We start from the raw sequence: 114,713 nt of genomic DNA on the forward strand, positions 1-114,713 counted from the left end.
CAACGGCTCCAACTTGGGGCCCCGACGGGGAACTGACGCACCAGCAGCAGAAGTCACACAACTACTAACGATCAACTACTGGCGCAGGACACTAGCACAGCGTCTGCAGATGCTCCCAGAAGCCGTCCCTGAGGGAGCGGCGCAGGTCCGCCTGGCCGCGCAGGGAGTACTGAAGCAGGCCCTCGGCCTCGACCAGGAGGTCCTGGTCGACGGAGCCGGGCAGGTAGGGGTGGCCGGGGAGCAGTTCGACCAGGGCGTCACGGCCTCGCGCGGAGAGCCATTTGGCGGCGATCTGGGCGCCGACGAAGCGGACGTCCTCGCGGGTGGGCCGGGTCCCGGAAGTGGCCTCGTAGGCGGCGGCCGTGCGGCGGGAGACGTACGGCTTGAAGAACTCCAGGTCCAGGGTGCGCTGGCTGTCGACCTCCCAGAGCAGCGGCTCGGCCTGGTTGCGGCCCTCGGGCGCCTCGATCCCCCACAGGTGGACGCGGGCGCCGTAGCCCTGGGCCGCCTCCACCGCCGACACCAGGTCCTCGTCGCCGCCGAGCAGGGCCGCGTCGCTGATCGCGCGGTGGCGGGCCAGGGACTCCAGGTCGGTGCGGATGAGGGAATCGACGCCCTTCTGCTGGTTGTTGGCGTTGAGGTTGCCCAGACGGACCTTGACGTCGGGCAGTTCGGCGATGGACTGCTGCTCGGCGGTGTGGATGCGGCGCCGGGCACCGTCGTACCAGTAGACGCGCAGCAGCCGGCTGTCCGCGAAGATGGTGCGGGCCCTGTCGATGAGTGCGTCGATCAGGCCTTCGGCGTCCAGGTCGAAGGCCCTCCGGTCCTCCGTCCCGGCGACCAGCCGGCCCGCGGCCGCATAGAGGTACCCCGCGTCGACGAAGATCGCGTGGGTCGAGGGCGTTTTCGCCACCTCGGCGAGCATGCGCTGCAGCAGCTCGTTCGTGTGGTCGATACGGGCGGTGAGGGCCGCCAGGTCGTCGTTCATCGCTTCCATTGTCCCGGCGGTCACGCTGCGAACACAACCGGTCCCGGTCGGTCCCTCGGACATCGCTTACCGGTTGGTAGTTAGCCGTTCGAAAAATTTCTTTAGCGTAGGGAATGTTTGTAACGTGCAGCCCGTTGACTACTTCGACAGCACGTCACACCAGTAGTTCTCCTCAGGAGGATGACCAGACGAAGGGAGAAGCCATGCGCTTCGAAATCATGCGACTCGACGAGGTCGACGGCACCACCGTGGACAGCACCGTCGTGGACGCCGCCTCCGTCAACCGGATCGTTCAGCAGGCCGCCGCGATAGGGCAGCGGCTGTGGATCCGCCCGGCCGAGACCGCGGCCTCGTAACGAGGATCCGCCACTCAAGCTTTCCGGGGGAGCCGAGCCCGCGTCTCAGCTCCCCCGGATCACCTGAGTGACACCGTTGATGATCTGCTGCACCGCGATCGCGGAGAGCATCATGCCCGCGAGGCGCGTCACGAGGACCACGCCGCCGTCCTTGATGACCCGGATGATCAGCAGCGAGTAGCGCATCACCAGCCACAGCACGACATGGATCGCGAGGATCGCGGACCACACCGAGACCTGCGTGGCCACACTGTCGGCCTTCTGCACGGCCAGGATCACGGACACGATGGCACCGGGCCCCGCCAGCAGCGGCATGCCCAGCGGCACGAGGGCGACGTTCACATCTTTGGTCTGCTTGGGCTCATCGGTCTTGCCGGTGAGCAGGTCGAGCGCGATCAGCAGAAGCAGCAGACCGCCCGCGATCATCAGCGCGGGGACGGAGACGTGCAGATAGTTCAGGATCTGGTGGCCCAGGACACCGAAGACGGCGATGACCCCGCCCGCCACGCAGACGGCCTGGAACGCCATGCGCCGCTGCACCTTGGCGGGGCGCCCGGCGGTCAGCGCGAGGAAGATCGGGGTGATCCCGGGGGGATCCATGATGACGAAGAGGGTCAGGAACAGGGAGCCGAAGACGGCGACGTCGAACATAGAGAGCCTTGCAGAATGGAGCCACCGCCGTGGTCAGCCGTTCCGCGGGGCGGAACGGGTGCGAGCACGGCGGACAGTGCCGGGTGGGAGGAAAACGGGCTGAGTCGGTGACCTGCGGTGTCAGATCCCGCCGGTACCCGGGACGGGGAACGCACCGGTGGCCCGTCGAATGATCTCCCCGTACACCTCGGGGTCCGTCGTGTACTCGCCCAGCGCCACGGTCTTGCGGCTGCCGTGGTAGTCCGAGGACCCCGTGACCAGCAGCCCCAGCTCCTCGGCGAGGCCTCGCAGACGGTCCCGGGACTCGGCGTCGTGGTCCATGTGGTCGACCTCGATGCCGTCCAGTCCGGCCGCGGCCAGCTCGGCGATCGCGGACTCCGGCACCGTACGGCCGCGCTTGGCGGCGGCCGGGTGCGCGAAGACGGCCACGCCGCCCGCGCCCTTGATCAGCCGGATCGCCTCGAAGGGGTCGGTCTCGTGCTTCTCCACGAACGCCCGCCCACCGTCGGCCAGCCACTCCTCGGTGAACGCGTCACTCACCGTGGGCACGACGCCCAGCTCGACGAGCGCGCTGGCGACATGCGGCCGCCCCACGGAACCGCCGGCGGCGATCCGCTCGACCTGCTCCCAGGTGACCGGCACGCCCAGCGCGTTGAGCTTGGCGACCATGCCCCGGGCCCGCGGCACCCGGTCGTCCCGGACCAGCTCGCGCTCGGCGAGCAGGTCGGACTCCTCGGGGTCGAAGAGGTAGGCCAGCATGTGCATGGAGATGCCGTCGATGCGGCAGGACAGCTCGGCGCCGGTGACCAGGGTGAGCCCCCCGGGCAGCGCGGCGATCGCCTCGGCATACCCACGGGTGGTGTCGTGGTCGGTCAGCGCGACGACGTCCAGACCGGCCGCGGCGGCATTGCGCACCAGCTCGGCCGGGGTGTCCGTACCGTCGGAGGCCGTGGAGTGGCAGTGCAGATCGATGCGCACGACGACTCCAGGCGGTGACGGAACGGAAGGGGACACCTAAGGATAGCCGCAGAAACGGCATGCCCTGTCACACCCACAGCCGGGCAGCGCCCCCTACAGCCGGCGCTCAGGGATGCAGCAGTCTCGGCGACAACGCCCCGCACGGCACCAGGTCAAGCTCGGCCCCCGCGTCCCGCAGATCCGTCAGCACCAGCTCGTCGTACATGAGCACGCCGGCCTGCTCGGGCCACATCACCGCCCACAGCCACATCCCGAGCGCCTCGCCGGCGAAGACGGCGCGGTCGTCGGGTGTCCGGTAGACATGCCAGAGGGGGGTCGGGCGGCCGGCCGCCAGGACCTTGGCCTGGGGCGGTTTCTCGACGTTCATGAACGACCCGGGGTCGGGGCCGTCGATGCCCGCGTACCGCGCACCAAGACCGACGCCGAGCTCCTCGGCGACCAGGATCATCTCGCCCATGCCGCCCAGCGGGCCGGGGCCGGAACAGGCGACCGCGGAGGCGCGACCGCCACTGCGGTCGTCCCCCGCATAGGCCACACCGGTGAACAGCCAGCCGACCGGCAGCGGCCAGGGCATCCACACCGGGACCTGCGTGCGGTGCACCACGACGTTGAGCGCCTCGACGCTGGGCGGGATCACGGGCTGCAGCGGATACACCGACCCGTGAACATCGCACTGCCAGGTGTCGGCGAAGAGACCGGGAGCCCTGACCCGGCCACCACACTTCGGGCAACTGGGTTCGCCCCTCATAGGGCTCCACGGTCCTACCCCGACCGGCCCGCGTCAAGGACGATCACCCGTCCGGGGGGAACATGCGATCCCACCCGAGCAGAAGAAACTAGATGCATCTTGCATTAATTAGCTCCGCTAACTTACTGTATGCATACACCAACTATCTGCTCGTCGGGACGGGAGAAGTACATGGACCCCTTCGACGCGGGTGCCGGCGGCATCCTGCGACAGCCCAAGGCGGTCTGGGCCACGGCCGGCGCCTCGGTCGTCGCCTTCATGGGCATCGGCCTCGTCGACCCGATCCTGCCGTCCATCGCGCAGGGCCTGCACGCCACCACCAGCCAGGTGTCCCTGCTGTTCACCTCGTACTTCCTGATCACCGCGGTCGCGATGCTGCTGACCGGCTTCGTCTCCAGCCGCATCGGCAGCCGCAGGACCCTGCTGCTCGGCCTCGCGTTCGTGGTCGTCTTCGCGGGCCTGGCCGGCACCTCGGGCTCGGTCGCGCAGCTCGTCGGGTTCCGGGCCGGCTGGGGACTCGGCAACGCCCTCTTCGTGTCCACCGCACTCGCGGTCATCGTGGGCGCCGCACATCCCATGGGGGTCGCGCGCAGCGCGTCGGACAAGGGTGGTGGTGGGCGACGGGCGGGAGGCAGCGCGGCCGCGATCCTGCTGTACGAATCCGCGCTCGGCCTGGGCATGGCCTGCGGTCCACTGCTCGGCGCGGTCCTCGGCAACGTCAGCTGGCGCTACCCCTTCTTCGGCACGGCCACGCTGATGGCGATCGGCTTCCTGTGCATCACGGCGTTCCTGAAGGAGCAGCCGAAGCCCGCCCGCAGGACCTCGGTCCTGGACCCGATCAGGGCGCTCGGCCACGGCGGCCTCGCCTCGGCGGCGGTCTCGGCGTTCTTCTACAACTACACGTTCTTCACGGTGCTGGCCTTCACGCCGTTCGTGCTGAACATGACCCCCTACCGTTCGGGCGCGGTGTTCTTCGCCTGGGGCGTGCTGCTCGCCGTCTTCTCGGTGATCGTGGCCCCGTGGATGCAGAAGCGGTTCGGCTCACTGAAGGTGCTCATCGGCTCGCTGGTGCTGCTCGCGGTGGACGTGCTCGTGCTCGGCTACGGCACCCACACCGCGGCCGTCGTGTGCACCGTCCTGTCCGGCGCCTTCATCGGCGTGAACAACACCGTCTACACCGAGCTGGCCCTCGGCGTGTCGGACGCTCCGCGCCCGGTGGCGAGCGCGGGCTACAACTTCGTCCGCTGGTTCGCGGCCGCCGCGGCCCCGTACTTCGCGCCGAAGATCGAGGAGTGGAGCGACATCCACATCCCGTTCGTGGTCGCGGCGGTGACCGCCGTGCTGGGTGCGGTGGTGGTCGCCGTACGGCGCACCGCCCTCACGCACGAGGCCGAGGAGCTCGAGCCCCGGCACGCCACCGAGGACGGGGTCACCGTCTTTGCCAACTGACCGTTTCCGGACGGCCCTTGGTGAGCTTGCTCACTCCGCGGCGGCGTCCAGCGGGACGGACCTGCGGGCGGGATCTCTCAGGTCCGTCCCGTTCGCGAGCCAGCGCTCCTGGAGGGCCTGCGCGCCGTGCACCCGTTTCCAGGCGGCCTCGTTCGGGGTCATCGGCAGCAGCGGCAGGAACCGTACGGGATCCATCGGCTCGTCCAGCTCCAGATCCTCGACGAGCCCGCCGGGTTCGCCCACCAGGACCGAGGTGAAGGGAGCGCCGGGCCACAGCGGTTCGCCCACGTCCAGGGAGGCGCCGGGGGCCACGACCACGCCCTCCACCTGCGGGGACGCGGCGAGCACGGCGAGCGGACGGAGCACCTTGCCGGTGTCGGCGAGACCCGCGCGCACCGACAGGACCAGCTCGGCGCGGGGGCCCTTGACGGGGTCCGCGAGCATCGCCGTGGGGTCCGTCATGGGGTGCGCGGACATGCCGAGCGTGGCGTAACGGACCAGGGCTCCCTCCTGATCGGAGTCCTGGAAACGGAGCACCTCGATACGTTCGGTACCGAGGAAGGTGACCGCCGCGCGCGAGTCCGGTTCGCCCAGCGCGGTGGTCAACCGCGCCTCGACCAGAGGAAGAACATCAACCATGCGGTGAGCATAGATCTCGTCAGTAGCGGGCAAAGCGGCGCCTTGACACTATGGGCTGCTGCTACGCTGAGCCGGTGGTTCGGGGCAGCACGCAGAAGCGTCGCTATCGAGTCCCGACGCCGATGAGACTCCCTTACGAGGGACCGGCCGGAGGAGGTGGGGCTGTCATGGATCGAAGTCGACCTGGTAGTACCACTCGTTCTTCCGGCTGCTGATGTAGTTCCTGGCTGGCTGCCGCCTTCACGCTCGCTTCGTCGTCCGGAAGAGCACTTCGTTTCGCTTTGCCTGATCCGTCTGACCTTCATCAGTTCTGTATCAGTAGCGAAGTCGCCACCGCGATGGTGCGGTGCTCCCCGCTTTGTGGACGTGCCAAACATCCGCAGTCAGGACGTCCCCATTCCGGGTAGTTCCACCCGTTGCCGCGCGCATTCGCTGCCCGCCCGCGAAGGAGCCTGCCCATGTCGATGATCCGCGACCTGCGCGCCGTGGTCCGTCCGTCGTCCCGTGTCTCGCTGCGCAAGGAGACGAACGCGAGCGCGCCCTACGACACCACACGCGACCCCGCGACGCCCTCGGCCGTCGTCGACTGCGCGGTCTACCGCGACGGCGCCCGCGTGCAGAGCGCCAAGCCGCTCACGCCGCAGGAGGCGATGCGTCAGGTGCGCCGCGACGGCGGGTTCGTGTGGATCGGCCTGCACGAGCCGACCGAGGCGGAATTCGCCGGTATCGCGGGTGAGTTCGGCCTGCACCCGCTGGCCGTCGAGGACGCGGTCCAGGCCCACCAGCGGCCCAAGCTGGAGCGGTACGACGACTCGCTCTTCACCGTCTTCAAGACCATCCACTACGTCGAGCACGACCGGCTCACCGCCACCAGCGAGGTGGTCGAGACCGGCGAGGTCATGTGCTTCACGGGCCGGGACTTCTTCATCACCGTCCGGCACGGCGGCCAGGGCTCCCTGCGGGCGCTGCGCCACCGCCTGCAGGACGACCCCGAGCTGCTCGCGAAGGGCCCCTCGGCCGTGCTGCACGCCATCGCCGACCATGTCGTGGACGGCTACATCGCGGTCGCCGACGCGGTGCAGGACGATATCGACGAGGTGGAGACCGAGGTCTTCTCGCCGGGCCGCCGGGGCGGGGTCTCGCGCGGTGTGGACTCGGCGCGGATCTACCAACTCAAGCGTGAGGTACTGGAGTTCAAGCGGGCGGTGGCGCCCCTGCTGCGGCCGATGCAGCTGCTGAGCGAGCGGCCGATGCGGCTGGTCGACCCGGACATCCAGAAGTACTTCCGGGATGTCGCCGACCACCTCGCCCGGGTCCAGGAGCAGGTGCTGGGCTTCGACGAACTCCTCAACTCCATCCTCCAGGCCAACCTCGCGCAGGCGTCCGTCGCACAGAACGAGGACATGCGCAAGATCACCGCCTGGGCCGCGATCATCGCCGTACCCACGATGGTGTGCGGAGTGTACGGGATGAACTTCAAGTACATGCCCGAGCTGCACTGGAAGTACGGCTACCCGGTGATCATGGGCGTCACGGTCGTCCTGTGTCTGGGCATCCACCGCACGCTGAAGCGCAACGGCTGGCTGTGAGCGGGCCTGGATAGGCTGGGCCCATGACAAGCGAGCTGCTCGACCTGGCCCTGATCGAGGAGGCCGGCAAGAAGTCCGGCCTCATCTGGGTCAGGGGTGCCGGCGCTCCGGCGGCACGTGCCCTGTGGCACGTGTGGCACGAGGGTGCGGTGTGCCTGGTCGGCGACGGGCCGGGCGAGCAGCCGCTGCCCGGTCTCACCGACGGCGGCACGGCCGAGGTGACCGCGCGCAGCAAGGACAAGGGCGGCCGGCTGGTGACCTGGCCGGCGACCGTGTCCGAGCCGGCCGTCGGCTCACCGGAGTGGGAGGCGACGGTGGCCGAGCTGAAGGGCAAGCGGCTCAACGCCCCGGACGGCGAGGAGATGCCCGGCCGCTGGGCCCGCGAGTGCAGGGTGCTGCGCCTGGTGCCGGCGGGGCCTTCGGTTCCGTTGCCTTCCGACAGCCTGGCAGAACGCCCGCTGCCGACCCCGGCGACGACGCGCAGGCCGATCCCGGCGGGGCTGCCGAAGTTGCTGGCCGGGCGCCGCAAGCGGTGACGCGGGCGGCTGGCCGGAGCCGGCAGCGGCCCGCATCGGTGAGTTCGCGCCGCTACGACGTCGGCAGCTGCCTGCCGTAGTCCACCGTCTCCGACTTCGCGGGCTCGGTGACGGAGAAGTTCTTGCCCCAGTCCGAGAAGCGGAGCGTGCCCGCGCTGCCGCCCCGGACCAGGCTGAGCGGATACGGCTTGCCCTCCAGGGAGACGTCGAGGGTGCCGCCGGAGCCGTTGTCGCCGGTGATGCGGATCGTGCGGGTGCCCGCCTGCTCGTGATGGCCGTCCGTCGCCAGTGAGCCGTGCAGCGTCAGCAGCCCGTCGAGGAGGACGCCCTTGTCCGTGAACCCGCTGAACTTCCTGTACGCGGGATCCGCCTGCGGCACCTTGACGTACTTGCCGTTGAGCTTGCCGGCCGCCGCCGTGTCCCCGCCGTGGCTCCAGAAGTCCGCGTCGGCCTTGAGGTAGAGCTGCTTGCCGACCCGCAGCAGTCCGAACGTCGCGCCCTGAGAGGTGACCGAGCCGGTACCGCCGTCGGTCTTCAGCTGCATGTCCAGCTTGTACGTACGGCCACTGGTGACCACGGTCCCGGACAACCGCACCGCGGGCGCGGCGTCCGCCGCCGCACGGGTCTTCGCCTGGATCTTGTCGGCGGACAGCTTGCCGACCCCGTTGGTCCCCGCGTCCGGATCCTCGCTGCTGCACCCCGTCAGCACCATCGCTCCCGTCACGGCCAGTGCGCATGTCGCGCTCGCCAGCGCGGCCCGACGGGTACGGCCCTGGGGAATCGCGGTCACAGGTGACGCTGCCTTTCTGTCGAGTCCTGAGCGGCGTACGGCAGCGTACCGGGGCCCCGCCCGCCCGGCGGAGCCAGTCCGTCCGGACCGCCCACCAGGGCGTATCCGATCGGTACGGGCTAGCCTGAAGCGCACGCGAGCGGGCAGAAAACAGCAATTCCCACGCAATGCGAGCAAAGGAAGCACAGCCATGGCAGCCGGCGCCCCCCGGATCTTCGTCTCGCACCTCGCCGGGGTCCCCGTCTTCGATCCGACCGGCGACCAGGTGGGTCGCGTACGCGATCTGGTCGTCATGCTGCGCGTCGGGCGACGGCCCCCGCGCGTCCTCGGGCTGGTCGTGGAACTGTCCAACCGGCGCCGTATCTTCCTGCCCATGACCCGGGTGACCGGCATCGAGTCCGGGCAGGTCATCACCACCGGCGTGCTCAACGTCCGCCGTTTCGAACAGCGGCCCACCGAGCGGCTGGTCTTCGGGGAACTGCTGGACCGCCGCGTGAAGTTGGTGGAGACCGGCGAGGAGGTCACCGTCCTCGACCTGGCCGTGCAGCAGCTGCCCGCGCGCCGGGACTGGGAGGTCGACCGCATCTTCGTCCGGCGGGGGAAGAAGGGCGGCGCCTTCCGGCGGGCCAAGGGCGAGACGCTGACCGTCGAGTGGTCGGCCGTCACCGGCTTCTCACTGGAGGAGCACGGACAGGGGGCCGAGAGCCTGCTCGCCACCTTCGAGCAGCTGCGTCCCGCCGACCTCGCCAACGTCCTGCACCACCTCTCCGCCAAGCGGCGTGCCGAGGTCGCCGCCGCCCTGGACGACGACCGCCTCGCCGACGTCCTGGAGGAGCTGCCCGAGGACGACCAGATCGAGATCCTCGGCAAGCTGAAGGGTGAGCGCGCCGCCGACGTGCTGGAGGCCATGGACCCGGACGACGCGGCCGACCTGCTCGCCGAGCTGCCCGAGGAGGACAAGGAGCGGCTGCTGAGCCTGATGGAACCCGCCGACGCGGCCGAGATGCGGCGCCTGATGTCGTACGAGGAGCACACCGCGGGAGGTCTGATGACCACCGAGCCGATCGTGCTGCGCCCGGACGCCACCATCGCCGACGCGCTCGCCCGGGTCCGCAACCCGGACCTCTCCCCCGCCCTCGCCGCCCAGGTCTACGTCTGCCGGCCGCCCGACGAGACCCCGACCGGAAAGTACCTGGGCACCGTCCACTTCCAGCGGCTGCTGCGCGACCCCCCGTACACGCTGGTCAGCTCGCTGGTCGAAGACGACCTGCAGACCCTGGAGCCCGATGCCGCCCTGCCCGTCATCGCCGGGTTCTTCGCCACGTACGACATGGTCGCCGCGCCCGTGGTGGACGAGTCCGGGTCGCTGCTCGGGGCGGTGACGGTGGACGACGTGCTCGACCACATGCTGCCCGAGGACTGGCGGGAGACGGAGTTCCACCTGAACGACGAGAACGGGGCGACGGACGAGGGGGCGAGTTCCCATGGCTCCTGAGCGCGAAGGCATCCGCGAGCGCACGCCGGCGGGTGCCACGGCCGCACCCCGGCCGCGCACGCCCCGCCTGGACCAGCCGCGTGCGCCCCGGCGCCGGATCCTGCCCGAGTGGGACCCGGAGGCCTTCGGCCGGCTGTCGGAGAAGATCGCCCGCTTCCTGGGCACGGGCCGCTTCATCGTCTGGATGACGATCGTCATCATCCTGTGGGTGGTCTGGAACATCGCCGCACCCGGGTGGCTGCGCTTCGACCAGTACCCGTTCATCTTCCTGACGCTGATGCTGTCCCTGCAGGCCTCCTACGCGGCCCCCCTGATCCTGCTCGCACAGAACAGACAGGACGACCGCGACCGGGTCAACCTGGAGCAGGACCGCAAGCAGAACGAACGGTCCATCGCCGACACCGAGTATCTGACCCGGGAGGTCGCCGCGCTGCGCACGGGCCTGGGCGAGGTCGCCACCCGCGACTGGATCCGCTCCGAGCTGCAGGATCTGGCCAAGGAGCTGGACGAACGGCGGCGCTCCGACGGCCACCCCAGCCATGTCGTATTCCCGGCGGAACGGTCAGAACGGTCACCGGGACGTGACGCAGAAGACCGCTGAAGGGCTACCCGAAGGCCCCTCGGCGCGCCGTACCATCGTCCTTATGGCTACGGAAGACGCGGTGCGCGAGGCACTGGCGACGGTGAACGACCCCGAGATCAACCGACCCATCACCGAACTGGGGATGGTCAAATCGGTGGAGATCGGCGCGGACGGTGCGGTCGCGGTGACCGTGTACCTGACCGTCTCCGGCTGCCCGATGCGGGACACGATCACCCAGCGGGTGACCGAGGCGGTCTCCCGGGTCGAGGGCGTCACCCGGGTCGACGTCACCCTGGACGTGATGAGCGACGAGCAGCGCAAGGAGCTGGCGACGGCCCTGCGCGGCGGCCAGACCGAGCGCGAGGTCCCCTTCGCCAAGCCGGGCAACCTCACCCGGGTCTATGCGGTCGCCTCCGGCAAGGGCGGCGTCGGCAAGTCCTCGGTGACCGTGAACCTGGCGGCGGCGATGGCCGCCGACGGCCTGAAGGTCGGTGTCGTGGACGCCGACATCTACGGCCACTCGGTGCCGCGCATGCTGGGCGCGGACGGCCGTCCGACCCAGGTCGAGAACATGATCATGCCGCCGTCCGCGAACGGCGTGAAGGTCATCTCCATCGGCATGTTCACCCCGGGCAACGCCCCCGTCGTCTGGCGCGGCCCGATGCTCCACCGCGCCCTTCAGCAGTTCCTCGCGGATGTGTACTGGGGCGACCTGGACGTCCTGCTCCTGGACCTGCCGCCCGGCACCGGCGACATCGCCATCTCGGTCGCCCAGCTCGTCCCGAACGCCGAGATCCTGGTGGTGACGACGCCTCAGCAGGCCGCCGCCGAGGTGGCGGAGCGGGCCGGCTCCATCGCCGTCCAGACCCACCAGAAGATCGTCGGCGTGGTCGAGAACATGTCCGGCCTGCCCTGCCCGCACTGCGGCGAGATGGTCGACGTCTTCGGCACGGGCGGCGGCCAGCTGGTCGCGGACGGCCTCACCCGCACGACGGGTGCGACGGTCCCGGTCCTCGGTTCCATCCCCATCGACGTCCGCCTGCGCGAGGGCGGCGACGAGGGCAAGCCGGTCGTCCTCACCGACCCGGACTCCCCGGCGGGTTCGGCCCTGCGCGCGATCGCGGGCAAGCTGGGCGGCCGCCAGCGGGGCCTGTCGGGTCTGTCGCTCGGGATCACTCCCAAGAACAAGTTCTGAAATCGCCTGCCTGCGATCTGCGGCTCCGCCATCGGTCAGCTCTCTGACCAGCGGCGGAGCCGTCGGCGTTGGTTGTCGTTGCTTGTCGTTGGTTGTCGTTGGGCGCCCTCCGACGGCCCGGAGACGGCCAGGGCCGGTCATGAGCCAAGGCGCCCGGTGCCCAGCCCATCGACGAGCGCCTGCGCGCCCGGGCGGCCGAAGGCGGGGCAGCCGACCGACAGCTCTCGTCCCATTTCCAGCGAGGCGAGATGAAGCGGTCGATCTTCGAGCCGCCGGGTGGAGTACGCCGTCTTCGAAGTCGACACCTCGGATGGGGCTGATCCGGACATCCAACCCATCGAGGCAGCGGTTGTCGCCCTGATTCGGTGACCGAGCGCCGCTCGAGGGAACCCGGTTCGGAAGATGCCTTCTCAGCCCCCTGAGGAAGGGGCGCCCGCACACCGGCGCCCCTTTTCTCATGCGTACGCGGCAAGTTTTCTCATGCGTACGCGGCAAGATCCTTGATCATCGCGAACCCGAGACCGTACGCGCTCATCCCCCGTCCATAGGCCCCGACATGCACGCCGGCCTCGGTGGAACCGGCCAGCACCCACCCGAACTCGGACTCCCGGTAGTGGAAGGGCATGGGCACCCCGTCCACCGGAAGAGACAGGGTGGACCACTCGGGCCCGTCGAGATCGTCCGCCAGCGCCCACGCGGTCTCGGTCTGCTGCTCCAGCCAGTCGTCCCGCAGGCTGTGGTCCATCTGCCCGGGCCAGGTGAACGACAGCAGCCCTACCCCCGCCAGCCACGCCGCCGAGGACACCGACGTCGCCTCCAGCAGCCCGGTACCGTCGGCACTGCGCCGGGACGGATTCGCGGCCACGGTCACCACGACCGCGAACTTCTCCCTGGGCTCGTCCGCCGCGGACGCGGCAACGTGCTCGTTGCGCACGGAAGGCTCGTCACCGTGCCCGATCGATCCGTGTTCGACCGCACCGTCGGCCGCCATGCCGACCTGCATCAGCCAGCGTGGCCCCGTGAACGCCTCGTCGAGGCCGTACCACGGGAACGGCGCCTGCAGGTAACCGTCGACCGTACGCCGGGCGGAGGGGAGCTGTTGTCCGCCCTCCGCGGCCGGCGCCTGCGCGCCCACCCGACTCGTCGTCTCCATCTGCCCGGACGCCTCCTCGATCTAGTCGGACCGGGGCTGCCCGCCCCCCTTCGGGCGTACTCGTCCGGTCCGCACAACAACTCGGCAGCATATCCACACCGCTGGGATCAGCAGGGAAACCACCGGGCGCGTGGGGCGCGCAGAAGGCGTGTTCGCGGCCTGTGCGGCGAGTGCGCGCTATGAAACGCGTCACGTACGCCGCCGGGTCCGCGTGCGTGTCGGGGCCGGCCAGGGGGTGCCGTGCGGATCACCCCGGATCAGGCCGCGGCGCAGGGTGCGGTGCATCGCAAGGCGGAACATCACCCGTGTACCGGGCGTACCCGGGTGATGCGACGACGCGGCGAGGTGCCGTGCCGGGCGTCGCGGACCCGGGGTGATCCGAACGACACCCCCCAGGTGCCCTAGGTGGCGTCCGCGTCGAAGGGGGGACGGTCGTCCTTGCCGGTGTCCTCGGGCTTCTTGGTCATGTCGATGCGCCCGCCGGACGAGGGGGACGAGGAGGACGGGGACGATGCCGAGGACTCGCCCTCGCGGCCGTGGACGGCGTCCGTGACCTCGGCCATCTCCTTCTTCAGGTCGAAGCCGTTGCGGATCTCCTTGAGCCCCAGATCGTCGTTGTCCAGCTGCTTGCGGATGAACGTCTTGGGGTTCAGATCCTCGAACTCGAAGTCCTTGAACTCGGGACCGAGCTCGCTGCGGATGTCCTCCTTGGCGCTCTCCGAGAACTCGCGGATCTTCCGGACCGTGCGCATCACGTCCTGGATGACCTTCGGGAGCTTGTCCGGACCGAAGACGAGCACGGCGAGCACAATGATGGTGACCAGCTCGAGTGGCCCTATGTCATTGAACACCTGACGCTCCCCTTGCGATGTCCTCGGTCGCTCAACGGTACCCGGCGTACCTGGCGGACCGGTACCGTCCCGAGGTGAGACTTCCGTCAGTTGTGCGCCGAAGCGCCCAGCACGAGTGAGATCTCCCGGTCGCCGCCGTGTTCGACCGTCAGACGCAGCCGGTCGCCCGGCCGGTGGGCACGGATCTTGACGATCAGCTCCTCGCCCGAGTGGACGCGCTGTCCGTCGACCTCGGTGATGAGGTCACCCGCCCTGAGACCGGCGCGGTCGCCGGGGCCGCCCTTGGCGACGGCGGGGCCGCCGTCGCGTGCCCGGCTGTCGATACGGGCGCCGTCGCCGGTGTACCCCATGTCGAGGGTGACGCCGATGACGGGGTGAGTGGCCCGGCCCTTGTTGATCAGTTCCTCGGCGACCCGCTTGGCCTGGTTGACGGGGATGGCGAAGCCCAGGCCGATGGAGCCGGCCTGTCCGCTCCCGGAGTCGGAGCCGCCGGCGTCGGCGGAGCGGATGGCGGAGTTGATGCCGATGACCCGGGCCCGCGAGTCGAGGAGCGGGCCGCCGGAGTTGCCGGGGTTGATCGGGGCGTCGGTCTGCAGCGCGTCGACGTACGACACATCGCTCCCGTCGCCCTTCTCCCCGCCGGCCGTGATGGGCCGTTCCTTGGCGCTGATGATGCCGGAGGTGACCGTGTTGGCCAGGTCGAAGGGGGCGCCGATGGCGACGACGGGGTCGCCGACCCGGACGCCGTCCGAATTGCCGAGGGGCATGGGCGTGAGTCCGTGGACGCCGGTCACCTGGACGACCGCCAGGTCGTATCCGCTGTCACGGCCGACGACCTTCGCCTTGGCGGTGTCGCCGCTGCTGAACGTCACGGTTATCTCGCCGCCGGACGCGGCGGGCTGGACGACGTGGTTGTTGGTGAGGATGTGCCCGAGGGAGTCGAGTACGAAGCCGGTGCCTGTGCCCGCCTCGTCGGCGCCGCGCACATGCAGCGTGACGACGCTGGGCAGCGCCCGGGCCGCGATCCCGGCGACACTGTCCGGCGCCCGTCCGGCGGGCGCCTTTCCGGCCTGCGGCAGATGCACGTCGCCCACGCCCGCACGCTCGACATAGGCGCCGACGAGCCCGCCGATGCCGCTGGAGACGACGGCGACCAGCAGGGTCCAGCCGAGGAGCAGCCGTATGCCCCGCCTGCGGCGCTGCTGCTCGGTGGGCACCGCGGCACCGGTCTGCTGCAGCGGCCCGTGCACCGGGGGCTGCTGCCCGACGGGGGAAGCGGCCCAGGGGTCGTAGCGCTGCCAGGGGCCGGCGGCCTGCTCCGGCGGAACGGCGATGCCCGGCTCCGGCCCGGCCGGCCCGGCCGCGGTCGGAGCCACGGGGGTGGGCGCGGGCTGCTCCATCGGGGCGTGCGCCGACGGATCCGCCGGCGCGGTCGGCGGTGCATCCGCCGAGGGGGGCGGAGCCATGTGGGCCGGCGCGTGCGGAGCCGGCTGCGCGGGCGCGGGCGTCTGCGCCGGTGTGTGGGGAGACGCAGGTGGATGCGGGGCCGCAGGGGCCGGTACGGCCGTCTCCTGGGCCGGGGGCGCCGCCGGGTGCTGCACCGGTGGCGCGGGCGCCCAGGGGCCCGGTCCGCCGTACGGCGGGGTGCTGTAGGGGTCCGGGTCGTGCAGGGGCTCGGGCCGCTCGGCCGGCGGTACGGCAGCGGAGTGCGCCCCGGGCGGCACGGGCTTGGCCAGCTCGAAGTCACCGTCGGCAGGCGCCACGGCCTCGACGGCGGGCCTCGCCGGTGTTTCCCCCGCCGACGTCTGCTCCCCCTGGTCCCGCTGCTCCCCCGGCGGGACGGACGTCGGGTTCCCCTCGTTCATGCTCTCCCCACGGCTGGCCGCGGCCCCCCGCATCGGCGGTGGCCGCGGAACGTCGACTCCGTGCCCGGGTCATCGCCGCGGGCACGGCCTCACAGGATTCAACCAGGTTCAGCGGCCGGGGCGTAGAGGCAGGTCAGGGGGCTTGCTGAGGGGACGAGGGGGAGATGGAGGGCCCGGTGGGGGCGGCGGGAGCGGAGGCGGGGTCGGGGACGGGGGCGGACAGTGGGCCGGGCCCGGTCTGCTGGGGAGTCGCGGACCAGGCGGTCAGGGAGAACGGCGAGATCTCGCTCAGCGGGCGTATCAGCGGGGAGACCGCTGCCGCGCCCGCCATCACCGGTGCGGTGAGGTCGTGCCCGGTGCCCTGGACCTGGCCGGTCCCCGGGGCCGGCACTCCGGGCACCAGCGGCGCGGACATGGAGGTCGGCGCCGCCGACGTCTGGCCGAGCAGGCTGCTGCCCTGGGCGAGCAGCGGTCCCACCGCGCGGCGGCGCTGGGAGTCCGGCGTCGCCGCGCCCGCGCCCGTGCCCGACGAGCGGGACGGGACCACGTTGCCGGTGCCGGAGCCACTCCGGGCGTCCGCGGCCACGTCGCCGGGGATGGCGGTGGTCACGCCGCCGAGGGCGACGGCGGCCAGCGATACCGCGCCGGCGGCGGCGAACGCGAACCGCAGTCCGCGCGAGGCGGAGCGGTCGGCGTCCGGGCGGCCGACGGGATGGATGCGGAATCCGCCCTGCTCGGGAGCGACGGAACGGGCCGGGGCGGGAGCGGGGGCGGCGGGGACGTAGCCGAACTCGAAGCGCTCGCCGCGCCTCATGCCGAAGACGCCGGGCTCGGGGCCTCGCCCGAAGAGTCCGCCCCCGGGTGCCGGCGTGCCGTCGCCGTCGACGTCACCTCCCCCGGGGAGGCCCTGGAGGCGGGCCAGGAAGCTCTCGGAGGGGGGTGGCGGTGCCGCCTCCGCGAACACGTTCTTCAGCCGGCGCTGGGCGTCCGCCTCCGCCTTGCACCGAGCACAGGTGGCCAGGTGCGCGAGGACGCGCTCACGCGACTCATGACCGAGCTCTCCGTCCACCAGGGCGGAGAGCCGGTCTCCCAGGTGCTGCTCGGCGAAGTGCGCCTGAGCAGGTTTCGGTCGAGATCCACTCACGCGGTCGCGCCCCCTCCCCCCAGAGCGGGGACACGGGCCACGAAGGAGCGCCGCTCGGCCTTCCGCGCCTCCGGCGAACGGTGGGCGAGGGCCTTGCGGAGCTGGGAGCGGCCACGGTGGATGCGGGAGCGGACCGTGCCGAGCTTCACGCCGAGGGTCGCGGCGATCTCCTCGTACGACAGTCCTTCGATGTCGCACAGGACGACCGCGGCGCGGAACTCGGGCGCGAGGGTGTCCAGAGCCTGCTGGACGTCCGCGTCGAAGTGGGCGTCGTTGAAGACCTGCTGCGGGCTGGGCTCGCGGCTGGGCAGGCGCTCGGCCGCGTCCTCGCCGAGGGCGTCGAAGCGGATGCGCTGCTTGCGCCGGACCATGTCCAGGAACAGGTTGGTGGTGATGCGGTGCAGCCAGCCCTCGAACGTGCCGGGCGAGTACGTCGACAGGGAGCGGAAGACACGGACGAAGACCTCCTGGGTGAGGTCCTCGGCGTCGTGCTGGTTGCCCGTGAGGCGGTAGGCCAGCCGGTAGACCCGGCCGCTGTGCGTGCTGACGATCTCCTCCCACGTGGGCGGAGTCCAGGCCTGCCCGTCCGCGTCGGTGGAAAAGGTCGCGGTCTGGGCCTCGCCCGCGGCGAAGCCGGCGGCGTGGCGGTGGTCAGCAGCGGTGTCGGTCACGGATTTCGGCCTGCCCGCCGATCCGAGGAAGCGCCGCAGCACTCCACCCCGGTCCCCGGGCGCAGCCGCACCTCCCCTGTCGGCTCTGGTGGTGTCCAGTGGAGCCCCTACCATAGCCACCTCGCCCGTTAGCTCCGGATAAGCGGTTTTACGAGAATTTGATACGCGCTGATACTGCTGCGTCTGCATGTGCTCGGCGTCCTGATCCACCTCATACCCCCCGTCGCGTCCCGGGCCACCGGCTCATCCCTTTAAACGCCTGGTCCCATCTGCGGGTTCCCGGTGCCAACGGATACAGTCACGCCCAGGCAACCACGGGGACAGGAGAGGGTCATTACCGCCAACCGGCAGACGAGCTGGGCGTTCGCCGACGCCTTTGTCGCCGAGGACGAAGCGCTGCGCTGGGCCCGTGACCGGGCCCGGGAGGCAGGGCTGCGCTCGGTGTCGCCCGGCACGGGCGCCGCGCTGCGACTGCTCGCCGCCTCCGTGGACGCGAAGGCGGTCGCGGAGATCGGCACCGGCTGCGGAGTGTCCGGAATCCATCTGCTGCACGGCATGCGCCCCGACGGGGTGCTCACCACGGTCGACCCGGAGCCGGACCACCAGCAGTTCGCCCGGCAGGCCTTCCGTGCCTGCGGCTTCGCCAGCAACCGGGCCCGGTTCATCCCCGGCCGCGCCCTGGACGTGCTGCCCCGGCTCGCGGACGCCGGATACGACCTCGTCTTCTGTGACGGGGACCGGCTGGAGTACGCGGATTACCTCGCTGAATCGTTGCGCCTGCTGCGCCCGGGCGGTCTGGTCGTCTTCGAGGGCATCTTCGCCAACGGCCGTACGGTCGACTCGGGGCCGCAGCCCACGGAGGTGCTACGGCTGCGCGAGCTGCTGCGCACGGTGCGGGAGAACCAGGAACTGGTGACCTCGCTGCTGCCGGTGGGCGACGGCCTGCTGTGCGCCGTCAAGCGCTGACCTCCGGGGCGCCGGTCCGGGAACGCGACTGCCCCGGCACCTCACACGATGCCGGGGCAGCCGGAAGGACAGGATCTCGGGGTGTCAGACGACGACCTTCTTGAGGGCGTCGCCAAGCGCCTCGGCCTCGTCAGGGGTCAGCTCGACGACGAGTCGACCGCCGCCTTCGAGCGGAACGCGCATGACGATGCCCCGCCCCTCCTTGGTCACCTCGAGCGGGCCATCGCCCGTCCGCGGCTTCATGGCCGCCATGCTCGTTCCCCTTCCTGAAACCAGCTCATCGTCTGCCGACGGCCCCGGGAGGGCAGCCACGATCCGTGACGGACACGCGACACCGGCATCGAACACATTGCTTCCAAGCCATTATCCCGCATCTCAGGACCCGATGACCAACATCAGTCGGCATCGCTTGAGCAACGCGCGCGAGCAAAACCACTCAATTCGGGGATGTGGCTGCGATACTTCGCCGCCTCGCGCACGCCCGCCGAGCGGTTTCCGCTCCAGATTTCTTTGACGCAGGTCACACGTCCGGTCCGGCCCTTGGGCGGCGATCTCCGACATGCTGTCCTTCAGACACGACGTACTGAGCGGTACGTCACCAGCGACGACCCCGGAGGGGATGCGCCATGGCCGACACCGTGCTCTACGAGGTGAGCGACGGACTCGCGACGATCACGCTGAACCGCCCCGAGGCGATGAACGCGCTGAACATCGAGACCAAGGTCGCCCTCCGGGAGGCGGCGGAATCGGCGGCCGGGGACACCGCCGTACGGGCGATCCTGCTGACCGCCGCGGGCGACCGGGCCTTCTGCGTGGGCCAGGACCTCAAGGAGCACATCGGGCTGCTGGCATCGGACCGTGAGACGGGGTCCGGGCACACGATGAGCACGGTCAAGGAGCACTACAACCCGATCGTGAAGGCGCTGGCCGGGGCGCCGAAGCCGGTCGTCGCCGCGGTGAACGGGGTCGCGGCCGGGGCCGGCTTCGGCTTCGCGCTCGCCGCGGACTACCGGGTGGCGGCCGACACGGCGGCCTTCAACACCTCCTTCGCGGGGGTCGCGCTGACCGCGGACTCCGGCATCTCCTGGACGCTGCCCCGGGTGGTCGGCCCGGGCCGCGCCGCGGATCTGCTGCTCTTCCCGCGCAGCATCAGCGCGCAGGACGCCCTGGAGCTGGGCATCGTCAATCGGCTGGTGCCCTCGGCCGAGCTGCGCGCCGAGGGCGAGAAGGTGGCGCGGGCCCTGGCCGGCGGCCCGACGGTGGCCTACGCGGCGCTCAAGGAGGCGATGGCCTACGGCCTGACCCACTCCCTCGCCGAGACCCTGGAGAAGGAGGACGAGCTGCAGACCCGGGCCGGCGGGTCCGAGGACCACGCGATCGCCGTGCAGGCCTTCGTGAACAAGGAGAAGCCGAAGTACCTGGGCCGCTGAGGCAGGGCGCCGGGGTGTGCTGTCCGGCGGATCAGGCCGGCTTCAGCCGACAGCGCCTCATCAGCACGGCTGAGCGGAGTCTGGTGCGTCCAGCTGCAAGGCGGCGGAGGGCGTCGATTCGATGGGGGTCCCCCACGCGGGCGCAGCCGAGCGTGGGGGTGTCGGCAACGGACGACAACGCCGCAGGGGCCCCACGCCCTTGAGGCAGTGCGGGAGGGCGCCCCGGACCCCGCGATTCCCTCCGGATCCGCCGGACAGGCCCTAGCTACGGGGCGGGTGGGCTGGTGCGGCTCACACAGGTTTCCAGGTGGTCGTTCACCAGCCCGCACGCCTGCATCAGCGCGTACGCCGTCGTCGGGCCGACGAATCTGAGGCCGCGCTTCTTCAGCGCCTTCGACAGAGCCGTGGACTGCGGGGTGACCGCGGGGACGTCGGCGAGGGTCTTCGGGACCGGGCGCCCGGCCGGGTCGGGGGCGTGGGACCAGATCAGCTCGTCCAGCTCGCCGTCCGCCCAGTCGGCGAGCACGCGCGCGTTGGCGAGCGTGGCGTCGATCTTGGCGCGGTTGCGGATGATGCCCGGGTCGGCCAGCAGACGCTCGCGGTCCTCGTCCGTGAAGGTGGCGATCTTCTCGATCCGGAAGCCGGCGAAGGCCGTACGGAATCCCGGGCGGCGCCGCAGGATCGTGATCCAGGACAGCCCCGACTGGAAGGCCTCCAGGCTGATCCGCTCGAAGAGGGCGTCGTCACCGTGGACCGGGCGGCCCCACTCCTCGTCGTGGTACGACACGTAGTCCTCGGTCGACAGGGCCCACGGGCAGCGAAGCGCGCCGTCGGGCCCGGCGAGGGCGGTTCCGTCACTCACCGCTGCTCCTCCTGGCCGGGCTTGGCCGGCCGGGCGTGCGCGGCGGCGCGGGCGCCGGCCAGCGCGGACTCCAGGTCGGCGATACGGGCGTCCCGCTCGGCGAGTTCGGCGGCGAGGCGGCCGAGGGCGTCGTCGACGTCCGCCATGCGGTAGCCGCGCGGGGCGACCGGGAAGCGCACGCTCTCCACGTCCGCCCGGTGGACCGGGCGGTCCGGGGGCAGCGGGTCCTGCAGCCGCTCCGGGGCCGCCTCCGGCAGCGGGCCGCTCTCGCCGCCGCCCACCACGGCGAGTGTCACCGCGGCCACCACGACGGCGAGGGCGACGACCAGGAACAAGAACATAACCATCGCTGAGGTCCCCACATCGATGTGCCGGAAGCTGAATGTGTCAGGCTCCGATCGTGCCATGCGAGTCTGACAGTTAGGGTCACAGGCGGCCGTACCACGGGACGTACTAGGAGAGGTCACAGGCGATGCTCAGGCTGGGCAAGCGGGAATTCGCACCGCACGAGCCGGTGATCATGGCGATCGTGAACCGGACCCCGGACTCCTTCTACGACCAGGGGGCCACGTTCCGCGACGAGCCGGCCCTCGCGCACGTGGAGCGGGCGGTGGCCGAGGGGGCCGCGATCATCGACATCGGCGGGGTGAAGGCCGGGCCGGGCGAGGACGTCACGGCCGAGGAGGAGGCCCGACGTACGGTCGGGTTCGTCGCGGAGGTGCGGCGCCGCTTCCCGGACGTGATCATCAGCGTGGACACCTGGCGGGCCGAGGTCGGCGAGGCGGTGTGCGAGGCGGGGGCGGATCTGCTGAACGACGCGTGGGGCGGCGTCGACCCCGGGCTCGCGGAGGTCGCCGCGCGCTACGGGGTGGGGCTGGTGTGCACGCACGCGGGAGGGGTTCAGCCGCGCACCCGACCGCATCGTGTGACGTACGACGACGTCGTGGACGACATCCTGAAGGTGACGGTGGGGCTGGCCGAGCGTGCCGTTTCCCTGGGGGTGCCCCGGGAGTCGGTGCTGATCGATCCCGGACACGACTTCGGGAAGAACACGCGGCACAGCCTGGAGGCGACGCGGCGGCTGGACGAGATGGTCGCCACGGGGTGGCCGGTGCTGGTGTCGCTGTCCAACAAGGACTTCGTGGGCGAGACGCTGGACCGCCCGGTGAAGGAGCGGCTGATCGGGACGCTGGCCACGACGGCCGTGTCGGCGTGGCTCGGGGCACAGGTGTACCGAGTCCACGAGGTGGCCGAGACCCGCCAGGTGGTCGAGATGGTGGCGTCGATCGCCGGTCACCGGCCCCCCGCGGTGGCCCGGCGCGGACTGGCCTGACCTCAGGGGTCCGACCTCAGGAGGGTGACCCCAGGGGCCGGAGCCCCCGGGATCCCGAGGTCAGCGGCCGGCCTCCTTGGAGACCAGGGCGACCGCTTCCTCCACCTCGTCCGTCACGTGGAACAGGAGGAGGTCCTTCTCCGCGGCCTTGCCCTGGGCCACCAGGGTGTTCTGCAGCCACGTCACCAGGCCGCCCCAGTACTCGCTGCCGAAGAGGACGATCGGGAAGCGGGTGACCTTCTGGGTCTGGACGAGGGTGAGCGCCTCGAAGAGTTCGTCGAGGGTGCCGAGCCCGCCCGGGAGCACGACGAAACCCTTCGCGTACTTCACGAACATCATCTTGCGGACGAAGAAGTACCGGAAGTTCAGGCCGATGTCGACGTAGGGGTTCAGCCCCTGCTCGAAGGGCAGCTCGATGCCGAGGCCCACCGAGGTGCCGCCCGCCTCGCACGCACCCTTGTTGGCCGCCTCCATCGCGCCGGGGCCGCCGCCCGTGATCACGGCCCAGCCTGCCTCCACCAGGCCCCGGCCGAGCCGCACCCCCGCGTCGTACTCCGGCGAGTCCACCGGCGTACGCGCGGAGCCGAACACGCTGATGGCGGGCGGAAGTTCGGCCAGGGTGCCGAAGCCTTCAATGAACTCCGACTGGATCCGCAGGACCCGCCACGGGTCGGTGTGGACCCAGTCCGAGGGCCCACCCGCGTCCAGCAGCCGCTGGTCGGTCGTACTGGACGTGACCTGACTGCGCCGTCGGAGGACCGGCCCGAGCCGCTGCTCGTCCGGCGGCTGCTTCTTCCCCTCGGGGTTCCCGGTAGCCATGTGCGCTCCCTCCGCTTGCCGGTGGTTCGAGCTCAGCCTAGATCTACGCGGGTTACGGAGGGGGGACGTGAGCATGTCCGGCGTGAGCATGTCCGCTCCGGCCCGGCGGGCGGCGCGACTTCCTACGCGGTGAGCCAGTTCCGCAGACGCTCCTCGCTCGCGAGGATCTTCGCCACCTCGACCCGTTCGTCCCGCTTGTGCGCCAAGTGCGGATTGCCCGGACCGTAGTTGACGGCGGGGACGCCGAGCGCGGAGAAGCGGGAGACGTCCGTCCAGCCGTACTTGGGCTGCGGGGTGCCGCCCACCGCCTCGATGAAGGCGGCCGCGGCCGGGTGGGAGAGGCCGGGCAGTGCGCCGGGGCTGTGGTCGTCGACCACGAACTCCTCGACGCCGCAGTCCGCGAACACCTCGCGGACGTGCGCGATCGCCTCCTCCTCGGTGCGGTCGGGGGCGTAACGGAAGTTGACGCTCACCACGCACTCGTCCGGGATGACGTTGCCCGCGACCCCGCCGGTGATGCCCACCGCGTTCAGGCCCTCGCGGTACTCCAGGCCGTCGATGACCGGGTAGCGGGGCTGGTAGGAGGCGAGCCGGGCCAGGATGGGGGCGGCCGCGTGGACGGCGTTGGAGCCCATCCAGCTGCGTGCCGAGTGGGCCCGCTCGCCCGTGGTCCTCAGCAGCACCCGCAGGGTGCCCTGGCAGCCGCCCTCGACCTGGCCGTCGGAGGGCTCCAGCAGGACCGCGAAGTCGCCCCGCAGCCACTCCGGGTGAGCCTCGGCCACGTGCTTGAGGCCGTTGAGCTCGGCGGAGACCTCCTCGTTGTCGTAGAACACGAAGGTCAGGTCGCGGTTGGGGGCGGGGACCGTGGCCGCGATGCGCAGCTGCACCGCGACGCCCGACTTCATGTCGCAGGTGCCGCAGCCCCAGAGCACGCCGTCCTCGTCCAGCCGGGACGGCACGTTGTCGGCGATCGGCACCGTGTCGATGTGGCCGGCCAGGATGACCCGCTCCGCGCGGCCCAGGTCCGTACGCGCGACCACGTTGTTGCCGTACCGGTCCACCGTCAGGTGCGGCAGGGCGCGCAGGGCGGCCTCGATCGCGTCCGCGAGGGGCTTCTCGGTACCGCTCTCGGAGGGGAAGTCCACGAGTTGCGCGGTGAGCGCGGCGGCGTCCAGCGTGAGGTCGAGCGAGGTGTCGGGCATGGCCCCGACCCTAACGCGGGAGCCCGGCGCACAGCGCAGCACGGACCGGGCGTGAGGCCCGGCGGGGGCTCCAGTACCTTGTACGCGTGCCAGAGCCGTCCCCCATTCGTCCCAAGCGCCGCGGCCGCCTCCTCCGTGTCGGCGCGGCGCTGCTGGTCCTGTGCGGCGTCGCCGCCTATCTCGTGGTGCAGTACATCACCGGCGGCGCGGGGGCGCGCGGCTGCAAGGTGGTCTCCGCCACGGGCGACGGGGCGTCGTACGAGTTCACGCCCGAGCAGGCGGTGAACGCGGCCACGATCGCCGCCGTCGGCACCGGGCGGGGCATGCCCGGGCGGGCGGTGACCATCGCGCTGGCGACCGCCATCCAGGAGTCGGGGCTGAGCAACATCGAGCACGGCGACCGGGACTCCCTGGGCCTGTTCCAGCAGCGGCCCTCGATGGGCTGGGGAACCGAGCGGCAGATCATGGACCCGGCGTACGCGGCGGGCATGTTCTACGCGCACCTGGCGAGGGTGCCTGACTACACGAAGCTGCCGCTGACGGTGGCCGCGCAACGGGTGCAGCGCAGCGGCTACCCGGAGGCGTACGCCAAGCACGAGCCGGACGCCACCCTGCTGGCGGCCGCGCTGACCGGGCAGGCGGCGGCCACGCTGACCTGCGACGGGCGCTCGGAACACAGCACCGGGGCGACCGGGCCCGACGCGGTACGGGCCGCGCTGGTCCGGGACTTCGGGCGGGACGCGCTGCAGGAGACCGGTGCGGAGGTGGGCGGTACCGAGGTTCCGTCGCCGTCGCCGTCCCCGAGTGTGACCGCGACCGCGCACGGCCGGACGGTGACCGTGCCGGTGCCCGAGGGCGGGAGAAAGGATTCCACGGGGCGCGGCGAGCGGCAGCGGGGCTGGCAGCTGGCGCACTGGGCGGTGGCCAACTCCTCCGCGCTGCACATCCAGCGCGTGGCGTACGCGGGGCGGGAGTGGACCGCCGGGAACGGCGGCAGCCAGTGGCGCCCGGCCGGCTCCGAGGGGGCCGGGGGCGCGGAGAGGTCCGTGGGGGCGGTCCGGATCGTGACCGGACAGTAGTACGGGGCCTCACTCGGCCGAGTGGTGCGGCTTCGGTATGCGCGCACTTTCCCGTGGACTCCGGAGAGATTTCCGGATCCCTTGGAAATGCAAGGGCCGTAAGGATTCTGCAGGGTTTTGGGCGGGCGCCCTTTGCCCGTTTTTATCCACAAACGATAATGCGATGCGTTATCCATTCTTTACCTTCGGCCTCCGCAACCTTCGTCGGCTTCGAGCGGTAGTCACGGCGTCCGAGTCGGACACAGACACCTTCTCTACCCGTCGAATGGAGCATCATGTCCCTCCCTCTGACCCGCCGGATCGCCCGTGCCGCGCTGCTTGTCGCAGCGGGAGCGGCCGCCGGGGTCGGTGCGGCCGGCTCTGCCGGCGCGGCCACGAACCTGCCGGCCACCCCGGACCTCGGCGGTCTGACCGCGCTGGACGGGTCGAACGCCGCCAACACCGTCGACGGTGCGGCCCAGCACGCCACCGGCCTCGCGACTGACGCGGGCAGCAAGGCGGTCAAGCAGACGGTCCCGGCCGCGGCCAAGACCGGCGGCGGTGCCGTGAAGAAGACCGCTCCCGCGGCGCAGAAGGCCGTGGGAGATGCGGCCGGGGCCGCGGGGAGTGTCATCGGGGGCACCACGTCCACCGCGACGAAGGGCGGGCTGCCGGGGTCGTCCCTCGCCGGGGGCGGCCTGGCGACGTCGCCCCTGTCGGCCACTCCGCTGGGAGGCTGAGTCCCGCATATGACAACGGGGTCCAGGGAGTTCCCTGGGCCCCGTTGCTGTGTGCGGTGGCGGTGGCGCCGTGGACGGGCTACGCCGTCAGGCGGGCCACCGCCGCTCGGACCCGCTCGTCCGTCGCCGTCAGGGCCACGCGTACGAACTTCTCGCCCGCCACGCCGTAGAAGTCGCCCGGCGCGACCAGGATGCCCCGCTCGGCCAGGTGGGCGACCGTGGTCCAGCAGGACTCGTCCCGGGTGGCCCAGAGGTAGAGGCTCGCCTCGCTGTGTTCGATGCGGAAGCCGTGGCTCACAAGGGCTTCGCGCAGGGCCGTGCGACGGGCCGCGTAGCGCTCGCGCTGCGCGCGGACGTGCTCGTCGTCGCCCAGGGCCGCCACCACGGCCGCCTGCGTCGGCGCCGAGGTCATCATGCCGCCGTGCTTGCGGATCTCCAGCAGGGGGCCCAGGACGGCCGGGTCGCCCGCCACGAAGGCGGCGCGGTAGCCGGCCAGGTTGGAGCGCTTGGAGAGGGAGTGCACGGCGACGAGGCCCTCGTAGGAGCCGCCGTTGACATCGGGGTGCAGGACCGAGACCGGGTCGGCCTCCCAGCCCAGCTCCAGGTAGCACTCGTCGGAGACGACCAGGACGCCGTGTTCGCGGGCCCAGGCGACGATGCCGGTCAGCTCGTCCTTGGAGAGGACCCTGCCCGTGGGGTTCGACGGCGAGTTCAGCCACAGGAGCTTCAGGTTCGCCGGGTCCAGGTCGCGCGGGTCGTCGTAGACCTCGTACCCGGCGCGGGCCAGGCGGGCGCCGACCTCGTAGGTCGGGTAGGCCAGGCGCGGGTAGGCCACCTTGTCGCCCGGGCCGAGGCCCAGCTGGGTGGGCAGCCAGGCGACCAGTTCCTTGGAGCCGACGACCGGCAGGACGTGGCGGTGGGTGACCTCGCGGGCGCCCAGGCGGCGCTCCAGCCAGCCGGTGATCGCGTCACGCAGCGCGGGGGTGCCCCAGACCGTCGGGTAGCCCGGCGAGTCGGCCGCGTCGATCAGGGCCTTCTGGATCAGTTCGGGGACCGGGTCGACCGGCGTGCCGACGGACAGGTCGACGATGCCGTCCGGGTGCGCTGCGGCCGTCTTCTTGTACGGCTCGAGCTTGTCCCAGGGGAACGTCGGAAGGCGGTCGGAGACTGCGGACACGGGATCTTGCTCGCTTTCATCGGTACGGCAAACGCCTCGGTCCCGTACGGCGGCGATCAAGGCGATCGGGCCGTACGGGACCGAGGCGGCGCTGGAGGTCCCCCGGTTCGGGCGGGGCCGGGAACCGGGGGAGCGGGCCGTCGGCCGCCTAGACGGTCACTCGCCCTGCGGCGGCAGCGCGGCGATGAAGGGGTGGTCGCGCTCGATCAGGCCCAGCTTGCTGGCGCCGCCGGGAGAGCCCAGCTCGTCGAAGAACTCGACGTTCGCCTTGTAGTAGTCCTTCCACTCCTCCGGAGTGTCGTCCTCGTAGAAGATCGCCTCGACCGGGCAGACCGGCTCACAGGCACCACAGTCGACGCATTCGTCCGGGTGGATGTACAAGGACCGCTGGCCCTCGTAGATGCAGTCGACCGGGCACTCCTCGATGCACGCCTTGTCCTTGACGTCGACACAAGGCTCTGCGATGACGTAGGTCACGCTGTCGTTCCTCCTCGGTAGGGCGCTGGCGGGCCTCCTCAGGCTCCGCCGCCTGGCGCGCGGGAGCGCGGCGTCGTCGATGCCCGCCCCTAGTATCTCCGTTCCGGGGCATGATCCGTACAGGAGGGGTGAACTGACCAGTGGAAATCTCGGCGCGAGCGCGTCTCGAAGTCCGTATCACCGCTGCTGACGTGGGCAAACGGGTCTCCGTACGGTGCCTCGGTGAACCTGGGGCGGCAGGAGAGAAGTTCACCGACACGGTGGGTGTTCTCACATCATGGGACGACGGGGTGCTCATGATCACACGGCGGGACGGGCGGAGTGCCCGGATCGCCGAGTCGACGCTGGTCGCGGGGAAGGTGGTGCCCGCCGAGCCGGCGCGCCGCCGGGGACCCGCGGCGAGCTACCCGGAGCTGGCGCGCATCGCCTCGCGCGCGTGGCGGCCGGTGGAGAGCGAGCGGCTCGGCGAGTGGGAGCTGCGGGCCGCGGTCCAGGAGGGGCCGCGCGAAGCGCGTCCGACGGGGGTGGCGGCCGGGCGACGGACGGGCTTCACCCGGCGCGCCAACAGTGTGCTGCCGCTCGGTGATCCGGGGCTTCCGCTGGACGCGGCCCTGGACGCCGTGCGGCGCTGGTACGGCGAGCGCGGTCTGCCCGCCTATGTGCAGACCGCCACCGGCGCGGAGGGCACGCAGGAGCTGCTGTGCGCGGAGCTGGAGCGGCGCGGCTGGGTGCGGGAGGTGACCGCCGCGGTGTGGATCGGTGCGCTGGCGCCGATCGCGGACCGGGCCGAGGGCGCCGGGGTGGTGCTGTCCCGGGAGGCGGACGAGAGATGGCTCGCCCGGTACCAGCGCAAGGGCATGAGCGAGGTGGCCCTGCGGGTGCTCGGATCGGGATCCCCCCGATCGGGCGAAGCCGGGAGCGAGGTAGGGCCGTCCGTGTGGTTCGCGTCCGTGCCCGGCGCGCCGGGTGAGCCGCCGGCGGCGATCGGCCGGTGCGTGGTGGACGGCCGCTGGGCGGGATTCGCGGCCGTGGAGGTCGACCCCGGCCGACGGCGCCGGGGCCTGGCCACCGAGGTGATGTCCGCGCTGGCCCGCCGCGCCCTGGACGAGGGTGCCTCGGCGGCCTGGCTCCAGGTGGAGGACGACAACAGGGCCGCGCACGCCCTGTACGCCGGCCTCGGCATGACCCCGCACCACGCGTACCACCACTACCGCGCCCCGGAAGCCCACGACCGCGCCGACGATCAGGGGACGACGGAGTGAGCGCCGGGGCCGGGACGGGGGCCCGGGCGAACGCCGCCGCGGACACCGGAGCCCGGCGGACCAGGTCCGCCGGCGCCGTCCGCACCACAGCCGTCACCCGGCACCCGGGAACACCCCCGTCCGACGGTCGTAGGGATCGCCGTGGACGGGCATGAGCCAGGCATGCGGCATCCCCGGCTTCCGCCTCCGTACCCGCCCCCGCCGGAGCGGTCCGCCGAGGTGCGGCGGCTGTTCGGCGAGGAGGCGCGCTGTGAGCGGCCCGATCTGTCGGCGCTGTGTCTGCTGATCGGGGCGGAGGCGGACGGCTCGCTGGACGAGGCCGGTGTCGATACGGCGCAGCTGGAGCTGGACCGGCTGGCCGGGCAGCTGCCGTACCGTCCGGGCGGGCCGCACGCGTGGGCACAGGCGCTGCGCCGGCTGCTGGGTGAGCGCTACGAGTTCCACGGGACCCCCGCCGACTACCAGCGGCTGGAGTCCTCGCTGCTGCACGAGGTGCTCCGGCGGCGGCGCGGGCTGCCGATCCTGCTGTCGGTGGTGTGGATGGAGGTCGCACGACGGGCCGGGGCGCCGGTGTACGGCGTCGCGCTGCCCGGGCACTTCGTGGTCGGGCTCGGGACGGCTGAGGAGCAGGTGCTGGCCGATCCGTTCGACGGCGGCAGGGTGCTCACCGGGGCGGACGCCGAGCTGCTGGTGGTGGGGGCCACGGGGACCCCCCTCGAACCTTCGATGCTGGTGCCGGCGAGGCCTCTGGAGGTCGTTCAGCGGATCCTGAACAACGTCAGGGCATGGGCCGCCGCTCGGCCCGAGAGGTCGGATGTCGCTCTGCGGGCCGTCGAGTTGGGACTGCTGCTGCCCTCGCATCCGGCCCGTCTGCGGCACGAGCGCGGTGAACTGCTGGTGCAGCGCGGGGAGTTCATGGAAGGGGCGGCCGAGTTGGAGGCGTACGCCCATCTGATCGAGGTCGTCGACGAACCGGCTGCCCGGAAGGTGCGGCAGCAGGCCCGGACAGCCCGGGCGATGCTCAACTGAGTGCTCAGAGCCAGCCCTTCTCGCGCGCGGTCCGCACGGCCTCCGCCCTGTTGCGAACCGCGAGCTTCTGGATGGCCGTGGAGAGGTAATTGCGGACCGTGCCCTGGGAGAGGTGGAGGGCCTGGGCCAGTTCCGCGTTGGTGGAGCCGTCGGCCGCCGCGCGGAGCACCTCGCGTTCCCGGTCGGTCAGCGGGTTCGCGCCCTCGGCCAGCGCCGCCGCGGCCAGGGTGGGGTCGATGACCCGTTCGCCGGACAGCACCTTGCGGACCGCGGCGGCGAGCTGCGCGGCCGGTGCGTCCTTGACGAGGAAGGCGTCGGCGCCCGCTTCCATGGCGCTGCGCAGATAGCCGGGGCGGCCGAAGGTGGTGAGGACGACGAGCTTGACCGCGGGGTGCTCGCGGTGCACCTGGGCCGCCGCCTCGATACCGGAGCAGCCGGGCATCTCGATGTCGAGCAGCGCCACGTCCACGCCGTGTGCGCCGACGGCCGCCAGCACCTCGTCGCCGCGCGCGACCTGGGCGACGACCTCGATGTCGTCCTCCAGGCCGAGCAGGGCGGCGAGGGCCTCGCGGACCATCGACTGGTCCTCCGCCAGGAGGACCTTGATCATGCTCGTCATGCCCCGGATCCTACGTCCGCCGAGGCGGCCGCAGGCACCCGGGCGACCAACCGGAAACCGTGCTTGACCCGGCCCGCCTCCAGCGTGCCGCCGGCCTTCTCCAGCCGCTCGGTCAGGCCGGTGAGACCGTTGCCGGGCCCCTTGCCCGAGCCGCCGGATCCGTTGTCCTCGACGGAGAGTTCGAGCACCGGGCCGTCCAGCGTCTGGCGGCGCAGGATCTGGACGACGCACCTGTCGGCGCCGCTGTGCCGGACCACGTTGGTGACCGCCTCGCGCAGCGCCCAGGCGAGGACGGACTCGGCCTCCTCGGGGACGTCCGTGAGGTCGGGTTCGGCGGGTGTCTCCGCCACGACGCCGGCGGCGGTCAGGGCGACCTGGGTGCCGGCGAGCTCGGCCGCGAGGCGGGGGCGGCGGTAGCCGGTGACGGCCTCGCGGACGTCGACCATGGCCTGGCGGCTGACCTGTTCGATGTCGGCGACCTGCTGGGCCGCCTTGTCGGGGTGGTCGGGGAGCATCCGGCCGGCCAGCTCGCTCTTCAGCGTGATCAGGGAGAGGGAGTGGCCGAGCAGGTCGTGCAGGTCGCGGGCGAGGCGCAGCCGCTCCTCGTTGGCGGCGAGCTGAGCGACCGTGGCCCGTGCCTTGCGCAACTCGACGGTCGTACGGACCAGTTGGCCGACGCCGATCATCGCGAACCCGATGAGCAGGGTCAGCAGGAGCAGGCCCCGGGCCTCCTTCTCGTTGGAGTGCACCCCGACCGCGTACATCAGGGCGCCCGAGGCCGGGATGGCCCAGTAGGCCGCCCGCACCGGCAGGGTCGCCCCGCACGCCACCGAGAGGTAGACGAAGAGTCCGAGCCAGGCGCTGCCGAGGGTGTAGGCCAGCACCGGCGCGAGGACACCGAGGAACACGATCAGGACGACGACGGTCCGCCCGGAGAACGGCCGGCCCATGTTGCGGAAGACCAGGCTCAGGTACACCCCGACGAAGGCCATGAGGCCGAGCGTGCCGGCCACGGTGGCGCGCGTGGTGTGGTCGCCGTTGATCAGGTCCTCGATGGGTGAGCTGAGGAAGACCAGCCAGACACCGATCCACAGCAGCTTGGCCATCAGCTCACGCCGGTTGCCGGGTGGCCGGCCCACGGGCGTGTCCGCCATGGCACCGGCCGTCTGCTCTTCCGTCATGGTGCTCACGCCTTCAGCGTGTCCTTCCGGTACAGCCAGGCCGCGCCGCCCGCGAAGAGGACGAAGGAGACGGCGAGGATGGCGATGTCCTGGGCGCTCGGGGCCTGGCTCTGCTCGATCGCCCGCCCCAGAGCAGCGTACGCGTGCGTGGGCAGCCACTCGGCGATGTCCTGCAACCACTGCGGGAAGGTCGTCGAGGGCATCCACAGGCCGCCCAGCAGCGACATGCCGAAGTAGATGATCATCGTGATGGGGCGCACCGCGTCGCCGGAGGCGAGGTAGCCGATGGCGACGCCGAGCGCGGCGAAGACCAGGCTCCCGGCCCAGATGACGCCGGTGAGCGCGAGCCACTGCCAGGCGTCCAGGCGTACGTCCTTCACGGCCGCGGCGACGAGGAACACCATGATGATCGACGGCAGGCTGACCACGGCCGCGCCGGCGGTCTTGGCCAGGACGTAGCCCCGTCCGGGCAGCGGGGTGAGCCTCAGCTGCCGTACCCAGCCGTTCTCGCGCTCCTTGGCGATGCGCTCGCTGTTGCCCATCAGGACGGCCGTCAGGGCGCCGAAGGAGGCCATGGAGACCATCAGGTAGGTGGCGACCGTCAGGCCGCTCCCGGTGACCTTCTCGTTCGCCCCGGCGGTGCCGCCGAAGATCAGGAAGAGGAGCGAGGGATAGAGCACCGAGAAGAACAGGAACTTCTTGTTGCGCAGGGCGCGGGTCAGTTCGAGTTTGATCAGCGCGTTCATGACTGCCTGGCCTCCTCGGCCTCCGTGATGGCGACGAAGGCCTGCTCCAGGCCGAGGCCGGCGACTTCGAGGTTGCGGGGGTAGAGACCGAGGCCGTAGACGGCGTGGACGGTCGCGTCGGCGTCGGACGACTGGATGCGGACGGTCTGGCCCGACACGTCGACCGAGGTGAGGAAGGGCAGGCCGCGCAGGGCCGGCTCGTCGATGGTGCCCTCCAGGTCGAAGGAGACCCGGCGGGCGCCCGCCTTGGCCTTGATCTCGGCGGCGGTGCCGTCGGCGAGGAGGCGGCCGCGGTGCAGCACGAGCACGCGGTCGGCGATGGCGTCGGCCTCTTCGAGGTAGTGGGTGGCGAAGAGGACCGTCCGGCCCTGGTCGGCCTGTTCCCGCATGGTGGCCCAGAAGGCCTGGCGGGCGGAGACGTCCATGCCGGTGGTCGGCTCGTCCAGGACGATCAGGTCGCTGTCGCCGGCGGTGGCGAGCGCGAAGCGGACGCGCTGGGCCTGGCCGCCGGAGAGCTTGTTGACCTTGCGGTCGGCGATCTGTGTGATGCCCGCCCGGGCGAGGACGTCGGTTGCGCTGTACGGCTTCGGGTGCAGCGAGCAGGCCAGCTTCACCAGCTCGGCGACGGTGACCTCGTCCATCAGCCCGCCGCTCTGCAGCATGGCCCCCACCCGCCCGGCGACGATCGCCTCGCGCGGGCTCGTGCCGAACACGCCGACCGTGCCGCTGTCGGGGTGCTTGAGCCCGAGCAGCAGGTCGAGGGTGGTGGACTTGCCGGCGCCGTTCGGGCCGAGAAGGGCGACGGTCTCCCCCGGGTACAGCCGGAGCGAGAGCCCGTCGACGGCCCGTACGCTCCCGTACGTCTTGGTCACCTGGTCGAACCCGACCACCGGGGTGGTGGTGGCCGGTGCCGCTGTCGTTGTCATGTCCTCAATGGTGGCCGAGGGGGCCGGGGGCCCGGCAGTGTCGGCGGTCCCGAGTGCCGGATGACAGATGTCATGCGGTTCGGGTGACACGACGGAGGGACCGCCCGACGGCCGTGCCGGGCGGCCCCTCTGCGGCAGTGCTAGTTGGGGTTCGTGTCGATGACGGCGATCCGGTTGGTCTTGCTGGTCAGCGCCTGGCGGAGGGCGACGTAGACGTCCTCCGGTGTGACGGCCGTCTTCTTGCCGTTGGCCCGGGTGATCAGCACGCCGTCGAAGGTCTGGCCGTACAGCTGCTTCAGGGCGGCCAGGTCGGGCTTGTCGGTCAGCTTGCCGCCCTCGACGGCCTCCACCCTGAGGAACTTCCACAGCGAGTTCTGCGGACTCAGCGGGATCGAGTGCGCGGCATCCGTCCGCACGGTGACAATGGCCGACATCGCCGGCTCCGCGAACGCCTTCATCTCCCGGTCGACCTCGGCGTTCGAGACCGTGGGCTGCTTGGTGGCGGTCGGCACGGTCACCGGAGTCGCCGTGCCCGTCTCCACCAGCGTGCGGTACGCCTGTTCGACCGCCTGGGTCGACCGGCCCGCGTCGATGGCCTTGCCCGCCTTGCCGTAGACGGCCACGGCCTTGCCGGCCTTGAACTGGATGGTGCCTTCGGTGACCGAGCCGGAGCCCCCGCCGGCCTGCTGGAGCGCGGCCTGCAGCTTCTCCTCGTCCACGGGCATGACCGGCTCGACGACCCGACTTTGACCGAAGAGGGAGCCGATCACGGAGACCGGGTTGTAGTCGCTCTGCGCGGCCTCGCCGACCGTGCTCTGGAAGTCGAACTGCAGGCCCGCGTTGTCCGGCGTCAGGGACACCGTCCTGCCGCCCACGGCCAGCTTCAGCGGCTTGTTCACCCGGCTGCCGAAGGCGTCGTCGAGCTTCTTGACGGCCTCGTCGCGGGTGCCGCCGCCGATGTCGACGCCGAGCACGGTGGTGCCCTTGGGCACGTCGGTGTGGTTCATCAGCAGCCCGGCGCCGTAGGCACCGCCTCCGAGGACGAACACGCCGACGCCGAGCAGCACCAGCTTGCTGCGGCCCTTCTTCTTCGGCCTGGCCCCGGCCTTGGGCTGCGGGGCCGGATCGGGCAGCTTGGGTGCCGTGTGCGGCACCGGGCCCTCGGGGTGCCCGCCGGGTCCGAACGGGACGTTTCCGGCGGACGGGACGATCGGGATGCCGCTGGTGACCGTGTGGCCGGACACGTTGTCCGGGGAGCGGTATCCGGGCGTGCCCGGTCCGGGGGCGGGCTGCTGCGGCGTGAGGATCGCGGTGTCGTCGCTCAGGCCCCCGCCGGGGCCGGTACCGGGCGCCGTGCCGGGCGCGGTGAACGCGCCGTCGGCGAGCGGACCGCCCTGGCCGGGACGGCCGTTCGCGCCGCCGGGCAGGTGATGGCTGCCGGTGTCGTAGCCGCCGGGAGCGTCGAAGGGCTCGCCGGGGTCCCTGTCCAGGTCGCTGAGCGCGCTCCGCGGAGCGGTCGGCGGGACGAACGGTCCGTTGCCGGTCACCGGGCCGCTGGTGGGGCCCGCCGGGCCCTGCGGGCCACGGCCGCCCTGGCCGCTCGGCCCGTTGAAACCACTGGGCCCGCCGGGACCGCCGGGCCCGTTCACGCCGCTGGCGCCGGGGACGCCCCCGAAGCCGCTCTGGCCGCCGTTGTCCGCGAAGTACGGCAGGTCGTCGCGGCTCGGCTCGCCGCCGCTCGCGCCGGAGCGGGAGCCGCCCAGCGGGCCCGCGGCCAGCGCCTCGGTCACGTCGAAGGAGCCGGTGCCGCCACCGTGTCCCGGCGCAACGGGGCCGCCGGTGGCGCCGGGCAGGCCCGAGCCGTTCGTGCCGCCGGGGCGGGCGCCGCCCGGCGCGCTCATCGAGCCGACCACCCCGCCGGGGCGGCCGCCGCCGGGGCGCGCGCCGGTGGCACCGGAGGCAGCCGGACCACTCGGCCGGGCGCCCGGTGCGGCGGAACCGCCCGGCGTCCCGGCCCCGTTCGTGCCGCCGCCGCCCGGACCGCCCTTGGGGGCGCCGGACTTGCGGGGCGCGAACCAGTCGCTGGTCTTGTCGTCGGGCTGCGGCGCGGGCTCGGCGGGGGGGTCGACGGTGCCGGTGGGCGCCGCGGCGGCGGGAGCCGGCCGCGGGTCGGTACCGGAGTCGTCCCGGGCGGCATCGCCGTCCTGGACGGGCGTACGCACGACGACCGGCGGGATGGGCCGGGATCCGGGGATGTTGATCCGGATCCGGGTCGTCAGCGTGGTCTCGGTCTTGCGCTCCCCGGGCTGTGTGGCCGAACGGCCCGTGTCCGCACCGGCGTCGGAGGCCATGGGGGTCCCGTACGGCGGCGTTCCCGAGGGGTATGCGGCTCCGCCGGTCCCGTTGGGCCCGGAGGACGGAGTGTCAGTTTCACGACTCAAGGCAGGTTCTCCCGGTTGGCTCCGCCGCCCGTTCACACCTCAGCGGGCAGCTCGGCGGCGCGCACCACCATACTGGCCACGTCTGGCGCGCATCCCATGACCGCTGAGGAAACCCACACCGGACTCGCACGTGCGCCGTACGGCGAAGTGGTACGTCACTTGCCAAGTCGGGCAGGGCCGCCCCGGGGTTGCCGCCCGGGGGCAAGGGTGGCACAGATCACAGCCAGGGCCATGCCACCGAGCAGGAAGAGGTAGGAGCCGCCTCCCGCGCCGAACAGGAAGTCTCCCTCCGGGCGGCTGGCGGTGAGCAGGATGACGGCGATGATCCAGCCGGCCACCGGAGCGACCGCTCCGGCCCGGCCGCCGAGCGCGTACGCCCCGCCGAGGAAGAGCCCGCCGGCGCCCGCGAGGGCGAGCAGCAGCCCGCCCGGGAACCAGGCGGCCTGGACCAGGGTTCCGGCGAGTCCGACGATCGCACCGAGCACGAACAGCCCGGCACAGGCCGCGATCCGCCCGATCAGGGGGCGCTGCAGCGGCTGGGCGAGCATGGAGCCGCGTCCTGGGGCGCTCATGACGTCTCCTCGGCGGCGACACCGGCGAACAGGTCGGTCTCCCCGGGCCGCGCCTCGCCGTGCACCAGCTCGTAGTACTCGGTGGTGAACAGCGGCTGGGCCAGTTCGTTGGAGAGCGCGAAGTACGGCTCGGCCACCTCGATCTGGGTGACGTGGGCACGCATCGCGGCGGCCTTGGCCGCGGCGTATGCGCCGCCGTCGACCGCGGTGGTGATCCGTTCGTCGTCGACCACACCCGGCACGTCGGCCACGCTCGCGCTCTTGGCGAACGGGAGGGCCGGCAGCTCGTCCTCGAGCCGGGCGAAGGCGGCCTCGGCGACGGAGCGCGGGACGCGGTTCCAGTAGACCTTCTGGATCCGGTGGCCCTGTTCGGCCGCCAGCTCGACGGCCCGCATGGCGACGCGGTGGGCCTGGATGTGGTCCGGGTGGCCGTACCCGCCGTTGTCGTCGTACGCGACGAGGACCTGCGGGCGGATCTCCAGGATCACCTCGGCGAGCGATCCGGCGGCCGCGTCGAGGTCGGCCTGCCAGAAGCAGGCGGGGTCCTCGTTGTCGGGAATGCCCATCATGCCGGAGTCGCCGTAGCGCCCTGCACCGCCGAGCAGCCGCACGTCGACGACGCCCAGCTCGCGCAGTGCGGCGGTCAGCTCCCCGCGCCGGTGTGCGCCCAGCGCGGCGCCGCTCAGATGCCGCAGTCCGGACGGGATGACCTCCCCCCGCTCACCGAGGGTGCAGGTGACCAGCGTCACATGGGCGCCCTCGGCCGCATACCTGGCCATGGTCGCGCCGTTGTTGATCGACTCGTCGTCCGGGTGTGCGTGCACCAGCAGCAGACGCCGGGAGGGCAGATCCGTCATGGGGCCACCCTACGAGGCTCTCGCGTGCGACGTTCAGGATCGGGGATCCGGAGTACTCTCGCCGCTGTAGCGCGGCAGGCCGTCCGTCGGGATCGTCCAGTCGGCGATGGTGACGTCCTCGCCGTAGACGAAGTCCTTGCGGGTGGCGTAGCGGGGACCCTCCGGGGTGGAGTGGATGTCGGTGAGTACGGCGCCGGTGCCGGTGCGGGGATCGAAGATCGCGTAGACCGGGATGCCCATCAGGGGATAGTCGCGGAGCTTGCCCACCCAGTCGTTGTCCGGGTTGGAGCGGGAGACGATCTCGATGGCGGCAATGAGGGTGCGGGGATCGAAGGAGCCTGGCACCTCCATGTCCTCCCAGGTAATCACCATCACATCAGGGCGCCGCAGGATGCCCTCGGATTCGTTCTCGACGTCGGGTTCTCCCGTGTGCGCGACGATCTCTTCCGGCATGACTCTTTCAAGCCGCTTCCGAAGGTGCAGCGTGGTCAGCTCGTGCGGCCCGATCGGCGCCAACATGTCGTGGACGATCCCCTTCTTCGTGATCTCGAATTTGCCAGGAATGGTGTCGTCCATGGACTGAACGAGGTCCCGCATGGCCCGGTAGATGTGGGAGGCACCCTGCCGCGCGTTGTCCGGTGCGATGGTCATGGCGCTCGCTCCTCGTCTTCTGTGCCCAGGGGCAAGGATCGTCACGTTCATGCTGGGCGGCCTCCAGAACATCGCATCGGCAGTCGCGGCAGCGGCCGGGTCCGGGTGCTCGGAAGGCGCGATCACAGCCGTCGCAGGTCTGGAGCGGGTGCCGTACGGACGGCGGGGCGGTCGGTGCACGGAACGGGGGTGGGGGCGGCAACAGGGCGACGAGGCGGTGGGCCAGCAGGGCGGCGGGCCGGTGCAGTCCCTCGGGTGGCAGGTCAGCGGTCAGTGCCTGCCGTACGGCGGTGGGGCTGATGTCGCGCTCCAGCCAGGCGGCGACGCCGGGGGCCAGGTGTGCCGTGTCGGCTGCTGACAGGAGCAGACGTGGATCGTGGCGGCGCAGGTCGGCGAGGAGATCGGCGGCGGACCGGACCAAGGCCGGGGCAGTGCAGGCCGGCCGGGGTACGGCGGGGAGAGGTTTGCGGGTGCGGGCGGGTGTGTGGCCGCTGGGCGCTGCCGCCGTTCGGGCGCCGTCGGGGCCGCGGGGGGCGGGGCGGTCGGGGCAGCTCGGCCTGTCGGCGTGGTGTCGGGCCGCCGGCTGGTTGCAGGAGGTCGTGCGGGTGACGATGCGGCCGCCAGGGACGCGTTGGCGTTCGCGGCGGAGATAGCCGTGGGCCTCCAGTTCGCGCAGCGCGGCGGCGATACGGGTCGCCCCTTCGGGGAAGCGTGCGGCGAGGGTCTTGATGTCGACGCGAACGCCCTTCGGCAGCGACTGGATGTGGCAGGCCAGACCGATCGCGAGGAGGGAGAGGTCCGGGTGCTGGGTGAGGTGGTTGCCGATCACTGTGAAGCGGGCGGTGTGGCGCGTGTTGTCGTGCACGAGTCCGCCGGTGTGGTGGCCCTGGTTCGGGTGCTTGTTGCCCGCGATACGGGCCTGGGCGTGCGGCGGCACGCTAGGGTGCTGGGTACCCATCGGGAAGTTGCCTCTTCCTCGGTGGTCAGGCCCTCGCACTGGGATTGCCGTCCCGGCGGGGGCCGTCGCATGTCTGCGGTTGTGTCGCGCTGAGCGTAGGGGTGCCGAGGGCTGCGGAATCCAGTCGATCCGGGGATGTTCACCCGGCCGAGTGAGCGCGGGCCACGGGCGGGAGGGGTGGGGTTTGGTGGGGTTCTCTTCCCCGCGGTCCTTTGCTCTTCAGTCGCTGGCGTCACCGGAACCCGTGGGAGCGGGATCCGGTCCTGGAAGGCGCAGTTCGGCCCAGACGGTCTTGCGCGGGAAACGGCCCTCGGCGACATCCCAGCGATCGGCGAGCGCGTCCACGAGCAGCAGACCACGGCCGGACTCGGCATCGGCGTCCGGTACTTGGAGCTTGGGGAGACGGTCACCGCGCGTGTCGGTGACTTCGATGCGCAGGGTGCGGCCGACCACGTAGAGCGTGAGGCGGAAGCCGCGGCCGGGAAGGCGGCCGTGGGTGGCGGCGTTGGCTGCCAGCTCGGCGACGATGTGCGTCGCGGGGGCAGGCGGGAGCCCCCAGCCGCGGAGCCGGTCGGCCGCGAGCAGCCGGGCCAGGCGGGCGCCGCGCGGGGTGGAAGCCAGCAGGACGCTGAAGTTGCGGATGCAGCTGTCGAGTTGAGCCGTGGTCTCGGCAATTTCCTGATTCACGTCACTCAGAGTGGCCGGTGACACCTACCGTGATCAGTGATTACGCCGTTGCGTACGGTTACTGTCCGGCGGTTGTCCGGTGGTGTACGGGCCTGTCGGCAGTGGATGTACGGGTACGGGCGTTGCGGCACGGCGGTACGACGGAGGGGCGCGCGCTGATGACGGTCGACGGGGATGCGGGACGACCCGAGGACGAGACGGACGAGCCGGGTTGGGAGGTGGATCCGGACGACGAGTGGGGTGTCGCGGTCATCGCGACCGTCGGGCGGCAGCTGAAGCTGCGGCGGGAGGCGGTGGCCATGAAGGCCGGCGATTTCGGCAGGGCCGTCGGCTACGGCGAGGACATGGTCTACAAGATCGAGGGCGGCAAGCGGATTCCCCGGCCGGAGTATCTGGACAAGGCAGACAAGCTGTTGCGGGCGGGTGGGCTGCTCTCCGCGATGAAGGAGGACTTGGAGAGGGTTCGGTACCCGAAGAAGGTGCGGGAACTGGCCGAGCTGGAAGCCAAGGCCGCGGAGGTGGGGGTGTACGTCGGGCTCAGCATCCATGGCCTTCTGCAGACACCGGAGCATGCGCGAGCCTTGTTCGAGGTATCCCAGTCCGCCTACTCAGAAGCCGAGTTGGAACGACTGGTGGCCGCACGCATGGGCCGTAAGTCGATCTTCGAGCGGGACCCGGCACCGGCACTCAGCTTCGTCCAGGAAGAGGTGACGCTGCGCCGAAGGGTTGGAGGCACAATGGTGTGGCGTCAGCAGCTCGAACATCTGCTGGAGGTGACTGGGTTACGCAACGTCACCCTGCAGGTGATGCCGACGGATTCCGGTGCCCATCCCGGGCTGAGCGGCAAGATCGAGGTGCTGAAGTTCGACGACGGCACGGCGGTGGGCCGCTCCGACGGAGCGTTCAACGGTCGCCCGACGTCTGATCCGAAGCAGCTCCGCATCCTGGAGCTGCGGTACAGCACCATCCGGGCTCAGGCTCTCTCTCCACGGGAGTCGCTGGCCTTCATCGAGCAACTGCTGGGAGAAGCATGATCCGCGAGACCGCTGCAGGTGGAACCTCCGAGCTGGCGTGGTTCAAGAGCAGTTACAGCGATGGTCCTGAGGGTGACTCCTGTGTCGAGATCGCCATAGCACCCCGCACCGTCCACGTCCGCGACTCCAAGAACGTCGAGGGCCCCCGGCTCATGCTGGCACCGGGGGCCTGGGCTCACTTCGTGTCGTACGCGTCCGAAGACTGATCCGACGGGTCGGCCACTGGACCTCGGCCTCCGGTACGTCCACCTCGCCGCCCAAGGAACGGGCGATGGCGGAGTCGACGCGGGCCGACCGGGGCTCGCCCGGACGGTAGTCCGCCACGAAGTCGCCTGCTTCCGGTTCTCCTCAGGCGGGCGCCCGCGTGGCTGAAGCAGCCGGTAGGTCTCCGTGGCGGCCGTGAAGGCCTTGCCGACGCCCGTGGCCATCTGGCATCAGGGCGCGTAGTCCATCGGCGGCCAGAGAGCCCTCCAGGCCCGCGATCGCCTCCACCTGGGCCATGCGCGGACCACGACGAAGTCGGGCAGCAGGAAGCAGCAGAAAGAGGCGCTGGCGACAAGATCGAGACGTCGGCCGGCCACAGGCCGGTACCCGGCCGCCGTCAGAACTTGATGCTGCCGATCATGCTGGCGACGTTGGTCGTCAGCTCGCTGATCGTGGGGGCGACGGTCGAGGAGGCGAGGTAGAAACCGAGCAGAACGCAGACCACCGCATGGCCTCCCTTCAGCCCTGACTTCTTGATCAGAAGGAAGACGATGATCGCCAGCAGCACCACCGCCGAAATCGAGAGTGCCACGGCGGCTCACCTCCAAAGATCCCAGGGACGCGGGGGGTTCGGACTATGGGGGTTGTGACCCGGATGTAGATCAGCAGAGCAAATCCATGCAGACGCCAGCAGGTTCATACCCACGCAGCGGTAGTGATCATAACTATCCGTGCTCGCGCATCGCTCGGCGCACTGCCGCACAAGGGGGCGCATGGCCAATATGGTCAGGGTATGACGACCGAGGCTGACTCCTTTCCCCGTCGGCACGCCCGCACGCAGCGGTTCACGCTCGGCGCGCCGCGCGCGTTCACCGTGGCGCCCGACGGTTCGCGTGTCGCGTTCCTGCGTTCGAACTCCGGCACGGACCGGGCCAACTCCCTGTGGATCCTCGACACGGCGGACGGCAGCGAGCGGCCGGCGGCCGACCCGCGCACCCTGCTGAAGGGCACCACGGAACAACTCTCGCCCGAGGAGCGGGCGCGCCGGGAGCGCAGCCGGGAGGGCGGGGCCGGCATCGTGGGCTACGCCACCGACGCGGCCCTGGAGTTGGCGTCTTTCGCCTTGTCAGGGCGGCTGTTCACGGCCGAGCTGCGGGCCGGCACGGCGCGTGAACTCCGGGTGCCCGCACCGGTGATCGACCCGCGTCCGTCGCCGGACGGGCGGCACATCGCGTACGTCGCCCAGGGCGCGCTGCGGGTGACGGGCGCCGAGGGCGAGGGCGACCGGGCGCTGGCGGAGCCGGAGGCGCAGCAAGTCGCCTACGGGCTCGCCGAGTTCATCGCGGCCGAGGAGATGGGGCGGTCCCGCGGTTTCTGGTGGGCGCCGCAGTCGGACCGGCTGCTGGTGGCGCGCGTGGACGACACGCCGGTGCGGCGGTGGTGGATCGCCGACCCGGCCCACCCCGAGCGTGAGCCACAACACGTCGCATACCCGGCGGCGGGGACGGACAACGCGGACGTACGACTGTTCGTGATCGACCTCGACGGAGAGCGCACGGAGGTCCTCTGGGACCGGGCGCGCTATCCGTATCTGGCGCGTGTGCACTGGTCAGAGGCGGGTGCGCCGCTGCTTCTGGTGCAGGCGCGGGACCAGCGGAGCCAGGTGTTCCTGGCGGTGGATCCGGACTCCGGGGCGACCCGGATGGTGCACGCGGACGAAGATCCAACATGGCTGGAACTTTTCGCCGGTGTGCCCTGCTGGAGCCCGTCCGGGCAGCTCGTCCGGATCGCGGACGAGGGGGGCGCGCGGGTGCTGACGGTCGGCGAACGGCCGTTGACCGGACCCCAGTTGCACATCCGTGCGGTCCTCGATGTGACGGCCGACGACGTGCTGGTCTCGGCCTCGGCGGGCGAGGAGGCGGAGCATCCGGAGACCGGCGAGGTTCATGTCTACCGGGTGAACGAACTCGGCGTGGAGCGCGTGTCGCAGGAGCCCGGTGTCCACTCGGCGGTGCGGGCCGGGGGCGTGACGGTGCTGATGTCCGCGACGCTGGACAGCCCGGGTTCCCGTGTCCAGGTGCTGCGTGACGGAAAACGAGCGGCAACTGTCACGTCATACGCCGAAGATCCCGGTTTGTCCCCGCGGGTGACGCTCACCGAGGGGGGCGCACGCCGAATTCCGTGCGCCGTACTTATGCCTGCGGACTACCCCGGTGACACTCCCCTGCCCGTCCTCCTCGACCCCTACGGGGGCCCGCACGGCCAGCGCGTGGTGGCCGCCCACAACGCGCATCTGACCTCGCAGTGGTTCGCCGACCAGGGCTTCGCGGTGATCGTCGCGGACGGCCGGGGCACGCCCGGCCGCTCGCCGGCCTGGGAGAAGGCGGTCCACCGCGACTTCACACTCACCCTGGACGACCAGATCGAGGCCCTCCAGGACCTGGCCGGGCGCTATCCGCTGGACCTCTCCCGGGTGGCCGTCCGCGGCTGGTCCTACGGCGGCTATCTGGCGGCCCTCGCCGTACTGCGCCGCCCCGACGTCATCCACGCGGGCATCGTGGGCGCACCGGTCACGGACTGGCGCCTGTACGACACCCACTACACCGAGCGCTATCTCGGCGACCCGGCCGAGGACTCCGCCGGCTACGCCCTGAACTCCCTGGTCACCGACGAGGGCCTCGTCTCCCCCGCCGAGCCGCACCGCCCGATGATGATCATCCACGGCCTGGCCGACGACAACGTGGTGGCCGCCCACACCCTGCGCCTCTCCTCGGCCCTCCTCGCCGCCGGCCGCCCCCACGAGGTGCTCCCCCTGTCGGGCGTCACCCACATGACCCCCCAGGAGCAGGTCGCCGAAAACCTGCTTCTGCTCCAGGTGGACTTCCTCAAGCGCTCACTGGCATAACCGAGCAAACCACCGTGAACTGCGTTAACACGCAGGCAACTTGACGGAAGCGGTACCGATATACGGACGCGCGAGGCTGAACAGCGTACGGCCGTGCGGGTGCCGTGAACGGGCCGGGGTGCGCCATGTCACCCCGGCCCGTTGCCCTTCCCTCCGGTCTTCTCCGGCGGCACGGTCCGCCCCGGCGCGGAGCCCCCGACGGGGAGCGTCTCGGCGAAGTGGCAGGCCGAGTCGTGCGCCGCGGGGCCGGGGGTCCGGCGGAAGTCCACGGGGACCGCCAGGGGCGGGACCTCCCTGGTGCAGCGCTCCTGGGCCTTCCAGCAACGGGTGCGGAAGCGGCAGCCGGAGGGGATGTTCGTCGGGGACGGGACGTCGCCCGAGAGGATGATCCGCTCGCGGTGTTCACGGGCGTCGGGGTCGGGGACCGGCACCGCCGACAGGAGCGCCTGGGTGTAGGGGTGGGTGGGGTGGTCGTAGATCTCGGCGTCCCTGCCGATCTCCACGATGCGGCCCAGGTACATGACCCCGACCCGGTCCGAGATGTGCCGGACGATCGACAGGTCGTGGGCGATGAAGACGTAGGAGAGGTCGAACTCCGACTGGAGGCGGTCCAGGAGGTTGATCACCTGGGCCTGGACCGAGACGTCCAGCGCCGAGACCGGCTCGTCGGCGACGATCACCTCGGGCCGCAGCGCCAACCCCCGTGCGATGCCGATGCGTTGGCGCTGTCCGCCGGAGAACTGGTGCGGATAGCGGTTGATGTACTCGGGGTTGAGCCCGACCACGTCCAGCAGGTCCCGCACCCGGCGGCGCCGGTCGCCCTTGGGGGCCGCTTCGGGGTGGATCTCGAACGGCTCCCCGATGATGTCCCCCACCGTCATACGGGGGTTGAGGGAGGTGTACGGGTCCTGGAAGACCATCTGGATGTTGCGGCGTACGGCCTTCAGGGCCCGGCCCGTCAGGTCGGTGATCTCCTCGCCCTTGAACTTGATCGAGCCCGCCGTCGGCCGCTCCAGATTGCACAGCATCTTCGCCACCGTCGACTTGCCGCAGCCCGACTCGCCGACGATGCCCAGGGTCTCCCCCTTGGCGAGCGTGAAGTCGACCCCGTCGACCGCCCTGACCGCGCCGACCTGCTTCTTGAACAGGATCCCGCGCATGAGCGGGTAGTGCTTGACGAGACCGCTGACCTCCAGGATCGGCTCAGCCATGCAGGCACTCCCTCCAGAAGTGGCAGGCGCTGCCGCGGTTTTCGGAGACGTCGTGGAGCGGGGGCACGTCCGTGCGGCAGACGTCCTGGGCCATCGGGCAGCGCGGGTGGAAGGCGCAGCCGGGTGGGATGTTCATGAGGTTCGGCGGCAGGCCCTTGATGGCGTACAGCTCCTGCCCCTTCTGGTCCAGGCGCGGGATGGAGTCCAGCAGGCCGCGGGTGTAGGGGTGGGCGGGCGCCTTGTAGAGGTCGTGGACGGGGGCCGACTCGACGATCCTGCCCGCGTACATGACGACGATCCGGTCGGCCACGTCCGCGACGACACCCAGGTCGTGGGTGATCAGGATCAGGCCCATGCGGTATTCGCGCTGCAGCTCCGCGAGCAGGTCCATGACCTGGGCCTGGACGGTGACGTCCAGGGCGGTGGTGGGCTCGTCGGCGATGATGAGCGCCGGCTCCAGCGCCATCGCCATGGCGATCATGATGCGCTGGCGCATGCCGCCGGAGAACTGGTGCGGATAGTCCCGGACCCGCTGGGCGGCGCCCGGGATGCGCACCCGGTCCATCAGCTCGACCGCCTTGGCCCGCGCGTCCCTCTTCGACATGCCCCGGTGCACCACGAACATCTCGCCGAGCTGGTCGCCCACGCACAGCACGGGGTTGAGCGAGGACAGCGCGTCCTGGAAGATCATCGCCATCGCGGTGCCCCGGGTCCGGCGCCGCTCCTCCTCCTTCAGCCGCAGCAGGTCCCTGCCCTGGAAGAGGATCTCCCCGCCGGTGATCCGCCCCGGCGGCACGTCGAGGATCCCCATCACGGCCTGCGCGGTCACCGACTTCCCGGAACCGGACTCGCCGAGCACCGCCAGGGTCTCCCCCGCGTCGACGACGTACGACACCCCGTTGACGGCGCGCGCGATCCCGTCCCGCGTCCGGAACTCCACGTGCAGATCGCGCACTTCGAGCAGCACGACGGCTCACCTCAGCTTCGGGTCGAGGGCGTCGCGCACCGCGTCGCCGAGCATGATGAAGGCCAGGACCGTGATGGCGAGCGCCGCCGAGGGCCACAGCAGCGCGTGCGGGGCGTTGCGGACGTAGGGGGAGGCGGCGGAGATGTCGATGCCCCAGGAGACGCTGGGCGGCTTCAGGCCGACGCCGAGGTAGGACAGGGTGGCCTCCAGTGCGATGTAGGTGCCGAGCGCGATGGTCGCCACGACGATCACGGGAGCCACCGCGTTGGGTGCGATGTGCCGGAGCAGCATGCGGGAGTTGGAGGCGCCGAGGGCGCGGGCCGCCTGGACGTAGTCGTTCTGCCGGGCGGTGATGACCGAGCCGCGTGCGATGCGGGAGATCTGCGGCCAGCCGAGCAGCACCATGAACCCGATGACCGGCCAGACCGTGTTGCTCGTGACCACGGAGAGCAGGACGAGGCCGCCGAGAACGACCGGGATGGCGAAGAAGATGTCGGTGATCCGGGACAGGACCGAGTCCCCGATGCCGCCGAAGAAGCCCGCGAGCCCGCCGAGCACCGACCCCAGGATCGCGACCCCGAGCGTGGCGCACACGCCCACCGTGACGGACGTACGGGCGCCGTAGACGGTGCGTGTGTAGACGTTGCAGCCCTGCCCGTCGTACCCGAAGGGGGCACCCGGTCCGGGGCCCTCCTGGGACTTGGACAGGTCGCACTTGAGGGGGCTGCCGGGTGCGATGGCCGAGGGCCACAGGGAGATGAAGACCAGGAAGAGGATGACCAGGGCGGAGACGATGAAGACGGGGTTGCGGCGCAGGTCCCGCCAGGCGTCGGACCACAGGGACCGCGGTCTGCCCTGCGGGCCCGTCCCTTCGGGCCCGCCGAGGGCGGCCGATGACGGCTGCTCCAGCGTCTGCGCCTCGCTGGCCGCCAGGTCCATGGCGCCGCCCGCCCCGGTCCCCGCGATGGCCCGGTCGGGCTCGTACGGCTGCTCAGGCATAGCGGATCCTCGGGTCGAGTACGGCGTACAGGAGGTCCACGAGCAGGTTGGCGACCAGGAAGACCAGCACGAGGACGGTCACGAAGCCGACGACCGTCTGGGTGTTCTGGTGCACGATGCCCTGGTAGAGCTGGTAGCCCACGCCGTGGATGTTGAAGATCCGCTCGGTGACGATCGCGCCGCCCATCAGGGCGCCGATGTCGGCGCCGATGAAGGTGACCACGGGGATGAGGGAGTTGCGCAGCAGATGCCGGGTGATGACCCGGTGCCGGGGCAGGCCCTTGGCGATGGCCGTACGGACGTAGTCGGCGCGCTTGTTCTCCGCGATGGAGGTGCGGGTCAGGCGGGTGACGTAGGCGAGCGAGACGGAGGCGAGGACCAGACCCGGCACGATCAGCTCGCCGAAGGCCGCCTCCGGGGAGACGGACGGCTTGATCCAGCCCCACTTGACGCCGAGCAGCAGCTGGAGCAGCAGGCCGGTGACGAAGGTGGGGACGGAGATGACGACCAGGGTGGTGAGGAGCACACCCGTGTCGACGGGGCGCCCGCGCCTGAGGCCCGTCAGGACGCCGAGCGTGACCCCGATGACGATCTCGAAGAGGATGGCGACGACGGTCAGCCGGATGGTGACGGGGAACGCCGTCGACATCAGCTCGGTGACCGGCTGGCCGTTGAACGCCGTACCGAAGTCTCCGGTGAAGATGTTCCCCATGTAGGTCAGGTACTGCTGCCACACCGGCCTGTCCAAGCCGAACTCCTTCTTCAGCTGCGCGGCCGTCGCCGGATCGCACGCCCGCTCGCCGCACAGCCCCGCGATGGGATCACCCATCACGTTCACCATCAGGAAGATCAGCAGGGTGGCCCCGATGAACACCGGGATCATCTGGAGCAGTCGCCGGACGACATAGCGCCCCATGGCGGCTCAGCTGACCTTGATCTCGTTGTAGACGGGGACGCTGAAGGGATTGAGCGCCACGTCGGACAGCCGCTCGGAGTAGCCCGCGCTGCCGTTCTGGTACCAGAGCGGGATGGCGGCCATGTTGTCCCGTACGACCCCCTCGGCCTGCTGGAAGGTGGAGACGGCCTTGACGGGGTCCGTCTCGGCGTTGGCCCGGTCGACGAGCTTGTCGAAGTCCTCGTCGGACCACTTGCCGTCGTTGGAGGAGGCGTTGGTGTAGTAGAGCGGCTGGAGGAAGTTCTGGATGAGCGGGTAGTCCATCTGCCAGCCCGCGCGGAACGGGCCGCTCATCTTGTGCTGCCCGATCTGGTTGCGGAAGTCGGCGAAGGTGCCGACCGGGTTGCCCACACAGGCCGTGTCGTTGCCGAGTGCGTTGTTGATCGAGTTGCACACGGCGTCCACCCACTCCCGGTGCGAGCCGGAGTCCGCGTTGTACGTGATCTTCACCTGGCCGCCGGGGAGCCCGCCACCCTCCTTGACCAGCCTCTTGGCCTCGGTGGGGTTGTAGTCGCAGGCGGTGCCGCACAGACCGGCCTTGAATCCGCCCTCCGGGCCGAGCACCGGCGAGGTCCAGTCGGTGGCGGGGGTACGGGTCTGCCGGAAGATCGTGTCCGTGATCTGCTTGCGGTTGATCGCCATGGACAGACCGGTGCGGACCTGGTCCGCGCCCGGCTTGTTCCAGGCCTTGTCGTAGTACGGGAAGGCGAGGGTCTGGATGATGCCGGCGGGTGTGTTGATGTAGCGGTCGCCCAGGTCGCCCTTGACGTTCTTCAGCTGCGCGGCGGGGACGTCGTCCAGGAGGTCGAGGTTGCCGGCCATCAGGTCGGTGTAGGCGGTGTTGTTGTCGGTGTAGACCTTCAGGGTCACGCCGCCGTTGCGGGCCTTGTCGGAGCCCGGGTAGCCGGCCCACTTCTTCAGGTACATCTGCGAGCCCTTGGTGTAGGACTCGACGACGTACGGGCCGTTGCCGACCGGGGTGTCGAGCCAGGCCGCGTGGTCGGTGAAGAAGGACCGGGGCAGCGGGGCGAAGGCGTTGTAGCCGAGGGTGTCCGGGAAGCCGGAGAACTTCTGGTTGAGCTTGACGGTGAAGGTGTGGTCGTCCACGACCTTCAGACCGGACAGGGTGTCGGCGCTCTGCGAGCCGCTCTTGGGGTGCACCTTGTCGTATCCGTCGATGTAGCCGAAGAAGTAGGCGTTCTTCTGGTTGTTCTTCAGGCTCGCCCCGTAGTTCCAGGCGTCCACGAAGGACTTGGCGGTCACCTTCTCACCGTTGGAGAAGGTCCAGCCGCCCTTGACCTTGATGGTGAAGTTCTGCGAGTCCGTGGTGTCGATGCTCTGGGCGAGCATGTTCTTCGCCTCGGCGGTCTTCGGGTCGTACCGCTTCAGACCGCGGAAGATCATGTCGAGGACCTTGCCGCCCTGCACCTCGTTGGTGTTGGCCGGCTCCAGCGGGTTCTGCGGGTCGCCCCAGGAGGAGCTGAGCACCGCGCTGCCGATCCCGTCGGCGCTGCTCCCGCCGCCACAGGCGGTGGCGGCGAGCGCCGCGGCCACCGTGGTGGCGCCCCAGCGGGCGTGCCTGGCTCCACGCATGGCGTACCTCCTCGTGATCGCGCAGGGGCGCGCTGTGCCGCCAACGCCCTCGTCAGGGAGAACGCTGATGCGCTATCGGCAAATATCACATCAAAAGGTGCACCCCGCATACGGTGCCTGCCCTTTGGGGGAGCCCGTGTCAAACGGAGTACGGCGACCATGCGGGAATCGTGAAAACGCTTACCGATCAACCGGGCCAGCAGGCAGACTCCCGGCATGGTCGATCGTGCTTTCGCGGACTTGGAACTCGCCTCGCTGTACGACAAGTTGAACCCATGGGGCCCCGATGACGACTTCTACCTGGAGCTCGTCATGGCGGCCGGCTCCGTGCTCGACCTCGGCTGCGGAACCGGCCGGCTGCTGCGCGGCGCCCGTCGGGCCGGGCACCGGGGCCGGCTCACCGGCATCGATCCGGCGGCCGCCATGCTCGTGCAGGCGCGGCGGGCGGGGCCGGACGTCGAATGGGTCCTCGGGGATCTGACGACACACCCCTGGGACCGGGCGTTCGACCTGGTCGTGATGACCGGTCACGCCTTCCAGGAGCTTCTCGGGGACGAGCAGGTGCACGGCACTCTGCGCGGGGTGCGCCGGGCGCTCGCCGACGGCGGCCGGTTCGTCTTCGAGACCCGGAATCCGGCCGCCCGGGCCTGGGAGCGCTGGACCCCCGACCGGGTGTACGAGATCACCGACGGCGACGGCGGCCCGGTACGGGTGTGGCACGAGGCCGAGCCGGCCCCTGCCGGGGACCGGGTGACGTTCACCGAGACCTACGCCGGGGCGCGGTGGAAAAAGCCGCAGGTGTGCCGGAGCACCCTGCGGTTCCTGGACGCCGCCGCTCTGGACGGCTTCCTCGGCGAGGCCGGTCTGACCGTCGCCGAGCGTTATGGGGACTGGCGGCGGGGGCCGATGGCCCCCGCCGTCCCCGAGATCATCACCGTGGCCACGGCCACGGATCAGTCCTCGGACCCGTTCTCCTCCAGCAGCTTCAGCGCCGGGTCGAGCACGACGTCCTCCTCGCGCTGAGTGGTCGGGTCCTCCGGGAAGTGGCAGGCGGTCAGGTGACCGTCCCGGTTCCCGGAGATCTGGACCAGCGGGGGCTCCTCGGTCGCGCACTTGTCCTGCGCCTTCCAGCAGCGGGTGCGGAAGCGGCAGCCGGACGGCGGGGAGATCGGCGAGGGGACGTCACCGGCGAGCCGGATCCGCTCGCGGTCGCCCTCGTCCACGCCGACCTCGGGAACGGCCGAGAGCAGGGCGTGCGTGTAGGGGTGGCGGGGCCGGTTGTAGATCGCGTCCCGGTCACCGACCTCGACCACCTTGCCGAGGTACATCACCGCGACGCGCTGCGAGAAGTGCCGCACGATGGCCAGGTCGTGGGCGATGAACAGGAACGCGATGCCCAGTTCCTTCTGGACCTCCTGCAGCAGGTTCACCACCTGCGCCTGGATGGACACGTCCAGCGCGGAGACCGGCTCGTCCGCCACGATCAGCTTCGGGTTCAGCGCCAGGGCGCGGGCGACGCCGATGCGCTGACGCTGACCGCCGGAGAACTCGTGCGGGAAGCGGTTGTAGTGCTCCGGGTTCAGGCCGACCAGTTCCAGCAGCTCCCGGACCTTCTTCTCCCGGCCGCCCTCGGGCTCGATCCCGTTGACCTCCATCGGCGACTTGATGATCGTGCCGACGGTCTGGCGCGGGTTCAGGGAGGAGTACGGGTCCTGGAAGATCATCTGGATCTCGGACCGGACAGGTGCCAGCTGCCGGCGCGAGGCACGGGTGATGTCCTGTCCGGCGTAGCTGATGGTGCCGCCCGTCGGCTCCAGCAGACGGGTGATCAGCCGGCCCGTGGTCGACTTGCCGCAGCCGGACTCGCCGACCAGGCCGACGCTCTCGCCGACACCGACGGTCAGGTCGATGCCGTCGACGGCCTGGACCGCGCCGACCTTCCGTTTGATCGGAAAGCCGCCGTAGATCGGGAAGTGCTTGGTCAGGCCCTTGACCTCAAGGAGCGTCTCCGCCGGGGTGCCGGCGGTGCCCTGCGGTGCGGGGAGGGTGAGGTTGTCGCTCATGTCTCGGTTCTCCCTAGCGCAGCCGGGGCTGGATCTTGTCGATGAAGATGGTCTGCTTCTGCTCGGCCGTCAGGTGGCACGCGGTGGCACGCCCCTCGCCCAGCGGCGGCCGGACCTCGGTGCACAGGTTGCCCTGCACCTCGTCCTTGAACGCGCAGCGGGGGTTGAAGGGGCAGCCCGACGGCGGGTTCAGCAGCGAGGGCGGGCTGCCGGGGATCGGCGTCAGCTTCTCGCTGAGGTCGCTGTCCAGGCGCGGCATCGAGCTGAGCAGGCCCCAGGTGTAGGGGTGCCTCGGATCGTGCAGCACCTCGCGGACGCTGCCGCGCTCCACGGCCCGGCCCGCGTACATCACCAGCAGGTCGTCGGCCATGTGGGAGATGACGCCCAGGTCGTGGGTGATGAAGATGATCGCGGAGCCGAACTCCTGCTGCAGGTCCTTGAGCAGGTCCAGGATCTGCGCCTGCACGGTCACGTCGAGCGCGGTGGTCGGCTCGTCGGCGATCAGCAGGTCGGGGTCGCACATCAGCGCCATGGCGATCATCGCGCGCTGGCGCATACCGCCGGAGAACTGGTGCGGGTAGTCGTCGAAGCGGATCTTGGGCTGCGGGATACCGACCTTCTCCAGCATCTGGATGGCCCGGTCCTTCGCCTCCTTCTTGGAGGCGCCGCGGTGCTTCATGAACGGCTCGGACAGCTGGCGGCCCACCGTGTAGAACGGCGACAGCGCGGTCAGCGGGTCCTGGAAGATCATCGCCATCTTGTTGCCGCGGAGCTGCTCCAGCTCCTTCTCGTGGGCGGTGACGAGTTCCTTGCCGTCGAGGACGATCTCGCCGTCGATGGTGGAGGTACGGGGGTTGTGCAGGCCCAGGATCGTCAGGTTGGTGACGGACTTCCCGGAGCCGGACTCGCCGACGATACCCAGGGTCTTGCCGCGCTCGACGTCGAAGGAGAGGCCGTCGACCGCCTTGACGATGCCGTCCTCGGTGGAGAACTGCACCTTCAGATCGCGCACCGAGAGGAAGCTCTCCGGGCCGGTCGGGGCCGGAGCGTCCTCGGTCTTGGTCAGTGTGGTCACGGTGGTTCGTTCTTCCTAGGAGAGCCGGACGCGCGGGTCGATCCAGGCGTACGCGATGTCGGTGAGGATGTTGAAGATCAGGATGAAGAAGGCACCGAACAACATGACGCCCATGGTCAGCGGGAGGTCCTTGTGGACCGCGCCGTCCACGGCGAGCCGGCCGATCCCCTGGAGGGAGAAGGTGAGCTCGGTGACGACGGCACCGCCGAGCATGCTGCTGAGGTCGATACCGAGCACGGTGACGATCGGGATCATCGAGCCGCGCCAGGCGTAACGGAAGAAGACGTACTTGCGCGACATGCCCTTCGCGCGGGCGGTGCGCACGTGCTCCTCGGCGAGCTGCTCGATCATCGAGGAACGTGCCATACGGGTGTACTGCGCGGTGAAGATCGTGGCCATCACCAGGGTGGGCAGCAGCATGCCCATGAACCAGGCCCACGGATCCTGGGTGATCGGCACGTACTTCGGGTTGTCCATCCAGCCCGTGCTGTAGACGAAGATGATCAGGACGATCGGACCCAGGAAGTAGATCTGGAACGAGCTGAGCACCATCGACGCGCCGGTGGCGATCTTGTCGACCATTGATCCTCGCCGGTAGGCGGCGATCATGCCGGATCCCACACCGACCACGAGGAAGACGACCGCGCCGCCGATGGTGAGGGTCAGGGTCGTCGGGAAGCGGTCCAGGATGGTGTCCCAGACCATGTCGCCCGAGTAGAACGACTGACCGAGGCACGGGGCGTTGCAGTGTCCGGTCGGGAAGTCACGGCCCATCACGATGCCGGACATGAAGTCCCAGAACTGCTGGGCGATGGGGAGGTTGAGACCGAGGGCCTGGCGGATGTCCTCCAGTCTCTGAGGAGAGCAGTCCTTGCCACAGGCCAGGGAGGCGTAATCGGAAGGCGCGGCGACGAACAGGAAGAACGTCGCGGCGGAGATGAGGAACAGGGTGATCAGGGCACCGACCGTGCGCCGGAGAATGAACTGAAGCATGGCGGGAGGGCTGCTCTCTGCGGAGACGAGTGGGAGGTTTCACGGGGGGCGGGGACGCGCTCCGCCTGGTGCGCGCCCCCGCGTTCAGCCGTAGAGAGTTACGACTTCTTCAGGAACAGGTGGTTGATGTCGATGAGGCTGGACACCGACCCGTAGCGGGCGCCGCCCACGTTGGACCCGGAGAGCTGGAACTGCTTGGTGTACCACAGCGGGGCCGCCGGAAGGACCTTCTCCAGCAGGTAGTGCTGGGCTTCCTTCCAGGTCTTCGCGGCCTCGGCCGGCTGCTGGGTCAGCGCCTTCTTGATCAGGGCGTCGACCTTCGCGTTCTTGACGTGCGAGTAGTTCGGCGCGCCGTCGGCAACCTGGGTGCCGTCGTAGATCGGGGTGACGACGGTCGAGGCTGCCGGCCAGTCCTGGCCCCAACCCGTGATGTACATGTCGTACGTGTTGTCCAGCTTGCCGATCTGCTCGTAGTAGCTCGCGGAGTCGACCTCCTTGGAGACGACGTCGAAGCCGACCTTGGTGAGCGCGTCCTCGATGGCGACCTTGCGCTTCTGGCCGTTCTCGCTGTTGGCGTAGGCGAAGACGACCTTCTTCTCGGACGCCGGGACGCCCTTCAGCAGCTCCTTGGCCTTGGCGATGTTGCCCTGCGGCGTCTTCAGGCGGCCGTACGGGTCGTAGCTCGCCTCGTAGCCCGGCAGCGTCGGGGCGAAGTAGTTCGGGGCCACGTCACCGCCGTAGACACCGCCCTCACCGGCGATGAGCGACTTGGAGTTGACGGCGTAGGTGACGGCCTGGCGGACCTTCAGGTCCTTCACGCGGTCCATGTTGAAGCTCAGCTGCATCACGTAGGGCTGGTAGCCCTTGACCGTGCGCTTGTTGGCGGACGGGTTCTTGATGACGTCCTGGATCTGCGTGGCCTCGACGCCGGCGGTGAGCTGGATGGCGTTCTTGTCGTCGCCCTGGTCGGCGATCAGACGCTTGGTCTGGGTCGACTCGGTGACGCCGAACTGGAAGTTGAAGCCGTCCACGTACTGGTGGCGCACGGAGTCGGTCTTCGGGTCCCAGTTGGTGTTCTTGACGAGCACCATGGACTTGCCGTTCTTGGACGACTGGATCTTGTACGGGCCGGTGGCGACCGGGGCCTTGTCGTACTTCTCCTTGGTGTCGTCCTTCGTCGGGACGACAGCGTAGCCGGCCATGGCCAGGGTCTGCGGCAGGTCCGGACGCGGCTGGTCGAAGTGGAAGACGACGGTCTTGTCGTCCGGCGTGTCCAGGACCGACTTCGGCAGGTGCTTGCCGTCGAAGCCGCCGCCCGGCAGGGCCTTGCGGTAGTCGGCGCCGCTCAGCCAGGTCTGCAGGTAGGTCGGGCCGTCGAAGATGAACTTCGCGTACTGACGCTCGACGGTGTGGCGGACGTCGCCGGACGTGATGACGTTGCCCTTGGAGTCCTTGATGCCGTCCTTGAGCGTGAACGTCCAGGTCTTGCCGCCGTCAGACGCCTTGCCGGAGTCGGTCGCGAGGTCACCCACGACCGAGACGCCGCCCTTGCCGTCCTCCTTGAACTGGGTCAGGCGGCGGAAGAGCAGGTTGGCGACCTGGCCGGCGTCGGAGACGTAGGTCTGACCCGGGTCCAGGTGCGAGAGGCCCGCCTCCTGGTACACCGTGATGGTGCCGCCGCTCTGGGCACCGGCGATCTCCTCGGCGGGACCGGTGGAACCGGCAGCGTCGGCGTAGGTGACCGCCTTCGACTGGACCGAGGCTTCCTTCTGGTCCTTCTTGGAGTCCTTGCCGGTGTTGGTGCCCTTGTTCTCGGAGCACCCGGTGAGCGCGAGGGAGCCGGCCGCGATGGCGACCACGATGGCCTGCGCTCTGCGCGAGCTGAACGACTTCATGAGGCGAATGCACCTACCTGTCCGTAGTTATCAATGAGTACTGCCTGACGCGGCTGGCAGGCCGACTGGGGTGGCAGTCATCCCCCCACCAGTGGACGATCTACCGCCCGGACTTGGGGTCGAAGGCGTCCCGTACCGAGTCTCCGAGGAGATTGAAGGCCAGGACGAAGATCACCAGTGCCACACCCGGGAAGAAGATGAAGGACGGGTCCTGCTCGGCGTACTTGGCGCCGTTGGCAAAGAGTCGTCCCCAGTCCGGGGTCGGCTCGACGAAGCCGACGCCCGCGAAGGAGAGGAAGGCAATGGTGAGGATGGTGCTGGGCAGCGTGTACGTGAACTGCACCAGGATGGGCGTCACCACGTTCGGCAGGATCTCCTTGCGGACGATCCGCCAGGGCGAGGCGCCGGAGACCTTGGCGGCCTCCACGAACTCCCGCTCACGCAGAGACAGCACGGTGGAGCGGACCAGTCGGGCCATACCCATCCAGCCGAGCACCCAGAGCACGATCAGCATCGCCAGCGCCCGGAAGTAGGTGGGCGTCTCCTCCTGCGGGTCCACGAAGAACGCGGTCACCACGGGCATGAAGGCGATGAAGAAGAGCTGCTGCGGGAAGGCCAGGAAGAAGTCGGTGACCCGGCCGATCCAGTAGTCGGTCCTGCCACCGAAGTAGCCGCCGATCAGGCCGAGGACGACGCCCGTGACCATCATCAGGACGGTCACGCCGAGCGCCATGAACAGCGAGGTGCGCATGCCGTAGACCAGCATGGCGAACACGTCACGGCCGTACTGCGGCTCGACACCGAACCAGTGCGATCCGGACAGACCGCCGAAGTAGCCGAGCGGCAGACCGAAGTCGTCGAGGACGGGTGTGTCCTGGTAGGTGGGGTCCTGCCCGTACAGCGCGTACGGGTCGGTCCCGCTGAGCTTCACCAGCAGCGGCGCGGCAAGCGCGACGACGAAGTACAAAATCACTACCACGGCGCAGATGACACCGGTACGGTCACGCTTGAAGCGCTGCCACATCAACTGCCCGGGAGAGCGACCCTCGAGCTTCTTCTCGCCCTGGACAGGCACGGGCTTCGACTCGAGTTCGGGCTCCAGGGCGACCGACGGCCCGGAGCCTTCAGCCTTGGCTGGACTGGTCATGTGTGTTCTTCCCCCGGGGGGTTGGAGAGCTGAGCGCAGCGCAGATACCGGAGAGTTCTGCGGTTTGGGGGAACTTTCGCCAATGTGTTCAACGCGCGTCAAGGGCGGAAGACATAGGGATCTCCCTACCGTCAATTTTTTGAGCAAAAATTGCAAAGATCGACACCTATGCGCGCTTGACATGAGTGACGACATCTCGACAAATCGGACATTCCGGAGATTTTCCTGGTTCACATGTCCGAAACTTGAAGCACACCTCTCCGGTATGCGAACACCTACCCCGCCCCTGCCCGCTCACGCCCGGGCTACCCGTACTAAGCACAGGCATGCCGGCAGACAGAATGACAGTCACGCTGGCCGAGCCTCGGGTGGAGCGGAGGGCTGGGCCTTACCGGTGCGGCCGTTCACTGACGATGTTGATCATCGCGCAGTGGTGACGTCCCTGTCGATCCCCGCGCCGGCCCACCCCTCGGGTGCGCCGCCCCGATCGCCCCGGGCTCTTCCCGGACGCATACAGAAGCCAGCTGCGCGCCGGACCGCCCGGCGCATGTCTGTGCGTGACGTCATCGGCGCCCTCCACTCCTCGACGACGTCCATGCGCGATCCATGCAGCACCCGAACACCGATCCCGGAGAGTGAGCGCATGCTGAGCACACACCATGGGACCTGCATGAACGTTCAACTCCTTGGCTGTTTAGAGCTGCACAACGCTGCCGGGGAAAGAGTCTCGGCCTCCCCCACGGTCGGACTCCTGCTGGCCGCGCTGGCGTGGTCGCCCAACACTTTTACGGCCGACGGGGACATCATCGACCGGCTCTGGGAAGACAGGCCACCGACCTACCCCCGCAACGCGCTCTACACGTTGGCGACCCGACTGCGAAAGGCTATCCGAAGCCTCGACGCCAGCGGTGTCGAGTGCGATGTGATCCGGCGCCAGGGGGGCTACGTCCTGGTGATCGACGAGGAAGCCGTCGACACCTGCCGCTTCCGTGCACTGGTCCGGCAAGCCAGGGGGGCCTCCGACCGGGGAGAAGGCGAACTGGCACTGAGGCTCTACGAAGACGCGCTCTCCCTGTGGCGAGGCGATCCACTGTCCGACATACGGACACAATGGGCGGAAGGGGTACGCGTGACACTCGGCCACGAATGGCGCAATGCCGTCCTGAGCTGCGCAGAAGCGGCGCTACACCTGAACCGCCACGACGACTACGTGCCACAGCTCCATCAGCTGGCCGCCCTGCATCCCCTCGACGAGAGGGTCGCCGGGCTACTGATGCTGGCCCTGTACCGGAGCGGGCGCCAGGACGAGGCGCTGCGATCCTTCCACAGGATCCGTTCCGGGCTCGTCGACGGACTCGGCGACGAACCCGGACACGAGCTGCGCGCCCTGCACGAGCGCATCCTGCGCAGGGATGAACGAATCCGTATAACTCACCCTATTCTGGACATTTTGGCGTCATGAGCCTGCGGCCCGTTCAGCGATGGTGTCGTCGAAGTGACGGGTCAGGGACACCTCGTGGCGGGACTCCGCATCGGTGGGCAGCTCCGGCCGAGGGCGCCGGCGTACTGCGCCCGTGTGCCGCGCGCCCGGCTCAGTACGCCAGAAAGCAGCTGTTCGGAGGTGAGACGGGGTTCCGATCTCGGCGAACAGGTCCTGGGCCTCGTCCTGCGCCGCCTGGGCACTACGGAGGTCGCCGGAAGCCTCATGGACGGCGGCCAGGGCCACCAAGGCCCTGGCCCGTACGAGTCGCTGGCCCGATGACCCGGCGAGATCGGCGGCCTCGCTCGCTGCGCTCGAAGCCGCGTCAAGTTCACCCGTCTCCAGCAGGGCAACGGCAGCGGCTGTGCGGATACGTGGCAGCGTGAGGGGGTTCCCTTCCGCTGCCATGTCCGCGGCTCTGTCCAGATGGGTGAGCGCGTCGGCGTACCTCTCACCTGCACAGCTCAGGACACCCCGCGCAAGGAGGATTTCGACGAGCCCCGTGAGGTGACCTGTCTCTTCGGCGATGTCCCTAGCCGTGTCGAGGTGCTCGGCGGCCTCGCCCGCCACGCCCATCCGTAGCTTCACGGAGGCAAGGCCGACCAGAGAGTCCACCTGGCAATTCCGATTGCCGACCTGCGCGGAGAGGTGGAGCGCGTCTTCGTACACCCGAATCGCTCGGGCATCCTGCCCGGCGTCGTCCCGCACCCGCCCCAGCGTCTCCAGCGTCACGGCCTCCGCATAGACCGAGCCCGAGTCCCGCGATGCGAGCAAGGACCTGCGCAACGCGTCCTTCGCTTCCTCGAACCTGGCCTGCTTCTGCCACACCAGGGCCAGGTTCACGAGAGCCAGCGCTTGAACGTGGTCTCCTGCTTCATCGGTCAGCGCCAGTGCCTCGGCCACCGCTTCCTCGGCTTCGGCCAGCCGACCCAGAGCGTGGTAGAGAGAAGCGGTGTTGACCAGCATGATCTTTTCGGCGCGCAGCATGCCGAGGGTGCGGTAGAGGGAGATCGTGCGGCGGTAGTAGGGGGGTGCCTTGTGCGGCTCGCCCAGGAGCTTGAGGGTCACTCCCAAGCCCTGGAGGCACGCGGCCTCTCCGTACAGCCAGTCGGCCTGGCAGGCCAGGAGTTCCCCGCTCTGGTACTCACCCAGCGCCCCACTCAGGTCTCCGTCTCTCCAACGGGCATGCCCCAGCGACAGGCACATCGCGGCCTGGCCGAGGGCGTCACGTTCGTGTTCGGCCGCCCTGCGGGCGAGGTGGGCCAGCCGTATCCAGTCGGAGAGCGGGCGCCGGTGGTGGAACAGATCCTGCAGGGCGTCCACGAGCTGCCACGCGTAGCGGGTGGGGCCGTGCTCGGCCGCGTGTCCGACCGCCGCCGCGATGTCGTCCCATTCACCGTCGAACCAGTCGAAGGCGTCTCCCTGCGCCTGGAACACTCGCGGAGCCGAGCCGTCGACGGCGTCCGGACGGATCCGCGAAACATACAAGCCGCAGGCCTCGGCCGCGTTGGCGACGCTCTGCAGATAGTGGTCGAGGATGCGGTCGCGGGCCGTCTGTCTCTCCGTTTCCTCCTCCTCCGCGACCACTCGCTCCCTGGCGTACTCGTGCACGAGGTCATGCCAGGTGGGTCGGCCGTTCCCGGTATCGCGCAGAAGATGGACGCGCTGGGCAAGGCCGAGTAGATCGGCGGCCCGGGGCGCGTCCAGTCCCGCACCCGCCGCCGCTGCGGCGACCGAGCGCCCGGTGCCCGCCATCAGACCGAGCGAACGGAACACCCACTTCGCCTCGTCCGGCAGCGAACCGTACGACAGGTCAAGCGCGGCCCGGACGGCCACGCTCTCTTCGCCTTCCACGTGCAACCGTGCAAGACGCCCGCACTCCGCAAGGTCATGGACGTAAGCCGCGATGCTCCCGGGCCGGTCACCGACCCAGGAGCCGGCCACGCACAGTGCCAGCGGCAGGTGGTCACAGAGTTCGACCAGGCGGGCGGCGGCCTCCGGGTCAGCGGCGACGGCCTCGGGGCCTACCGCAGTGCTGAGCAGTTCCATAGCCTCGTCGCTGTCCAACACATCACACACCACCCGGTGTGCACCATCCAGGGTCACGAGTCCGCTCATCTTGTGCCGGCTCGTCACGACAGTGAGCGATCCGCTGGAGGCTGGCAGGAGGCGTCGTACGACGGAGGCGTCCGCCACGTCGTCGAGGACGATGAGAACCTGGCGTTCCGCCACGAGAGTCCGGTACAGCGCGGTCTGTGCCTCCAGACCGAGCGGAATGTCACGCGGCGCGCTTCCCAGCCCCTGCAGCAACAGCGGAAGGGCCTCTTCCGGAGTCATGGGCTCGGCAGCGTCGAACCCACGCATGTCGAGGAAGAGCTGCCCGTCGGGGAAGCCGCTCGCGATCCGGTGCGCCCAGTGCAGGGCGAGCGCCGTCTTCCCGGCCCCCGCCGGCCCGACTATCAGGCTGAGGTTCTCCGCACTCAGCCGGGACTGATCGAGCAGGCGCAGTTCCGCGCTACGGCCGACGAAGCGGTGGGGAGCGCGGGGCAACTGGCGCGGAACCCGCCTCTCCTGAGCGGCAGGAGGCGAAACCACCGCGTCGGCTTTCGCATCCCCGGTCAGCAGGCGTCGGTGCAAGGCCTCCAGTTCGTCGGAGGGGTCTACACCGAGTTCGTCCACCATCCTTCGGCGGAACTCGGTGTAGACCGCCAGGGCTTCAGAGGTCCGGCCGTCACGTTGCAGAGCGCGCATCAGCAGGGCGTGCGGGTGTTCCCGGAGCGGATACTCCGAGGTGAGAAGGACCAGTTCCGCGATGGCGGCTGCGTACCGGCCCAGCTCCAGATCCGCCTCGGCTCTGCCTTCCAGGGCCGCGATGCGCAGTTCGGTGAGACGTCGGCGTTCCGCCTCCATCGTCGGCAGGTCCGGAAGGGGGTCTTCCTGCCACAGAGAGACGGCCTCGTCATGGCAGCGGTACGCCTCCGCCCACGCGCCGTGGGTCGCGGCTCGTGACCCCTCCCTGACCAGGTCTTCAAAGACGAACACGTCGACGTCGGAAGGGGCCACGCGCAGCACGTAGCCCGGCTTCAGCGTGGCCAGCAGGCCGGTACCGGCGGGACCGAGGGCGCGGCGCACTTCGGCGACGAGCGCACGGACGCGGGCGGCAGATGCGCTGGGCAAGCGTTCCCCCCACAGGCCCTGAACCAACCGGTCGACCGACACGACGCGGCCAGGGCGTAACAAGAGCATGGCGCACAGGGCCCGTTGCCGTCCGGTGAGGACGGCGACGCTCCCGTCGAGTTGGACCTCAAGGGGGCCGAGCAGGCGGAACCTAGGTTGGGGGGTGAGCATCAGCAGAAAATAGACCAGCGCCACCCGGCAGGCAACGAACATCCGTTCCCCCTGGGTCCGTGCTCGCTGTCGACGACAGCACAGCGAAGTCGTTGCGTGAGTCTGTGCGGAGGGGCACGGGGGCGCCTCATGAGGCTCGATCCGGCCACCGTCATGCTGGTACGGGAGTGGCGGACCGACCCGGACGTCGAGTGGGTGCTCGGGGGGACGCGGACTCGGCTGGGGCAGGGGGAGTTCGATCTCGTCGTCATGGCCGGGCACCCCTTCCAGTCGCTGGTCGATGACGAGGGCATCCGTGTCTGGCTGCGCGCGGTCCGCGCAGCCCTGGCCGACGGGGGTCGCTTCGTCTTCGAGACCCGCAACCCCGCAACCTATGCCTGGGGCAGATGGACACCGGACCGGATGCGGGAGTTCTCACCGTGGCCCGACGGGCCTGTTAACGCAGGGAGTACTTGACGATCCAGAACATCTTCTTGCGGTTGGCCGGCCGCTTCGTGCAGACGACCTTGGTCTTGCTGACTGCCTGAACGTATCCGCAGTTGATGTGCGTCAGCAGGGTCTTGTGATTGTTGTGGAGATCGGTGGTCACCCACCCCGTCGTGTCCCTTCCCGTCTCACATCCATCAAGCGTGGGGGTCTTGCCTCGCCCCTTGCTGTTGATGCAGATGCCGCCGAACGGATACATATCAAGGCTGTAGTTGACGTACGCCGTCGCCCCGTAGTTGTTCCAGTGGAAGGCGTCCTTCTTCTTGCACGGCGCCAGTGACAGCTTCTTGCCTTCGCCGTTGCCCTTGATGCACTGATGGTTGTACTGATTGACGAAGTACCAACGCCCTCCTGCCTCAGCATGCGCTGTCGAGGACGGGATGACAGCGGTGAGCATGGCCAGCATGAGCGTCGCCACAAAGCTGGCGGATGTCATCAGCTTGTTCTTCATTCCTGGTCTCCGTTCCCCATTTCTGCCTGTCTGAGCCCGAGGTCGGCTGATGGACACCTCCGACCTGGGCGCTCCAGCCTCTCCTCACGGACTTTCCAGCGCCTTTCAGTGGCCTTTCAGCATCGCTGTGCCCACACAGACCGACGGTCTCCGTAGGCCGTCCGTGAACAGCGAAGTGGTGCAGAATCCAGGCGTTTGTCCAGACATCGGGTGAGGCCCGCAGAGATGAGCGACCAGGGCCGACCAGCGCAGTGAGCTGCTGAGACCTGAACTCCGCATCCCCGCGCCATTGGCGGGACGCCACCCTCAATTCAGTTCGGCCAACCCGGAGAGATTTCCGCTTCTCGAACACCAGTAGCCGGCAACCCGGATGCGAAAACCCGGGTGCCCCCGTGATGGGGGCACCCGGGCTCAAATGGGGTGCGATCCGGCCGAAGCCGTCAAGCGTCAGCCGTGCTTGGCGCGGCTCGCGGCGCGGGCGCGCTCGCGGGCGTCCAGGTTCACCTTGCGGATGCGAACGGCCTCAGGGGTCACCTCGACGCACTCGTCGTCACGGCAGAACTCCAGCGACTGCTCCAGGGAGAGCTTGCGCGGCGGGACGATCGCCTCGAACGAGTCGGCCGAGGACGACCGCATGTTGGTGAGCTTCTTCTCCTTGGTGATGTTCACGTCCATGTCGTCGGAGCGCGAGTTCTCGCCGACGATCATGCCTTCGTACACCTCGGTGCCCGGGTCGGTGAACAGCACGCCGCGCTCCTGGAGGTTCGTCATCGCGAAGGCGGTGACGGCACCGGAGCGGTCGGCGACCAGCGAGCCGTTGTTACGGGTCTGCAGGGTGCCGAACCAGGGCTCGAAGCCCTCGTGGATGGAGTGGCCGATTCCAGTGCCGCGGGTCTGGGTCAGGAACTCGGTACGGAAGCCGATCAGACCGCGGGACGGCACCACGAACTCCATGCGGACCCAGCCGGAGCCGTGGTTCGACATGTTGTCCATCCGGCCCTTGCGGACGCCCATGAGCTGCGTGACCGCGCCCATGTGCTCCTCGGGGACGTCGATCGTCATGCGCTCGACGGGCTCGTAGGTCTTGCCGTCGACGTCCTTGGTGACGACCTGAGGCTTGCCGATGGTCAGCTCGAAGCCCTCGCGGCGCATCTGCTCGACCAGGATGGCGAGCGCGAGCTCACCACGGCCCTGGACCTCCCACGCGTCCGGGCGCTCGGTGTCGAGCACGCGGAGGGAGACGTTACCGATCAGCTCGCGGTCGAGGCGGTCCTTGACCTGGCGGGCCGTGACCTTGCGGTCCTTGACGGCCGCCTTCGCGTCCGCGCCCTTGCCGGTGCCGCCACGGCCGACCAGCGGCGAGGTGTTGGTGCCGATGGTCATCGAGATCGCGGGCTCGTCGACCGTGATCAGCGGCAGCGGGATCGGGTTCTCGAGGTCGGCGAGGGTCTCACCGATCATGATGTCCGAGATACCGGCGACGGCGCAGATGTCACCGGGACCGGCCACCTCCGCTGGCTTGCGGGTGAGCGCCTCGGTCATCATCAGCTCGGTGATGCGGACGTTGCTGACGGTGCCGTCACGCTTGATCCAGGCGACGGTCTGGCCCTTGCGCAGCTCGCCCTGCTCGACGCGGAGCAGCGCGATACGGCCGAGGAAGTTGTCCGCGTCGAGGTTGGTGACGTGCGCCTGCAGCGGCCCGTCCTCGTCGTAGGTCGGGGCCGGGATGTGCTCCAGGATCGTGGAGAAGAACGGCTCCAGGCTGGTGGAGTCGGCCGGGACCGTGCCGTTGTCCGGCTTGGTCAGCGAGGCGACACCGTCACGGCCGCAGGCGTAGACGATCGGGAACTCGATCTGCTCCTCGTCCGCGTCCAGGTCGAGGAAGAGGTCATAGGTCTCGTTGACGACCTCGTCGATCCGGGAGTCCGGACGGTCCGTCTTGTTGATGCAGAGGATGACGGGCAGCCGCTGCTGGAGCGCCTTGCGGAGCACGAAGCGGGTCTGCGGCAGCGGGCCCTCGGAGGCGTCGACGAGCAGCACGACACCATCCACCATCGACAGACCGCGCTCGACCTCGCCGCCGAAGTCGGCGTGGCCGGGGGTGTCGATGATGTTGATGGTGATGACGTCCCCCCCGTCCTTGGGGTGGTACTTCACCGCCGTGTTCTTGGCGAGGATCGTGATGCCCTTCTCACGCTCCAGGTCGTTCGAGTCCATCATGCGGTCGTCGACGCCTTCGAGCTGGTGCGCGGCGAAGGCGCCGGCCTGCTTCAGCATGCCGTCGACGATGGTCGTCTTGCCGTGGTCGACGTGGGCGACGATGGCGACATTGCGGATGTCGTGGCGCGTGGCCATAGTGCGGCGTACTCCCGGAGTGTGAGGAAGGCCTGTGCGTACGTCCGTGTGACGCGGGCCCTGCCGGGCTTGACATGCCACGGCCTCACCCCATGTTACGTGGCCCCGGGGGAGTCGGCCTCCTCAGGGCCACGGGGGCCTCAGCTGCCGGACGGGCTCGGCGCGGCCTTCGACCCCTTCTTCAGGTAGCCCATGTCCTCGTAGATCGGTGTCTGGAACCCGAAAGCCCCCGCGTTGACCAGGTTCTTTCGTGCGCCGACCAGCTGGGGCCGCTGGTAGAGCGGGATGGAGCCGGCCGCCGCCCAGATACGGGAGTCCGCCTTGCGGATCAGGTCACGCGCCTCGTCCTCGTCCAGCGTCGCCGCGGCCTGGTCGAAGAGCTGGTCGACCTGGTCGGTGCCGACCCTGGTGAAGTTCTGCTCGACGTTCACCGAGCCGTCGGCGGCCGGGACCGGCTTGGCGTAGATCGGCCGGGCGTCGGTGGCCGGGAAGGCGGAGGAGGGCCAGGAGTACAGGGCGAGGTCGTAGTCGCCGGCGGCGACGTGGTCCTTGAAGTAGCTCTCGTCCGAGACCTTGGTGATCGTCGTGATGATGCCGATCTTGTCCAGCATCACCGAGATCCGCTCGGCGACGGAGTTCAGGGTCTCGGAGCCGGGTCCCGAGGGGAGCACGAAGCGCAGGGTGAGCGCCTTGCCGTCCTTGGCCAGCGGCCCGGTCACGGCACCGGCCGGGGCCGCGGTGCCCTTGGGGGCGTAGGCGCCCGGCGCGCCGCCCTGCTTCAACTCGCCGCCGGGGTACTGCTTGCCGTCCCGCGCGAGGTGCTTGCCGCCCTCGTCGCCCTTCTCCCGCTTCTCCTCGGCCGACTCGTGGTGCTTGCCCTTGTCGTCCTCGCCGACGACGTACTCGCCGTCCGTGCCGCCCTCGGCGCTCTCCTCGTTCTCGGAGGTCTTGCCCTTGCCCTTCTCTGCGCCGGCCGCCTTCTCGCCCTTCTTCTGCACCTTCACCGGTCCCCCGGGCACCCAGCCGGCGTCCGCGAGCAGCGCCTGCGCCTCCTTGGTGTCCAGGCCGCCCAGGGCGCCGCTGCTGTCGGCGTAGGCCTCCTGCCCGGACAGGGCGAGGTGGCTGCCCACGGGGACGGCGGGCAGGCCCAGCGGTGTCAGCACGAGCTTGGCCAGCTCATCCCGGTCGAGCGCGCGGGCGACCGCCTGGCGGACCCGCTCGTCGGCGAGAGGGCCCGCGGCGCCGTTGAGGGCGAGCTGGGTGTAGGCGGGCTCCAGCGACTTGCGGACGTCGTAGGCGTGCAGCTTCTCCTGCTGCTCCAGGTACCGGGTGATGGCCCTGCCCAGCGTCTTCCTGCCGGCCTTGACCTCGGCGGAGTCGAGGCCGTGCGCGAGTGCCCAGGAGCGCATCTTCTTGGCGGAGGTCTTACCGGCCCCCTGCAGCGGGGTGCCGCCGGTGCCCTTCGCACGCGAGGCGAGGTTGATCCGCTCGGCCTCGGAGGGGTCGATGTCGGCGAGGTCCACGCTGCCGTCGGCGAGCGCCGCCGCCCGCTTGTCCCGGGCCACGGCGTGCAGCACGATCTCGTTCAGCTTGGCGGGCTTGCCCCACCAGCGCGGGTTGCGGGTGAGGACGACGTCCTTCGCCGCGGTGTCGACCTTCTCGACCTTGAAAGGTCCCGCTGTGACGTTCAGCTTGCGGCGGGCGCCGTCGTTGAAGGCGTCCGGGGTGCCCATCACGTCCTTCGGGTACAGCGGGGAGAACAGCGACTTCCAGTCGGCGTAGGGGCGGGAGAAGGTGACCCGCACCTGGAGGTCGCTGGCGCCGCGCTCGATCTTGGCGATGCGGTCGTAGCCGGCGTTGCGGGCGGTCCAGTAGGCGCTGTCCTTGCCGGACAGGGCGCGCCACTGGGCGACGAAGTCGGCGGCGCCGATCTCCCGGCCGTCGCTCCACACGGCCTGCTGGTTCAGCTTGTACAGCACGACCTGGCGCGGCTCGGTCTCAATGATCTTGGCGGACTCCAGGTAAGCGGGGTTGGCCACCGGACGCCCGGCGGTGTCGAGACGGAACATCGACGGCAGCACGGCCTGAGCGACGCGGGTGGTGCCCGCGTCGGCGTCGGCCTGGAAGGCGTTCAAGGTCTCCGGTACGGCGTCCACGGCCCACTTGAGGGTGCCGCCCTCGGCCACCTGGTCGCGGGCCACGAGGTCGATGTCCGCTCCGGCCAGGGGCCGGCTGGCCTCTTCGTCGGAGCCACAGCCGGCGAGCAGCGGCACCGCGAGGGCGCCCGCGGCGAGGAAAGCGATCGAGCGCATGACCGCGCGCGGGCCGACACCGTGGTGGGACATCTCTGCATACCTCCGGAAACCCGCGGGCGTTATGATCACTTTTGGCGGTATATGGAGCTGATCAGATCTATGCGTCCACTCAAGAGGAAAGGATCCGGCAACAGCGGGCGACACGGCGGCGACGGACAGTAAGCCCACCCGTGCGGCGCAATACACCCGGATGCACACCAGTGCGCCTCGGCCAATCGGTGCACATCTCTTCACAGCGACAGGTGTGACGCGCAACACTCCAAGGCGCATGAACGTTGCCACCAGGGCCCGCAGGACCCGTGGAAGTGAGGGCAAGTCATGTCCGTGCACGACGAACTGACAACCGTCCAGCGCAGTCTCGACGACCTGTACCGGTCGCTGGGGCGCCTGGAGAAACAACTCGGCAGCGGTGGCCTGGAGATGCGCCGGGTCCGGATGGACGCCGACCATCTGCGCGAGAGCCTGGCGCTGCTGCGGGAAGCGGCCAGCACCCCGGCCGCTCCGAACCGCCCCGACCTCGTCACCATCTCCGACACGCCGTACGACATCAGCCTGTGGACGGACTCGGACGACGAAGGCCTGGGCGCCCGCGACCGGCATGCCCCCTGAACCGACCGGAGTGCTCCCTTGGCGACTGGTACGGAACCTCAACAGAACAGCGGCGGCGTACGCAGCGGTACGCGCGCCGCGATCGCCGCACCTCATCTGCGGACCGACCGCTGGTGGCTGGCGCCCGCCGTCACCGCGGCCGGTCTGTTCGCCTTCGTCGTCTACTCGACGTGGCGGGCCTTCGCGAACGCGCACTACTACGCGGCGCCGTACGTCTCACCGTTCTACTCGCCGTGTCTGGCGGAGAACTGCACCACCATGCGCGGCGGGCCCAACGCGGACCTCTTCGGGAGCTGGTGGGGCATCTCCCCCGCCGTGATCATCCTGATCTTCCCGCTCGGCTTCCGGCTGACCTGCTACTACTACCGCAAGGCGTACTACCGCAGTTTCTGGGCGTCCCCGCCCGCCTGCGCGGTGGCCGAGCCGCACCGCAAGTACACCGGCGAGACCCGCTTCCCGCTCGTCCTGCAGAACATCCACCGGTACTTCTTCTACGCCGCCCTGCTGGTCGCCGGCGTGCTGTCCTACGACACCGTGCTGTCCTTCCGCGACGAGCACTACCACTGGGGCCACATGGGCCTCGGCACCCTGGTCTTTCTGCTCAACATCGTCCTGATCTGGGCGTACACCCTCTCCTGCCACTCCTGCCGGCACATCGTCGGCGGCAAGCTCAAACACTTCTCCAAACACCCCGTGCGCTACCGGGCGTGGCAGTTCGTCGGAAGGCTCAACGCCCGCCACATGCAGCTGGCCTGGGCCTCGCTGCTGAGCGTGGCGCTCGCCGACTTCTACGTCTATCTCCTCGCGTCCGGTGTCTTCGACGATCCGCGCTTCTTCTAGTGAGGGACTGATTGATGTCCGTGGTGGACCGGCAGGAGTGGGACGTCGTCGTGGTCGGTGCGGGCGGCGCCGGGCTGCGGGCCGCGATCGAGGCACGCGAGCGGGGCGCGCGTACGGCGGTGATCTGCAAGTCGCTGTTCGGCAAGGCGCACACGGTCATGGCCGAGGGCGGCATCGCGGCGGCCATGGCCAACGCCAACGAGCACGACAACTGGCAGGTGCACTTCCGTGACACCCTGCGCGGCGGCAAGTTCCTCAACCAGTGGCGGATGGCCGAACTGCACGCGCAGGAGGCCCCGGACCGGGTGTGGGAACTGGAGACCTGGGGCGCGCTGTTCGACCGCACGAAGGACGGCCGGATCTCCCAGCGCAACTTCGGCGGCCACGAGTACCCGCGGCTGGCCCATGTAGGCGACCGTACGGGCCTCGAGCTGATCCGCACCCTCCAGCAGAAGATCGTCGCTCTCCAGCAGGAGGACAAGAAGGAGACCGGGGACTACGAGTCCCGGCTGAAGGTGTTCCAGGAGTGCACGGTCACCCGGATACTGAAGGACGGTGAGAAGGTCTCCGGGGTCTTCGCCTACGACCGCGAGTCCGGCCGCTTCTTCGTCCTCGAAGCCCCCGCGGTGGTCGTGGCGACCGGCGGGATCGGCAAGTCCTTCAAGGTCACCTCCAACTCCTGGGAGTACACCGGCGACGGGCACGCCCTCGCGCTGCTGGCCGGGGCGCCGCTGCTGAACATGGAGTTCGTGCAGTTCCACCCGACCGGCATGGTCTGGCCCCCGTCGGTCAAGGGCATCCTCGTCACCGAGTCCGTCCGCGGCGACGGCGGGGTGCTGCGCAACTCCGAGGGCAAGCGGTTCATGTTCGACTACGTCCCCGATGTCTTCAAGGAGAAGTACGCCGAGTCGGAGGAGGAGGGCGACCGCTGGTACGAGGACCCGGACAACAACCGGCGTCCCCCCGAACTGCTCCCCCGCGACGAGGTGGCCCGCGCCATCAACTCCGAGGTGAAGGCCGGCCGCGGCTCCCCGCACGGCGGGGTCTTCCTCGACGTGTCCACCCGTATGCCCGCCGAGGTCATCCGGCGCCGGCTGCCCTCCATGTACCACCAGTTCAAGGAGCTGGCGGACGTCGACATCACGGCCGAGGCGATGGAGGTCGGGCCGACCTGCCACTACGTGATGGGCGGCATCGCGGTCGACTCCGAGACGGCGGCGGCGCGCGGGGTGCCGGGGCTGTTCGCGGCCGGTGAGGTCGCGGGCGGCATGCACGGCTCCAACCGGCTCGGCGGCAACTCGCTCTCCGACCTGCTGGTGTTCGGGCGCCGGGCCGGCTGGCACGCGGCCGAGTACGCGGCGGGCGCGGCCGAGCGCCCCGAGGTCGCCGACACCCAGGTCAACACGGCGGCCGCGGAGGCCCTGCGGCCCTTCTCCGCGGAGACGGAGGGCGAGGCGGGCCCGCCGGAGAACCCGTACACCCTGCATCAGGAACTCCAGCAGACCATGAACGACCTGGTCGGCATCATCCGCCGCGAGGGCGAGATGGAGCAGGCCCTGCGGAAACTGGCCGAGCTGCGTGTACGGGCCCGGCGCGCGGGTGTCGAGGGGCACCGCCAGTTCAACCCGGGCTGGCATCTCGCCCTGGACCTGCGGAACATGCTGCTGGTCAGCGAGTGCGTGGCACGGGCCGCGCTGGAGCGCACCGAGTCCCGCGGCGGGCACACCCGCGAGGACCATCCGACGATGGATCGCGACTGGCGCAACGTGAACCTGCTGTGCGCGCTCGCCGACCCCACCGGAGGCCTCGCGGCGACCGATCCCGCCCGCGGCCAGATCCGGCTGACCCGCGAGACCACCGAACCCGTCCGCCCGGACCTGCTCGCCCTCTTCGAGAAAGAGGAGCTGGTCAAGTACCTCGCCGAAGAGGAGCTGTACAAGTGAGCAGCTACGAGGCCCGCTTCAAGGTGTGGCGGGGTGATGTGCAGGGCGGCGACCTGGAGGACTTCGAGGTCGAGGTCAACGACGGCGAGGTGGTGCTCGACATCATCCACCGGCTCCAGGCGACCCAGGCACCCGACCTCGCGGTGCGCTGGAACTGCAAGGCGGGCAAGTGCGGTTCGTGCTCGGCGGAGATCAACGGGCGCCCACGGCTGATGTGCATGACCCGCATGTCGGTCTTCGACCGCGCCGAGACCATCACCGTCACGCCCCTGCGCGCCTTCCCGGTGGTCCGCGACCTGGTGACCGACGTCGGCTTCAACTACCAGAAGGCCAGGGAGGTCCCGGCGTTCGTGCCGCCGGCCGATCTCGGGCCCGGCGAGTACCGCATGACGCAGGAGGACGTGGACCGCTCGCAGGAGTTCCGCAAGTGCATCGAGTGCTTCCTGTGCCAGGACACCTGCCATGCGGTGCGCGACCACGAGGAGAACAAGACGGCCTTCGCCGGCCCGCGCTTCCTGATGCGGGTGGCGGAGCTGGACATGCATCCGCTGGACGCGGCCGCCGACACCGGTCTGGACCGCAAACGCACCGCCCAGGACGAGCACGGCCTCGGCTACTGCAACATCACCAAGTGCTGCACGGAGGTCTGCCCGGAAGGCATCAAGATCACGGACAACGCGCTGATTCCCCTGAAGGAACGCGCGGTCGACCGCAAGTACGACCCGTTGGTCTGGCTGGGCTCGAAGATCAGGAGACGGTCCTCCTAGCGCGGCCGCCGGGGCGCCGGGCCGGCGGCCGCGGGGCCTGAGGGGGAAGTCACCCCACCCAGTCCTCCTGGTACGCCCGCCAGTCCGCCTCCGTCGCCGCGAAGTCCACGTACAGGGCGACGCCGAAGCGGGCGCGGTCGGCGTCCGTGCGGGACAGGCCCAGGCGGACGCCGCGCACGGCGGCCGGGACCGTCTCCGCGCGGGCCCAGTGACCGAAGCGGTTCTCGTGGTAGAAGGGCAGGCCCATCAGCAGGTCGGTGGTGTCCGGGGTGACCTCCAGCGCGAGGCTGGTCTGCTGGGCCACGTAGCCGCCGTACAGGCTCTCCAGCGGCTGCGTGGTGTCGTACGACATGACGGCGATCTGGTCCACGCGACGGGCCACCTGCCCGAAATAGGCCTGCGACCACCACTTGGGGTGGCCGGTGGTCGCGCCCCAGAAGGAGTGGAACGCGGGCAGCGGGTCTATCTGGTGGGCGGCGACGGAGAGCAGGGCGTGGTGGGCGTGGGTGAGGGCGCGCAGGTCGTCCAGGAGGGAGAGGTAGTCGCGGTCCCCCGAGTGGAGGGGTTCCAGGTCGAAGTGGGCGCCCTCGAAGCCGGTGGCGAGGATCTGGCGGGTGGAGGCGACGACGGCGGTGCGGGTGGCGGCGCGCTCCAGGTGCAGGCCGTCCGGGCCCTCGCTGGCCAGCTTGTCGCCGAGCCAGGCCTGGACGCGGACGCGGGGCGCTGCGGCGTGCACGGCCGATATCAGCCAGCGCGCCCTGGAGTAGGCCGACTTCGGGAGAGTGCCGTCGTGTTCCAGGGGGCCCGCGTGGACGTACAGATCCCGGATGCCGGTGTCTTTGAGGCGGCGGGCCAGGGCGGTCACGTCGGCCTGGGTCTTGCGGCCGTCGACCCAGGCGTGGCCGAGCCACAGGGCGTCCTTGTGGCGGGTCCGGGTGCCGGGTTCCGGGGTGCCGGCGTAGTTGACGCGAAGGGCTGTCTCCGCGGTGAGGACGGGGAGGAACAGGAGGAGCAGTACGGCGGCGATGTAGGTGCGCCGGCGCCGACGCCAGGGACGTTTCGCCCCGGCAGTGCCCTCGGGCTTCGTGTCGCCGCCCGCATCACCCGTGCCGCTGCTGTCGTCGTCGGGTGCGGGTGGCCCCTGCGGGGTGCTCTCGCCGTCCGCGGGTGCGGGACGCTCCCCCGGGGCCTCCTCGTGGTCGGCAGCCGCCGGGCCCATCCGTTTCTCGCTCTCCTCGTTCATTTCTGTCCCCTGTTCTCCTCGTCCCCCAGCCGTATCCGCCCCACTCGCGGAGCCGCCTACCTGCCCATACGCTCCAAAATGTGACGTCCTCCCTGATCCGCAGCCGGCCCCGGCGCGCCAAAGCGCACATACGGGTGCGGGTGGTGTGTGCCGTGCTGGGTGCACTGGTGGGAGCCGAGTGGCTGGTGCTGCCGGTGATGACGGCCGGTGACCGTGATCCGGTTCCCGCCTCCGCGGACGGGCCGGTCGCCGCTGCCGTCGCACAGGACCAGGACGGGGCGTCCGCCACCGATCTCCTGATGCCCCTCGTCGCCGTCGGCGCGGCCGGGGCGCTGGCCGGGTACGGGTACCTCCGGCGCACCCGGCGGGCCCGGACCCGGACGACACCGGGTGTGGTGTCGGCGGCGGCGCCCGCGCCGACGTCGCCCGAGAACGAGCGGCAGGCGCGGGCCGCGCTGGTGCTGGCCGACGACTGTGTGCGCGGCAGCAGGGAGGAGCTCTGCTTCGTCGAGGAGTTGTCCGGGGCCGGGGCGGTCGGACCGTTCGTGCATGCCCTGCGGGCCGCGGAGACCGAACTTTCGGCCGCGTTCGCGATATGGCGACGCTATGAGGAAGGGGTTCCGGGGGACGAGGGCGCACGGCGGCAGGCGCTGGTGGGGGTCGTCGGACGGTGTGCGGAGGCGGGGCGGCGGCTGGACGCGGAGGCGCCGGAGCTGGACCGGGTGCGGGGGCTGGAGCAGGGGGTGGGCGAGGCCCTGGAGGTCGCCGAGGGGCGGTTCCGGGAGCTGACCGCGCGGACGTCGGCCGCCCAGGCCACGGCGGCGGATCTGCACCAGCGGTACGCCCCCTCGGCCGGGGCCCCCGTCACCGGGTACGTCGAACAGGCCAAGGACCGGCTGGTGTTCGCCACCTCTCAGCTCAACGAGTCACGTCAGGCAGCCGATTCGGGTGAGGAGCGGCTGGCGGCCCGGCAGCTGCGCGCGGCCGAGGGCGGTGTCGCCCAGGCCGGTGTCCTCGTCGGCGGGGTCGAACGGCTCGCGGCGGAACTGCGGGAGGCGGCCGGACTGGTGCCGGCCGCACTGACCGGCGGGGAGGCGGAGATCGCCGAGGCGCGGAAGGCGGGCGGGCGGACCTCCCTGGCCACCGGTGAGCTGCACGCCCGGCTCGCCCACGCCGACGGGGTACTGGCCGCCGTACGTGCGGAACTGACCGGCGGCCCCTACGACCCGCTGGACGCGCTGCGGCGCATCGCCCGGGCCGTGGACCGGCTGGAGACAGGACGGTCCGGAGTGATGGAGGCCGCCGCGCAGCTGGTGGCGCGCAGCGCGGTCGCCGGAGCGGAGGACTTCATCGCCGTGCACCGGGGAGCGGTGGGTGCGGAGGCACGAGCGCGGCTGGCGGAGGCGGACCGGGCGCTCGGCGCCGGTCGCCACGCCGAGGCGGACACACGCGCCGGAGAGTCCCGGGACCTGGCCGAACGGGACGTACGGGCCCGTGGAAACCCGTACCCCGACGGACACGTGCTCGGTCTCACCGGCGCGGTCCTCGGCGGAATCCTCCTGGCCGAGGACCCGGACGCGGGTCCCCCGACCAGCTACGGCGGCCCCCAGACCCGGGGCCGCCGCCACCTGCCGTAGCCGTCCGGCCGGGCCGACCGGGCCGACCGGGCCGACCGGGCGCGGACCGCCTGCGACGGCGCCCGCGTGGCCCACCGGGTCGTGTGGGTGGGAACCGGGGGGCCGGGGACGGCGCCCAGGATTCAGAAGAGGCTGAGCAGGGCCTCCGCCGGGTCCGTCAGGCCGTTCTCGCCACCGGGGAGCGGAAGTTCGAACCAGACCGTCTTGCCCCGTGGGGTACGGCGCGAGCCCCAGGCCGCACTGAGGAGGCCGACCAGCTGCAGGCCCCGACCGCCCTCGTCGGTGTCACGGGCACGCCGTCGGCGGGGCTGCACCAGACCGGAGTCCCAGACCTCGCAGACCAGGGTGCGGTCCAGCAGCAACCTCAGCCTGATCTCGCCCTCTCCGTACCGCAGCGCGTTCGTGACCAGCTCGCTGACCAGGAGTTCCGTGGTGTCGACCAACGGCTCCAGGTCCCAGCTGAGCAGCTGCGCGCGAGCGTACTCACGGGCCCGCCCGACACTGCGCGGCTCGCGTGGCAGCGTCCAGTCGCCGACGGACTCGGCGGGCAGACCCTGGACACGGGCCATCAGCAGGGCGATGTCGTCCTCTCCGTGATGGGTGTCGAGGGTGTTGAGGACGTGGTCGCAGACGTCCTCCAGAGGACGGGAGGGATCGGTCAGCGCACCCACGAAGGCCTGGAGGCCCTCGTCGAGGGGGTGGTCGCGGGACTCCACGAGCCCGTCCGTGTAGAGGGCGAGCAGGGCACCTTCCGGGAGTTCGACCTCCACCTCCTCGAAGGGCTCGCCACCCACGCCCAGCGGCATCCCCGGCGGCACGTCGAGCATGAGAGCCGCCTCACCGGGTTCCACCAGCACCGGGGGCAGATGGCCGGCGTTGGCGAACGTACAGCGTCTGGTGACCGAGTCGTAGACCGCGTACACGCAGGTGGCGAGGTAGACCTCGGACAGGTCGGCAGCACGCGGCTGGCGGGCCGCGCGGGTGGCCTGCTGGACACCGCCGGGGGTGCCGAGTCCGCGGGCGATCTCGTCCAACGCGGAGAGGACTTCGGCCGGTTCGAGGTCCAGCAGGGCCAGTGTGCGTACCGCGGTGCGCAGTTCGCCCATCGCGACCGCCGCGCGCAGGCCGCGGCCCATGACGTCGCCCACCACCAACGCCGTGCGGTGACCGGGGAGTTCGATGACGTCGAACCAGTCGCCGCCGACCTCGGTGGCCGCGTTGCCGGGCAGATAGCGGCAGGCGATGTCCAGGCCCGAGGCCTCGGGGTCGCCGGGCGGCAGCAGGGACCGCTGCAGTATCAACGCGCGTTCGTGCTCGCGGCGGTACAGACGGGCGTTGTCGATGCAGACGGCGGCGCGTGCGGCGAGCTCGACCGCGAGGTCCCGGTCGCGGTCCCCGAACGGCTCACTGCCCTTCGTGCGGGCGAAGCGGGCGAGGCCCACGACGGTGTCGTGGGCGACCATCGGCACCGCCAGCGTGGACTGCACGAGCCCCCCGTCCTCGGCGGGGACTCGCTGCGGGCGTGCGGTACGCAGGGCGTCCGCGCAGGGCGAGTTGAAGGGGAAGTGGTGGACCGCACCGAGCGCGACGGGGTCGTCGGAGCCACTGAGGGGCACGTCGGAGACGGCGCTGGCGAAGGCGACACGGCGCAGTGCCGCACTGCCGTCGGCGAGGCCGGGAGGCGTCTCGTCGCCGGCGAGCAGGCCCTGGTAGAGGTCGACGGTGGCGAGGTCGCAGAAGCCGGGGACGACGACGTCGAGGAGTTCGCGGGCGGTGGTCTCCAGGTCGAGGGAGTTCCCTATGCGGGCGCCCGCCTCGTTGAGCAGCGCGAGGTTGCGCCGGGCGGCGGCCGCCTCGCGGGCGGCGGCGCGGCGGGCGGTGATGTCGGTGCCGAGCCAGGCGACGCCGATGGGCCGGCCGCTGCCGCCCTGTACGCGATAGAGGTTGACGGACCAGTGCCGGCGCTCATCGGAGCCCGGGACGAAGCCCGTGACATGCATGTCGGTGATGGAGTCGCCGGTCTCCAGCACCCGGCGCAGGGTGGCCGAAACCCGCTCGGCCTCGCCGCGCGGCAGATAGTCGTGAACTCCCTTGCCGCGGTGGTCGTCCGGGGTTCCGCCGAAGACGGAGGCGAAGCGCATATTGGCGCGGCGCACCCGGAGGTCGGGGTCGATCAGCAGGAAACCGAACGGGGATTGGCCGAATATCGCCTGCGAGGCGGCGAGGTCGGTCTCGATGCTGCGCAGGGTGCGGACGTCCACGACGATACAGACGGCGGCCTTGTCGCCCTCGGCGGTCCGGGTGGGCATGACGTAGACCTCGGCGAGCCCCTCGTCACCGCGCGCGCCGTCCGGCCGGTCCGGCATCCGGAAGGGGACCACCCCGGTCCACTCCCGCCCGTCGAGGATTTCGGCCATCTTGCGCTGGCCGCGCTCGTGCAGATCGGGGTCGATGAAAGCGTCTATGGGGTCCATGCCGACGGCGCGCTCGGCCGGGATGCCGAAGAGCTGCTCGGCGCGCAGGCTCCACTGGTCGACGAGCCCGCCGGCGCCGATGGAGAAGGACGCGACCCTGATGTAGTCGTAGATCGAGCCGGGCGGACTGCTCTGCCACATGGCGTCCTTGGGCACGGCCGCGGTCTGTGCGGCCTGGCTCCCCGCGCCGTCCGACGGGTCCTCGGACTCCGTGGCCTTCGCTGGTATCTCGCTCACGCGAACCGTCCCCTCCAGCTCACCGCATCCGGCACCGGTCACCGGAGGCGGCTGCCCGCAGTATCCAGCACTACGGCGCCGCACGACACGGTGTTCACGATCACAGCTCGGTCCAGGCTTTTTTCGGCCCGGACCGCGTCAACACTTCCAGTCTTCTAACCAGGGAACACGCCCTCGAATCACGCACCCCCACCCCGGTCGTGGGCGCGCACCGCACACTGGACGGCGCGCGGGGCGCTGTACACCGGACTCACCCGGGCAGCGCCAGTTCGAACCACACGGTTTTTCCGCTGCTGCCGGGCCGGGTGCCCCAGCGGCGCGAGGAGCCTGCGACCAGTTGCAGGCCGCGGCCGCTCTCGTCCTCGGGGTGGGCGACACGCTCGCGCGGCGGGTCGGGGAGCGGGTCGGAGACCTCGACCAGCAGCGCGTCGTCGAGCCCGGCGGGGCGCACCAGTCGTACGCCGATGGGGCCGGTGGCGTGCCGCAGGGAGTTCGTCACGAGTTCACTGACGAGCAGCGCGGCGAGATCGGCCAGGCAGTCGAGGTCCCAGCCGTGCAACTGGCCCCGGACCGCGACGCGGGCGGTGCGCACGGCACCCGGTTCCGCGGGAAAGGTCCACTCGACGCAGTCGCCTTCAGTGTCGATCACGCCGATCACTTCCCAGGCCAACGAGCCCACCCATGTCCGGTTTCGTGGGGTTAATGGGGACATACCCGGTATCCGGGGGGCATTACCGTGCGGGAGGGCGCACTGTGGCACGAACGGCGTACGAAGGAGCCGTGTGCTCCAACTTCGCATGGTCCGACCGGCTCAGTGCGCCCCGGCGCCCAGGCGCGCGGCGATCTCGCGGACCGCGGGGACGTCCTGGTCGAGCCAGGGCACCTCCCAGAGCCGGCCATGGGTGAGCCAGCGCAGTTCGTCGTGGTCCTGGAGGGGCCGGGGTGCGGCGGAACCGGCACGCAGACGCACGGTCCACACCTGCAGCACGTACGGCGACCTCAGGGGCCACTCCCCCGGCACGCGCTCGACCGTCTCGGTGTCGACGCCGAGTTCCTCGCGCAGTTCGCGGACCAGGGCGTCCTCGGGCCGCTCGCCGGTCTCGACCTTGCCGCCGGGCAGCTCCCAGCGCCCGGCCAGCTCGGCGGGCGCGCTGCGCCGCGCGGCGAGCAGCCGGCCGGAGTCGAGCAGGGCGGCTCCCACCACCACGATCCGTTCGGTCATGGGGCGGAGCCTACGGGAGTTCCCAGACGGTCAGTTCTGGGTGCCGTCCCCGTTCTGGCCTATGCGCTCGACCCAGTAGAGCTGCTTGTGGCCGCGGTCGTCGAGGCTGTCGGCGATCTTCTGGGCCTCGGCCCGGGTCGCGTACCGTCCCACGCGGTAGCGATTGCCGTTGTCGTCCTGCCGTATCACGATCCAGGGCAGGGAGACCGTGCCCTCACTCATCGCCCCCACCGTTCCTTCTCGCACCGCCCCGCCCTCCCCCACGTTCGACTGCTTCCCCGCGCTCGATTCCACTCGCGCGGGAAGGACCCCCATCGCGGGGGGACCCCCATCCCGCCCCGGGCTTTGGCCGTGCCCCGCCTAAGGAAACCGCACTCCGCATATGCCCGAGCGTACGCCCAACCTTCACGGAGCGAATACGCCTTTTCACAAAGAGGTACGCAACCAGCCAGAACGCAGGGGGCGCACGACGTCGAACGCGCCGTCCTACGCTCCGCTGTCGTGCGTCGGGGTCATATCGGGCGAACCCTGGATCACCTGGGAAAACGGCCGGATTCCAGCGGGCTGCCGGGGCCGTGCCCCGGGTTGCGCGACCAGGTCACCCGCATCGGGGGCGTGCCGGGGTGTGCGCTACTTCACGGGCAGGTGGTACGCGACCCGGTAGCGGTCGGCCGGGATCACCACGTCGGCCGTCTCCACCGGGCGGCCGGAGGCGTAGTAGGTGCGCTGGATGACAAGGACGACATGACCGGGGACGCCGCCCAGGACGTGCAGTTCCTCGGCGAGGCCGGGGCGGGCGCCGACCTCCTCGGTGACGTTGTCCACGATGACGTCGATGCCCCGCATGCGCTCGACGACGCCCATACCGCCGAGCGGACCCTCCTCGGGCAGCATCACGGGGGTGCGGCCGGTGACGGCGAGGGGTTCCCAGGACGTCGAGAGCATCATCGGCTCCCCCGCCTCCCGGAACAGGTACCTCGTGCGCATGACCCGGTCGCCGGGCTTGAGGGCGAGCCGCTCGGCGATGGCGGCCCCGGCCTCGGCCTGCTCGCTGCGCGACTCCCAGGTGCCGCGCACCGAGGCGTCGGCCTGCTCCTGCCGGAAGGGCGTGGCACCTGCGGGCGGCCGGAATCCGGAGCGGGCCACGCCCCGGGGCACCGGACGCTCCCGCACATAGGTCCCCGAGCCCGAGCGGCCCTCGACCAGCCCCTCGGCCATCAGCACCTTGCGGGCCTCCAGCGCGACCGTGTCCGAGACCCCGTACTCCTCGCGGATGCGGGCCTGGGAGGGGAGCCGGGTGTGGGGCGGCAGTGAACCGTCGACGATCTTCTTGCGGAGATCACCCGCGACGCGCAGGTAGGCCGGCTGTTCACCGAAAGTCACTGGCCACTCCCATCAGGTTGTACAGACAGCAACAGCCTGGCAACCGTGGGTTGTGCCATGCAAGCAAAGGCCAGAGAATCACTCGATGTGATGACAAGCAGCCGGGGCGGGCTTACCCAGGCATTTTCTCCCCGTTATGGCCGCGGTCACACCTCACCGCGATCACACTGCCATGCCGCTGCCGCCGCTCCCGCTCCCACCGCCGGTGTCGCCCGAATCGCCGTCACCGCCGTCGCGGGCGGGCGGGGTGGTCTCCAGGCCCAGGGCCTTTCGCGCGGGGACCGCCTCCGTCGGCTCGAGCAGCCGCAGACCGGCCTCGTAGTGCTGGTAGAAGACGTCCAGGTCCGCGGCCTTCGCCGCCTTGTCCCACTGCGCCCGGGCCCGGTCCAGGTCGGCCGTGAGCGCCGTGACCGGCTTGCGGGACCCGGCGGGCCACTCGTGCCCGCGCAGCATCCGGGCCTGGTCGGCCAGCGCGGCCGACACCCGGCCCGCCCACTTCTTGTGACCCGGCAGGTCGTCCTCGACGTACTCCGTGTCCGGGGCGCTGTTCAGGGCCGCGTTGAGGACATGAGCCGCCTTCAGATACGCGACCTGGTCGGCGTCGAGGACCGTCTCGTCGTTGCGCAGCGTGCCGGAGAGGTTCCCGCCCTCGGTCACGCTGCCGAACACACAGGTGACCTCCCGGTCCCCGGCGGACCAACTGTCCTCGGTGGGCGTGAGGTAGTAGACGTCGACGTCCTCGGGCACGGCCCAGCCGTCCATCGCGTAGGCGTCCTGGAGGCCGTAGCAGCGGTCGTCGGCGGCGCCGGCGACCGAGTCGTCGCCGGGGTAGGACCCGTTCTTCAGCCGGAAGGAGGCGAACACCTCGCCGTCGTGCTCGCCGGAACAGGGGACCTTGTCGACGTCGTAGGTCTCGCCGCTGAGCTTTCCGCCGGGTGAGTCGAAGCACTCCCCCTTGACCAGCGAGATGCTCGCGTCGCCGCGCGCGCCCTCCTTGAACCCCTCCCAGAAGTCGGCGGCACCGCCCGTGGCGAGCAGCAGCGCCCACACCGCGAGACCGACCGCGGACAGCACCGAGCCGCCGATGGCCAGCCCCTTGCCGCGCTCGCCCCGCCGGCCGATCTGCCGCAGCGCGATCAGACCGAGCACCAGCCCCACGCCCGGCAGGCAGCACAGCACGCCGAGCACGAGGGAGGCGATGGCGAGGCCGTTGACGGGCGCCGGCTGGTTGTGGGGGCTGTAGCCCTGCGCCCATGGCTGGTACGGCCCGTAGGGGTTCTGCGGGCCCTGCGGGTACGACGGCGGCCCGTACGGTCCCTGCGGATACTGCTGCGGGTACTGCTGGGGTGGCTGATACGGCCCTTGTGGCTGGTGGGGGCCGGGGGGCGGGGGTATGGACACCGGTACCGTGCTCCTGGGTCGGGCGGCGGCAGCGCAGGACCGGCCAGGAGCCGGCGGCTGGACTGAAGGACGACTGGGCGCATGGTAAGCGGGGCACGAGTGGGGGCGGAATGAGGGTGGAACCCCGGGCTGCAAGCCGGGTGGAGAGCACCACCGTGGGGGCGGTGAACGGGCTCACCGCACGGTGGGCGGCGACAGCGGCACCTCAGGGCACGGCCTTCTCGGCGGCCGGGGTCTGGCCCCTGCTGGCCTTCCTGGCCGACGGGGCCACGGGCCCCGCGCGGGCCGAGCTGGCCCACGCGCTCGGCGTGCCGGCGGAGCAGGCGGCCGCCGCCGCACGGGAGTTGCTGACCACGCTGGAGTCGGTGTCCGGCCTGGACGCGGCCCTCGGCCTGTGGACGTACCACGCGCTGCAGCTGCGGGAGGAGTGGCGGGCCGGGCTGCCGGCCCGGACGCACGGGGTGTTCGGGGACGACCTCGTCACCGCGCAGGAGCGACTGGACGCCTGGGCGGCCGAGCGGACCGGCGGGCTCGTGGAGCGCATGCCGGTGACGCTCACCCGGGAGGCGCGGATGGTGCTGGCCAGTGCCCTCGCGCTGCGCACGGACTGGCGGCAGCCGTTCACGGAGACGATGCTGCGCCCGGACGCCGGCCCCTGGCAGGGCCGCACGCTGCTCGGGCTGAGCCGCAGGAGCGTGCGGCCTGACCGGGTCGGCGTCGCGAGCACCCCGGACGGCTTCGTGACCGCACTGACGGTGCCCGGCGACAACGGCATCGACGTCCATCTGGTGCTCGGCGAGGAGCGGATGACACCGGGCCAGGTGCTCGCTGCCGGGGTCGGCGTGGTCGAGCGCAGGCTGGCGGTCACCGGGGGCGGCGGGCTCCCGTTCGGACAGGCCGGCCCCGGCCTGTACGTGGAACAGCAGCCCGCCACCGCGCCCGAACCGATCACCCTGGACGTGCGGACGGTGGCCTACGAGGTGCGTGCCGACCACGATCTGCTGGCGCTGCACCCCCTGTTCGGGCTCGGCACGGCCCAGGATCTCCGGCACGGCCACTTCCCCGGTGTCAGCGCCGTACCGCTCGCCGTCGGGGCGGCCCGCCAGTCCGCCCTCGCCCGGTTCGGCGCGCTCGGCTTCCGGGCGGCGGCGGTGACGGCGGTCATGCCGGTGGCAGCCGGTGCCGCCCCGCAGTACCGCTACGAGACCACGGTCGTCCGCGTGGCCTTCGACCGCCCCTTCGGCTTCCTCGCGGTCGACCGCGAGTCCCGGCTGGTCCTGGTGGCGGGCTGGGTGACGGATCCGGCGCCGTATCCGGCGATGGGCCGTTAGGGCCTGTCCCGCAGAACGCCGCCGGCGGCGGGTCCGAGGGCTCCGGCCAGCGGGCGGTCGTCCGCGAGCGGGGCGGTCAGCGCGGCCGTGCGGGGACGGGCCAGGCCGACGTACGCGGTCACGGGCAGGGCGATCGACAGGTCCAGCCGGGCCGCGTTGAAGTAGATCCGGTCGTTGGCCAGCAGGGCGGTGTCGACGACCAGTTCCAGGTCCGGGTGGAACGTGAACGGCACGACGCAGCCGCTCACGCAGCCCGACAGCTTTTCGGCCACGTCCCGTGCGGCGAAGGCGGCGTCCGTGCCGCCGTACAGCTCCCGCACCAGGGGCATGTCCAGACGGCGGTCGCCCGGTACGACGGCCAGGACGTAGCGGCGGCTGCGGCGGCCGGTGCCCACCCGCACCACCAGGCACTTCGCGGCCTGGTCCAGCGGATGGCCGCGCAGCTCGGAGGCGAGGTCCGTACGGCCCTCGGGTGCGTGCCGGATGAGGCGGTACGGGACGCCGGCGTCGTCCAGCAGCGACAGCAGACGGTGGGAGGTGTCCGGGGGCGGCAGGTCGAGGTCGCGGGGCACGGTGAGGCCTCTCTGTGAAGGTCGGGCGGCCTTCACACCGTGCCGGGGCGGCCTATATTTCTCCGCTGCGCGTCCCCCCGGCCTCCCCCTTCGCGCCGCGGCCCGGACCTCCGGCGATAACCCGCCAATAACGCGCCTCTCTAGCTTCGGAAACCGTAGAGATGGCTGGCCGCACCAGAAGGGGGTGGTGTCCCATGGAGTTCCGGGTCCTTGGGCCAGTGGAGGCATGGCGAGGGGGTGAGCGGGTTGCTCTCTCCGGTTCGAAGATGCACACAGTGCTGGCGACCATGCTGCTCGCACAGGAGCGGGTGGTGTCCGACAGCCGGCTCAGCACGCTGCTGTGGGGGTGGGAGCCGCCGGCGACGGCGAGCGCGCAGATCTACACGTACATGTCGCGGCTGCGCAAGCAGCTCGGCGAGGGGGTCGAGATCGTACGACGGCCTCCCGGGTACGTGCTGCGCGCGCCGAACGCCGTCGTCGACCTCGTGGAGTTCCGCAGGCGCGAGCGGGACGGCCGGCAGGCCCTGACGGAGCGGCGCTTCGAGGAGGCCGCCGACCTGCTGCGTGAGGCGCTCGGGCAGTGGCGGGGCGCCGCGCTGGCGAACGTCACCGAGCACATGCTGGACGCCGAGCAGGCCCCGCTGGAGGAGCAGCGGATGCTCGCCCTGGAGTCGCGCATCGAGGCGGACCTGGAGCTGGGGCGGCACGAACAGGTGATGGCCGAACTGACCGCGCTGGTCGCCGAGTTCCCGGTACGGGAGCGGCTGCGCGCCCAGCTGATGACCGCGCTGTACCGCTGCGGGCGGCAGGCAGACGCGCTGCACACCTACTACGAGGGCCGCAAGGTGCTCGCCGAGCAGCTCGGCATCGACCCCGGCGAGGCGCTGGGCTCCACGTACCAGGCCGTGCTGGGCGGCGAGCTGGGGCTCGGGCCGCGGCGCGGTGCGCAGACCGGTCCGCGGCCCGTGCCGTCGATGCTGCCCGCCACGGACGGCGAACTCGTCGGCCGGGAGCGCGAGCTCGAGACGCTGCGGGGGCGTCTTGGCCAGGGCGGCGGCGCGCCGCGGCGGATCCTGGTGACCGGCATGGCCGGCCTCGGCAAGACGGCGCTGGCCGTGCGGGCCGCGGCCGAGAGCGGCGGACTCTTCCCCGACGGGCTGCTCTTCGCGGAGCTGTGCGGACTCGACGGTGCGCCGCGGGCCCCGCGTGCCGTGCTCGCCCAGCTGCTGCGGGCCCTCGGCGAGAGCGACCACGCGCTGCCGGCCGGCGATCTGGACGAGCTGGTACGGCTGTACCGGGCGCGCACCGCCGAGCGGCGGCTGCTGCTGGTGCTCGACAACGTCAGCGGTGACCGGCAGCTCGCGCCGCTGCTGCCGGCCGGTGACTCGGCCGTCCTGATCACCAGTCGCAGCCGACTGGCGCGGGTGGCCGGCGGGGACACGCTGGCCCTGCCGCTGCTGGACGACGAGGCGTCGCTGGAGCTGCTCGCCGCCCGCGCGGGCCGGCAGCGGCTGGACGACGACCCGGACGCGGCCGACGACCTGGTGGCGTACTGCGGCGGTCTGCCGCTCGCGCTGTCCATCGCCGGCGCCCGCCTGGCCGCCCGTCCGCACTGGACCGCGGCCCGGCTGGCGGCCCGGCTCGCCGACCCCGCCGGACGGCTGGCCGAACTCTCCTTCGGCGACCTGGACCTGAGCCGGGTGCTGCGCTCCTCCGTCGAGCAGCTGCCGCCCGCGGTGCACGACACGCTGGCCGGGCTCGCGGACCCGGAGCGGGACGGTGAGCCGTTCTGCGCCCGGTGGGCGGCAGACCGGCTCGGGCTGACGGAGGACGCGGCGGAGAACACACTGGAGGCCCTCGTCGACACCGCCCTGCTGGACCTGTCCGGTCTGGACGAGCAGGGCCGTCCGCTGTACCGGTGCCACGAGCTGGTACGACTGCTCGCCGCCACCCTCGACGGCTCGGGTGCGCCGGCCGTCCGCGCGGGACGGTGAGGGGATCGTGCCGGTGCCGTCACCAGGAGCCGCGGGCGCGGGCGTATCCCTGGCGCACCGGCGCGATGATCTCCTGGGCCACCGCCCAGGCGTCGGAGACCACCCGTTCGCGCGGCGGGTGCGGGCTCTGGGCGACGGCCTGCGCGGTGACCGCCCAGACCGCGGCGACGGCGGCGGCCGCGCGCACGTCCACGGTGGGCCGGGCGGGACGGATACCGTTGCCGCAGACCTCCAGGCGCAGGCCGAGCGCGGCCGCCATCGCGTCGCGCACGGCACGGGCGACTCCGGCGTCGGGGTGCGCGAACACGGCGGGCGACAGCGGGTGTTCGTAGGCCTGACGGACCCAGGTGCCGAGCCGCAGCCGTTCGCGGGCCTCCCAGCCGCCCGGCGCGGAGGGGCCGGGGTCGATACGGTCGACGGCCTCGGCGAGAGCGTCGAAGTAGGCGGTCAGGTCACGCGTCGTCAGCAGCGGAGCCGCGGCGGGGGCGGCGACGGTCGATACGGTCATGGTGGGCTGCGTCCTCTCCTGGTCAGTGAGTCGGCCCGAAGGCCCGGAAGAAGTGCTCAGGCAGGCGGGTGCAGATACACCGCCCCCCGTGCGGCCGGACCCGCCGGGCGGGCCACGGCGACCGCGAGGCGGTCGGACAGGTGCAGGTCCTCGACGGTCCAGGCGGTGGCGCGGCCGTCGGCGTGGTGGGTGACACGGACCGGTCCGGTCCGGTCGGGCAGGGTTTCCAGGCGGCCCAGGTCGGTGCCGGCCAGGCCCACGCCGACCGCCTTGACGACGGCCTCCTTGCGGGTCCACACCCGGTGGAACGCGCGCTGCCGTGCCGTGCCCGCCGCGAGGGCGCCCAGATGGCCGCGCTCGGCCGTGGTGAGCACGGTGTCGGTCAGCAACGCCTCCCGCACCGGCCGCAGTTCCTCGGCGTCGACGCCGATGGCGGTGCCGGCGCCGACCGCGAAGACGCCCCAGCCGGCCGTCCGGCTCAGGCTGATCGCGAGCGGCACGGCGGGGCGCAGCACCTGCGGGGGGCCGTGGCCGTCCGAGCCGCAGCCCGGGCAGCGCCGGCGACCCAGGTCGACATCGGCGGCTGTGGTGCCGAGGAGCTGACCGAGCGCGCGCCGGGCGCCCGCCCGGGTGTGCACGAACTCGGCCGCGTCCCGCTCGGACAGCATGCCGAGCGCACGCCGGAACTCCTCCGTGGCCAGCAGGCGCAGATCGGCTGGATCGACCCGGCCGGGCGAGCGCCACCACCACACATGGGCCTCGCCCCGTGCGATGAGCCGGTCCACCTCGGGATGGACCCTTTCCTCGCCTCCTTGACGCATCAGCACCACTCCCGCGTTTCTTCAGAGACGTCGGACGGATTCCGTCCGGCCTTTTGGCGGACTTCTGCGGGGCCAGGTTCCGCCGGGCCGCTATTTCCGCCCTATACGGCGTTCACGGCCCTTTTCCATAGGGTCGCGATAGGCGTTGCCCGGAGACTTTCCCGAGCAATGCCGTCGACCTGAGGACAACGCTGTGACGCAGATAGAGATTCTGGCTCCAGCCGCCGAAAGCACGGTGACCGCGCATGACATCACCGCGGCGGAGAAGACCGGCCTGGTCGCGCTGGCCGGGCGGCTGACCGGCCCGGAGCACCGGTTCATCGACTCCCCCGACTGGCTGGGCGCGGCCCGCGAGGCCACCTCGCTGCTGCCCCGGACGCTGCTCGGCACGCTGCGCGCGTTCCGGCACGACCCGGGTGCGGACGGGGTGCTGCTGCTGCGCAACCTGCCGGTGACCGCGGGCGATCCGCTGCCGCCGACGCCGGGCGTGCCGAATTCCGTGGAGCACGCTCCCACCACGGCGGCCGCCGCCATCGTGTCGGTCATGCTGCAACTCGGTGAGGTCATCGCATTCCGGAACGAGAAGAGCGGTGCCCTGGTGCAGAACGTGGTGCCGGTTCCCGGAAAGGAGGATTCCCAGAGCAACGCCGGTTCCGTGCTGCTGGAACTGCACGTCGAAAACGCCTTCCACGACAACCGCCCCGACTACGTGGGCCTGTTGTGCATGCGCGAGGACCCCACGGGGGACGCCAAGCTGTGCACCTCGTCCATCCGCCGGGCGCTGCCGCTGCTGACCGAACAGACGCGGCGCGTGCTGGCCGAGCCGCGCTTCCTGACGGAGCCGCCGCCCTCCTTCGGTGCGCTGGACGGAGTCCGGCCGGCCCACCCGGTCCTGCAGGGCGACCTCGACGATCCCAATGTCCTGGTGGACTTCGCCGCCACGCACCCGCTGGACGAGCACGCGAAGGCGGCGATGGCCGAGCTGCGGGAGGCGTTCGTGGCGACGATGGCCGCGCACCGGCTGCGGGTCGGTGACCTGGCGGTGGTCGACAACCGGGTCGCGGTGCACGGCCGTACCTCCTTCACCCCGCGCTACGACGGTGAGGACCGCTGGCTGGAACGGGTGTACGCACATCTGGACAACCGGCGCAGCCGGGTGGACCGGCGTGGCGGCGGCCCGGTCCTCAGCTGAGGGACTGCGCAGACCGGTTGAAGGGCCGGCCCCCACGAGGGGCCGGCCCTTCAGGCTCGGGCACGGGTCACTGCCGTGCGCCGATGACGTCCGCGGGGCGTCCGGACAGTGCCAGCCTGCCGGGCACCACGGTGGCCAGCAGGGCCAGCAGGCCGCCGAAGCCGAGCACGGCGAGATAGGTCAGCGGTGCCACGGAGGGCGCCGCCGAGCCGGTCATGCCGATGCTGAACGCGGTGAGCACGGCGTAGGCGATACCGGTGCCGAGCGCGGCCGCGACGAGGACGACGATGCCCGCCTCGATGCGCAGCATGCCCATGACCTGGCGGCGGGTGGTGCCCACCAGGCGCAGCAGCGCGAACTCGCGGAGCCGGTCGGAGACCGACATGGCGAGCGTGTTGACCACGGCGATCGCGGTGAACGCGATGATCAGACCCATGGCCACGTAGTTGACCTCGGCGTTGTTCTGCTGGACCTCGGCCTGCAGATCCTCGACCTGGGCACGGTCGAGGACGCCGACGCCGGGGAACTGCCCGACGGCCTTCTGCAGTTGCTCGCGTCCCGCCTTGCCGTCACCGCTGGTGCGCACCAGGACGGAGGAGGCGAGCGGGTTGTCGACGTGCCGGGAGACCAGCTCGTGGCTCATGGTGAGATCGCCGAAGCCGAGGCCGCGGGAGTAGACGGCGGCGACCTTCAGCTGGACGACGGTGCCGTCGCCGAGGGTCACCTTCAGGGTGTCGCCGGGCTTCTTGCCGAGGTGGTCGGCGGCGACCTCGCTCATCGCGACGCTGCCGTCCTCGAAGCCGTTCAGCGTGCCCTTCCGGACGTCCGGGTCCCAGGTCTCGCGCAGCCCCTGGGTGGACAGGCCCTGCGCCGGGTACTTGTCGAGTCCGATCCGCACGGAGGTCCGTACGACCTCGGTGACGGCCGTGACGCCGGGAGTCTGCCGCAGGGCCGCGGTCGCCTGCTCCGGGACGCCGGGGCCGGCGGAGGCCACCACCCAGTCCGCCTTGTTGCCCTCGCGGGCCTGGGCGGTGGCCGCGTCGCCCATCGTGGTCTGCACGAAGAACACCGTGCAGGCCATGCCGATCAGCAGCGCCAGCGGGGTGATCGCGGAAGCCATCCGCTTGGTGTTGGCGCGGACGTTGGCGGTGGCGAGGTGTCCGGCGACGCGCGAGGCCCGCAGCGGCACACCGAGCAGGGCCACGGCGATCCGGGCGATGAGCGGGCCGAGCAGCGACACCGCGACCGCGAGCACCACGACCGTCAGGAACGTCACCGGGGTGGACGCGGGCTCGGTGTTCAGCACGCTGAGCACCACGAGCAGGACGATCCCGCCGGCCAGCGTGAGGATTCCGGACAGCAGCCGTCCCCAGGCGAACCCGGGCCGCTCGACCGCGGACTCGGCGAGTGCCTCGGCGGGGCGGATCCGGGCGGTGCGGCGGGCGGAGATCCGGGCCGCGGCCCACGCGCCCAGCAGGGCGGCGCCGACGGCGGCGAAGAACGGGAAGACGCTGAAGGTCACCTGCAGCGTGTCCGGGATCGCCTTGAAATCGACGAACTTCCGGTGCAGCCAGTACGCGATGGGCAGCCCCAGCAGCGATCCGGTGAGTCCGGCGAGCAGCCCGACGATCAGAGCCTCCCGGCCGATCAGCTGCCGCACCTGCTTCGGTGTGGCGGCGATGGCGCGCAGCAGGGCCAGTTCGCGGTACCGCTGCTGGATCGACAGGGCGAAGGTGCCCACGACGACGAGGATCGCCACGAGCAGCGAGGTGCCGCCGATGGCACCGCCCATGGAGACCAGCTTCACCCGGGCCTTGGCCGCGTCCAGGAACTCGACCGGGCCGCGGTCGCCGCCGGTGGCCACCTGGGCGGTGGTGCCGTCGAGCGCCTTGCGCACCTGGTCGGCGAGTTCGCCGGTGGACACGCCCTGCTTGGGCAGCACGCCGATCGCGGACACCTGGCCGTCCCGGCCCGACAGCCGCTGTGCCTCGTCGGCGGAGAAGAACAGCGAGGTCTGCTGCTTGAGGTCGCCGTCGGCCGGGGCCGCGATGCCGGTCACGGTGTAGCTGCGCGGGGCGTCGGTGGACTGCACGGTGAGCTTCGCGCCCGGCTTGATACCGGTGCGGGAGGCGAGTTCGCGGTCCACGACGACGTCACCGGCGGCGCCGGGGGCGTGGCCGGCGACGAGCTTGAACGGGGTGAGGGCGGCCGAGGTCCAGGCGTGCCCGTAGGAGGGCTTGTCGTCGACACCCGGGACGACCTGTCCCTTGGGGCTCACCGCGTGGGCGGGGAAGGTGACTTCGGGCACGACCGCCCGGGCGCCTGCCACGGAGCGGAGCTTGTCGACCGTCGCGGCGGGCAGCCAGACGCGCTCGGCGAGCGGCTTGGCCTTGTGCTTGACCTTGGTCTTGCCCTTCTTGTGCTTGACGGTGGTCTGGTGGACGTTCTGGTCACCGCCGACGATGACCGGCGCGCCGGCGTACCGCTCGGTGCCGATGGTGCCGCGCAGACCGGTCTCCAGGAGGATGCCGCACGCGGTGACCAGGGCGGCCGCGCACATCAGGGCCAGGAACGCGCCGATGAAGCCGCCCTTGCGCGCCCTGAGGGTCTGGAAGGCGTAGCGCAGCATCAGGCCCACGCTCCCAGGTGCGTCATACGGTCGGCGACGCGCTCGGCGGTCGGGGCGTGCATACGGTCGGCGATGCGTCCGTCGGCGAGGAACAGGACGGTGTCGGCGTAGGCGGCGGCGACCGGGTCGTGGGTGACCATGACGACGGTCTGGCCGGTCTCGTCCACGCAGTTGCGCAACAGGGAGAGGATCTCCTTGGCGGTGACGGTGTCGAGGGCGCCGGTGGGCTCGTCGCCGAAGATGACGTCGGGGCGGGTGATCAGGGCGCGGGCGATCGCCACGCGCTGCTGCTGGCCGCCGGAGAGTTCGGACGGGCGGTGGGCGGCCCGGCCGCCGAGGCCGACGCGCAGCAGGATGTCCTCCAGCCACTGGCGGTCCAGGCGGGAGCCGGACAGGCGGAGCGGAAGCTCCACGTTCTGCCGCACGGACAGAGCGGGTACCAGGTTGAACGCCTGGAAGACGAAGCCGATGCGTTCGCGGCGCAGCTTGGTGAGCTGGGTCTCGTTCATCCCGCCCAGTTCCGTGTCGCCGATGAAGGCGCGGCCCGAGGTCGGCTTGTCCAGGCCGGCCGCGCAGTGCAGGAACGTCGACTTGCCGGAGCCGGACGGCCCCATGACGGCGGTGAAGGAGCCGCGGGCGATGTCCACGGTGACTCCGTCGAGGGCCCGGACACCCCGGCCGCCACGGCCGTAGACCTTGGTGACCTCCTCAAGGCGCAGGGCGTGGCTTCGGGCTCCCGTGCCGCTGCGCGGCTGGGTGTTGGTCCTCTCGGTCCTCATGCGTGACCAGTCCTCTCCATCCATCGTCGTGGGGGTCGACAGCTGACCTCCGCCGGCAGCGAAGGAGCATCGGGACGAACGTGGCCGGGCGATCTATATCGGGGCTATGGTCGCGGACCCGCACGGGAGTTGACGGATGATTTTCGGCCGGGGCCGTCGGCGCGGGGGCTGAGCGACGCGTTTCGGCCGCGCCGCCGTGCGCGTCGGTGTCCCCCACCCGACTCGGCCGGCCGGCCGACAGGGCAGCGCCCGAGCAGACGCCCCGGTCGATACCGAGGCGCCCGGCCGGACGCCCCACCCGCGTGGCCTGAACCCCAACCGGCCCGGCCGACTCCCGGGAGCAGATGCCCGGTCCGGTGGCCGGGTCCGGCGCCGGGGCGGTGATGGGGGTGGTGGTCAGCGGGTGCGCAGGCGGCGGTGGACGAGGGTCGCCGCGGTTGCCGTGAGGCAGATGGCGTACGCGGCGACGACCCACGCGGCCGGTGCCCGGCCCGCCGTGAGGCCGTGGATCACCGCGGCCAGCCAGCCGGCGTAGGAGGCGCCGTGGAGGATCCGGAAGGGGCGGATCCAGCGGCGGGAGGCGAACACGCCGCGCCAGACGCCGGTGGCGACGGCGAGGAGGAACAGACAGCAGGCCAGGGTGCCGAGGCCGACCAGCGCGTCACCGCTGCCCCAGCCGAACGCGGCGGCCGTCGCGGCGACCCGGCCGCCGGCCACCTTCACGCCGATGTGCAGCAGCAGGAAGCCGACACCGAGCACTCCGAGGGCCCGGTGCAGATGCTGGGCGCCGGTGCGCGGCCGGGGCGGCAGCAGGCCCCGCAGCGCGGTCGCCAGCCCCAGCATCACGGCCAGCGACAGGGCGACGAGCGCCACGACCCCGGCCATCCGGTCGAGGAATCCCCGCAAGGCCCCTCCCGCCAGCCCACCGGCCACGAGCACGCCCGCGGCCGCGACGACTCCGGCGGCCACGGCGGCGGGCCGGGGTGGCGGGGTGTGCGGCGGCCCTGTCCGGACCGGCCCCGCCACGGACGCCGGGGCGTCCCGGACTTCCGCCCGGGCCTCGGACGCGCGGTCGGTGAGGGTTCCGTGGGTGGGTCGGCTCATCGGTACTCCCTGGCTGCGACGACGGCTCGGGGCCGGATACGAAGCGGTTCCCGGCCTCCGCCGGGGAGGGCCGGGGGCCGGGAACCGCGGCACTCGGTGACCGAGGGGGGATCGGCACCGAGGTGGGGCGGGCTCCGCGCCGGGGGGTTGCGCGGAGCCCTGATCGGGGAAGCCCGGTCAGGCCGGAGGGTGGAGGTGGACCGGGCCCAGGGGGGCGGAGGCCGACGGGCGGGCCAAGGACGCCGACCAGGGGCCGTTCAGGTCCAGGTCCTCCACGTGCCAGGTGGTCGTGCGGCCTTCGTGGATGTGGGCCACCGTGAGGGGGCCCTCCTGTCCCGGGGCCACGTCCAGGGTGTTCAGGGGCATGCCCAGCAGGCCGAGGCCCACCGCCTTCACCACCGCCTCCTTGCGGGTCCAGGCGCGGTGGAAGAGGGCCGTACGGGAGGTGCCCGGAGGCAGGGACAGGATCGTGTCGGTCTCCCCCGGCGTCAGGACCAGCTGGGCCAGGGCCTCCGACTCCATCGGCCGGTACGCCTCCACGTCCACGCCCACCCAGTCACCCGCCCGGACCGCCAGCACCCCGCACCCGTCGGTGCGGGAGAGGCTGATCGCCAACGGGACCGGGGGCCGGACCACGGCGGGCGGGCCGTGGTCCGCGTCACCGCAGCCCGGACAGATGCGCCGGCCGAAGCGCACGGTGTGCGCCGGTACGCCCAGCAGCCCGGCCACCGCGCGTCGCGCGCCCGCCCGGGTCGTGGTGAACGCCGCCGCGTCCCGTGGCGCGTGGAAGCGCCGCATGCGAGCCCGTTCCTGCTCGTCCAGCAGAACGAAGTCCGCCGGGTCGGTCGCCTCGCCGAGCGGCCACCACCACACATGGGCCGCGCCGCTCTCCCGCAGCCGCGCCACCACCGCGCGTGCCGTCTCGGGTACGTACACCTCGCCGACGTCCGCCGCGTGGTCGATGTGCGCGGCGGCCGTGGCCGGTCGCGTGGTCATCCGTCCTCCTCTCTCTCGTCACGGCCGGTCTCAGGCCAGTCCGTTGAGGCGCAGGAGCAGTTCCTTGACCTCGGTGGCGTGGTAGCGGTCCCGTTCCTGAGCCGGGTCCGAGCACAGCAGCAGCGGCCCGTCCCGGTCGTCCGAGGGCAGCCGTCCGTGGCTGCCCCTGACCAGGCCGGGATCGAGCGGCACCACGTTCAGCGGTGCGCGCATCCCGGCCTTCTTGCGCAGCACGGTCCACGCCGCCTTGGCCTTCACCGCCGGGATCGACGGGTCGAAGAACAGCTCGGCGGGGTCGTAGCCCGGCTTGCGGTGGATCTCGACGCCGCGCGCGAAGTCGGGTGCGTGGTCGTCGTCGAGCCAGTAGTAGTACGTGAACCAGGCGTCCGGTTCCGACACCAGCACCAGTTCGCCGGCGTTGGGGTGGTCGATGCCGTACGCCTCCTGCTGGGTGCGGTCCAGGATCTCGTCGACGCCGTCCACCGCCTTCAGCACGTCCCGCACCCGCGGGATGTCGACGGGGTCGGCGACGTACACATGGGCGGCCTGGTGGTCGGCGACGGCGAACGCCCGGGAGGTGTACGGGTCGAGGTACTCCATGCCGCGCTGGGTGTACACCTCCAGCAGCCCGGCGCGGCGCAGCGCGCGGTTGACGTCGACGGGCCGGCTGACCGGTGTGATGCCGTACTCGCTGAGCGCCACCACCGTCGTGCCCCGATCGCGCAGGTCCGCGAGCAGGGGGGCGAGCGCGGCGTCCGTCTCCCGGGCCGCGCGGACCGCCTGCGGGCTGTCGGGGCCGTAGCGCTGCAGGTCGTAGTCCAGGTGCGGCACATAGACGAAGGTCAGGTCGGGGCGGCGGCGGTCGACGACGTAACGGGCGGCGCCGGCGATCCAGCGGGTGGAGGCGATCGACGCCGTCGGACCCCAGTACTGGAACAGTGGGAACTCGCCCTGTGCGGCGGTGAGTTCGTCGCGCAGTCCGGCGGGCACGGTGTAGCAGTCGGGGGACTTGCGGCCGTCGTGGTGGTAAACCGGCCGCGGGGTGAGGATCGTGTCCACGTCGGCGCCCATCGCCCACCACCAGCACAGGTAGGCGGTCGAGTGGTCCGGGTCGCGGCGGCGGGCCGTCTGCCACACCTTCTCGCCCTCCACCAGGGCGTTGTGCTGGCGCCACATCATGACCTCGCCGTGGTCGCGGTGGTACCAGCCGTTGGCTACCGCCCCGTGCGCGCGCGGCAGCAGCCCCGTGGTGAGGGTGGCCTGCACGGTGGCGGTGACGGCGGGGAACACCGTGTCCAGACGGGCGGTGAAGCCCTGCTCGCCGACCGCCTTCACATGCGGCATCTCCGCCAGCAGCCGCGGTGTCAGGCCGACCGTGCACAGCACGGCCGTCCCCGTCGTCGTACGACCGCTGCTCACGATGCCTCCTCGGGCAGCCCGAGGGCCGTCAACTCGTCCCGGAGCCAGGTCAGTTCGGCGGCCAGACCGGCCGCGAGGGCCTCGTCCCGGCGGCCGGGCAGCATGGACCAGGTGTAGGTCTCGACCTCGATGTGATCGGTGAGCGCCCGCTCCCCGCCCAGCAGCGCCCGCAGGGTCTCGCGCAGCACCGGACGGGTGCTCGCCAGCGGCGGGCGCGGGTCCTGGTGCAGGGGCACGTGGTAGTGGATGCGCCAGGGCCGGTGGCCGGGCAGCGCGCCGGACAGCGCGGGGCCGAGGTCGTCGGTGCCCAGCAGCCGGCCGCCGCCGGACGGCTCCCGGGTCTGGTGCAGGAAGCGGGGCTCGGCGAAGTCCGCGAGCAGCTCCCGTACGACCGGGTCGGCGGGGTCGGCGACCTCCAGCGCGGTGGAGGCCTGGAGCTTGACGACGGGGATCCCCGCCTCGCGCAGCCGGGCCAGCACCGCCGAGGGGTCCTCGTGGGCGACGGCGAGGTGACAGGCGTCCAGGCACAGGCCGATCCACTCGGAGTCGGTGCCGGCCAGCGCGTCGACTGCCTGGTCGGTGCGCTCCACGACGCAGCCGGGCTCAGGTTCGATGCCGACCCGGACGGTACGGCCGGTGTCGGCGGCGATCTGCTTCAGGCCTTCGGCTAGCGCGTCCAGCTGGCGGGCGGCCATGGCGCGCTGCGCGGACGTCCACACGGTGCGCCAGGCCAGCGGCAGGGTGGAGATGGACCCGCGGGCCCCCTCCGGCAGCAGCCCGGCCAGCACCCGGGCGAGGTCCAGCGTGTACTCCAGGCGGGCGGGTTCCGACCAGTCCGGGTAGTACACGGCCCGTTTGACGACCCGGGCGTGGAAACCGCGGTAGGGGAAACCGTTGAGGGTGACCGTCTCCAGCCCGCGCGCTGTCAGTTCGCGGCGCAGCCGGGCGACGGCCGCGGGATCGGCGGCCAGTCGCCCCGCGGTCTCGGCGGGCAGCCACAGCCCGACACCGATCCGCTCGGCGCCGGCCGCGACCCGCACCGGCTCGGCGTAGGCGGCGAGCTGGCCGATGATGCCGTCGAGGCTCTCGGCGGGGTGCACGTTGGTGCAGTACGCCAGGTGGACGGTACTGCCGTCCGGGTGTCGCACACGCATGACTGCTCCTCAGCTCCCGCCGCGGGCGATGGAGTTGCCCGCGAACAGGCCTGCGGCCTGGGTGTCGTTGTAGCCGTCGAGGTCGAGCCGGCCGGACTGGCCGTAGAACGTGACCGGGTTGCGCCACAGCACGCGGTCCACGTCGTCCGCGTCGAACCCGGCGGCGAGCATGGCCTCGGCGGTGGCCCGGGTCAGCAGCGGGTCGCTGTGGCCCCAGTCGGCGGCCGAGTTGACCAGCATGCGTTCGGTGCCGTGGCGCCGGAGGATGGCGACCATGCGCTCGGGGGTCATCTTGGTGTCGGGGTAGATGGAGAAGCCCATCCAGCAGCCGGTGCCGGCCACCTCGTCGACGGTGACCTCGTTGAGGTGGTCCAGGACGACGTGCGCCGGGTCGATGCCGGACTCCCGGACGACGTCCAGGGAGCGCTGAGTGCCGCCGGCCTTGTCGCGGTGCGGGGTGTGGACCAGGGCGGGCAGCCCGAACTCGACGGCGAGGGCGAGCTGCGCGGCGAAGGCGTGGTCCTCGGCCTCGGTGACGGTGTCGTAGCCGATCTCTCCGACGGCCACGACACCGTCCTTGGCGAGGTAGCGGGGCAGCTGGTCGAGGACGGGTGTGCAGCGCGGGTCGTTCGCCTCCTTCGGGTTGAGTCCGATGGTGCAGTGGTGGCGGATGCCGAACTGGGCGGCGCGGTACGGCTCCCAGCCGAGCAGGGAGTCGAAGTAGTCGGTGAAGCTGCCCGGGGAGGTGCGCGGCTGGCCCAGCCAGAACGCGGGCTCGACCAGGGCACGGACGCCCGCGGCGTGCATCGCCTTGTAGTCGTCCGTCGTACGGGACGTCATGTGGATGTGTGGATCGAAGATGCGCATGGCCGGGGCTTTCCGCTCGGGAGTGGGTTCGGTCAGTTCTCGGGGGTGGCGACGAGCCACAGGTCGGCGGGCACGGTGCGGCCCGCGGCCCGCCGCTCGGCGGCGAACCCCAGTGCCATGCGGGCCAGTTCTGCGTCGCGGCGCTCGCGCAGTCCGGCCACCGTGCGCAGCGGTATGCCGGTGAACAGGCACTTCAGGACGGCCTGGCGCCAGCGGTACTGGTCCAGGTGGGTACGGGCGTAGGGGCCGAGCGCGGCGGCGATCAGACGGGTGTCGTTGGTGCGCAGGGCGTCGTCGGTGAGGACGAGGCCGGCGTCGCCGATCGGCAGGAACGGCAGGGCCCGCAGCACGCCGCGGCGTTCGGCCGCGTCGCCGCCCCGGTACCTGGCGGCGGCTTCCTCCGCCGGCTCTGCTCCCCGGGGCGGGAGTTTGGTGAGCAGAAGGGTGCGGATGCCGTCCTCCACCTGCCAGTCGGCCCAGCCGGGGAGGGGGCCCCGGCCGTAGTGCCGGCCGGCTGCGGGGAAGAGGGTGTCGAGGGCGGTCGGCCCCTGTGCGGCGACGGCCGCGGTGTCCTCGGCGAGCCGGATTCGCTGCGGTCCGGTCAGGACGGAGAGCAGGGACTCCTTCAGGGTGCGCAGGGTCAGGGCGTCGTGGACGGTGCCGGGAGCCTGCGCGAGCGTGGGCGCGGTCATAGCGGGGCGGCCTCCTTCGGGACGGATACGGGTGGCCCCTGCGCGGCCACCTCGCCATGGGCAGGCGCGGGGGCGCCCGTGGCGGGGCGGGGGCGGATGGTGGCCGTGCGGTGCAGGAACTCGATGCTGTGGCGGGCCGTCGCCGCTGCCGCGTGGCTGTGGCGGGGCAGTTCGACGGAGACCAGGCCCGGGTAACGGACGGTGCGCAGAGCCTCCAGGACCGGGGGGAAGTCGATCTCCCCGTCGCCGAACGGGAGGTGCTCGTGCACCCCGCGTCGCATGTCCTCGATCTGCACATGGGCCAGCCGGTCGGCCGCCAGCTCCACACAGCGTTCCGCCGGCCACGGCTCCAGACAGCGGCAGTGCCCGATGTCGAGGGTGAGCCGGAACCGCTCGTGGCCGCCCAGGGCGCGCAGCAGCCGCCGGTACCCCGCGAGGTCCTCGACGAGCATGCCGGGCTCCGGCTCGAAGGCCAGGTCGATGCCGGCACGCTCGGCCTCCGCGAGTGCTGCCGCGCAGCCCTCCTCCAGCCGCCGCCAGGCCTGCTCCGGGCTGGTGCCGGGATCGGGCGTGCCGCTCCAGAAGTGCACGGCCTCCGCCTCCAGTTCGGCCCCGGTCCGGACGGCCCGGCGCAGCAGCTCCAGCCGGGCGGCGCGTCCTTCGGGTTCGGCGCTGACCAGGGTGGGCCGGTGCTTGCGCAGCGGGTCGAGCAGGTAACGCGCCCCGGTCTCCACGACGACGGCGAGTCCGGCGCGCCGCAGGTCCCGGCCGACGCGGCGGACGCGGGCTGCGAGGCCGGGTGCGCAGGGGTCGAGGTGCTGGTGGTCGAGGGTCAGGGCGACTCCGTCGTAACCGAGCCCGGCAAGGACGCGGAGGGCGTCGGGGAGCCGGTGGTCGGCGAAGCCGTTGGTGCCGTACCCGAAGCGGAGGCCTCCGGCGGTCATGTCGGGGACACCTTCCTGGCGAGTCGGGCAGCCTGCGGGAGGCCGGCGGCAAGGACCACGGCGAGCCGGGGAGCCCCGGACCGGGCGACCAGGGCCGCCTGCAGTGGCAGCAGCGCGTGGATCCCCGCGCCGACCGCGGTCCTGATCCGTGCCGGGTCTCCCGGGTCGCGCAGAGCGGCCCACTGGGCGCGGGCGCAGGTCGTGGCATAGGCGGCGGAGGCGAGGAGAGGCACGGCGCGCTGCGGGGCCGACAGCCCGCGCAGGGAGGGAAGCCGGGCCGGGCGGACGCTGCCGGCGCCGCCCGGGAGCGTTCCGGCGCCGTCGTGCACGCCGGGAAGCCGCCGGGCCCGGTCAGGTGAGCCCGAGACCGCTCCCGCCACGCCGCTCACGCCGAGCGCGCTCACCGCCGTGACCGCCAGCGAGACCAGCGGCTCACGGCCCGCCCCGCCGTCCACCTCGTGGTGGCTGAGACGTGTCACCGCCCAGGTGTGCAGGCCGGCCGTGGCCGCGGCGCGCAGGGCCGGGGCGGCCGGGGCCGGGCCCGTGCCGTGCAGGACGTCGAGGGTGCGCGCCGCCGCCATCGCGAGGGGGCCGAGCGGGGTTCGCTTCAGGCCGAGGTCGTACGCCCAGACGGCGGCCGCCAGGGGCAGCGTGCGGCGCAGCAGCACCCGCCGGCCGCCGGCCAGCGCGCCCAGGCCGAGGCCCGCCGCGGTGAGGCCCGCGGCGATGCCGAGCGCGGCAACAGCGCCGATCCTGCCGGACGGCACCGGCCGCTCGGGGCGTTCCACGGCGTCCTCCTCCCGGTCCGCCCAGTCGTTGAGCGCCATGCCGGCCCAGTACAGGCTGACGGAGGACGCGGCCAGCAGCAGCGTCCGCCCGCCGGCGGGGCGCCCGACGGCCAGCGCCCCGGCGAACACGTCGCCGGGCACGGTCAGTGCGGCGGGCGCCCGTACCAGCTCGGCCACGTCACGGGCCCGTCGGCGCAGGGCGACGGAGCGGGGACGGTAGCCGGTGTCGTACGGCCGGCCGATGCGAGATCCGGTACCGGCCGGGGCATCGGCAGCGCCGTGCCCGGGGGCGGACGCGTCGGTGGCGGCACCGGCTGCGGCCGAGGCTCCGGCGGCGGCACCCGGCGGGCCGGGCGCCTCGTCGCCTCTCTCGCCGGACGGCAGTCCGCCCCCGCGAGCCGCGCGAAACGCGCTTCCCGCTGCCCGCGCCGCCTCCCGGCAGGCGCCGGCCGTCTCCCGGGCCGCTCGGACCAGTTCGGCGAGCGACCCGCCGGGCCGGGGCGTCCGGGGTGCCGAGGCGGTGGCCGCCGCGGTCCGGGGGGACGGCGCGGTGGAGCCGGTCGCCCGCTGCGTGCGGGTGGCCGTCACCGCGCTCATCATGGCCCGCCGCAGGCCGGCCACCCGCACGCCGCTCACCGCGCCCCCTCGGGCAACCGTGTCCGGTCGGTGCTGCCGGCCCAGGTGACGAGGTGGCCGTACTGGAGTGTCAGGTTGTGTTCCGTCGAGGACACCGGGTCCTTGAAGAAGAAGCCGAGGGCGGGCAGCGCGCCGCTCTCGCCGCGCCGGTGGGCCAGGGCCGCGAGCCGGACGAGGTCCAGGATCAGGGGCGCGGCGAGGGCCGAGTCACAGCCCTGCCAGGTGAACTGCAGGGACATCCGGACGCCGAGGAAGCCCTCGAAGGAGATGTGGTCCCAGGCGGTCTTCCACTCGCCCATCTCGGGCACGTTGTCGATGTGCACCTGGCCCTCGACGGCGTGGCCCACGGTCTCTTCGAGGGCACGCTGCTTGGACTCGGTCTTGCTGCGCGCGGCCGCCGGGTCGGCGAGGGTCGCCCCGTCGCCGCCGCCGAGCAGGTTGGTGCCCGACCAGGAGCGCACGCGCAGCGCGCGCTGCGCGAACATCGGCGCGAGGGCGCTCTTGACCAGCGTCTCGCCGGTCTTGCCGTCGCGCCCCGCGTGCGGCACCCCGCGCAGCCGGGCCAGTTCCTCCAGGGCGGGCAGCGCGGCACCGGCGGACGGGGTGAAGTTGACGTAGGCGCAGCCGGCGTGGAAGGCGGCGTACGCGTACAGGGAGCTGGGCGGGAGCAGGCCGGTGCTGGTCGCCAGCGCCTTGTCGAGGTCGGCGAGGTCGAGGAAGGCGGGGTCGGGGTCGGGCAGGGGCTCGGTGGAGGAGACGTTCACGACGACGACCTGCTCCAGGCCGTGCCGGGCGCGGAAGTCCGTGATGTCGGCGGCGAGCCGGCGGGCGGTCGTGTACTGGGGTTCGCCCGCCTGCGGGGAGCCGTCGCGGATCTCCCGGTCGGCGGCCTCCAGGGCGGGCCGTACGGCGGCGACGGCGCGGGCGGGCAGTACGCCCGCGTCGGCCAGGTGGCCGGCCCTCGCCGGCAGCGGCACGTCGACGATGTCGTGGCCGCCGAACACGAGGTCGGCGAGGGCCGGCAGGGATGCGTCACGGAAGACGGGGGACTCGGTGACGCATCCGGTCGGGGAGGCCAGATCAGCGGCGATCGCGGCCGTGCCGGCGACCACCGTGGTCGCGACCGAGCCACGGGCGCCGACCAGCCAGACGCCGACGCGGGGGGAGGTTCCGGGGGAACGGTCAGTGTCCTGCATGGTGGGCTTGCCTCCTGCTGGTGGTGCCGTACGGGACGAGGGCTACTTGCCGAGGTCGGCCGGGAACGGGGAGACGTCGAAGGCCGCGTCCAGCTCGGCACGGTCGCGGTGCAGCCACTTGGCGGTGACGCGGCGCACGGTGTGCTTCGGCAGGTGCGGGTTGTCGGTGTGGTCGGTGATCGGCTGGGCCAGCGACTGCAGCTCCCAGGCGGCGCCCGCGAGCCGGTCGACGTGGGTCCACCAGCGGGGCTTGATGCCGAGCAGCACGAAGCCGCTGAGGAACGGGTGCCAGCGGTGGTAGGCGTGCGTGGGCTCCGGCGGCGTGTAGTTCATCATGTGTACCTTCTGGCCGTCCGGGCGGCGCGGGTCGAACAGCGTGCCCTGGCCGAACTCCTGGAAGGCGAGGACGAGTCCGCGCGGGTCACGGCCGTAGAACTTGTCGTAGACCGCGAGCTGGTTGCGCGAGAGGACCTCGAAGGCGTCCTTGTTGGGCCGGATCAGCTCCAGGTAGCTGCGCGGGTAGCGGCCGCTCTTGCGGGTGGCGAGCCAGGCGTCGTACGTCTTGGTGAAGCCGCCGAAGGGGGTGGTGATGGCGGCGACGGCGTCCTTCATCTCCTGCGAGGGGGTGTAGTAGGACATTTCGTCGTACTGGTACCAGAACTCGTTGGCCCAGCGGTCGCCGACCATGCCCGGCACGTCCGGCAGGGACGGGTGGGAGGGGTGGCAGCGGTTGCCGGCGGCCGAGGCCGGGGCCGCGCCGATCAGCGTCGTGGCGGCGGCCGCGCCGGCCACGCCGAGGGCGGCCCGCAGCGCGCCCCTCCGGTCCAGGGTGTTGAGCGACATGGGTTCTCCTTACGAGGGGCGAAGCGTTTTCGTTGACGCGGGGCGAAGCGTTTCCCTGCTACGACTTTCCGGGTCCGCCCTATGGGCGGCCTATACCGGGAAGCGGCAGGTCAGGCCGGGCTTTCGGACTCGGGGTAGGGGGCCTTGCGCAGGCCCGGCGAGAGCAGGGCGCAGACGGCCGTGAGGGCCATGACCGCGCTGAGCGCCAGCACCGAGCGGACGGCCCCGGTGGCTTCGAGCAGGAAGCCGGCGGCCACCGGACCCGCCGCCATGGCGCCCGAACCGACGAGGTTCGCGAGCGAGTTGGCGCGGCCGCGCATCCGGTCGGGGGCGGCCCGCACCAGCAGGACACCGCCGGCCACGTTGAAGACTCCGCCGACGTAGCCGCTGGCCGCGAACAGCGCGCCGAGCAGGACCGGTGTGTGCAGTGCGGCGGCGACCGGGGCCATGAGCGCGGTCCAGGCGAGCAGGCCGCCGAGGACGAGGGTGCGCAGCCGCAGCCGGTGCTGCCACCAGCCGCCGGTGAGGGCGCCGACCAGTCCCCCGGCCCCGCTCAGCGAGAGCACCAGGCCCACTTCGAACTGGGTGCCGTGGCGGTCCTGGATGCCGGTCATCACGGCCAGGTTGAGGCCCTGGAACAGGACGTTGGTGACGGCGACCGCGGTCATCACCGCCCGCAGGAAGGGCTGCCGCCACATCCACACCAGGCCCTCACGGATCTCGGTGCCGAGCCGGGCCGGCGGCGCGGCACGCTGCTGCTGCAGCCGCCCACGGATGCCGAACAGACATATCACGGAGGCGAGTTGGACGACGGCGGCGGCCGCATAGGGCAGGGCGGTGGCCAGCCCGATCAGTCCGCTGCCCAGCGGCTGGCCGGCGATCGCGGCCCCGCGGGTGCGGGCCTCGTTGCCGGTCAGCGCGGCCGGCAGCTGTTCGGCGGGGACCACACTCGGTACGGCGGCCCGCTCGGCGAGCTGGTGCAGCACCCCGAGCGTCCCCTCGGCGAACGCGGCCACGAGCAGCGCCCACAGCCAGGTGCGCCCGCTGAGCAGCAGAGCCACGACCAGCCCCGTGACGAGCGCCTGCCCGAGTCCGGCGGCCACCATGACCCGGCGCCGGTCCCAGCGGTCCACGAGTGCGCCGCCGGGCAGCTGCATCACCAGCTGCGGCAGCAGCAGGGCGGTGCCGACGAGCCCGGCGTCACCCGGTGATCCGGTCGCCCACAGGACGGTCAGCGGATAGGCCACCGCGGTGGCCCGCCCGGCCAGCAGCGAGAGCCCGGCACCGCCCCACAGCAGCCGGAAGTCCCGGTTGTGGCGCAGGGGCCGGGCGCCGGACTCGGCGGGCGCCTCGGCAGTCGCCGGGTGACCGCCCGTGCCCTCCTCGGCGGTCACCGGCGCGGCGTCCCCGCTCTGCTCCTTCCCCTCCTCCGCCAGCAGCCACGGCACCTCAGCCGGATCGACGGCCGCCCGTCGTGCCGTGTCGCTCATCGGACGGCCAGGGGGACCAGAGCCGGGGCGTGGACGTGTTCCAGGACCGCCATGGCGCTGTGCATCTTGTTGGTGGCCTGGGCGAAGGCGATGCTCATCGGGCCGTCCAGGATCTCGGCGGTGACCTCCTCGCCGCGGTGCGCGGGCAGGTCGTGCATGAAGACGGCTCGCGGGCTGGCCGCCCACAGGGCACGGTTCACCTGGAACGGGGCGAAGATCTCCCGCCAGCCGGGGTCGGGCTTGCTGGTGCCGGTGGTCTGCCAGCGAGTGGTGTAGATGACGTCGTACGACCCGTCGAGCGCCGCCATGTCGTGCCGCTCGGTGATCCGCGCGTCCGTGCGGGCCGCGTTCGCCCGCGCCCGGTCCAGGACGGACGCGCTGAGGCCGTAGCCGGGCGGGGTGCGCAGTTCGAAGTCGACGCCCGGGTACCGGGTGAGGGCGAGGGCGAGGGCCGCCGCGGTGTTGTTGCCCTCGCCGACGTACAGCACGCGCAGGCCCTCGATGCGGCCGAAGTGCCGCAGCATCGTGGTCAGGTCGGTGAGTGCCTGGGTGGGATGCTCGTCGGCGCTCATGGCGTTGACCACCGCCATCCGTCCTTGGCTCGCCCAGCCGCGCAGCTCGGCCTCCGGTCCCGCGGTGCGGGCGACCAGGACGTCGAGCATGCCGGCGAGCACCCGGCCGGTGTCCTCGGTGCTCTCACCGGTGTTGAGCTGCAGGTCGCCGGGTCCGTAGGCGATGAGCGAGGCGCCGAGCCTGAGTGCGCCCGAGGAGAACGCGGTCCGGGTGCGGGTGGACGTCTTGGCGAAGTAGATGCCGGCGACCATCCCCGCAAGCGGCCGGACCGGGCCGGCCGGCCCGGCGGAGAACTCCGCGCCGCGCTCCGCGATGTGGTGCAGTTCCAGATCGGTGAGGTCGTCGATGGAGACGAGATGGCGCACGCGGCGCCCGTCCGTACGGACGTCCATGAGGATCAGCCTTCCCTGTTCGGGTCGTTGGCGCGCTCGTCCAGGGCGGCGGCCAATCGGGCGATGGTGTGGTGGCGCAGTGCCGTCGGCAGATCCAGGGCGATTCCCGCCCGGCGTGCCGCCACCAGCAGCGGCGGCACGAGCAGCGAGTCCCCGCCCAGGTCGCGGAAGTCGTCGTGGATGCCGGCCCGTTCGAGGCCGAGCACCCCGGCCCACACGTCGGCGAGCCGCTGCTCGGTCGGGGTGCGCGGCGGGGCGTAGGGGTGGACGGCGGCCGCGGTCGCCGCGCGTTCCGCGAGGGCTTCGCGGTCACGCTTGCCGTGCGTGGTGAGCGGGAGCGCGGCGACGGCCGTCACGGTGGCCGGGACCAGGGCCGCGGGCAGCACCGTGCGCAGCCGGTCGCGGAGTGCGGCGACCTCCACCTCGTGTCCGTCCGAGGGCACCACCCAGGCCGCGAGGCGCCGGCCGCCGTCGGCCGCCGGCACCGCGGTGACCAGGGCGTCCCGTACGGCCGGGTCGGCGGTGAGCGCGGCCTCGGCGTCACCGGGCTCGACCCGGTGACCGCGGATCTTGACCTGCTGGTCGGCGCGCCCGGCGAACTCCAGGGTGCCGTCGGCGAGCCGGCGGGCCAGGTCGCCGGTGCGGTACAGACGGGTGCCGGGCAGGCCGTAGGGGTCGGGCACGAAGGCGAGGGCGGTGAGGTCCGGGCGGCCGGTGTAGCCGCGGGCGAGTCCGTCGCCGCCGAGCCAGACCTCGCCGGTGACGCCGTCGGGCACGGGCCGCAGTGTGCTGTCGAGGATGCGGACCAGGACGCCGGGCAGCGCCGAGCCGAGCGGGACGAGCGTGCGCCCGGACCGGGCCCGCACCCGTGCGAAGGTCGCGGCGACGGTGGCCTCGGTCGGCCCGTACTCGGCGGCCAGCTCCATGCCATGTGTGTCGTCCGGACCCCGGGACGCTCCGGCCGGTGTCCCGCCCGCGGCCCGGATCCGCGCGGCGACCCGCTCGGCCTGGGCGGTCGGGTAGGCGTCGCCCGCGCACACCGCGAGCGCGGCCAGTCCGGCCAGCTCACGGTCGCTCAACTGGTGTTCCAGCAGGGCGAGGTGGCCCGGCGTCAGGCCGACGAAGGAGTACGGCGCACGGCTCAGCAGCAGCGGTCCGAAGTCGGCGGTCTCGTACAGCTGAGGCAGCACGTGCACCGGCTGCCCGGCCATCAGCGGCGCGTACAGCGCCGGCATCCCGAGGTCGAACCCGACCGGGGTGAACCAGGGCGCTCCCCCGTTCCCGGCGGCCGCGTACTCGCGCACGGCCCAGTCGAGGTAGTGGGCGAGTGCCCGGTGGGACACCTCGACGCCCTTGGGGGTGCCGGTGGAGCCGGAGGTGTGCAGGACGTAGGCGAGCCGGTCCGGGTCGTGCCGCAGGCCGAGCGGCGAGCCGTCGCCGTCGTGGGCCGCCTCCTCGGCGAGCACCAGCCCGCGGGCGGGCAGCCGGTCCGCGTACGACCCCTGCGTGACGGCCAGTTCGATGCGCGCCGTGGCGATGCGCGCGTCGGGGGTGCACGGGTCGACCGGCACCTGGACGGCGCCCGCCTTCCACACCCCGAGCAGCGCGGCGACCAGGTCGGGGCCGCGGTCCAGGAGCACCGCGACACGGGTCTCCGCGCGGGCACCGAGGGCGCGCAGCCGGCGGGCGATGCGGTTGGCGCGGGCGTCGAGGTCGCCGTAGGACACCGTGCAGCCGGTGCCGTGCAGGGCGGTCGCCCAGGGGGTACGGGCGGCCTGTGCCTCGAAGGCGGCCAGGGTGTCCGCCGGGGTGTCGGGGTGCGGCAGCGCGGGCGCCTTGAGGCGGGCGCGTTCGTGGGCGTCCGGGAAGGCGCCGGTGCTGTCGCCGTCGGCGCCCGCGCGGGACATCTCGGCGAGCACGGCCGCGTACAGCCTCAGCAGCCGGTCGGCGGCGGCGCGGGAGAGGGTGCGGGTGCGGGAGGCGAGGGAGAGGTGGCCGCGCACGGGGGTGCCGACCACGACCGGGAACTCGTTGGGGCTGTCGTCCCGGCTGGCCATGATGTCGATGAGGTCGGTGTCGACCTGGTGGAAGTCCAGATAGTGGAAGAGGACGTCGATCAGGTGCCGTTCGCCGCCGGGCACCCGCATGGCGGGCATCGGGAAGCGCCGGTGCGGCCACAGTTCGACCTCGTGCGCGAACACCTGCCGGGCCAGGTCGCCCCAGGTGCGGGCATCGCGCTCGTAGGGGAAGGGCACCGAGTTGAGGTACATGCCGGAGACGGTCTCGGCGCCGGCCTGTTCGGGCCGGGCGTCGGCGACCATGCCGCCGCGGAACGCCCGCGCCGGCGTGAGCAGCGACAGCACCTTGCTGTGCGCGGCGTGCAGCACGCTCTTGTACGGCACCTCGGCCGCTGTCGCCAGCGCCCGCAGTCCCGGCTCCAGTTCGTCGAGCGGGAGGTCGAGGCGGTAGCGCTCGTCGGGGCCCTCGGGGTCACCGGCCCAGCCCGCGGGCACGGTGAACTTCTCGTACCCCTCGACGATCCCTCGCCAGTGGTCCTGGTCGGCGGGGTCGGCGAGGGAGCGCAGTTCGGCGGCGATGAAGTCGGCGTAGCGGACGGCCGGCCGGGGCGGCGCGGGCGCGGGTTCGCGGCCCTGGCGGAGGTCGTTGTAGGCGCGCAGGAGCTCCATGAGCTGGGAGTGGTAGCTCCAGCCCTCGATGACGGGGTGGCATTCGGTGATGGACAGCCACCAGCTCTCGTCGTCGAGCAGATGCACCGCCATCCGCATCAGCGGCCCACGGGTCAGGTCGAAGAGTTCGGTCCGGTCGCGGTCGGCGAACTCCCAGAGGGCCGACCGGCGTCGGGCCTCGGGCAGCTGCCGCAGGTCCACGTGGACGAACGGCATCCGGGCGGCCGCGTGGACCAGTTGCAGGGGCTCGGAGCAGCCGGAGAGCGCGAAGGAGGTGCGCATCACCTCGTGCCGCTCGGTGATCAGGTCGCAGGCGCGGCGGAAGGCGTCCGGGTCGAAGGGCAGCTCGTCGCGGATCCGGAATGAGGTGATGTTGTGGTAGCGGTTCTCGCCGCTGCCGCCGTGCATCTCGATCAGCATCCCGGCCTGGATGCGGGAGATCGGGTAGGCGTCGGTGACGTCGGCGGGCAGCGCGGCCCGGTCGGCGGCGCCGATCATGGCGAACGGCTCGACCGGTACGAAGGCGCCCGCGCCGTGGGAGCCGGTGCGGGGCACGGCGGCGCGCAGCCGGGCCACGGTGCGGTGCTCGAAGACGTCCCGCACGCTGGTCTCCCAGCCGGCCGCGCGCAGCGCGCCGACCAGGGCGACCGCGCGCAGCGAGTCCCCGCCCAGATCGAAGAAGTTGTCGTGCACCCCGACCATGTCCAGGCCGAGCACCTCGGCCCAGACGGCGGCCATCGCCCGCTCGTCTTCGTCGCGGGCCCCGACGTGCTCGCCCACGGCGGTCGCGGCCCTCCCCGGGGCCGGCAGGGCACGCCGGTCGAGCTTGCCGTTGCCGGTCAGCGGCAGCGCCTCCAGCCGCAGGTAAGCGGTGGGCACCATGTACGGCGGCAGGGTCTCGCCGAGCCTGTCCCGCAGCGCGGCCGGGGCGAGGGACTCCTCGTCGGCGCCCTCGGCGGGCACCAGGTAGGCGATGAGCTGCTGGTCGCCCGGGGTGTCCTCGCGGACCAGCGCGACGGCCTCGGCGACGGACGGGTGCGCGGTGAGGGCGGTCTCGATCTCGCCGGGTTCGATGCGGTAGCCGCGCAGCTTGACCTGGTGGTCGACGCGGGCGAGGAAGTCGAGGTTGCCGTCGGGCAGCACCCGGGCCACGTCCCCCGTGCGGTAGAGACGGGCGCCGGGCGGGCCGTAGGGGTCGGGCAGGAAGCGTTCGGCGGTGAGGCCGGGGCGGCCGGCGTAGCCGCGGGCGAGCCCGATGCCGCCGATCCACACCTCGCCGGGTACACCGACGGGCAGCGGGCGCAGCCGCTCGTCGAGGACGTACATGGTGGTGTGCGGGACGGCCCGCCCGATGGAGACCAGTTCGGTGGCCACGGGCCCGTCGAGGAAATACGCCGAGTTGCCGACGGTGATCTCGGTGGGCCCGTACTCGGCGGCGAGCCGGGTGCCGTGCGGCCCGGCCGCCGTCGCCCACCGCTCCGCGAGCCGCGCGGTGAAGGAGTCGCCGGCCGCGACGACCAGCCCGGCCAGCGCCCCGATCCGCTCGTCGGGCAGCTGCTGGGTGAGCAGGTGCAGATGCCCGGGTGTGAGCTTGATGAAGGCGTACGGGCCCCCCGCCGCGAGGTGCGCGCCGAGGTCGGCGGTGTCGAGGTCCTGCGGCAGCAGATGCACGGCCTGCCCGGTCATCAGCGGTGCGTACAGGTCGGGCACGCCGAGGTCGAAGGCGACCGACGAGAACAGCGGCGCTCCCCCGGTGCCGGCGCTCGCGTAGGCCTGCACGGTCCAGCCGAGGTAGTTGGCGAGCCCCCGGTGGGTGATCTGCACGCCCTTGGGCCTGCCGGTGGAGCCCGAGGTGTAGATGACGTAGGCGAGCCCGTCGAGATCGTGGGTGTGCGGGAGCACTGCGTCGGCGGCCTCGATCTCTCTGCGCTCGGCGGGGTCGTCGACGACGATCCGGCGCACGTCACGGAAGCGTTCGGCGTGCCGCGACTCGGTGACCACGAGGGCGGTGGCGGTCTGGTCGAGCATGTAGGCGATGCGATGGTCCGGGTAGGCCGGGTCGATCGGCACATAGGCCGCTCCGGCCCGCCAGATGCCGAGGAGTACGGCGACCAGGTCGGGGCTGCGGTCGAGCAGGACGCCGACGGTGGACTCGGGACCGGCCCCGAGGGCGGCCAGCCGGCGGGCGAACCGGTCGGCGCGGGCGTCGAGTTCGGCGTAGCCGACGGTGGTGTCCGCGTACCGGATCGCGACGGCGTCCGGGGTGAGGGTCATCTGTGCGCCGATGGTCTCGATCACCGGGCGCAGGGCGGTGAGGTCCAGGGGGCGGTCGGTGCCGACGGGCTCGGCCGGGCCGTCGAGGAGCAGGGCCCGCTCGGCGGCGGAGAGGAAGTCCAGGTCGGCCACCGGGCTGCCGGGCGCCTCGGCGATCGCGGCGAGCAGGGCGCTGTAGTGCGCGGTGATGCGCTCGGCCGTGGCGGTGTCGAAGAGGGCGGTGGCGTACTCCAGGCTGCCGTGCAGCGAGCCGTCGGCGCGCTCGGCCAGATGCAGGGTCAGGTCGAAGCGGGCGATCCGGCCGGTCGCGGGCACCTGGGCGGCCGTGACCGCGGGGAGTGCGAGGCCGCCCTGGCCCTCGCCGGTGACGAGGTCGAACATCACCTGGAAGACGGGGGTGGTGGACAGGTCCCGGTCGGGTTCCAGCGCGTCGGCGATCCGGTCGAACGGGGTGTCCTGGTGGTCGAAGGCGTCCAGGACGGCGCCCCGGCCGGCGGCGAGGAAGTCCCGGAAGGACACCTCGGGACGCCAGCTCGCCCGCAGCGCGAGCGTGTTGTAGGCGTATCCGGCCATGCGCCGCAGCTCGGGCCGGGTGCGGGCGCTGGCGGCGCTGCCGACGCACACGTCGGTCTTCCCGGCGTACCGGCCGAGCAGCAGCTGCCAGGCGCCGAGCAGGGCCATGAAGGGGGTCGCGCCGGTCTCCCGGGCCAGGGCCCGCACCCGGTCGGCGACGGCGGCGTCGACGTCGAATCCGACGGCGGCTCCGCCCCCGTCCCGTACGGCGGGCCTGGGCCGGTCGGTGGGCAGCCCGAGCGGGCCGGTGCCGGCCAGCCGCTCCCGCCACCAGTCCAGGCCGCGCTCAGCGGCGGGCCCGGTGTGCCGCTCGGCCAGCCAGGCCGCGTAGTCGGCGTACTGCACGGGCGGCGCGGCCGGCTCGGCGGCGGGGTCGTGGCCCGCGACGGCGGCCGTGTAGAGGGCCGACAGGTCCTCCAGGAGCAGCGGGCGGGTCATCGCGTCGCAGGCGATGTGGTGGACCACCGCCACCAGCACGTGGTCGTCGGCGCCGAGCCTCAGCAGCCGTACCCGCAAGGGGTGTTGGGTCGCGAGGTCGAAGGGGCGCGCGGCCTCGGCCTCGGTGAAGGCGACGGCTGCGGCGTCGCGGTCCGCGAAGCTGCCGTCGGCGAGGCCCGCGGCACGGGGCCCCGCGGCCTCGCGCTCGGCGAGACCGGCGGCCACCGCACCCGCACTCCCGACGCCGGCGGCGGCCCGGCCCGCGGACCCCGGCCCCGTACCCGCACGCCCGACGGCGCCGGCGGCACCGTCCTCCTGCCCCGCCACCGTCTCATCGGCGACGGGCGCGGTCCCCCGGTCGCCGGCCTCCAGCACGGCGAAGTCGGCCGGTCCCGCCGGGTCGATCGCCTGGCGGGGCTCGGTGCCGTCGAGGACATAGCGGGTGCGCAGGATCTCGTGGCGGGCGGCGAGGGCGTCGACGGCCCGGCGCAGGGCGTCCGGGTCGAGGTCGCCGCGCAGCCGGTACGCCATGGGCAGCAGGTACTCCGGGCTGTCCGGGTCGAGCTGGTGCAGGAACCACAGCTGGCGCTGGCCCGGGGACAGCGGCAGCGGCCTGGTGCGGTCGGCGGGCGGGATCGCGGTCGGCTGCGGCCGGGCGGCACCCTTGCGGGCGGCGAGCCGACGGCGCAGCAGTTCGGCCCGCAGCTCTTCCTCGGTGGGCGCGGTGGGTGCGGTCACGGCTGCAACTCCCGGTGAGCATGGGCCAGTTCGGCCTCGGTGAGCGATTCGATCTCGGCGCGTACGGCCTCTTCGACGGCGGTGGCGAGGCCCTGCACGGTGGGCCGCTCGAACACGGCTCTGAGCGGCAGCTCCACGTCGAACTCCTCCTGGATGCGCGCGATGACCCTGGCCGCCTTCACGGAGTTGCCGCCGATCCGGAAGAAGCCCTGGCGGGCGCCGACCCGGCGGGTGGCGGCGGGGCCGTACAGCTCCTCGGCCCAGATCTCGGCCAGCGCCTCCTCCACCGGGCCCTCGGGCGGGGTGTACGGCTCGTCGGCGAGGGCCGCGGTCAGGTCCGGCACCGGCAGCGCGGCGGTGTCGACCTTGTTGTGGCGGGTGAGCGGCAGCCGCTCCATGCGGACCAGCAGCGCGGGCAGCATGTAGTCGGGCAGCCGCCGGGCGCTGTGGTCGAGCAGCTCGCTCTCGGCGGGCCCCTCGGTGCCCGGCGCGGGCGTGAAGTAGCCGACCAGCGCGGCCTCGGAGCCGCCCGTGTGGACGATGACGAAGGCCTGGCCGACCGCCGGGTGCTCGGTGAGCACCGCCTGCACCTCGCCGGTCTCCACACGCCGGCCGCGGATCTTGACCTGGCCGTCGGCGCGCCCGGCGAACTCCAGCGTGCCGTCGGGCCGCATCCGCGCCCGGTCGCCGGTGCGGTAGAGGCGCGCGCCGGGGGCGCCGTACGGGTCGGGCACGAACGCGGCCGCGGTCAGTGCGGGCCGGGCGTGGTAGCCGAGGGCCAGTCCGGCGCCGCCGACGCACAGTTCACCGGTGACGCCGTACGGCACGGGCCGCAGGCCGGCGTCGAGGACGTGGGCGGTGACATGCGGGTAGGGGTGGCCGACGGGGACCGCCGTGGCGGTGTCGTCGGCGTCCCAGCGGGTCGCGGCGATGGTGGTCTCGGTGAGCCCGTACTCGTTGATGAACCGCATCAGACGGCGCGACAGCTCGCGGGCGAGCACGGGCGGGCAGGGCTCGCCGCCGGTCTGGCCCACGACCGGGCGGTGGCCGAGGCCCGCGTCGATCAGCATCTGCCAGTGCGCCGGCGCCACTTGGAGGTGGCTGACCTCGTGCCGGTCCATGAGCCGCAGCTGCGCCGCGTGGTCGTGCTGCTCCCGCTCCCGTGCGAGCACGACGCGGCCGCCGGCCACCAGCGGCATGAACAGCTCGGTGCAGGAGATGTCGAAGGTGACCTGGGCGAGTGCCAGCCAGGCGTCGTCCGGCCCCTGCCCGAAGTCGAGGTGGGCCTGGGAGGCGCGCAGCATGGCGAGCAGCGAGCGGTGGGCGACGGCGACGCCCTTGGGGCGGCCGGTGGAGCCCGAGGTGTACATGATGTAGGCGAGGCGGTCGGGATCGTCGCACGACTCCGGTACGGCGGCCGCGGCGGCGCCTTCGAAGCCCGCGTCCACGGCGAGTACGGCCGCCTCGTGGTGCCCCGCCAGCCGCTCCGCACCCGCGGCGTCGGTGACGAGCACCTGTGCGCCGGAGTCGGCGAGGACATGGAGGGTGCGCTCGTCGGGGGCGGCCGGGTCCAGCGGCACGTAGGCCGCGCCCGCCTTCCAGGCGCCCAGGAACGCGGCCACCAGGTCCGGGCCGCGGCCCAGCATGACCGCGACCACCGTGTCGGGACCGGCGCCCAGCCCCCGCAGCCGGGCGGCGAACTCCTCGGCACGGCGCTCCAGCCGGGCGTACGTCCAGCTCTCGTCGCCGCACACCAGCGCGGTGTCGTGCGGTGCCCGGCGGGCCGAGGCCGCCATCGCGGCGTGCACGGTGGTGCCGGCGGCGGTGTGCGCGCCCGGTTCCGGCCTGCCCCGGCCGTTCGCGAGCAGTTCGGCCCGCAGCGGCGCCGGCAGGATGTCGGCCTCGCGCAGCCGGCGCGCCGGGTCGTCCGTGACCGACTCCAGCAGCCGGACCCAGCAGTCGGTGAGGCGCTCGACGGTGGACGCGTCGAACAGGGCGGTGGCGTACTCGGCGAGACCGAGCAGCGAGCCGTCGGGTTGCCGCTGGAGCACCAGGGTGAGGTCGGTGCGGGCGGTGCGCCAGGCGCCACGGAAGGCGTCCGCGTCGGCGGCGCCGACCGCGGTGCCGGTGCGCCCCTCCTCGTGCAGGTCGAACATCACCTGGTAGAGCGGGGTGCGGGCCGGGTCGCGGGCGTGGTCGAACTCCTCCACCAGCCGGTCGAAGGGCAGCTCCGAGTGGGCGAAGGCCGCACGGGCGGTGTCGCGCACCCGCACCAGTGCCTCCCGGAACGGTGTGTCGGCGGCCGCGTCGCAGCGCAGCACCAGCGTGTTCAGGAAGTAGCCGGCCACGTCGGCGGCTTCGGGTCCGGACCGGCCTGCGACGGGCACTCCGACCGGGACGTCCCAGCTGCCGGTGCAGCGGGCGACCAGCGCGGCGAAGGCGGTGAGCAGGGTCTGCTGCAGGGTGGCCCCGCAGCTGCGGCCCAGGGCGGCGGCACGCTCGGCGAGCGGGGCCGGCACGGTGAAGACATGGGCTCTGCCTGCCGCGTCGCGGGTGGCCGGGCGGGGCCGGTCGGCGGGCAGCTCGACCGGCACGATGCCGTCCAGCGTCCGCTTCCAGTACTCCAGTTCGGTGGCGACGAAGTCCTCGGTGAGGCGGCGGCGCCGGTGCACGGCGTGGTCGGCGTACTGCACCGGCAGCGCGGGCAGCCGGGCGTCGGTGCCGGTGTGGACGGCCTCGGCGAGCGCCCTGAGGTCGCGTTCCAGGACGACGGAGGACCAGCCGTCGCAGGCGATGTGGTGGATGCTGAGGACGACGGTGAGCGTGCCGCGCCCGCGCACCGCGAGGGCCCGGCGCACCGGCCCGTGCGCCAGGTCGAAGGGGAGCGTGAACTCCTCGGCGACCAGGGCGTTCAGTTCCCCGGCGGTGTCGGCGCGGGCGGTGCGCAGCTCCCACTGGGCGGGCAGGTCGGCGATCTGTACGGGTTCGGCGCCCCTGAGGGCGTAGCGGGTGCGCAGGATCTCGTGCCGCTCGGCGAGCGCGGTCAGCGCCCGGCTCAGGGTGGAGTCGTCGTAGACGGCGGGCAGTGTGAGGAAGACGGGTGCGTTCCATTCGGCGCTGCCGGGGCGGAGCCGGTCCAGCAGCCACATGCCCTGCTGGCCCGGGGAGAGCGGCAGCCCGTGCGGGTCGCGCGGCACGGGCCCGACGGGCTCGTCGGCGGCCGGTCCGGCGCCCTCGGTCCGGGACATGAGCAGGTCGGCCTGCTGCTCCACGGTGGTCGCGGTGAGCAGGGCCGTCGCCGGGATGGTGCGGCCCGCGGCCTGGGAGAGGCCGGCGGCGAGCTTGTTGAGCATCAGGGACGAGCCGCCGAGCTGGAAGAAGTCGTGCAGTGCGCCGATCTCGTCGGCCGGGGTGCCGGTCAGCCGCGCCCACTCCTCGGCCACCGCCCGCTCGGCGGGGGTGCGCACGGGCACGTGCGCGGTGTCGGCGGACGGGTCGGCGGGGTCCGGGAGCGCGGACCGGTCGATCTTGCCGTTGGGGGTGAGCGGGAACTCGGTGACCGGGACGTAGGCGGTCGGCACCAGCGGGTCGGGCAGCGAGCGGCGCAGGAAGGCCCGCAGCTCCTGCGGGCGCAGTGCCTCGCCGCGGGACTGCACCCAGGCGACCAGGCGGTAGCCGCCGGAGCCGTCCGGTACGGCGGCGGCGACGGCGGCCCGCACCCACGGGTGGGCGGCGAGCGCGGCCTCGACCTCGCCGGGCTCGATGCGTACGCCGTTGACCTTGACCTGGTGGTCGAGGCGGCCCAGGTACTCCAGGGTGCCGTCGGCCCGCCAGCGCACCCGGTCGCCGGTGCGGTAGAGGCGCTCGCCGGGGCGGTGCGGGTCGGGCACGAAGCGCTCGGCGCTCTGGCCGGGGCGGCCGAGGTAGCCGAGGGCGAGTCCGACACCGCCGGCGTGCAGCTCGCCGGGGACGCCGACCGGGACGGGCCGGCCCACCGTGTCGAGCACGACCACCCGCATGTTGCCGATGGGCCGCCCGATCGGCACCGCTCCGGTGTCCTGGGCCGGGTCCCAGCGGTGCTCGGTGATGTCGACGGACGCCTCGGTGGGCCCGTAGGTGTTCCAGATCTCGGCGTCCGGGGCCCGTTCGCCGAGCGCCCGGCACAGTTCGGCGTGCA

96 protein-coding genes and 1 pseudogene (1 of these 97 running past the window's edge) are annotated in these 114,713 nt (G+C 71.7%); 28 read left to right on the top strand and 69 right to left on the bottom strand.

Translation table 11 applies throughout. The annotated features are described in order from the left end of the window. Positions 1-91: 91 nt before the first annotated feature. Complete coding sequence (locus ACIRU3_RS30120; protein WP_404062981.1) at positions 92-997, bottom strand: NYN domain-containing protein; 906 nt, start codon at positions 995-997, stop codon at positions 92-94. Positions 998-1,191: 194 nt separating this feature from the next. On the opposite strand from ACIRU3_RS30120, the gene ACIRU3_RS30125 reads away from it, so the two are divergent. Then, positions 1,192-1,344, top strand: a complete 153-nt coding sequence (locus tag ACIRU3_RS30125) for a hypothetical protein (RefSeq protein WP_356185829.1) — start codon at positions 1,192-1,194, stop codon at positions 1,342-1,344. 45 nt (positions 1,345-1,389) lie between these two features. Here the strand turns inward: ACIRU3_RS30125 and ACIRU3_RS30130 are convergent, their stop codons facing one another. From ACIRU3_RS30130 to ACIRU3_RS30140, 3 genes are all read right to left on the bottom strand, one after another. Further along, positions 1,390-1,995, bottom strand: a complete 606-nt coding sequence (locus tag ACIRU3_RS30130; RefSeq protein WP_404062663.1) for a MarC family protein — start codon at positions 1,993-1,995, stop codon at positions 1,390-1,392. A gap of 120 nt (positions 1,996-2,115) precedes the next feature. Continuing rightward, positions 2,116-2,973, bottom strand: coding sequence for a PHP domain-containing protein (locus tag ACIRU3_RS30135; RefSeq protein ID WP_404062665.1), 858 nt, complete (start codon positions 2,971-2,973; stop codon positions 2,116-2,118). A gap of 106 nt (positions 2,974-3,079) precedes the next feature. Further along, a complete protein-coding gene (locus ACIRU3_RS30140; protein ID WP_404062668.1) occupies positions 3,080-3,721 on the bottom strand; it encodes a DUF6758 family protein in 642 nt (213 codons plus the stop codon). A gap of 171 nt (positions 3,722-3,892) precedes the next feature. Here ACIRU3_RS30140 and ACIRU3_RS30145 point away from each other — a divergent pair, with 171 nt between their 5' ends. Continuing rightward, the gene (locus ACIRU3_RS30145) at positions 3,893-5,170 is read left to right on the top strand and encodes an MFS transporter (protein ID WP_404062671.1); all 1,278 of its coding nucleotides are present in this window, start codon (positions 3,893-3,895) and stop codon (positions 5,168-5,170) included. Between the two features lie 30 nt (positions 5,171-5,200). Here the strand turns inward: ACIRU3_RS30145 and ACIRU3_RS30150 are convergent, their stop codons facing one another. Beyond that, complete coding sequence (locus tag ACIRU3_RS30150) at positions 5,201-5,809, bottom strand: suppressor of fused domain protein (protein WP_404062673.1); 609 nt, start codon at positions 5,807-5,809, stop codon at positions 5,201-5,203. Positions 5,810-6,267: 458 nt separating this feature from the next. On the opposite strand from ACIRU3_RS30150, the gene ACIRU3_RS30155 reads away from it, so the two are divergent. Together ACIRU3_RS30155 and ACIRU3_RS30160 are read left to right on the top strand one after the other, a co-directional pair. Beyond that, positions 6,268-7,398, top strand: coding sequence for a magnesium and cobalt transport protein CorA (locus tag ACIRU3_RS30155; RefSeq protein ID WP_404062676.1), 1,131 nt, complete (start codon positions 6,268-6,270; stop codon positions 7,396-7,398). 23 nt (positions 7,399-7,421) lie between these two features. After that, positions 7,422-7,934 (top strand): hypothetical protein, encoded by a 513-nt coding sequence (locus ACIRU3_RS30160; RefSeq protein ID WP_404062679.1) that lies wholly within the window; start codon positions 7,422-7,424, stop codon positions 7,932-7,934. A 52-nt stretch (positions 7,935-7,986) separates the two neighbouring features. Here ACIRU3_RS30160 and ACIRU3_RS30165 read toward each other — a convergent pair whose 3' ends face one another. Then, positions 7,987-8,724 carry a hypothetical protein gene (locus ACIRU3_RS30165; protein ID WP_404062682.1) on the bottom strand — a complete coding sequence of 246 codons (738 nt, stop codon included), beginning with the start codon at positions 8,722-8,724 and terminating at the stop codon, positions 7,987-7,989. A 190-nt stretch (positions 8,725-8,914) separates the two neighbouring features. On the opposite strand from ACIRU3_RS30165, the gene ACIRU3_RS30170 reads away from it, so the two are divergent. From ACIRU3_RS30170 to ACIRU3_RS30180, 3 genes are read left to right on the top strand one after another with little or no spacing between them, the layout of a single operon-like run. Then, positions 8,915-10,219 carry a magnesium transporter MgtE N-terminal domain-containing protein gene (locus ACIRU3_RS30170; RefSeq protein WP_404062685.1) on the top strand — a complete coding sequence of 435 codons (1,305 nt, stop codon included), beginning with the start codon at positions 8,915-8,917 and terminating at the stop codon, positions 10,217-10,219. After that, the gene (locus tag ACIRU3_RS30175) at positions 10,209-10,820 is read left to right on the top strand and encodes a DUF1003 domain-containing protein (protein WP_404062688.1); all 612 of its coding nucleotides are present in this window, start codon (positions 10,209-10,211) and stop codon (positions 10,818-10,820) included. The genes ACIRU3_RS30170 and ACIRU3_RS30175 overlap by 11 nt, the downstream gene beginning before the upstream one ends. A gap of 43 nt (positions 10,821-10,863) precedes the next feature. Next, entirely contained in the window at positions 10,864-11,997 is a 1,134-nt protein-coding gene (locus tag ACIRU3_RS30180) for an Mrp/NBP35 family ATP-binding protein (protein WP_404062690.1), read from the top strand. A gap of 478 nt (positions 11,998-12,475) precedes the next feature. On the opposite strand, the gene ACIRU3_RS30185 is transcribed toward ACIRU3_RS30180, so the two are convergent. The 5 genes from ACIRU3_RS30185 to sigE all read right to left on the bottom strand — a co-directional run bounded on the left by ACIRU3_RS30185 (position 12,476) and on the right by sigE (position 17,723). Next, a complete protein-coding gene (locus ACIRU3_RS30185) occupies positions 12,476-13,150 on the bottom strand; it encodes a hypothetical protein (protein ID WP_404062692.1) in 675 nt (224 codons plus the stop codon). 401 nt (positions 13,151-13,551) lie between these two features. Continuing rightward, entirely contained in the window at positions 13,552-14,001 is a 450-nt protein-coding gene (locus ACIRU3_RS30190; RefSeq protein ID WP_404062695.1) for a sec-independent translocase, read from the bottom strand. A gap of 86 nt (positions 14,002-14,087) precedes the next feature. Next, on the bottom strand, positions 14,088-15,866 hold the full coding sequence (locus tag ACIRU3_RS30195; RefSeq protein WP_404062698.1) for a trypsin-like peptidase domain-containing protein: 1,779 nt from the start codon (positions 15,864-15,866) through the stop codon (positions 14,088-14,090). Between the two features lie 133 nt (positions 15,867-15,999). Then, positions 16,000-17,010 (bottom strand): anti-sigma factor family protein, encoded by a 1,011-nt coding sequence (locus ACIRU3_RS30200; RefSeq protein WP_404062701.1) that lies wholly within the window; start codon positions 17,008-17,010, stop codon positions 16,000-16,002. Further along, entirely contained in the window at positions 17,007-17,723 is a 717-nt protein-coding gene (gene sigE / locus ACIRU3_RS30205) for an RNA polymerase sigma factor SigE (protein ID WP_404062704.1), read from the bottom strand. Before sigE ends, ACIRU3_RS30200 begins: the two co-directional genes overlap by 4 nt. A gap of 240 nt (positions 17,724-17,963) precedes the next feature. Between sigE and ACIRU3_RS30210 the strand changes: the two genes are divergently transcribed. Then, positions 17,964-18,647, top strand: coding sequence for an O-methyltransferase (locus ACIRU3_RS30210; protein ID WP_404062707.1), 684 nt, complete (start codon positions 17,964-17,966; stop codon positions 18,645-18,647). Between the two features lie 84 nt (positions 18,648-18,731). Here the strand turns inward: ACIRU3_RS30210 and ACIRU3_RS30215 are convergent, their stop codons facing one another. Continuing rightward, entirely contained in the window at positions 18,732-18,899 is a 168-nt protein-coding gene (locus ACIRU3_RS30215) for a DUF3117 domain-containing protein (RefSeq protein ID WP_018544333.1), read from the bottom strand. Between the two features lie 374 nt (positions 18,900-19,273). Between ACIRU3_RS30215 and ACIRU3_RS30220 the strand changes: the two genes are divergently transcribed. Next, the gene (locus ACIRU3_RS30220) at positions 19,274-20,077 is read left to right on the top strand and encodes an enoyl-CoA hydratase/isomerase family protein (RefSeq protein WP_404062709.1); all 804 of its coding nucleotides are present in this window, start codon (positions 19,274-19,276) and stop codon (positions 20,075-20,077) included. A 265-nt stretch (positions 20,078-20,342) separates the two neighbouring features. On the opposite strand, the gene ACIRU3_RS30225 is transcribed toward ACIRU3_RS30220, so the two are convergent. Continuing rightward, the gene (locus tag ACIRU3_RS30225; RefSeq protein WP_404062712.1) at positions 20,343-20,939 is read right to left on the bottom strand and encodes a DNA-3-methyladenine glycosylase I; all 597 of its coding nucleotides are present in this window, start codon (positions 20,937-20,939) and stop codon (positions 20,343-20,345) included. Beyond that, the gene (locus tag ACIRU3_RS30230) at positions 20,936-21,286 is read right to left on the bottom strand and encodes a DivIVA domain-containing protein (protein WP_404062715.1); all 351 of its coding nucleotides are present in this window, start codon (positions 21,284-21,286) and stop codon (positions 20,936-20,938) included. Before ACIRU3_RS30230 ends, ACIRU3_RS30225 begins: the two co-directional genes overlap by 4 nt. Positions 21,287-21,411: 125 nt before the next feature. On the opposite strand from ACIRU3_RS30230, the gene folP reads away from it, so the two are divergent. Further along, positions 21,412-22,272: a dihydropteroate synthase gene (folP, locus tag ACIRU3_RS30235; protein WP_404062717.1), complete on the top strand. Its 861-nt coding sequence runs from the start codon at positions 21,412-21,414 to the stop codon at positions 22,270-22,272. A gap of 60 nt (positions 22,273-22,332) precedes the next feature. Here the strand turns inward: folP and ACIRU3_RS30240 are convergent, their stop codons facing one another. Further along, a complete protein-coding gene (locus ACIRU3_RS30240) occupies positions 22,333-23,091 on the bottom strand; it encodes a TIGR00730 family Rossman fold protein (protein ID WP_404062719.1) in 759 nt (252 codons plus the stop codon). Positions 23,092-23,213: 122 nt separating this feature from the next. Next, the gene (dapE, locus tag ACIRU3_RS30245; protein ID WP_404062721.1) at positions 23,214-24,293 is read right to left on the bottom strand and encodes a succinyl-diaminopimelate desuccinylase; all 1,080 of its coding nucleotides are present in this window, start codon (positions 24,291-24,293) and stop codon (positions 23,214-23,216) included. Between the two features lie 86 nt (positions 24,294-24,379). Here dapE and ACIRU3_RS30250 point away from each other — a divergent pair, with 86 nt between their 5' ends. Both ACIRU3_RS30250 and ACIRU3_RS30255 read left to right on the top strand, forming a co-directional pair. Beyond that, positions 24,380-25,372 carry a heavy metal transporter gene (locus ACIRU3_RS30250; RefSeq protein WP_404062723.1) on the top strand — a complete coding sequence of 331 codons (993 nt, stop codon included), beginning with the start codon at positions 24,380-24,382 and terminating at the stop codon, positions 25,370-25,372. 275 nt (positions 25,373-25,647) lie between these two features. Beyond that, entirely contained in the window at positions 25,648-26,091 is a 444-nt protein-coding gene (locus ACIRU3_RS30255) for an ATP-binding protein (RefSeq protein ID WP_404062725.1), read from the top strand. A gap of 79 nt (positions 26,092-26,170) precedes the next feature. Here the strand turns inward: ACIRU3_RS30255 and ACIRU3_RS30260 are convergent, their stop codons facing one another. Both ACIRU3_RS30260 and fdxA read right to left on the bottom strand, forming a co-directional pair. After that, entirely contained in the window at positions 26,171-27,268 is a 1,098-nt protein-coding gene (locus tag ACIRU3_RS30260) for a bifunctional succinyldiaminopimelate transaminase/glutamate-prephenate aminotransferase (RefSeq protein ID WP_404062728.1), read from the bottom strand. Positions 27,269-27,424: 156 nt separating this feature from the next. Continuing rightward, entirely contained in the window at positions 27,425-27,745 is a 321-nt protein-coding gene (gene fdxA / locus ACIRU3_RS30265; protein ID WP_404062731.1) for a ferredoxin, read from the bottom strand. A gap of 140 nt (positions 27,746-27,885) precedes the next feature. On the opposite strand from fdxA, the gene ACIRU3_RS30270 reads away from it, so the two are divergent. Further along, positions 27,886-29,007 carry a GNAT family N-acetyltransferase gene (locus ACIRU3_RS30270; protein WP_404062734.1) on the top strand — a complete coding sequence of 374 codons (1,122 nt, stop codon included), beginning with the start codon at positions 27,886-27,888 and terminating at the stop codon, positions 29,005-29,007. 162 nt (positions 29,008-29,169) lie between these two features. Further along, positions 29,170-30,036: a tetratricopeptide repeat protein gene (locus tag ACIRU3_RS30275; RefSeq protein ID WP_404062736.1), complete on the top strand. Its 867-nt coding sequence runs from the start codon at positions 29,170-29,172 to the stop codon at positions 30,034-30,036. 4 nt (positions 30,037-30,040) lie between these two features. On the opposite strand, the gene ACIRU3_RS30280 is transcribed toward ACIRU3_RS30275, so the two are convergent. The 10 genes and pseudogenes from ACIRU3_RS30280 to ACIRU3_RS30325 form a co-directional block, all read right to left on the bottom strand. After that, on the bottom strand, positions 30,041-30,655 hold the full coding sequence (locus ACIRU3_RS30280; protein WP_404062738.1) for a response regulator: 615 nt from the start codon (positions 30,653-30,655) through the stop codon (positions 30,041-30,043). Beyond that, a complete protein-coding gene (locus ACIRU3_RS30285; protein WP_404062741.1) occupies positions 30,652-31,845 on the bottom strand; it encodes a sensor histidine kinase in 1,194 nt (397 codons plus the stop codon). Before ACIRU3_RS30285 ends, ACIRU3_RS30280 begins: the two co-directional genes overlap by 4 nt. Beyond that, positions 31,842-32,582 carry an ABC transporter permease gene (locus ACIRU3_RS30290; RefSeq protein ID WP_404062744.1) on the bottom strand — a complete coding sequence of 247 codons (741 nt, stop codon included), beginning with the start codon at positions 32,580-32,582 and terminating at the stop codon, positions 31,842-31,844. Before ACIRU3_RS30290 ends, ACIRU3_RS30285 begins: the two co-directional genes overlap by 4 nt. Further along, on the bottom strand, positions 32,579-33,508 hold the full coding sequence (locus ACIRU3_RS30295; protein WP_404062747.1) for an ABC transporter ATP-binding protein: 930 nt from the start codon (positions 33,506-33,508) through the stop codon (positions 32,579-32,581). Before ACIRU3_RS30295 ends, ACIRU3_RS30290 begins: the two co-directional genes overlap by 4 nt. 140 nt (positions 33,509-33,648) lie before the next feature. Further along, a complete protein-coding gene (locus tag ACIRU3_RS30300) occupies positions 33,649-35,949 on the bottom strand; it encodes a hypothetical protein (RefSeq protein ID WP_404062750.1) in 2,301 nt (766 codons plus the stop codon). Between the two features lie 155 nt (positions 35,950-36,104). Beyond that, on the bottom strand, positions 36,105-36,521 hold the full coding sequence (locus ACIRU3_RS30305) for a DUF6113 family protein (protein WP_404062753.1): 417 nt from the start codon (positions 36,519-36,521) through the stop codon (positions 36,105-36,107). After that, the gene (mshB, locus tag ACIRU3_RS30310; RefSeq protein ID WP_404062756.1) at positions 36,518-37,378 is read right to left on the bottom strand and encodes an N-acetyl-1-D-myo-inositol-2-amino-2-deoxy-alpha-D-glucopyranoside deacetylase; all 861 of its coding nucleotides are present in this window, start codon (positions 37,376-37,378) and stop codon (positions 36,518-36,520) included. The genes ACIRU3_RS30305 and mshB overlap by 4 nt, the downstream gene beginning before the upstream one ends. 33 nt (positions 37,379-37,411) lie before the next feature. Further along, the gene (locus ACIRU3_RS30315; RefSeq protein WP_404062758.1) at positions 37,412-38,029 is read right to left on the bottom strand and encodes a Uma2 family endonuclease; all 618 of its coding nucleotides are present in this window, start codon (positions 38,027-38,029) and stop codon (positions 37,412-37,414) included. Positions 38,030-38,084: 55 nt separating this feature from the next. Then, positions 38,085-38,987, bottom strand: a pseudogene (locus ACIRU3_RS30320) (helix-turn-helix domain-containing protein); the annotation flags it as partial. Positions 38,988-39,206: 219 nt separating this feature from the next. Beyond that, positions 39,207-39,683: an ATP-binding protein gene (locus ACIRU3_RS30325; RefSeq protein ID WP_404062984.1), complete on the bottom strand. Its 477-nt coding sequence runs from the start codon at positions 39,681-39,683 to the stop codon at positions 39,207-39,209. A gap of 149 nt (positions 39,684-39,832) precedes the next feature. Here ACIRU3_RS30325 and ACIRU3_RS30330 point away from each other — a divergent pair, with 149 nt between their 5' ends. After that, on the top strand, positions 39,833-40,708 hold the full coding sequence (locus ACIRU3_RS30330; RefSeq protein WP_404062761.1) for a helix-turn-helix domain-containing protein: 876 nt from the start codon (positions 39,833-39,835) through the stop codon (positions 40,706-40,708). Beyond that, the gene (locus tag ACIRU3_RS30335) at positions 40,705-40,914 is read left to right on the top strand and encodes a DUF397 domain-containing protein (RefSeq protein WP_404062764.1); all 210 of its coding nucleotides are present in this window, start codon (positions 40,705-40,707) and stop codon (positions 40,912-40,914) included. The genes ACIRU3_RS30330 and ACIRU3_RS30335 overlap by 4 nt, the downstream gene beginning before the upstream one ends. Before the next feature lie 395 nt (positions 40,915-41,309). Here the strand turns inward: ACIRU3_RS30335 and ACIRU3_RS30340 are convergent, their stop codons facing one another. Beyond that, positions 41,310-41,504 carry a hypothetical protein gene (locus ACIRU3_RS30340; RefSeq protein WP_161287201.1) on the bottom strand — a complete coding sequence of 65 codons (195 nt, stop codon included), beginning with the start codon at positions 41,502-41,504 and terminating at the stop codon, positions 41,310-41,312. Between the two features lie 201 nt (positions 41,505-41,705). On the opposite strand from ACIRU3_RS30340, the gene ACIRU3_RS30345 reads away from it, so the two are divergent. Beyond that, a complete protein-coding gene (locus tag ACIRU3_RS30345; RefSeq protein WP_404062766.1) occupies positions 41,706-43,817 on the top strand; it encodes an alpha/beta fold hydrolase in 2,112 nt (703 codons plus the stop codon). A 128-nt stretch (positions 43,818-43,945) separates the two neighbouring features. Here ACIRU3_RS30345 and ACIRU3_RS30350 read toward each other — a convergent pair whose 3' ends face one another. Genes ACIRU3_RS30350 through ACIRU3_RS30370 form a run of 5 tightly spaced genes read right to left on the bottom strand, consistent with a single transcriptional unit; the run spans position 43,946 to position 49,542 of the window. Continuing rightward, positions 43,946-45,028 (bottom strand): ABC transporter ATP-binding protein, encoded by a 1,083-nt coding sequence (locus tag ACIRU3_RS30350; protein WP_404062769.1) that lies wholly within the window; start codon positions 45,026-45,028, stop codon positions 43,946-43,948. Further along, entirely contained in the window at positions 45,021-45,995 is a 975-nt protein-coding gene (locus tag ACIRU3_RS30355; RefSeq protein ID WP_404062772.1) for an ABC transporter ATP-binding protein, read from the bottom strand. Before ACIRU3_RS30355 ends, ACIRU3_RS30350 begins: the two co-directional genes overlap by 8 nt. Positions 45,996-46,001: 6 nt before the next feature. Further along, positions 46,002-46,994, bottom strand: a complete 993-nt coding sequence (locus ACIRU3_RS30360; RefSeq protein ID WP_404062774.1) for an ABC transporter permease — start codon at positions 46,992-46,994, stop codon at positions 46,002-46,004. Next, on the bottom strand, positions 46,987-47,910 hold the full coding sequence (locus ACIRU3_RS30365) for an ABC transporter permease (protein ID WP_404062777.1): 924 nt from the start codon (positions 47,908-47,910) through the stop codon (positions 46,987-46,989). The genes ACIRU3_RS30360 and ACIRU3_RS30365 overlap by 8 nt, the downstream gene beginning before the upstream one ends. A gap of 6 nt (positions 47,911-47,916) precedes the next feature. Next, complete coding sequence (locus ACIRU3_RS30370; protein WP_404062779.1) at positions 47,917-49,542, bottom strand: ABC transporter substrate-binding protein; 1,626 nt, start codon at positions 49,540-49,542, stop codon at positions 47,917-47,919. A 216-nt stretch (positions 49,543-49,758) separates the two neighbouring features. Between ACIRU3_RS30370 and ACIRU3_RS30375 the strand changes: the two genes are divergently transcribed. After that, a complete protein-coding gene (locus ACIRU3_RS30375; RefSeq protein WP_404062781.1) occupies positions 49,759-50,565 on the top strand; it encodes a class I SAM-dependent methyltransferase in 807 nt (268 codons plus the stop codon). On the opposite strand, the gene ACIRU3_RS30380 is transcribed toward ACIRU3_RS30375, so the two are convergent. From ACIRU3_RS30380 to ACIRU3_RS30400, 5 genes are all read right to left on the bottom strand, one after another. Next, complete coding sequence (locus tag ACIRU3_RS30380) at positions 50,496-51,605, bottom strand: ABC transporter ATP-binding protein (RefSeq protein WP_404062783.1); 1,110 nt, start codon at positions 51,603-51,605, stop codon at positions 50,496-50,498. The two genes, ACIRU3_RS30375 and ACIRU3_RS30380, sit on opposite strands and share 70 nt — an antisense overlap. A 13-nt stretch (positions 51,606-51,618) precedes the next feature. Then, the gene (locus tag ACIRU3_RS30385) at positions 51,619-52,680 is read right to left on the bottom strand and encodes an ABC transporter ATP-binding protein (RefSeq protein ID WP_404062786.1); all 1,062 of its coding nucleotides are present in this window, start codon (positions 52,678-52,680) and stop codon (positions 51,619-51,621) included. 15 nt (positions 52,681-52,695) lie between these two features. Continuing rightward, the gene (locus tag ACIRU3_RS30390) at positions 52,696-53,673 is read right to left on the bottom strand and encodes an ABC transporter permease (protein ID WP_404062789.1); all 978 of its coding nucleotides are present in this window, start codon (positions 53,671-53,673) and stop codon (positions 52,696-52,698) included. Between the two features lie 98 nt (positions 53,674-53,771). Further along, on the bottom strand, positions 53,772-55,568 hold the full coding sequence (locus tag ACIRU3_RS30395; RefSeq protein WP_404062791.1) for an ABC transporter substrate-binding protein: 1,797 nt from the start codon (positions 55,566-55,568) through the stop codon (positions 53,772-53,774). Between the two features lie 100 nt (positions 55,569-55,668). Beyond that, positions 55,669-56,715 carry an ABC transporter permease gene (locus tag ACIRU3_RS30400; RefSeq protein WP_404062794.1) on the bottom strand — a complete coding sequence of 349 codons (1,047 nt, stop codon included), beginning with the start codon at positions 56,713-56,715 and terminating at the stop codon, positions 55,669-55,671. Positions 56,716-57,385: 670 nt separating this feature from the next. Between ACIRU3_RS30400 and ACIRU3_RS30405 the strand changes: the two genes are divergently transcribed. Continuing rightward, positions 57,386-58,177, top strand: coding sequence for a BTAD domain-containing putative transcriptional regulator (locus tag ACIRU3_RS30405; protein ID WP_404062796.1), 792 nt, complete (start codon positions 57,386-57,388; stop codon positions 58,175-58,177). Here ACIRU3_RS30405 and ACIRU3_RS30410 read toward each other — a convergent pair. Continuing rightward, entirely contained in the window at positions 58,172-61,585 is a 3,414-nt protein-coding gene (locus tag ACIRU3_RS30410; RefSeq protein WP_404062798.1) for a BTAD domain-containing putative transcriptional regulator, read from the bottom strand. The two genes, ACIRU3_RS30405 and ACIRU3_RS30410, sit on opposite strands and share 6 nt — an antisense overlap. A gap of 87 nt (positions 61,586-61,672) precedes the next feature. Here ACIRU3_RS30410 and ACIRU3_RS30415 point away from each other — a divergent pair, with 87 nt between their 5' ends. Then, a complete protein-coding gene (locus tag ACIRU3_RS30415) occupies positions 61,673-61,999 on the top strand; it encodes a hypothetical protein (RefSeq protein WP_404062800.1) in 327 nt (108 codons plus the stop codon). Here ACIRU3_RS30415 and ACIRU3_RS30420 read toward each other — a convergent pair. The 3 genes from ACIRU3_RS30420 to ACIRU3_RS30430 form a co-directional block, all read right to left on the bottom strand. Further along, positions 61,980-62,480: a hypothetical protein gene (locus ACIRU3_RS30420; RefSeq protein ID WP_404062803.1), complete on the bottom strand. Its 501-nt coding sequence runs from the start codon at positions 62,478-62,480 to the stop codon at positions 61,980-61,982. The two genes, ACIRU3_RS30415 and ACIRU3_RS30420, sit on opposite strands and share 20 nt — an antisense overlap. Positions 62,481-62,927: 447 nt before the next feature. Continuing rightward, entirely contained in the window at positions 62,928-64,835 is a 1,908-nt protein-coding gene (gene typA, locus ACIRU3_RS30425; RefSeq protein WP_404062805.1) for a translational GTPase TypA, read from the bottom strand. A gap of 140 nt (positions 64,836-64,975) precedes the next feature. Further along, positions 64,976-67,180 carry an ABC transporter family substrate-binding protein gene (locus ACIRU3_RS30430; RefSeq protein ID WP_404062808.1) on the bottom strand — a complete coding sequence of 735 codons (2,205 nt, stop codon included), beginning with the start codon at positions 67,178-67,180 and terminating at the stop codon, positions 64,976-64,978. A 288-nt stretch (positions 67,181-67,468) separates the two neighbouring features. Here ACIRU3_RS30430 and ACIRU3_RS30435 point away from each other — a divergent pair, with 288 nt between their 5' ends. The 4 genes from ACIRU3_RS30435 to ACIRU3_RS30450 are packed head-to-tail and all read left to right on the top strand — an operon-like array spanning position 67,469 to position 71,309. Beyond that, the gene (locus ACIRU3_RS30435) at positions 67,469-67,759 is read left to right on the top strand and encodes a hypothetical protein (protein WP_404062810.1); all 291 of its coding nucleotides are present in this window, start codon (positions 67,469-67,471) and stop codon (positions 67,757-67,759) included. Positions 67,760-67,777: 18 nt separating this feature from the next. Further along, positions 67,778-68,599 (top strand): hypothetical protein, encoded by an 822-nt coding sequence (locus ACIRU3_RS30440; protein ID WP_404062813.1) that lies wholly within the window; start codon positions 67,778-67,780, stop codon positions 68,597-68,599. A 14-nt stretch (positions 68,600-68,613) separates the two neighbouring features. Beyond that, positions 68,614-70,542 (top strand): fumarate reductase/succinate dehydrogenase flavoprotein subunit, encoded by a 1,929-nt coding sequence (locus ACIRU3_RS30445; protein ID WP_404062816.1) that lies wholly within the window; start codon positions 68,614-68,616, stop codon positions 70,540-70,542. Next, positions 70,539-71,309 (top strand): succinate dehydrogenase/fumarate reductase iron-sulfur subunit, encoded by a 771-nt coding sequence (locus tag ACIRU3_RS30450; protein WP_404062819.1) that lies wholly within the window; start codon positions 70,539-70,541, stop codon positions 71,307-71,309. The genes ACIRU3_RS30445 and ACIRU3_RS30450 overlap by 4 nt, the downstream gene beginning before the upstream one ends. Before the next feature lie 49 nt (positions 71,310-71,358). Here ACIRU3_RS30450 and ACIRU3_RS30455 read toward each other — a convergent pair whose 3' ends face one another. Further along, positions 71,359-72,552, bottom strand: a complete 1,194-nt coding sequence (locus tag ACIRU3_RS30455) for a hypothetical protein (RefSeq protein ID WP_404062822.1) — start codon at positions 72,550-72,552, stop codon at positions 71,359-71,361. Positions 72,553-72,632: 80 nt separating this feature from the next. Between ACIRU3_RS30455 and ACIRU3_RS30460 the strand changes: the two genes are divergently transcribed. Continuing rightward, entirely contained in the window at positions 72,633-74,189 is a 1,557-nt protein-coding gene (locus tag ACIRU3_RS30460; RefSeq protein ID WP_404062825.1) for a hypothetical protein, read from the top strand. 122 nt (positions 74,190-74,311) lie between these two features. On the opposite strand, the gene ACIRU3_RS30465 is transcribed toward ACIRU3_RS30460, so the two are convergent. From ACIRU3_RS30465 to ACIRU3_RS30490, 6 genes are all read right to left on the bottom strand, one after another. Next, positions 74,312-76,900 (bottom strand): SpoIIE family protein phosphatase, encoded by a 2,589-nt coding sequence (locus ACIRU3_RS30465; protein ID WP_404062827.1) that lies wholly within the window; start codon positions 76,898-76,900, stop codon positions 74,312-74,314. A gap of 250 nt (positions 76,901-77,150) precedes the next feature. Beyond that, a complete protein-coding gene (locus tag ACIRU3_RS30470; protein WP_404062830.1) occupies positions 77,151-77,579 on the bottom strand; it encodes an ATP-binding protein in 429 nt (142 codons plus the stop codon). A 132-nt stretch (positions 77,580-77,711) separates the two neighbouring features. Next, positions 77,712-78,122, bottom strand: a complete 411-nt coding sequence (locus ACIRU3_RS30475) for a (deoxy)nucleoside triphosphate pyrophosphohydrolase (protein ID WP_404062832.1) — start codon at positions 78,120-78,122, stop codon at positions 77,712-77,714. Positions 78,123-78,152: 30 nt separating this feature from the next. Continuing rightward, positions 78,153-78,344: an SPOR domain-containing protein gene (locus ACIRU3_RS30480; RefSeq protein WP_030649874.1), complete on the bottom strand. Its 192-nt coding sequence runs from the start codon at positions 78,342-78,344 to the stop codon at positions 78,153-78,155. A gap of 408 nt (positions 78,345-78,752) precedes the next feature. Next, positions 78,753-79,505 (bottom strand): GntR family transcriptional regulator, encoded by a 753-nt coding sequence (locus tag ACIRU3_RS30485; protein ID WP_404062836.1) that lies wholly within the window; start codon positions 79,503-79,505, stop codon positions 78,753-78,755. A gap of 162 nt (positions 79,506-79,667) precedes the next feature. Then, positions 79,668-80,906 (bottom strand): DUF4190 domain-containing protein, encoded by a 1,239-nt coding sequence (locus tag ACIRU3_RS30490; RefSeq protein WP_404062838.1) that lies wholly within the window; start codon positions 80,904-80,906, stop codon positions 79,668-79,670. A 110-nt stretch (positions 80,907-81,016) separates the two neighbouring features. Here ACIRU3_RS30490 and ACIRU3_RS30495 point away from each other — a divergent pair, with 110 nt between their 5' ends. Next, a complete protein-coding gene (locus ACIRU3_RS30495) occupies positions 81,017-82,237 on the top strand; it encodes a serpin family protein (protein ID WP_404062840.1) in 1,221 nt (406 codons plus the stop codon). Here ACIRU3_RS30495 and ACIRU3_RS30500 read toward each other — a convergent pair. Further along, complete coding sequence (locus ACIRU3_RS30500; protein ID WP_404062843.1) at positions 82,234-82,809, bottom strand: YbaK/EbsC family protein; 576 nt, start codon at positions 82,807-82,809, stop codon at positions 82,234-82,236. The two genes, ACIRU3_RS30495 and ACIRU3_RS30500, sit on opposite strands and share 4 nt — an antisense overlap. 266 nt (positions 82,810-83,075) lie before the next feature. Between ACIRU3_RS30500 and ACIRU3_RS30505 the strand changes: the two genes are divergently transcribed. Then, entirely contained in the window at positions 83,076-84,803 is a 1,728-nt protein-coding gene (locus ACIRU3_RS30505; protein WP_404062846.1) for a BTAD domain-containing putative transcriptional regulator, read from the top strand. A 19-nt stretch (positions 84,804-84,822) separates the two neighbouring features. Here the strand turns inward: ACIRU3_RS30505 and ACIRU3_RS30510 are convergent, their stop codons facing one another. Both ACIRU3_RS30510 and ACIRU3_RS30515 read right to left on the bottom strand, forming a co-directional pair. Then, on the bottom strand, positions 84,823-85,311 hold the full coding sequence (locus tag ACIRU3_RS30510; protein WP_404062849.1) for a hypothetical protein: 489 nt from the start codon (positions 85,309-85,311) through the stop codon (positions 84,823-84,825). A gap of 56 nt (positions 85,312-85,367) precedes the next feature. Continuing rightward, positions 85,368-86,132: a 4'-phosphopantetheinyl transferase family protein gene (locus tag ACIRU3_RS30515; protein ID WP_404062851.1), complete on the bottom strand. Its 765-nt coding sequence runs from the start codon at positions 86,130-86,132 to the stop codon at positions 85,368-85,370. Positions 86,133-86,343: 211 nt separating this feature from the next. On the opposite strand from ACIRU3_RS30515, the gene ACIRU3_RS30520 reads away from it, so the two are divergent. Then, entirely contained in the window at positions 86,344-87,324 is a 981-nt protein-coding gene (locus ACIRU3_RS30520) for a TauD/TfdA family dioxygenase (RefSeq protein ID WP_404062987.1), read from the top strand. 67 nt (positions 87,325-87,391) lie between these two features. On the opposite strand, the gene ACIRU3_RS30525 is transcribed toward ACIRU3_RS30520, so the two are convergent. The 16 genes from ACIRU3_RS30525 to ACIRU3_RS30600 form a co-directional block, all read right to left on the bottom strand. Continuing rightward, a complete protein-coding gene (locus ACIRU3_RS30525; protein WP_404062854.1) occupies positions 87,392-89,953 on the bottom strand; it encodes an FtsX-like permease family protein in 2,562 nt (853 codons plus the stop codon). Then, positions 89,953-90,732 (bottom strand): ABC transporter ATP-binding protein, encoded by a 780-nt coding sequence (locus ACIRU3_RS30530; RefSeq protein ID WP_404062857.1) that lies wholly within the window; start codon positions 90,730-90,732, stop codon positions 89,953-89,955. The genes ACIRU3_RS30525 and ACIRU3_RS30530 overlap by 1 nt, the downstream gene beginning before the upstream one ends. A 396-nt stretch (positions 90,733-91,128) precedes the next feature. Next, on the bottom strand, positions 91,129-91,836 hold the full coding sequence (locus ACIRU3_RS30535) for a hypothetical protein (RefSeq protein WP_404062860.1): 708 nt from the start codon (positions 91,834-91,836) through the stop codon (positions 91,129-91,131). Positions 91,837-92,013: 177 nt separating this feature from the next. Then, positions 92,014-92,832, bottom strand: a complete 819-nt coding sequence (locus ACIRU3_RS30540; RefSeq protein ID WP_404062863.1) for a 4'-phosphopantetheinyl transferase family protein — start codon at positions 92,830-92,832, stop codon at positions 92,014-92,016. A gap of 30 nt (positions 92,833-92,862) precedes the next feature. Beyond that, positions 92,863-94,218 (bottom strand): alkaline phosphatase family protein, encoded by a 1,356-nt coding sequence (locus ACIRU3_RS30545; protein WP_404062990.1) that lies wholly within the window; start codon positions 94,216-94,218, stop codon positions 92,863-92,865. Positions 94,219-94,247: 29 nt separating this feature from the next. Then, positions 94,248-95,405 (bottom strand): metabolite traffic protein EboE, encoded by a 1,158-nt coding sequence (gene eboE / locus ACIRU3_RS30550; protein ID WP_404062866.1) that lies wholly within the window; start codon positions 95,403-95,405, stop codon positions 94,248-94,250. Positions 95,406-95,414: 9 nt separating this feature from the next. Continuing rightward, positions 95,415-96,272, bottom strand: coding sequence for a TatD family hydrolase (locus ACIRU3_RS30555; RefSeq protein ID WP_404062869.1), 858 nt, complete (start codon positions 96,270-96,272; stop codon positions 95,415-95,417). A gap of 32 nt (positions 96,273-96,304) precedes the next feature. Next, positions 96,305-96,964, bottom strand: a complete 660-nt coding sequence (locus tag ACIRU3_RS30560) for an EboA domain-containing protein (protein ID WP_404062871.1) — start codon at positions 96,962-96,964, stop codon at positions 96,305-96,307. Further along, entirely contained in the window at positions 96,961-97,908 is a 948-nt protein-coding gene (locus ACIRU3_RS30565) for a sugar phosphate isomerase/epimerase family protein (RefSeq protein WP_404062873.1), read from the bottom strand. The genes ACIRU3_RS30560 and ACIRU3_RS30565 overlap by 4 nt, the downstream gene beginning before the upstream one ends. Next, the gene (locus ACIRU3_RS30570; RefSeq protein WP_404062875.1) at positions 97,905-99,332 is read right to left on the bottom strand and encodes an SCO3242 family prenyltransferase; all 1,428 of its coding nucleotides are present in this window, start codon (positions 99,330-99,332) and stop codon (positions 97,905-97,907) included. The genes ACIRU3_RS30565 and ACIRU3_RS30570 overlap by 4 nt, the downstream gene beginning before the upstream one ends. Further along, positions 99,329-100,528, bottom strand: coding sequence for an inositol-3-phosphate synthase (locus ACIRU3_RS30575; RefSeq protein ID WP_404062878.1), 1,200 nt, complete (start codon positions 100,526-100,528; stop codon positions 99,329-99,331). The genes ACIRU3_RS30570 and ACIRU3_RS30575 overlap by 4 nt, the downstream gene beginning before the upstream one ends. A gap of 42 nt (positions 100,529-100,570) precedes the next feature. Next, a complete protein-coding gene (locus tag ACIRU3_RS30580; protein ID WP_404062880.1) occupies positions 100,571-101,371 on the bottom strand; it encodes a Tat pathway signal sequence domain protein in 801 nt (266 codons plus the stop codon). A gap of 110 nt (positions 101,372-101,481) precedes the next feature. Then, entirely contained in the window at positions 101,482-102,861 is a 1,380-nt protein-coding gene (locus ACIRU3_RS30585) for an MFS transporter (protein WP_404062882.1), read from the bottom strand. Beyond that, complete coding sequence (locus ACIRU3_RS30590) at positions 102,858-103,826, bottom strand: ornithine carbamoyltransferase (RefSeq protein ID WP_404062885.1); 969 nt, start codon at positions 103,824-103,826, stop codon at positions 102,858-102,860. The genes ACIRU3_RS30585 and ACIRU3_RS30590 overlap by 4 nt, the downstream gene beginning before the upstream one ends. 5 nt (positions 103,827-103,831) lie before the next feature. Beyond that, on the bottom strand, positions 103,832-110,536 hold the full coding sequence (locus ACIRU3_RS30595) for an amino acid adenylation domain-containing protein (RefSeq protein WP_404062887.1): 6,705 nt from the start codon (positions 110,534-110,536) through the stop codon (positions 103,832-103,834). After that, positions 110,533-114,713: the 3' portion of an amino acid adenylation domain-containing protein gene (locus ACIRU3_RS30600; RefSeq protein WP_404062890.1), read on the bottom strand. 844 nt of this gene lie beyond the right edge of the window; the window shows 4,181 of its 5,025 coding nt (coding positions 845-5,025); its start codon lies off the right edge, out of view; the stop codon is at positions 110,533-110,535. Before ACIRU3_RS30600 ends, ACIRU3_RS30595 begins: the two co-directional genes overlap by 4 nt.

Source organism: Streptomyces sp. NPDC101151 (genome assembly GCF_044768335.1).
In the GTDB taxonomy this organism is placed as follows: Bacteria; Actinomycetota; Actinomycetes; order Streptomycetales; family Streptomycetaceae; genus Streptomyces.

Bases quoted from the DNA above. Each gene is read 5' to 3' on its own strand.
- folP (WP_404062717.1), top strand. From the start codon at position 21,412: ATGCTCAGGCTGGGCAAGCGGGAATTCGCACCGCACGAGCCGGTGATC.
- ACIRU3_RS30590 (WP_404062885.1), bottom strand. From the start codon at position 103,826: ATGGACGTCCGTACGGACGGGCGCCGCGTGCGCCATCTCGTCTCCATC.
- ACIRU3_RS30215 (WP_018544333.1), bottom strand. From the start codon at position 18,899: ATGGCGGCCATGAAGCCGCGGACGGGCGATGGCCCGCTCGAGGTGACC.
- ACIRU3_RS30155 (WP_404062676.1), top strand. From the start codon at position 6,268: ATGTCGATGATCCGCGACCTGCGCGCCGTGGTCCGTCCGTCGTCCCGT.
- ACIRU3_RS30575 (WP_404062878.1), bottom strand. From the start codon at position 100,528: ATGCAGGACACTGACCGTTCCCCCGGAACCTCCCCCCGCGTCGGCGTC.
- typA (WP_404062805.1), bottom strand. From the start codon at position 64,835: ATGGCCACGCGCCACGACATCCGCAATGTCGCCATCGTCGCCCACGTC.
- ACIRU3_RS30430 (WP_404062808.1), bottom strand. From the start codon at position 67,180: ATGTCCCACCACGGTGTCGGCCCGCGCGCGGTCATGCGCTCGATCGCT.
- ACIRU3_RS30585 (WP_404062882.1), bottom strand. From the start codon at position 102,861: ATGAGCGACACGGCACGACGGGCGGCCGTCGATCCGGCTGAGGTGCCG.
- ACIRU3_RS30365 (WP_404062777.1), bottom strand. From the start codon at position 47,910: ATGGGGCGCTATGTCGTCCGGCGACTGCTCCAGATGATCCCGGTGTTC.
- dapE (WP_404062721.1), bottom strand. From the start codon at position 24,293: ATGCCCGACACCTCGCTCGACCTCACGCTGGACGCCGCCGCGCTCACC.
- ACIRU3_RS30380 (WP_404062783.1), bottom strand. From the start codon at position 51,605: ATGAGCGACAACCTCACCCTCCCCGCACCGCAGGGCACCGCCGGCACC.
- ACIRU3_RS30580 (WP_404062880.1), bottom strand. From the start codon at position 101,371: ATGTCGCTCAACACCCTGGACCGGAGGGGCGCGCTGCGGGCCGCCCTC.
- ACIRU3_RS30390 (WP_404062789.1), bottom strand. From the start codon at position 53,673: ATGCTTCAGTTCATTCTCCGGCGCACGGTCGGTGCCCTGATCACCCTG.
- ACIRU3_RS30555 (WP_404062869.1), bottom strand. From the start codon at position 96,272: ATGCGCATCTTCGATCCACACATCCACATGACGTCCCGTACGACGGAC.
- ACIRU3_RS30560 (WP_404062871.1), bottom strand. From the start codon at position 96,964: ATGACCGCGCCCACGCTCGCGCAGGCTCCCGGCACCGTCCACGACGCC.
- ACIRU3_RS30290 (WP_404062744.1), bottom strand. From the start codon at position 32,582: ATGAACGCGCTGATCAAACTCGAACTGACCCGCGCCCTGCGCAACAAG.
- ACIRU3_RS30345 (WP_404062766.1), top strand. From the start codon at position 41,706: ATGACGACCGAGGCTGACTCCTTTCCCCGTCGGCACGCCCGCACGCAG.
- ACIRU3_RS30180 (WP_404062690.1), top strand. From the start codon at position 10,864: ATGGCTACGGAAGACGCGGTGCGCGAGGCACTGGCGACGGTGAACGAC.
- ACIRU3_RS30230 (WP_404062715.1), bottom strand. From the start codon at position 21,286: ATGGTTATGTTCTTGTTCCTGGTCGTCGCCCTCGCCGTCGTGGTGGCC.
- ACIRU3_RS30185 (WP_404062692.1), bottom strand. From the start codon at position 13,150: ATGGAGACGACGAGTCGGGTGGGCGCGCAGGCGCCGGCCGCGGAGGGC.
- ACIRU3_RS30120 (WP_404062981.1), bottom strand. From the start codon at position 997: ATGGAAGCGATGAACGACGACCTGGCGGCCCTCACCGCCCGTATCGAC.
- ACIRU3_RS30565 (WP_404062873.1), bottom strand. From the start codon at position 97,908: ATGACCGCCGGAGGCCTCCGCTTCGGGTACGGCACCAACGGCTTCGCC.
- ACIRU3_RS30480 (WP_030649874.1), bottom strand. From the start codon at position 78,344: ATGAGTGAGGGCACGGTCTCCCTGCCCTGGATCGTGATACGGCAGGAC.
- ACIRU3_RS30305 (WP_404062753.1), bottom strand. From the start codon at position 36,521: ATGAGCGCCCCAGGACGCGGCTCCATGCTCGCCCAGCCGCTGCAGCGC.
- ACIRU3_RS30400 (WP_404062794.1), bottom strand. From the start codon at position 56,715: ATGACCAGTCCAGCCAAGGCTGAAGGCTCCGGGCCGTCGGTCGCCCTG.
- ACIRU3_RS30295 (WP_404062747.1), bottom strand. From the start codon at position 33,508: ATGACAACGACAGCGGCACCGGCCACCACCACCCCGGTGGTCGGGTTC.
- ACIRU3_RS30275 (WP_404062736.1), top strand. From the start codon at position 29,170: ATGCGGCATCCCCGGCTTCCGCCTCCGTACCCGCCCCCGCCGGAGCGG.
- ACIRU3_RS30395 (WP_404062791.1), bottom strand. From the start codon at position 55,568: ATGAAGTCGTTCAGCTCGCGCAGAGCGCAGGCCATCGTGGTCGCCATC.
- ACIRU3_RS30535 (WP_404062860.1), bottom strand. From the start codon at position 91,836: ATGAGCCGACCCACCCACGGAACCCTCACCGACCGCGCGTCCGAGGCC.
- ACIRU3_RS30435 (WP_404062810.1), top strand. From the start codon at position 67,469: ATGTCCGTGCACGACGAACTGACAACCGTCCAGCGCAGTCTCGACGAC.
- ACIRU3_RS30125 (WP_356185829.1), top strand. From the start codon at position 1,192: ATGCGCTTCGAAATCATGCGACTCGACGAGGTCGACGGCACCACCGTG.
- ACIRU3_RS30240 (WP_404062719.1), bottom strand. From the start codon at position 23,091: ATGGCTACCGGGAACCCCGAGGGGAAGAAGCAGCCGCCGGACGAGCAG.
- ACIRU3_RS30160 (WP_404062679.1), top strand. From the start codon at position 7,422: ATGACAAGCGAGCTGCTCGACCTGGCCCTGATCGAGGAGGCCGGCAAG.
- ACIRU3_RS30495 (WP_404062840.1), top strand. From the start codon at position 81,017: ATGAGGGTGGAACCCCGGGCTGCAAGCCGGGTGGAGAGCACCACCGTG.
- eboE (WP_404062866.1), bottom strand. From the start codon at position 95,405: ATGCGTGTGCGACACCCGGACGGCAGTACCGTCCACCTGGCGTACTGC.
- ACIRU3_RS30150 (WP_404062673.1), bottom strand. From the start codon at position 5,809: ATGGTTGATGTTCTTCCTCTGGTCGAGGCGCGGTTGACCACCGCGCTG.
- ACIRU3_RS30335 (WP_404062764.1), top strand. From the start codon at position 40,705: ATGATCCGCGAGACCGCTGCAGGTGGAACCTCCGAGCTGGCGTGGTTC.
- ACIRU3_RS30315 (WP_404062758.1), bottom strand. From the start codon at position 38,029: ATGACCATCGCACCGGACAACGCGCGGCAGGGTGCCTCCCACATCTAC.
- ACIRU3_RS30525 (WP_404062854.1), bottom strand. From the start codon at position 89,953: ATGCTGCGCTACGCCTTCCAGACCCTCAGGGCGCGCAAGGGCGGCTTC.
- ACIRU3_RS30330 (WP_404062761.1), top strand. From the start codon at position 39,833: ATGACGGTCGACGGGGATGCGGGACGACCCGAGGACGAGACGGACGAG.
- ACIRU3_RS30410 (WP_404062798.1), bottom strand. From the start codon at position 61,585: ATGTTCGTTGCCTGCCGGGTGGCGCTGGTCTATTTTCTGCTGATGCTC.
- ACIRU3_RS30350 (WP_404062769.1), bottom strand. From the start codon at position 45,028: ATGGCTGAGCCGATCCTGGAGGTCAGCGGTCTCGTCAAGCACTACCCG.
- ACIRU3_RS30220 (WP_404062709.1), top strand. From the start codon at position 19,274: ATGGCCGACACCGTGCTCTACGAGGTGAGCGACGGACTCGCGACGATC.
- ACIRU3_RS30415 (WP_404062800.1), top strand. From the start codon at position 61,673: ATGAGGCTCGATCCGGCCACCGTCATGCTGGTACGGGAGTGGCGGACC.
- ACIRU3_RS30255 (WP_404062725.1), top strand. From the start codon at position 25,648: ATGTCCCTCCCTCTGACCCGCCGGATCGCCCGTGCCGCGCTGCTTGTC.
- ACIRU3_RS30360 (WP_404062774.1), bottom strand. From the start codon at position 46,994: ATGCCTGAGCAGCCGTACGAGCCCGACCGGGCCATCGCGGGGACCGGG.
- ACIRU3_RS30145 (WP_404062671.1), top strand. From the start codon at position 3,893: ATGGACCCCTTCGACGCGGGTGCCGGCGGCATCCTGCGACAGCCCAAG.
- ACIRU3_RS30280 (WP_404062738.1), bottom strand. From the start codon at position 30,655: ATGACGAGCATGATCAAGGTCCTCCTGGCGGAGGACCAGTCGATGGTC.
- ACIRU3_RS30510 (WP_404062849.1), bottom strand. From the start codon at position 85,311: ATGACCGTATCGACCGTCGCCGCCCCCGCCGCGGCTCCGCTGCTGACG.
- ACIRU3_RS30170 (WP_404062685.1), top strand. From the start codon at position 8,915: ATGGCAGCCGGCGCCCCCCGGATCTTCGTCTCGCACCTCGCCGGGGTC.
- ACIRU3_RS30370 (WP_404062779.1), bottom strand. From the start codon at position 49,542: ATGCGTGGAGCCAGGCACGCCCGCTGGGGCGCCACCACGGTGGCCGCG.
- ACIRU3_RS30175 (WP_404062688.1), top strand. From the start codon at position 10,209: ATGGCTCCTGAGCGCGAAGGCATCCGCGAGCGCACGCCGGCGGGTGCC.
- ACIRU3_RS30475 (WP_404062832.1), bottom strand. From the start codon at position 78,122: ATGACCGAACGGATCGTGGTGGTGGGAGCCGCCCTGCTCGACTCCGGC.
- ACIRU3_RS30420 (WP_404062803.1), bottom strand. From the start codon at position 62,480: ATGAAGAACAAGCTGATGACATCCGCCAGCTTTGTGGCGACGCTCATG.
- ACIRU3_RS30455 (WP_404062822.1), bottom strand. From the start codon at position 72,552: ATGAACGAGGAGAGCGAGAAACGGATGGGCCCGGCGGCTGCCGACCAC.
- ACIRU3_RS30445 (WP_404062816.1), top strand. From the start codon at position 68,614: ATGTCCGTGGTGGACCGGCAGGAGTGGGACGTCGTCGTGGTCGGTGCG.
- ACIRU3_RS30140 (WP_404062668.1), bottom strand. From the start codon at position 3,721: ATGAGGGGCGAACCCAGTTGCCCGAAGTGTGGTGGCCGGGTCAGGGCT.
- ACIRU3_RS30540 (WP_404062863.1), bottom strand. From the start codon at position 92,832: ATGACCACGCGACCGGCCACGGCCGCCGCGCACATCGACCACGCGGCG.
- mshB (WP_404062756.1), bottom strand. From the start codon at position 37,378: ATGACGGATCTGCCCTCCCGGCGTCTGCTGCTGGTGCACGCACACCCG.
- ACIRU3_RS30195 (WP_404062698.1), bottom strand. From the start codon at position 15,866: ATGAACGAGGGGAACCCGACGTCCGTCCCGCCGGGGGAGCAGCGGGAC.
- ACIRU3_RS30405 (WP_404062796.1), top strand. From the start codon at position 57,386: ATGAACGTTCAACTCCTTGGCTGTTTAGAGCTGCACAACGCTGCCGGG.
- ACIRU3_RS30130 (WP_404062663.1), bottom strand. From the start codon at position 1,995: ATGTTCGACGTCGCCGTCTTCGGCTCCCTGTTCCTGACCCTCTTCGTC.
- ACIRU3_RS30375 (WP_404062781.1), top strand. From the start codon at position 49,759: ATGGTCGATCGTGCTTTCGCGGACTTGGAACTCGCCTCGCTGTACGAC.
- ACIRU3_RS30505 (WP_404062846.1), top strand. From the start codon at position 83,076: ATGCACACAGTGCTGGCGACCATGCTGCTCGCACAGGAGCGGGTGGTG.
- ACIRU3_RS30515 (WP_404062851.1), bottom strand. From the start codon at position 86,132: ATGCGTCAAGGAGGCGAGGAAAGGGTCCATCCCGAGGTGGACCGGCTC.
- ACIRU3_RS30530 (WP_404062857.1), bottom strand. From the start codon at position 90,732: ATGAGGACCGAGAGGACCAACACCCAGCCGCGCAGCGGCACGGGAGCC.